Raw genomic sequence first — 113,258 nt, forward strand, 5'->3', positions numbered from 1 at the left:
AGTTTGACCATCGGTTTTCGCCCGATGGGTGTACCCAGGTAGTACCAGGTACCGTCCCGGGCAATGCGCATGTCGATGTCGCCGCAGAAATCCGGGTTCCACAAGTGGACCGGCGGCAGGCCTTTGGTCTTGGGGATCTGCCCCAGCAAGTCATTGGCTTTTTGCGGTCCGCTCATGGTGACTCCTTGTGATTACTCGTCGCTCATCCCCAGCAGGCTGCGGGCATACTCACGCAACGGCGTGGCGATGAGGTCCTGGGGCTGTTTGTCGTGCAACGTCAGTAAACCGCCACGACTCTTGATCCGTGCAGTATCAATCAAATACTGGGTACTGGTCTCGATCAACATGATTTGAATCACGCTGGTATCGACACCGAGGCGATCCACGGCCTCTTCATCCTGCCATTCGTCGGTGTTGCCGATGCGGTTATCGGCCTTGGCGAAGCGGGTGTACAACAGGTAATGGGCACCGGCGGAACGGGCTTCGCCCATGGCCTGGTCGAGGCCTTCGGGAACACGGGCGCGACGGACCATGGGGAAATATTCGATGAAGCCATTGAAGGCTTCTTCGGCCACCACGTTGGGACGCGGATAGGCACTGCCCGGCGGAGCGAAGGCGCCCTGGGCGATGTAGATGAACGAGTCAGGCTGAATACGCAGGTTGTTCACACGACGGCTGTCGCTATGGTCCAGCAGGCCGGCGTCGCTCATGTGATAACGAACGCCCTCTCCCATGTCGCTGACATTCATGCAACCGCCAAGCACCAAAACGGCCAGCAGCAAAACCAGGCTACGCATCCTACCCTCCAGAAACCGGTGTCGGAAAACCGGCGAATGGTCGTGGGATGCAGCTTTTGCGCCAGCTCATCGAGATGGGGTCAGATGTGCCCAGGGGAATGGGAAATTGCCATCGCGGGCAAGCCTTGCTCCCACATGGTAAGCATCGTACTTGTGGGAGCAAGGCTTGCCCGCGATAGCAATAGATCAGCCGCCGATGATCTTCATGATGGTCGCACCACCAGAGAACGCCACTTCCTGCTTATCTCCCAAGGCCTTGACCAGCAATCGCTGAAGAGCGGGCAACGCCTGGTGACGCGGCTTGTCCAGAAGATCGCCGACAAAGTGACGGTTACTGGAGGACAGGCAGCCATGCAACCACCCCGTAGAGGACAACCGCAGGCGCGAGCAGGTCCGGCAGAAAGGCACGCTTTCATTGGCGATCACGCCGAAATGCCCCAACCCCGGGATTTCATAGCGCACCGCCGTGGCATCCACCGGCGCGTCGGCTTGCAGGTATTCGTACTGATCGCCAATCAGGCTGAGCAGTTGCTGGAGACTGACGAACTGCTGCAGGAAGGCGTTGGAGTCGCTGGCCAGGTGGCCCATGCGCATCAACTCGATGAAACGCAACTCATAACCACGTTCCAGGCAGTATTCGAGCAACGGCATCACTTGGTCCAGGTTCTGTCCGCGCAACGGCACCATGTTGACCTTGATCTTCAACCCGGCGGCCCGAGCCTGTTCCATGCCGTCGAGCACGGTCGCCAGGTCGCCGCCACGGGCGATGCTGCGAAACGCAACGGGGTCCAGGGTGTCGAGGGAAACGTTGATGCGACGAATACCGGCGTCCACCAGCAAGGGCAGTTTTTTCGCCAGCAACTGGCCATTGGTGGTCAGGCTGATGTCTTCCAGGCCCATCTGCCCTACAGCCGTCATGAAACGCTCGAGCTTGGGGCTGACCAGCGGCTCGCCCCCGTGATGCGCAGCCGTTCGATACCGGCGGCCTCGATCAAATAGGCCACACCACGTGCCATGGCATCGGCCGACAATTCATCCTGCGCAGCCACCAACCGCTTGCCATCAGGCACGCAATAGGTACAGGCGTAATTGCAGGCTGAGGTCAGGCTGATCCGCAAATTACGGAAACGCCTGCCTTGACGGTCAACGATCATGGATCACTCCGGCACAAGAAAAATCGGACTCGCGATAATTGACCTAGAAATCAAGATTTCGCAAGACCCAAGCCTGAGTATATTACTGGGGCACTGCGCCATGTAAGCGGACATGGCGCAATAAGGCAGCTGAATGTCTTGTTGCCTTGCGGCCAGTCAGTTGCTCGGGACGTCGGTGTCGCGCTTGCGCTTGTTGCCCATGCGCACGCCGATGTCCATCAGGAACTGGAAGAAACCTTCCTGGTCTTCCAGCACGTTGCTCCAGAACGGCGAGTGATACAGCGCCACCGCGCCATGCACCAACGCCCAGGCAGCGCAATAGTGGAAATAAGGCGGCACGTCCTCAAGCTTGCCCTCGCTGATCCGGCCCTTGATCAGCAGGGTCAGGCGTTCGAAGTTCGAGGCGCGGATCTTGTGCAGTTCCTCGACCATCTCCGGCACCTGGTTGCCCTTGACCACCTTCTCTTCCAGACGGTCGAACAAGCGGTAGCGCTGCGGGTCGCGCATGCGGAACTCGAAGTAGGCCCGGGACAGGGCCTCCTTGTCCTTGTCCACATCGGCCGAATGCAACAGCTCGTTCAAATCGCGCTCGTAGTCGAGCATCAGGCGCAGGTAGATCTCCGCCTTGGATTTGAAATGTTTATAAATCGTGCCTTTGCCGATACCCACGGCATCCGCAATCATCTCGACGGTGACACTGTCTTCACCCTGGTCGAGGAACAACTTGAGCGCGGTGTCGAGAATTTCCTGCTCGCGGCGGCGAAACTCACGGACCTTACGGGGTTCTTTGTGCATAAGAAAAAGGTCTGAAGGGTCAAAATTCGAAGCCGGGTATTATGCCTAACTTACGCAAAAATGCACGGATCATCCGTTCTCGGCCACTGTTCTTCACAAAACCGTACACACCCGGCTCGCCGTTTCCCGCGCCAATGCGCCGCACTGGCGAGCTTTGCCGACAGTGAGAACTTATCCGAAGCGAGCGTATTCCAAATTTGTTTAAAAACCGCCCCGGCCCGACTGGACGCGTTGGCATACTGATCAATACTTGAACTGTCGGCGCGACATCTCCCCCAAGTGACGCGCTGATAAAGGTACCAACGGACCGCGTGCCTTTGTTTTACTCCTAATGGTCTTAACCCGGATTCACCCCCCAGAACCCGGGTTTTTTTTGCATGAAATTCAAGCATCCACCGAACGCACGTGAGCCAGCGGAAACAATTGCTTAAAGTTTTCCGTCGTCTGCTCGGCAAACCGTTCGTAGGACTCACCGCGCAACATCGCCAGAAATTCCGCCACTTCCCGTACGTATTGCGGAAGGTTCGGCTTGCCGCGATACGGAATCGGCGCCAGGTAAGGCGAGTCGGTTTCCACCAACAGCCGATCAGCCGGCACTTTGCTCGCAACGTCGCGCAAGGCATCGGCATTGCGGAACGTGACAATCCCGGACAAGGAAATGTAATAGCCCATGTCCAGGGCCGCCTTGGCCATGTCCCAGTCTTCGGTGAAGCAATGCAGCACACCGGCCTGAGGCAGCGCGGCGTCACGCAGCAGGGCCAGGGTGTCGGCCCGGGCGCCACGGGTGTGGATGATCACCGGCTTGCCGGTCTGCCGGGCGGCCTCCAGGTGCAGCCGGAACGAGGCTTGCTGCATGTCGGCGGCTTCTGGCTCGTAGTGATAGTCCAGGCCGGTTTCGCCAATGGCGACCACCCGCGGATGATCGAGCTCACGCAACAGCCAATCGAGCGCCGGCGCGGCGTCGGGCTGGACATCCAGTGGATGGATACCGACCGAACAGTCGACATCGGCATACCGCTCGGCCAAGGCCTTGACGTCGGCGGCGTTGTCGGCGCTGACACCGATGCACAGGAAGTGCCCCACACCCCGTTCACGGGCCGCGTCCAGCGCAGCATCCAGGGAACCGCCATGGGCAGCGAGGTCGAGACGGTCAAGGTGACAATGGGAGTCTACAAGCATAAAAGGCCAGGCTACATCGTATGGGTGGGACGGTCGGACTTCAGGGAGCCGGCCAAGTGGGTTTCGATCTGATTGCGGGCCGAATTGTCGCCGTCGTTGAACTGCACGCCTACGCCGGCGGCCCGATTGCCCTGGGCGCCCTTGGGGGTCAGCCAGATCACCTTGCCGGCGACCGGAATTTTCTCCGCCTCATCCATCAGGCTCAAGAGCATGAACACTTCATCGCCCAAGCGATAATGCTTGTTGGTCGGAATGAACAGGCCGCCGTTCTTGATGAAGGGCATGTAGGCGGCGTAAAGCACCGACTTGTCCTTGATGGTCAGGGACAGGATGCCGTTGCGTGGGCCGGGACTGACAGGTTCGTTCATGCTGATCTCCGCTGCGGTTGAGCTGAGTTTAGTAGCTGGGCCGTGTCTGTCAGTTTCGACCAGGCAAACTCGCCCACTGCACCAGCAGCGCCTCGAGCAACAGCACCCGATTGAGGTTCGCCTTGCTCAGCACCTTCTGCCGTTGGGCAAGAATCCAGTCCTGGATGTTCAAGATTCTATCCTGGCTGCTTTTTTGCGCCAGGTACTGGATCACCTTGCGCATGTCCGCCAGCCCCAGGCCCGCCTCGTCTTCGGTCAACTGGTAACGCAGGATCAGGCTCGACCAGTCGCAGAACCAGTCAAACAGCAGGAGTAGCGGGATGGCGTTCCAACCCTCGGCCAATTGCGTGGGGGATTGCTGCTGCTTGAGCAGTTTCTTCACCCCATCCACCACCAGGGCCCGCTGCTCACGCACGCCTTGGGTCTGAAGGCTGACAGCCGCCAGGGGCGAACCGGCCGCGAGGGTCAGCAGTTCGATACGTTCTTCATCGGTGTTCTCAGGCAAGGCCTTGGCCAGCCATTGCAAGCTCATCGCTTCGCTCGGCAACGGACAGGCCTGTTGCACGCAGCGACTCTTGATGGTCGGCAACAAGCGACTCGGCTGGTGGCTGACCAGCAGCAGCACGGTATCGCCGGAGGGTTCTTCGAGGCTCTTGAGCAAGGCGTTGGCAGCGTTGATGTTCATCGACTCGACCGGCTCGATCAGCACCACTTTGCGCCCGCCCATCTGCGAGGTCTGAACCACGAAGCTGACCAGGTCCCGGACCTGGTCGACCTTGATCGCCTTGTCCGCCTCTTCCGGTTCCAGCACGTAATTGTCAGGATGGCTGCCGGCCTTGAGCAGCAGGCAGGACTTGCATTCACCACAGGCGTTCGAAGCACCCGGACGCAGGCACAGCAGGCTGGCCATCAGGCGTTCGGCCAGTGCCCGCTTGCCGATGCCGACCGGGCCGTGCAGCAGATAGGCGTGGGCATGCTGGGCACGACCGGCCAGTTGCTGCCAGAGACCGTCTTGCCAGGGATAGGCTTCAGCCACGGACACGCTCCAGCAAACGTGGCAACAAGCCGTCCAGGGATTGCTGGACCTGGGTCAGCGGCTGCGCGGCATCGATCAGCAGGTAACGCGCCGGATCGGCCTTGGCGCGCCCCAGGAAGGCGTTGCGCACGGCATTGAAGAAATCCTGGCCCTCGAGCTCGAAACGATCCAGCCGGCCACGGGCGCTGGCGCGGGCCAGGCCAATTTCCACTGGCAAGTCGAACACCAGGGTAAGGTCCGGTCGCAGGTCACCCTGGACGAAGGTTTCCAGCGCGGCGATGCGCTCCACGGACAAGCCCCGGCCGCCGCCCTGGTAGGCGTAGGTCGAATCGGTAAAACGATCGCAGAGCACCACGGCGCCACGGGCCAGCGCCGGGCGAATCACCTCGGCCAGATGCTGCGCCCGGGCAGCGAACACCAGCAGCAGCTCAGTGTCGGGGTTCATGACCTCTTCAAGGGGGCCAGCAGTACCTCGCGAATGCGCTCGGCCAGCGGCGTGCCGCCCGGCTCACGGGTCAATACCACCTCGATGCCGGCGGCCCGCAGGCGTTCGGCCAGGTATTCGCGGTTGGTGCTCTTGCCGGCGCCTTCCGGGCCTTCCAGCGTTATAAACAAGCCAGTCACGGGGCGATCCTTAATCAAAGTCATTGCGGGCTCGGTGGCTCGCTGGCGTCCGGTTCGGGGGCCGGCACCTGGGGTACCGCTTCGGGTGCCGTGTCGGGGGATGCCGCCGGAATCGGCGCCTGCTCGCCCGGCGTTGCCGGGGCCGGGCTGGAGCGGTAGTCGGCACGGCGCTTGAGCTGGAACTCGCGCACGGCGTTGTTGTGCGACTCCAGGTCATCGGAAAACACGTGGCTGCCATCGCCCCGTGCGACAAAGTAAAGGCTGTTGCCCGGCGCCGGGTTCAACGCGGCATGAATCGCTTCGCGTCCCACCATCGCGATCGGCGTCGGCGGCAAGCCCGGGATCAGGTAGGTGTTATAAGGGTTTTCTTCTTTCAAATGGGCGCGGGTGAGTTTGCCGGTGTAACGCTCGCCCAGGCCGTAGATCACCGTGGGATCGGTCTGCAGCAGCATGCCCAGGCGCATGCGCCGTACGAAGACGCCGGCAATCTGCCCGCGCTCCTGGGGCACGCCGGTTTCCTTCTCCACCAGGGACGCCATGATCAGCGCCTGGTACGGCAAGGTGTAAGGCACATCGGCGGAACGCTGTGCCCACTCTTTGGCGAGCACGTCTTCCAAGCGGTCGTAGGCTTTCTTCAGCAGGTCGACATCCGAGGTACCGCGCACGAAGCGATAGGTGTCCGGGAAGAACCGCCCCTCGGGAAATACGCCCGAATGACCGAGACGGTCCATGACCTGGCTGTCGCTCAGGTCGGTGAGGGTCTGCTGGAGCTTTTCATCCTTGGCCAGCGCGGCGCGCACCTGGCGGAAATTCCAGCCTTCCACCAGCGTCACGCTGTATTGCACCACTTCGCCGCGCTTCCAGACGGCGATCAGGCCTTCCATGGTCATGCCTGGCACCATACGGTACTCGCCGGAGTGCAACGGCTGGTCGGCAAGATTGAAGCGCCAATAGATCCGCAGCCAGAAAGCGTCCCTGATCAAGCCATCGGCTTCGAGGCGTTTGAGGGTTCCGGTCGGGGTGGTCCCGTTGGGCACGTCCAGCAATTCTTCCTGGGTGATGTTCAGCGGCTGTTGCAGCGCCGAATGAATCTTCCAGGCCGAAGCACCCAACAACAGCCCTGCCAGGACCAGTCCGGTCTCCAGCAGCAGCAAGAATTTACGTCTCACGAATCAAACATCCAATAGCGCACGGGCAAGGGTCTGCAGTTTACGGGTGAGCGGGCCAACCGACCAGCGCGCCGAACCGCATCCGCGCACTGGCCACACGCCATAAACGCTATTACAGACGAAGACTTCATCGGCCTGGTGCAGTTGTTCGAGGCTGATGTCGCTGATTTGCGTGACGATGCCTTGGGACTTGGCTTGAAACAATAATTCGGCGCGCATCACGCCAGCCACACCGCAACGACTCAGGTCCGCCGTGAACAAGACGCCATCGCGCACCAGGAACAGGTTGCTGAACACACCTTCGATCACCCGTCCGGACGCGTCCAGCATCAAGCCTTCAGCGTACTGGGCATCGCGCCATTCGGCACGGGCCAGCACTTGTTCCAGGCGGTTGAGGTGCTTGAGCCCGGCGAGCAAGGGCTGCTCGGACAAACGCACGGTGCAGGGAAACAGAAGAATGCCTTGGTCGCCATGGACGGCGGGATAGGCGGCCGGCGGACTGCCTTGCAGGATGCGCCTGGCCGGCGTCGAGGGATCGGCGGCATAACCGCGCAGGCTGTCGCCACGGGTCACGATCAACTTCAGCACGCCGTCGCCCAGGCCGCGGGCGTAGGCGTCCAGCTCTGCGCTCAACGCGCTCATGTCGACGTTGAGCGCCAACCGCTGGCAACCTGCTTCCAGGCGCTGCAGATGACGCTCCAGCAACAGCAGGTTGCCACTGCGCACGGCGATGGTCTCGAACAACCCATCCCCGTAAGCCAGGCCGCGATCTTTCAGCGACAGGACGTCGGCTGGCTGACCGTCGACCCAGCTTTCCATCAACCGGCGAACCGGCGGAACACCAGCGAACCGTTGGTCCCGCCAAAGCCGAAGGAGTTGGACAGCACCACATCGATGTCCATGCTGCGGGCAGTGTGCGGCACGAAGTCCAGGTCGCAGCCGTCGTCCGGCTCATCGAGGTTGATGGTCGGCGGCGCCGTCTGGCTGTTGATCGCCAGTACGCTGAAGATCGCCTCTACCGCTCCAGCCGCACCCAGCAGGTGACCGGTCATGGACTTGGTCGAACTGACCGCCAGCTTGTAGGCGTGCTCGCCGAACACGGTCTTGATCGCCTGGGCTTCGGCCAGGTCGCCGGCCGGTGTGGAAGTACCGTGGGCGTTGATGTATTGCACCTGCTCGCCGTTGATTTTCGCGTCACGCAAGGCATTGGCGATGCAACGGGCCGCACCGGCGCCATCGGCCGGTGGCGAGGTCATGTGGTACGCGTCGCCACTGGTGCCGAAGCCGATCAGTTCGGCGTAGATGGTCGCGCCGCGCGCCTTGGCGTGTTCCAGCTCCTCGAGCACCAGCGCACCGGCACCGTCGGACAGTACGAAGCCATCGCGGCCCTTGTCCCATGGCCGGCTCGCGCGGGCGGGCTCGTCGTTGCGGGTCGACAGCGCACGGGACGCGCCGAAACCGCCCATGCCAAGACCGCAAGCGGCCATTTCAGCGCCACCGGCGATCATCACGTCCGCTTCGTCGTACATGATGTTGCGCGCGGCCATGCCGATACAGTGGGTACCGGTGGTGCACGCCGTGGCGATGGCGTAGTTGGGCCCCTGGGCACCCAGGTGGATGGACAGGAAACCGGAAATCATGTTGATGATCGAGCCCGGCACGAAGAACGGAGAAATCCGTCGCGGTCCCGAATCGTGCAGCGTGCGGCTGGTTTCTTCGATATTGGTCAAGCCGCCAATACCCGACCCCATGGCCACGCCGATGCGTTCACGGTTGGCGTCGGTGACTTCCAGGCCAGCGTTACGCACTGCCTGGAAACCGGCTGCCAGGCCGTACTGAATGAACAGGTCGAGCTTGCGGGCTTCCTTGACCGACAGGTATTCCTCGACATTGAAGCCCTTTACCGAGCCGCCAAAACGGGTGGAATAGGCAGAAAGGTCGGTGTGTTCGATCAGACCAATGCCACTGCGGCCAGCCAGAATGCCCTGCCAACTGCTCGGCACATCCGTGCCCAGTGGCGACAACATACCCATACCGGTGACTACGACGCGTCTACGCGACACAGCACTCTCCTTTTTCTAATGACGACTTTGCATCAGGCCTAAAGAAAAAACCGCACGCCGTGACGGCAGTGCGGTTTTTCCATGACAGCTAGCGACGACTGAATACGATTACGCCTGGTGGCTGGTAACGTAGTCGATAGCAGCTTGTACAGTAGTGATCTTCTCAGCTTCTTCGTCAGGAATCTCGGTCTCGAATTCCTCTTCCAGAGCCATCACCAGCTCAACGGTGTCAAGGGAGTCGGCACCCAGGTCTTCTACGAAGGAAGCGGTGTTCACAACTTCTTCTTCTTTAACGCCCAGTTGCTCGGCAACGATTTTCTTGACGCGCTCTTCGATGGTGCTCATACCTTGTTTTCACTCCTAATGGACAAATTCAGGCAGCTGGCCGGTGGGTAAGTGTATAGAAGAACTTTTCGGTTTTTCAACCGAAAGCTTCACTCCTCAAACCCTGCGGCCCGCCGTCTATAAATTGATTGCAGCTTTATAACGGATTTTAGACAGCTCGTATGACATTTTTTTGAAGCGATCCGTCACATTTAACTCATGTACATCCCGCCGTTCACCGGGATTGTAGCCCCGGTCACGTATGCCGCACCGTCCGACGCAAGAAAAGCGACCACGGACGCGATTTCTTGAGCTTGCCCCAGACGACCCAGCGGAATCTGTGTCAGCAACGCTTCACGCTGTGCTTCCGGCAGTTCACGGGTCATGTCGGTGTCGATGAAACCCGGTGCAACCGAGTTTACCGTAATCGAGCGCGAACCCACTTCACGCGCCAGCGCACGGCTGAAACCTTCCAGACCGGCTTTAGCCGCAGCATAGTTTACTTGGCCTGCGTTGCCCATGGCACCCACAACCGAGCCAATACTGATAATTCGACCCCAGCGAGCCTTGGTCATGCCACGCAGAACGCCCTTGGACAGCCGGTACAGACTGTTCAGGTTGGTGTCGACGACGTCGAACCATTCGTCATCTTTCATGCGCATCATCAGGTTATCGCGGGTGATACCGGCATTATTGACCAGGATCGCCGGCGCGCCGAACTGCTCCTGAATGCTTGCCAGCACCGCCGCAACGGATTCGTCGCTGGTGACGTTCAGCTCGAGGCCGGTGCCCTGGATGTCGTTTTCCTTCAGGGTCGCGGCGATACGCTCGGCGCCCGAAGCGGAAGTCGCGGTGCCGATGACGATGGCGCCTTGACGACCCAGCTCCAGGGCGATGGCCTGGCCGATGCCACGGCTTGCACCGGTCACCAGTGCAACTTTACCTTGCAGACTCATGCAAGTTTCTCCTGTTCAGGCCTGCGCTGCACGGGCGGCAGCGAAGGCATCTGGGGTATTGAGGTTGGAAGTCGATACGCCTTCGGCGCAGCGTTTGTTCAGGCCCGCCAGCACTTTGCCAGGACCGCACTCGACCAGTTCGGTCGCACCCTTGGCTGCCAGGGTCTGCACCGATTCGACCCAGCGAACCGGCTTGTAGAGTTGTTCCAGCAGATCGCGCTTCAAGGTCTCGAGATCAGGCGCCACGTTGGCGCTGACATTCTGCACCACGGGAATCTGCGGGGCCTGCCAGTCGATGGCAGCGATGGACTCGGCAAAGCGCTCGGCGGCCGGACGCATCAGCTCACAGTGCGACGGCACGCTGACCGGCAGTGGCATGGCGCGCTTGGCACCACGGGCCTTGCAGCCCTCGATGGCACGCTCGACAGCCGCCTTGGCACCGGCGATGACCACCTGGCCCGGGGAATTGAAGTTCACCGCGCTGACCACTTCGCCTTGCGCCGCCTCGGCACAGGCCGCCAGTACATCGGCGTCTTCCAGGCCGAGGATCGCGGCCATGCCGCCCTGCCCGGCCGGAACGGCTTCCTGCATCAACTGGCCACGACGCTCCACCAGTTTCACCGCGGCGCCCAGGCTCAGGCTGCCAGCGGCCACGAGGGCGCTGTATTCGCCCAGGCTGTGACCGGCGACGAATGCCGGACGCGCGCCACCTTCAGCCAGCCACAGGCGCCACAAGGCGATCGAGGCGGTGAGGATGGCCGGCTGGGTTTTATCGGTTTGATTGAGCCGCTCTTCCGGCCCTTGCTGGGTCAGTGCCCACAAGTCATAGCCGAGCGCATCGGAAGCTTCTTTGAATGTTTCGAGGATCAGCGGGTATTGCGCGCCCAGCTCGGCCAGCATGCCGAGGGACTGCGAGCCCTGCCCTGGAAAGACGAATGCGAGGGAAGCAGACATGAAAACAAAGCCCCTAATGATCTTGTCGTCAAAAATTGACGCCCCTGGGGGCGCTAGCAAACTGAAAGTTGGATGGCGGGTTGAACCGACCGGTCACATTTAAGCATTGTCGGACGAAAACGCCTAAGTTAACAAATCCTCGAGGCGACCGTGCAAGCGCTCCGGCAGGTTCTCCTGGATCTCGATCACCGCTCGGTTGATCGCACTCTGGAAACCCTGCACGCCCGCCGACCCGTGACTCTTGATCACGATACCTTGCAACCCGAGGAAACTCGCACCGTTGTGCCGCGCTGGCGCCAGGTCCGCCTGCAAGCGACGCATCAACGGCAGCGCCAGGGCGCCGACCACCCGCGAAGCGAGGCTTTGCCTGAACAAGGTCTCGATGCGCTGGCCGATCATGGTTGCCAGCCCCTCGCTGGACTTGAGCAGGATATTGCCCACGAAACCGTCACAGACCACCACATCGGCCTCGCCACGGTACAGACCATCGCCTTCGACGAAACCGATGTAGTTGATGCCCCGCGCCGCCTGCAACAACGTGGCCGCCAGCTTGACCTGCTGGTTGCCCTTGATGTCTTCGGTGCCGATGTTCAGCAACGCCACGCGAGGACGCACGATGCCCAGGGTTTCAGCCGCGACCGAGCCCATCACCGCAAACTGCAGCAGATGCTCGGCACTGCAATCGACGTTCGCCCCCAGGTCGAGCAACTGACAGAAGCCACGCTGGGTCGGGATCGCCGCCACCATCGCGGGCCGGTCGATACCCGGCAAGGTCTTGAGCACATAGCGTGACAGCGCCATCAGCGCACCGGTATTGCCCGCGCTGACACAAGCCTGGACCTTGCCATCACGCAGCAGCTCAAGGGCCACCCGCATCGAGGCGTCAGGCTTGCCGCGCAGGGCCTGGGCCGGCTTTTCGTCCATGGTGATGATTTCGGACGCCGGGACAATCGTCAGGCGCGCGCGATCCACAGCCGATTGGCCGCTGAGCATGTCTTCCAGGAGGGGGGATTGACCGACGAGGGTCAGGTGCAGCGAGGGTGTAGCATTCAGACAAGCAAGGCTGGCCTGAACAATGCTGCGGGGACCGAAGTCCCCGCCCATTGCGTCAATCGCGATGACTTGAGCGGACAAGTGATTACTCGTCGGCGCCCTTGTCGATCACTTTACGGCCACGGTATACGCCTTCTGGCGATACGTGGTGACGCAGGTGAACTTCACCGGTGGTCTTTTCTACGGACAGGGTGCTAGCCTCGAGAGCGTCGTGCGAACGGCGCATGTCACGGGCAGAGCGGGATTTTTTGTTCTGCTGAACAGCCATAATTGATTAACTCCTAAACGTTTGGGTCACGCTTTAACTGCGCCAATACACTGAACGGGTTGGACCGCGTTACCTCGTCCTCGCTCGGTTCGGGCTCATCTGCTCCCGCCGGCTGCTGGCATTCTTCCGGATGATGAGCAGGCACAATGGGCAAGGCGAGCAGAAGCTCCTCCTCGATCAGTGACTGCAGATCCAATGGATCTTCGCCCAGTTCCAGCACGTCATAACCTTTCGGCAACGACTGGGTATTCGCACCCTCCTTCACCACGGCGTAACTGCATTCGCTGTGGATCGGCAGGGTGACCAGCTCAAGACAACGCTGGCAAACCATTTTGACTTCAGTGTCGATAAAGCTGTGGATAACCACAGATTTACGTTCATCTCGTTCAAAAACGAATTTGGCCTGGACCGTACCGACATCGTCGGAAAGCGGGTCGCAGAGTCTCTTCAAATCGGCCAGCAGCAGTTCACCTTGAAGGGTGGTGCCACGGTCAGCCAATTTGCGCGGGTCAACGTGAGGTGGAATCGGGTCATTCAACATAGGCGCAGCATTATAGGGATGCCCCCGGCCATGTCAAAGGAAATTCAGCCCTGTCCGTCACTTGCGTGCCTCGCTAGAATTCGTACCCGACTCCTGGAGATGCCCATGCTGCCTTTATTACTTGCCTCAAGCTCGGTCTATCGCCGGGAATTGCTCGCCCGCCTGGGGCTGCCGTTCGTCTGCCACTCACCCGATATCGACGAAAGCCATCGGCCCGGCGAACCCGCCCTCGAACTGGTCAAACGCCTGGCCCGGGAAAAAGCCCTGGCATTGGCCCAAAGCTATCCAGGGCACCTGATCATCGGCTCAGACCAGGTCGCCGTGCTCGGCGAGCGCATCCTGGGCAAGCCTCACACCTTCGAGAACGCGCGTGAACAGCTGTTGGCTGCCAGCGGCGCCAAGGTCACGTTCCTGACCGGCCTGGCGCTGCTCAACAGCCAGACAGGCGCCTGCCAGGTCGATTGCGTTGCATTTACAGTCAATATGCGCACCCTGGATCCAGAGCGCGTCGAACGCTACCTGCGCGCCGAGCAACCCTACGATTGCGCCGGCAGCTTCAAGGCCGAGGGGCTGGGCGTAAGTCTGTTCCAGAGCACCGAAGGACCGGACGCCACCAGCCTGATCGGGCTGCCGCTGATTCGCCTTGTGGACATGTTGCTGGCCGAGGGTGTGCAAATCCCCTGAAGCCTGGGCCTGCATCCCTGTGTGACGAGGGCGCTCGCTCCCGCTCGGTTGCGAAGCGACCGCAACAAAAGGGACTGCTGCGCAGCCCAGCGGGAGCAAGCTCCCTCGCCACAAGGATCGGTACGATCTTTCAGAGCAGCGCTGGCAATCAGCGCAACGCCGGCCCCTGGAACCCCATCCACATCGCCAGACGCTCGGCGATGCTGGCGCCCAGTTTTTTCGAGAAACGGTCGAGCGGCGACTCTTCAATGGTGAAATCCACCAACTCTTTCTCGCCAATCACGTCCCGAGCCACCGAACTGGCGCTGCCCAAGCCATCGATCAAGCCCAGCGGCAACGCCTGCTCACCCGACCAGACCAGCCCGGAGAAGAGCTCCGGGTGTTCCTTGTCTTTCAGGCGCTCGCCCCGCCCCTTCTTGACGCTGGCGATGAACTGTTTATGGGTAGTGTCGAGCACGCCCTGCCAGAACGCCGTTTCCTCAGGCTTTTGCGGCTGGAACGGATCGAGGAAGGATTTGTGCTCGCCCGCAGTATAGACCCGGCGCTCCACCCCAAGCTTGTCCAGCGTCTGGACGAAGCCATAACCCGCCGCCGTCACGCCAATGGAGCCCACCAGGCTGGCCTTGTCGGCATAGATCTGGTCCGCCGCACTGGCGATGTAATAGGCACCCGAGGCACCAAGGTCGGAAATCACCGCGTAGACCTTGATATCCGGATGCGCCGCGCGCAAGCGGACGATTTCGTCATAGACGTAGCCGGCCTGCACCGGGCTACCACCCGGACTGTTGATGCGCAGCACCACGCCCTTGACCTTCGAATCTTCGAACGCGGCCCGTAGGCTGCCGACAATATTGTCCGCACTGGCCGCCTCTTTGTCGGCAATCATGCCTTCGATGTCGATGACCGCCGTATAGGCCGAACCACCTCCCGGACTCTTCTTGCCATCAACCGCCTGGAAGATCATCGCCAAGCCGAAAAACAGATAGATGAAGACCAGGCATTTGAAGAAGATCCCCCAGCGCCGCGCACGACGCTGCTCCTCCACCCCGGCCAACAGGGTCTTTTCCAGCAGCTTCCAGCTTTTTTCGTCACCGTTGTCAGCGCTCGCCTTGGCCGGTGCCTTCCATTCATCGGTCATACATGCATCCTCAACAGACTTTAATCGGCGCGCTGGCTCAGCCAGGCGTGCAATTCAGGAAAATGGTCAATCGCCAGTCGCGGCTCGAACGCCTTGAGTGCCTCGATGGACTGCGCACCATAGCTGACAGCCACCGAACCCATGCCGGCATTGCGCGCCATCTGCAGGTCGAACGAAGAGTCCCCCACCATCAACGCCTGCGCAGGCAGCACCCCACAATGAGCCAGTATCTGCTCGAGCATCAGCGGATGCGGCTTGCTGGCCGTCTCATCGGCGGCACGGGTGATATCGAAATAATCGTCCCAACCATGGGCCTTCAATACCCGATCCAACCCACGACGAGCCTTGCCGGTCGCGACCGCCAAGCGATAACCCTCGCCCTTCAAGGTTTCAAGGGTATGAACCACGCCCTCGAACAACGGCGAAGGCTCGGCCTCCAGCGCAATGTAGTGATCGGCATAGTGCTGGCGAAAAACCACCAGTTCATCGTCGTCGATCTCCGGGTACAAACTGCGAATCGCTTCCGGCAACCCCAAGCCGATGATGCCCTTCACCGCAAAATCGTCGCACCGGGCAAAACCCGAGCGATCCGATGCGACATGCATCGACTCCACGATCCGACCGATGGAATTGGCAAGAGTGCCGTCCCAATCGAATATCAGCAATTTGTAATCAGGATGCACTCAGCCGCTCCACGGTCTTGGCCCACATGTCATCCACCGGGGCCTGCAATTTCAGCTCGCCACCATCGGGCAACGGCACGGTGAGCATATAGGCATGGAGAAACAGGCGCTTGCCGCCCAGGTCGCGGATTTCCTTGGTGAAGTCGTCATCGCCGTATTTGCTGTCACCGGCGATGCAGTGGCCGGCGTGCAGGGTATGGACGCGGATCTGGTGCGTGCGCCCGGTCACCGGCTTGGCCTCGACCAAGGTGGCGAAGTCGTCGAAACGGCGCAAGACCTTGAACACCGTCAGCGCCTCCTTGCCCTCCTCGTTGACCTCGACCATGCGCTCGCCGGAACGCAGGTTGCTCTTGAGCAGCGGCGCACGAACTTGCTTGATGGAGGTTTCCCAGCGGCCACGCACCAGCGCCATGTAGCGCTTGTCGACGCCGTCGCCACGCAACTGCTCGTGCAGATGGCGCAACATGCTGCGTTTCTTGGCAATCATCAGCAGGCCGGAGGTGTCGCGGTCGAGGCGATGGACCAGTTCCAGCTCCTTGGCGTCCGGACGCAACTGACGAAAGGCTTCGATCACCCCGAAATTCAGGCCGCTGCCGCCGTGAACCGCAATGCCCGCGGGCTTGTTGATCACGATCAGGGCCTTGTCTTCGTAGACGATCGAGGCTTCAAGGCGTTGCAGCAATCCCTGGGCCAAGGGCACCGGCTCATCGCGCTCGGGCACGCGAACCGGCGGCACGCGCACGATGTCACCGGCCTGGAGCTTGTATTCGGGCTTGATCCGACCTTTGTTCACCCGCACTTCGCCTTTGCGCAAAATGCGGTAGATCAAGGTCTTGGGCACGCCTTTGAGCCGGGCCAGCAGGAAATTATCGATTCGTTGGCCGGCATATTCCGGCGAGACCTCGAGCAGTTGAACGCCAGGGGTCGAAGGGGCGGTAGTTGTCATGGCGGCGATCATAACAATTTTTTATGGAATTGAAGCACTTAATCATTGCTGCTATAGTCGCGAACGCCACCAAAAGTGGCTGGACAGTGGACCAGCGGTCAAAAACCGGCCCTGACCAACGCAATTCACGAGGACGAGAGGCCGTCCTACGGGGCTTTCGCTACGTAACGGTAGAGTTTTCAGGTGTAACGAGCGCAGGTGACATGAGGCCTGAAATACGCCGCAAAGCAGAGTTTTGACTCGCCTTGCGCGCCACATTCACGGCCAGTTCACAAAGTGCAGTCAGCTGCGAACGACCCCGAGCGAGAGCTTCGGAAACAACGCCTAAATTAGCCATGATGCGTGACCTCCCCTTCCGGAGCTCACGGTAAATGCCAACCCGCTGCGGATTCTGCGCGCGGCAGCACCCGAATTATCAGGGATACGTGTAGGGTGGAGACGTACAACCGTCGGACTGTGTAGCACTAGGCTTATATTCAGACGCTTCATCTCGTCCACAGACGCCGGTTGATTCCTCCTCCTGACTGAGTGCTTGAGTACCAGCAAGCAGGACGCGTCCGTCGCGACTTCGCCATCATTGGGCCGAACTCGCTGGACACTGGAATGGCCTCGCCATCGCCAGGACGCACCTGACACCGACCGTGAGAAGTCGTGTGTGCCGAACGCCGTTTCCGGCAGCCCGGAAACCGACGGTACTACATGAAAAGAATGTTGATTAACGCAACTCAACCCGAAGAGTTGCGTGTTGCACTGGTAGACGGCCAGCGCCTCTACGACCTGGATATCGAATCCGGTGCACGCGAGCAGAAGAAGGCCAACATCTATAAAGGCCGGATTACTCGCATCGAACCGAGCCTTGAGGCTGCCTTTGTCGATTTCGGCTCCGAGCGCCACGGCTTCCTGCCCCTCAAAGAAATCTCCCGCGAATACTTCAAGAAGGCCCCTGAAGGCCGCGTCAACATCAAGGACGTCCTGAGCGAAGGCCAGGAAGTCATCGTCCAGGTCGAAAAAGAAGAACGTGGCAACAAGGGCGCCGCCCTGACCACCTTCATCAGCCTGGCCGGCCGTTACCTGGTCCTGATGCCGAACAACCCGCGTGCCGGCGGCATCTCCCGCCGCATCGAAGGCGAAGAGCGCAACGAACTGCGTGAAGCCCTCAACGGCCTGGTCGCGCCAGCCGACATGGGCCTGATCGTGCGCACTGCCGGCCTGGGCCGCAGCAGCGAAGAAATGCAGTGGGACCTCGACTACCTGCTGCAGCTGTGGACCGCCATCAAAGAAGCCTCGCTGGATCGTTCCGCGCCGTTCCTGATCTACCAGGAAAGCAACGTGATCATCCGCGCCATCCGCGATTACCTGCGCCAGGACATCGGCGAAGTGCTGATCGACAGCGTCGAAGCCCAGGACGAAGCCCTGACCTTCATTCGCCAGGTGATGCCGCAGTACGCCAGCAAGATCAAGCTCTACGAAGACAGCGTTCCGCTGTTCAACCGTTTCCAGATCGAAAGCCAGATCGAGACCGCCTTCCAGCGCGTCGTCGAACTGCCGTCCGGCGGCTCCATCGTCATCGACCCGACCGAAGCCCTGGTGTCCATCGACATCAACTCGGCCCGCGCCACCAAAGGCAGCGACATCGAAGAAACCGCCCTGCAGACCAACCTTGAAGCCGCCGAGGAAATCGCCCGTCAGTTGCGCCTGCGCGACATCGGCGGCCTGATCGTCATCGACTTCATCGACATGACCCCGGCCAAGAACCAGCGCGCCGTGGAAGAAAAGGTCCGTGAATGCCTGGAAGCCGACCGCGCCCGCGTACAGGTCGGTCGCATCTCGCGCTTCGGCCTGCTGGAAATGTCCCGTCAGCGCCTGCGTCCGTCCCTGGGCGAAAGCAGCGGCATCGTTTGCCCGCGTTGCAATGGCACCGGCATCATCCGTGACGTCGAGTCGCTGTCCCTGGCGATCCTGCGCCTGATCGAAGAAGAAGCCCTGAAAGACCGCACCGCCGAAGTTCGCGCCCAGGTGCCGATCCCGGTGGCTGCGTTCCTGCTCAACGAAAAACGCAACTCGATCACCAAGATCGAACTGCGCACCCGCGCCCGCATCGTCATCCTGCCGAACGATCACCTCGAGACGCCGCACTTCGAAGTGCAGCGCCTGCGCGATGACAGCCCGGAAGCCCACACCAACCAGTCCAGCTACGAAATCGCTGCTGCCGCTGCCGAAGTGGAAGAAGTCCAGCCGGCCGCCGCCACTCGCACCCTGGTTCGCCAGGAAGCCGCAGTCAAGACTGCTCCGGCCCGCGCCAACGCTCCGGTTCCGACCGAAGCGGCCGCTCCGGTTGCCGCCCCGGCCGCAGCCCCCGAACCAAGCCTGTTCAAAGGCCTGGTGAAGTCGCTGGTCAGCCTGTTCGCCACCAAGGAAGAACCCGTTACCCCGGCCGTCGTCGCCAAGCCTGCCGCTACCGAGCGCCCTGCCCGCAACGAAGAACGCCGCAACGGTCGCCAGCAGACCCGCAACCGCAACGGTCGTCGCGATGAAGAGCGCAAGCCTCGCGAAGAACGTGCACCGCGTGAAGAACGTGCGCCACGTGAACCGCGTGAAGAACGCCAGCCGCGCGAAGCCCGTGAGGAAGCGCCAGTCGTAGCCCGCGAAGAACGCGCACCGCGTCCGCCCCGTGAAGAGCGCCAGCCACGCGCACCGCGTGAAGACCGCAAGCCACGTGGCGAGCGTGAAGAACGTGTTCGTGAACTGCGCGAGCCACTGGATGCCGCCCCGGCCGTGGCTGCCGCCACCACTGAAGAGCGTCCAGCCCGCCAGCCTCGTGAAGAACGCGCACCGCGTCCTCCACGTGAAGAACGCCAGCCACGCGCCGAGCAGGCAGCCGCCGCTGCCAGCGAAGAAGAAGTGCTGAACGCCGAAGAGCAGTTGCAGGAAGATGGCCAGGACACCGCCGAAGGCGATCGTCCACGCCGCCGCTCCCGTGGCCAGCGTCGTCGCAGCAACCGTCGTGAGCGTCAGCGCGACGCCAACGGCAACGTGATCGAAGGTTCGGAAGAGTCCGAGTCCACCGAGAACGCCGAAGCGCCAAGCGCCGCGGACCTGGCCGCCGGCCTGGCCGTGACTGCGGCCGTTGCCAGCAGCGCGATCAGCGCCCCGGCTGAAGCCCAGGCTCACGAACAAGCCGAACGTGCCACCGCTGCGGTGGAAAGCGCGCCGGTTGAAGCGCCGGTGGTCGAGGCCACTACCCCGGTAGAAGCCACCGCCTCGCCAGAAGTGGAACTCGCACCGGCCCCTGACGCCCAGCCTGAAGCTGAAGTCGTCGCCGAGCCAGCACCGGTCGTCGAGGCTCCAGTCGTTGCTGCCGAACCGGTCGTCGAAGCACCGGCCGAGGAAAAGGCACCAGAGCCTGTCCGCGAAGAGCAGACTGCGTTCAACTGGACCGCCGAGCCAGCCGCACCGGCACCTGTTGCCGAGCCTGAGTCGGCACCAGAGCCTGTGAAAGCGGTCGAGCCAGAAGTGGTCGAGCCTGCTCCAGTGGTCGAGGCGCCGGTGGTTGCCGAAGCCCCTGCCCCGGTGGAAGAGCCTGCACCTGCCAGCGCCCTGACCGCGAATGGCCGTGCCCCGAACGATCCGCGTGAAGTGCGTCGTCGCAAGCGTGAAGCCGAGCGTCTGCAGAAGGAAGCCGAACAAGCCGCCGTCGCCGCCGCTCAAGCGCCTGCTGCCGAGCCTGCGCCAGTCGTGGAAGAAGTCGCCGAGGCAGCCCCTGCCCCGGCCGCCGAAACCCCGGTTGAATCGGCTCCGACGTTCGACGAGCCTCAGCAAACAGCTGAAGAAATCGCGCCGCGTCACACTGAAGCCCTGGAAAAAGAGCACGAGCCTAAACCTCACGCCTGATTCCACCGCCCAGTAAAAAGCCCCGCCTGGTAACCCCAGGCGGGGCTTTTTTATGCCTTCAGACTTATCCACAGGGGACTGGGACCGGACAAAAATCCAATGTGGGAGCGAGCTTGCTCGCGATAGCGCCGGGTCAGCTTGCATCAATACTGAAGTCAGACCGCTTTCGCGAACAAGCTCGCTCCCACAGGGTTCTGCGTCGCCTGTTATTTGAAGGCCAGTGCCTCTGGCACATCGACATCCCACGTCACGCCAGGGTCGTCCACCGGCACTTCAACCACTTGCGCCCCGGCAAACAATACCTTGGCGCCGCGATCGCCGGTCAGCGCCATCAGTTTCGGCCCAAACCCACGACCAAACCCCACCGGATGCCCGTACTCACCGGCCAGGACCGGCACGCTGATGCCGTCCGCGCGAACCCCCGCTACCACCTGCTCGATGCTCGACGGCAGGATGAAGGGCATGTCCCCCAGCACCATCAGCCAACCATCCAGCCCAGGACAGGCCTGGACACCGGCGGCAATGCTGTCGCCCAGGCCGGGGGAGTCCAGCTCCACGACATCGCAGCCATAGGCCTGGGCCATGCGAATGGCTTGCGGTCGATCCTTGCGCGTCACCAGCACGCGCTTTTCCAGGGAGGCTGGCAGATTCACCAGCACCTGCTCGATCACCGAGCGCACGGCACCGTCACGCCCGGTGCAATCGGCAAGCAATTTATCCTTGTCGGGGCCTGCAATCTGGCGAAAACGGCTGCCCGTTCCGGCCGCCAGGATGATCACGCCAATCGACTCGCTCATACGCCCTCCTTACCCACGGCTTACAGCGGTTTTTTCTGCCGCAGTTCCACGCCATTCTTGATGGCCACGATTTCGGCCAACAGCGACAAGGCGATTTCCGCCGGGGTATGGCTGCCGATGTGCAAGCCGATCGGTCCATGCAAGCGGTCAATCGCCTCCGCAGACAAGCCTAGCTGAGCCAGGTTGTCCCGGCGTTTCTGGCTGTTGACCCGCGAACCCAGGGCGCCGACATAAAAAGCCTTGGAGTCCAGGGCCGTGAGCAGCGCCATGTCATCCAGGCGTGGATCATGGGTCAGCGCCACAATGGCCGTGCGCTCGTCGGTCTGGATGCTCAACACGGCTTCGTCGGGCATCCCCGAGACGAAGCGCCCATGCTGCTCTTCCCAACCATAGACGAACTCCTTGCGCGGATCGCAAATCAGCACTTCGAAGTCCAGTAGCCGGGCCATTTCCGCCACGTAGCGCGACAATTGCCCGGCACCGATCAGCAGCAACCGCCAACGCGGGCCGTAAATGGCCCGCAACACCTGCCCATCGAACATCAGGGCGTCGGTCTTGCTGGCCGGGGTCAGGACCACGTTGCCACTGGTCAGCGTCAGCTCACGGGCGACGATTTCATGGGCTTCGCAGCGCTCCAATAACGCTGCGACCCACTGCGGATCGCCCACCCGCTCTTCGGTCAGGCGCAGGGTGCCGCCGCACGGCAGGCCAAAGCGCGCCGCTTCTTCGCGGGTGACGCCATAGGTGATCAGTTGCACCGGCGGACCGTCCGCCGGAATACGGCCGTCGTGCAGGCGGGCGATCAGGTCATCCTCGACACAACCGCCCGACACCGAACCGATCACCACGCCATCTTCGCGCAGGGCCAGCATCGCCCCCGGCGGTCTTGGCGCAGTGCCCCAGGTCTGGACCACGGTGAACAACACCACCCGCTGCCCGGCGCGGCGCCACTCGAGCACGCTGCGCAGGACATTCAGATCGACGCTGTCCATCAGGCCTTGGCCTGTTGCCAGCCTTGCAGCTGATAGCGCACAGGCAGGTTACGGATACGCTGGCCGGTGGCGGCGAAAATCGCGTTGCACAGGGCCGGCGCAATCGGCGGCACGCCCGGCTCGCCAACCCCACCCAACGGCACCTCACCCGGCGGCGTGACCAGGTGCACGGCCACTTCCTTGGGCGCCAGGGACATGCGCGCCACTTCGTACATATGGAAATTGTCCTGCTGCACCTTGCCATCCTTGAAACTGATTTCGCCCACCATGGCATTGCCCAGGCCCATGACGCAGGCACCTTCGAATTGCGAGCGGATGCGTTCGGGGTTGATCTGTGGGCCGCAGTCCACGGCAATGTCCGCCTTGTGCACGATCACCGTGCCATCGTCCTTGACCTCCACCTCAAGCACCGCCGCCACGTAGGTGACGAAGCTGTAGTGCACCGCCAACCCCAGGCCACGGCCCTTGGGCAGTTCCCGGCCCCAACCGGCGGCCTTCGCGGCGGTTTCCAGCACCGTGCGGATCCGCGCCGTATCAATCGGGTAACGCTCGGGGGATTCGCCGTAATTCCATTCTTCGCTCAAGGTACGCGGATCGATCTTACGGTCCGGCCCGAGCAATTTGACCTGGTACTTCAGCGGATCCTGGCCGGCTTTGTGGGCCAGTTCGTCAATGAAGCTCTGGATTGCGAAGCCGTGAGGAATGTTCGACACCGAGCGATACCAACCCACCCGGGCATGGGCCACCGCCTCGGGGTTCTCCAGGCGCAGGTTGGGAATGGCGTAGGCCATGTTGGTCACGCCCATGCCTATTTCGAACGGTGCCTCGTGAGTCATGCCCGGTGCGAACAGTGCGGTGATGCTCGGTGCTACGGTGCGGTGCAGCCAGCCGGACGGCATACCGTCCTGGTTCAGGCCGGCCTTGAGGTATTCGGCCGATACGGTGTGGAAATACGAGTGATGAATGTCGTCTTCGCGGGTCCATTGCACCCGTACTGCCTGGCCGGGAAACTCCTTGGCGAGGACCGCCGCCTCGACGACAAAGTCGGGTTTCGACTTGCGTCCGAAACCGCCGCCCAGCAACGTGATGTTCACCGTGACCTTCTCGAAAGGAATGCCCAGGCGTTCGGCGACACGCTCACGGGTCACCTGCGGCGCCTGGCTCGGCGCCCAGGCCTCGCATTGGCCGTCCTTGAACCGGGCAACGGCAACCATCGGCTCCATGGGGGACTGGGACAGGTGCGGCAAGTAATACGACGCCTCCAACGTCGAATCAGCCTTGGCCAACGCATCGTCGAGGTCACCGCTGCTGCGCACGACTTTTCCCGGCTTGAGGGCGGCCGCTTCCAGTTCCTTGCGATAGGCAATGGAGTCATAACCGGCATTCGGGCCGTCGTCCCACTGGATTTTCAGCGCCTCGCGGCCCTTGATCGCCGCCCAGGTGTTCTTCGCCACCACCGCTACGCCGCCCAACGGCTGGAATTCCGAGGGCAGCGGACGGCCCTCTATCTGGACCACCTTGACCACGCCCGGTACCTTCAGCGCCGCGCTGCTGTCCACGCTCTTGACCTTGCCGCCATAGACCGGCGGACGCGCGATGACCGCATAGAGCATGCCGTCGAAATGCACATCGGCACCAAACACCGCACGACCGTTGACGATGTCCGCGCCATCGATGGCCCGGCTCGCTTCCTTGCCGATGTAGCGGAACTCCGATGGCTGCTTGAGACGCAAGCTGTCGCGGGCCGGCACCGCCAAGGCACTGGCGGCGGCAGCCAATTCGCCATAGCCCAGTTCGCGCCCCGAAGGCTGGTGCAGCACTTTGTGCAGTTGGGCATGGCATTCACCCACCGGGACCTTCCACTGGGCGGCAGCGGCCAGTTCCAGCATGGTCCGGGCGGCAGCCCCGCAACGGCGCATCGGCTCGTACCAGTGGCGCATGCTGCGCGAACCGTCGGTATCCTGGTTGCCGAAACGCGCCTCATCGGCCGGCGCCTGCTTGACCTTGACGAGCGCCCAGTCAGCGTCCAGTTCGTCGGCGACCACCATGCTCAGGCTGGTGCGCACGCCCTGGCCCATTTCCGAACGGTTGCAAATCACCGTCACGCTGCCATCGCTGGCAATGCTGACGTACACCTTCGGGTCGTCGACCGCGCCATGGGGCATACCCTCGGCGCCGAATTTCTTTTCCTCGGCAAAGGCATCCGGCAGGCCCCACGTCGCCGCCAGCACCAGCACGCCGGTGGCGCTCGCCCCCTTGAGGAAACCACGGCGGCTGAGGTTGCTCAGCACAAAATCATCGGGCAAGCGGCTCATGCCTTGGCCTCCTTCAGGTGAGTGGAAGCCTGGCGGATCGCGGTCTTGATCCGGTTGTACGTGCCGCAACGGCAGATGTTGCCGACCATGGCTTCTTCGATCTGCTCATCGCTCGGGTTGGGGTTGGTCTTGAGCAACGCGGTAGCGGACATGATCTGCCCGCCCTGGCAGTAACCGCACTGAGCCACCGCCGTGTCGAGCCAGGCCTTCTGGACGATTTGCCCGACCAGGTCGGCATGAAGGCCGTCGATGGTGCTGACGTCCTGCCCTTTCACCGAGCCGATTGGCGTGATGCAACTGCGCGCCGGGGCGCCGTCGATGTGGATGGTGCAGGCGCCACACAGGCCCAGGCCGCAGCCGAACTTGGTGCCGTTGTAACCGGCTACATCCCGGATAGCCCACAGCAGCGGCATGTCCTCGGTCACATCCAGTTGATGGTCTTTTCCATTGAGTTTCAGGGTAATCATGGGCACGCCCGCACAATATTCGAGTGATGGGGTCGAGCAATCTGCCGCTTGGGTAACAGGTCGGTTGTCGCAGACTGGCTCAGGCTGATCGGGCTCTCTTATGCAGGCGCACACAGGCGTCTGCATCGGGCCTTTAGGATGCGATGGTCGCATCGTTAGCGAACTAAATTAACCCAGGATCACGCAAAACGCCCTGCACAATCCTGCACAAATGATCTGTGCGTGATTATGGCAGGGCGTTGTTCAGTTGATCGCGAGCAAGCTTTGCTCCCACCGCGCTCAGTACCGATTGGGCTCCATTTCCAGCTCGACCTGGAAACGTTCGGCAATGTCTTTCTGGATGCGCAAGGCCAGGTCCAACAGTTGCGGGCCCGTGGCATCGCCGTAGTTGACCAGCACCAACGCCTGCAACTTATGCACCCCGGCATCCCCCTCGCGAAAACCCTTCCAGCCGGCCCGTTCGATCAGCCAGCCGGCGGCGATCTTCATCTGCCCTCCTGGCTGTGGATAAGCCACAAGATCAGGGTATTGCTGCTTGAGATACGCCACGTGCGTGGCCGGCACCAGCGGGTTCTTGAAGAAGCTGCCGGCATTGCCCAGCATGGCCGGGTCGGGGAGTTTTTCGCTGCGGATGCTGCAAATGGCCCGGCTCACATCCGTGGGCGTCGGTTGATCGATGCCCTGCTCGGTCAATCGCTGGCGGACCGGGCCGTACTCCAGGTGCAAGTGTGCGGCGCGGCTGAGGGCAAAGCGCACCCGCAGGATCAACCAGCGGCCCGCTTGCTGTTTGAACAGGCTGTCGCGATAAGCAAACCGACAATCTTCAAGGGTGAAGTCCCTCAGCTCGCCGGTCTGGCGATCCAGGGCGGTGAGGCCGGCGAAGACATCCTTGATCTCCACACCGTAGGCGCCGATGTTTTGCATCGGTGCCGCGCCTACGGTGCCGGGAATCAGGCTGAGGTTTTCCAGGCCCGACCAGCCTTGTGCCAGCGTATGCTGGACGAAGGGATGCCAGGGTTCCCCGGCTTCGGCCTCGATCACCACCCGTTCGCCATCATCGCTGAGCAGGCGAATCCCCTGGCTGGCCATGCGCAGCACCAAGGCGTCGATGTCGCCAGTCAGCAACAGGTTGCTGCCGCCGCCGATCACCAGCAACGGCACGGCATGCTCGCTGGCATAGGCCAGCGCCTGGCGAACTTCGCCATCGTCGCGGGCTTCGGCGAACAACCGGGCGCTGACGTCCACGCCAAAACTGTTGAAGGGCTTGAGGCTGACGCCCGCCCGTACCTGCAAGGTCATAACCGCCCCTTCAATTCGATCACCAGGCGATCCGTGGCCCGCTCGATCAAGTCCAACACCTGCTCGAAGCCCTGCTCGCCGTCGTAGTACGGGTCCGGCACGTCATCGAGTTCGGCTTCGTAGCGCCGCAGGAACAGATCCAGCTCGGCCTTGCCATTGGCCGGTTGCAGGGCCTGGAGATTGCGCAGGTTGCTGCTGTCCATCGCCAGGATCAGGTCATAGGCGGCGAAATCGGCGCGCGTCACCTGTTGCGCGCGCTGGGCCGACAGGTCGTAGCCACGCTTCAAGGCCGCCGCCTGGCTGCGCTTGTCCGGGGCCTTGCCGACGTGCCAGTCACCGGTGCCGGCGGAAGCGACTTCCACCTGCCCGGCCAGCCCGGCCTCTCGCAACTTGTGGCGCAAGATGCCTTCGGCGGTGGGCGAGCGGCAGATATTGCCGAGGCAGACGAACAGGACCCGCATCAGGCCTCCAGCAGGCGACGAACGCGCTCGAGGTCTTCGGCGGTGTCGACACCGGTCGGCGGGGCGATCAGCGCATCGGCGACATGGATCCGCACGCCATGCCACAGTGCTCGCAGCTGTTCCAGGGCTTCAGTGTTTTCCAGCCAGCACGGGCCCCAGGCGACAAAGTCCTGGAGGAAACCGGCGCGGTAGGCGTAGATGCCGATGTGACGACGATACGGCACGCCTTGTGGCATCACGTCGCGACCTTGGGCGAAGGCATCCCGCGCCCAGGGCAACGTCGCACGGCTGAAGGTCAACGCCAGGCCATTGAGGTCACTGACCACCTTGACCACGTTGGGGTTGAACAGGGTCTGCACATCCTCGATCGGCTCGGCCAGGGTGGCCATGCGCGCTTCGGTGTGGGCCGCGAGGTTGGCGGCGACCTGATCGATCACGCTCGGCGGGATCAACGGCTCGTCACCTTGCACATTGACCACAATCGCGTCGGCGGCAAGGCCAAGCTTCGCCGCGACCTCCGCCAGGCGATCGGTACCGGAATTATGGTCTTCGCGCGTCAGCACGACCTCGGCGCCAAAGCCTTTGCAGGCCTCGACGATGCGCGCATCGTCAGTCGCCACCACCACGCGCTGGGCGCTGCTTTTACTGGCTTGCTCCCAGACATGCTGGATCATCGGCTTGCCGGCGATCGACAGCAACGGCTTGCCGGGCAGGCGAGTCGAGGCGAAGCGCGACGGAATGACAACGGTAAAGGCGGTGGTCATTTATCCAGGCGCTCGTCGGTGGTCAGGGTGCGGGCTTCACTTTCGAGCATCACCGGGATGCCGTCGCGAATCGGGTAGGCCAGGCCGGCACCCTTGCTGATCAGTTCGGTCTTGTCGGCGCTGAGCTTGAGCGGACCTTTGCAGACCGGGCAGGCCAGAATATCGAGCAGTTTGGTGTCCATGGAATTCCCCTGGGTAAAAGGTGTTAAGGCAAGAGCCGATCCGGCAACAGGCGCATCAACTGCGTATCGAACCAGGCCGCGAAGGCCGGCGACGGCGCGGCGTCCACCGCCAGGTACCACCAGTCGGGCGCGGCGAAGGCACGGCATTTGACCGCGTCTTTTTCCGTCATGACCACTGGCAGGGCTGGCGTGAAGTTCAAGGCCTGGGCGCTGTATTCGGCATGGTCGGCAAACCCGTGCGGTATTGGCCGCCAGTGTAGCGTTTCGAGGGTCTTGAAGAAACGCTGGGGGTTGCCGATGCCGGCCACGGCGTGCAGGGCCTGGCCGGGTGGGAAATGGTCGAGGGGACGGCGTTCGCCACTGGCCAGGTTCACCAGTTCGGTGGGGCGCAATTGGAAGGCGAAGCCGTCTTCGCGGTCGGCACTGGCGCCGTTGTACAGCACGGCGTCGACCGATTGCAGGCGCTCGACCGGTTCGCGCAACGGCCCGGCGGGCAGGCAACGCCGGTTGCCCAGGCCCCGGGCGCTATCGATCAGCACCAGCTCGAGGTCCCGGGCCAGCCGATAATGCTGCATGCCGTCGTCGGACAGGATCAGGTCCAGCGGCTCGGCCTCCAGCAGCGCCTGGACCGCGCGGCTGCGGTCGGGGTCGATCATCAACGGCACGCCCGTGCGCTGGACGATCAACAGCGGCTCGTCCCCCGCGACGTCGGCGCCCTGCTCGGCCGCGACCCGCCACGGCAGTTGCGGCGGCTTGGCGCCATAGCCCCGGCTGACCACCCCGACCCGCAAGCCACTGCGCTGGCAGTGCTGGATCAGCCACAGGATCAACGGCGTCTTGCCAGTGCCACCCACGGTGATATTGCCCACCACCACCAACGGCACGGGGGGCTGGTAGATCTGGCCTTCACCCGCCAGGAAACGCTCGCGCTTGCTCACCACCACCCGCCGGTACAACCACTCCAGCGGCCGTAGCAGGGCCAGGGCCGGGTGGCCTTCGTACCACGCGGCAAGCAATCGATCGGACATGGCCATCAGGGTGCGGGAGCCGCCTCGACCGTGGTCATGCGCAGATGGCTGAAACCGAGCTTGCCGGCCGCGTCCATGGCGGTGATCACCGATTGATGAGGGGTCTTGCCGTCAGCGCTGATGGACAGCGGCAGGTTGGTATCGCCGCCGGATTCTTTCTGCAGGGCCTCGATCAGGCTCGCCAGGTCGCTCTTGGGCAGCAACTGGTTATTCACCGAGAACGCCCCTTCGGCGCTGATGGTGACTTCCAGGTTCTTCAATTGCTGGTCTTCGGCCGGCGAGCCGCTGACGGCTTGCGGCAATTCAACCTTGAGCTGGGTTTCCCGGGTGAACGTGGTGGTCACGACGAAAAACAGCAGCAGGATGAACACCACGTCGATCAGCGACGCAAGGTTGATCTCGATGTTTTCCCGTGGCTTGCGGCGGAATTTCACTGCTTGCCCCCAGCCAGGTCCACGTCACGGTCACCCTGCACCACCTCGACCAGCTTGATGGCTTCCTGCTCCATGCCAACGACCAACTCGTCGACGCGCCGTTGCAGGAACCGATGGAAGAACACCGCCGGAATACCCACCATCAGGCCGGCGGCGGTGGTGATCAGGGCCTTGGAAATCCCCCCGGCCAGTACCGCGGCGTTAGTGGTCATGCCAGAGCCGGTAAACGCGCTGAAGATGTCGATCATGCCCAGCACCGTCCCTAGCAGGCCCAGCAGCGGGGACATGGCGGCGATGGTGCCCAGGGCGTTGATATAGCGCTCCAGCTCATGGATGACCCGGGCGGCGGCTTCCTCGATGCACTCTTTCATGATCTCGCGACCATGCTTGGAGTTCGCCAGGCCCGCGGCGAGGATTTCCCCCAGCGGCGAACTGGCCCGCAGCTCCTTGAGCTTGTCCTTGTTCAGTTGCTTGTCCTTGATCCAGACCCAGACCTGCCCGAGCAGATGCTCCGGGGTCACGCGGCTGGCCCGCAGGGTCCACAGGCGTTCGGCAACGATACCCAGTGCCGCGATGGAACTCAGAATGATCGGCAACATCATCCAGCCGCCGGATTTGACCAATTCCCACACAGTGACTGCCCCCTCGAAAAAGTGCGCCACTTTATCACACAGACTCGCCTTGCAGACCCGCCCCGCCGATAAGCGCATCAGCCGATTGCCCTGGATCAATGTTGCCCCGGTGGCCCGACGGCGGGCGGGTCGCGCCAGTAACGTCGATGACCGGCCTCGGTGCGCGGCAACTCGAACGCACCCAGTTGCAGACGAATGGCGCCCTGCTCAGCGCTGTCGTAGATCGCCAGGCCCGAGCGGCGATAGCGTGCCATCACTTGGGGATGGGGATGACCGAACGCGTTGCCCTGCCCTCGAGAGATCAACACCGAGTGCGGCTTGAGGCGCGACAACAACGCCATCGACGACGAACTGCGGCTGCCGTGATGAGGCGCGGCCAGCCACTGGATCGGTAGCGCCAGGGCCTCGTCGAGCAAGGCGCGCTCGGCAGAGGTGTCGATATCGCCGGTCAACAGCAGGCGTTCACCGCCGGCCTCCACCAGCAGGACGCAGGACTTCTGGTTGCTTTCGACAGCAGATGCCCAGCGCCACAGCTCAAACCCGACGCCATCCCATTCCCAGCGCCTGCCGCTGTCGCAAGGCCCGGCTTGCAGTTCATCGGGCAGCACGTCGGGATCGCCACTGATGACTTCCATCGTCGGCAGCCCATTGCGCACCGCTTGGGCGCCGCCGGCATGATCGGCGTCGGCATGGCTGAGGAGCATCAGGTCCAAGCCGTGCACACCGAGCTTGCGCAAGGTCGGCAGTACGACGCGTTCGCCGGCATCGGCCTCGCCAAAGCGCGGCCCGGCGTCGTAAAGCAGGCTATGGTGCCGGGTGCGTACCAGCACCGCCAGCCCTTGGCCCACGTCCAGTTGCCAGACCTCGGCGTGCCCTTGCGGCAGGTGTTCTCGCGGGGGAAACACCATCAGCAGCACCATCGGCCACCCCAGCACACGCAGCGGCACGCCGTTGGGCAACAGCAGCAAAAATGCCCCTGAAGCGGCGATGCCCAAGGCCCACGGCGGGACCGCAACGGGGACCCAGGCGGGTATTCGTCCGGCAATCAGCCCCAGCCCTTTGAACAACAGATCAAGCAACCCACCGGCGATCCACAGCAGGCCTTCACCGATGAACGGCACCGGCAACAATGCCGTGCCGAGCAGCGCTGGCGGCAGGACCAGCAGGCTGATCCAGGGCACCGCGAGCAAGTTCACCAGCGGCCCGCTGAGGCTGACCGGCAAGCCCACGATCAACAGCAACGGACACAGGCCGACCGCAACCAGCCACTGGGCACGGGCCCAGGTTTGCCACCAGCGCCAGGGCCCCAGGCGAGCGCCAAAGGTGAACATCAAGATGGCCACGGCCGCAAACGACAACCAGAACCCTGGCCGCAGGCTGGCAAGCGGGTCGAACACCAGCACCCCGGTGAAAGCCAGCAGCCATGCCCACCACGGATCCGGCTGTTTGAAACGCAAGCGCCACAGCAACACCAGGCCAATCATCGCGCAGGCCCGTCGCACCGGCACCTCGAAGCCGGCGAGCAAGCCGTAGCCCAGGGCGGCGCAAAAGGCCAGCGCACAAGCCCAGGGCAACCACGCCAGCCCTGCCGGCCACAGGCCATAACGCGCCGCGCTGGCCACCAACAGATACACCAGGCCGGCCAGCAGACCGATGTGTTGCCCGGAGATCACCAGTAAATGAACGGTGCCGGTGTCTTGCAAAACCTGCCAGTCCTCGCGACTCAGCCCGCCGCCGTCGCCCAGGACCAATGCCGCCAGCGCGCCGGAGCGGCCATGGGCGTCGACCTGTGCCAGCGCCTGGCGCACCTCGTCACGCCAGGCACCCCGGGCCGCTTGCAGGAGCCGCCCGTCCTTGACGGTACCGGTCGCGCCAACGCCGCGGCTCAACAACCAGGCGGCATAGTCGAAGCCGTGTGGATTCAACAACCCAGCGGGGCGCTTGAGCTTCACCGCCAATCGCCATCGTTCGCCACTGTTGATGGGCGGCCCCCCGAACCAGGCGAGGCGCATCGTTGTCGGTAATCGGGTACGACGCGAATGGGCGTCGGCCAGTTCGAAGCGCACCACGCCGTCGCCCTGTTGCGGCAAACCGACAACGCGCCCTTCGACCCAGCGGGTTTCACCGTCCAGGGCGGCGGGTAATCGATTGTCCAGCGCCCACTGGGCCGACAGGCTGGCCCAAGCCAGCCCGAACAGGAAAAAACCCAACGGGTAGGTTCGAAACGGCAACACCATCAACCCCAGCACCGGCATGGCTGCAACCAGCCACAACGGCGGCAGTGCCGGTAAACAAATCGGGGCCAACAACCCCAATGCAAGCGCGACTAACCCTGTGCGCATAACCCGTCCTTGAGAGTGCCCCTCTTCAGGCATAGACGCTCAGCGGCACCCCCGGCGTTATCAATTGTCACAAAGTCTGAATCTGTCAGCCGTAGAATCCAGACATACTTGCGGCCTTTACTGCGTTGAACCGACCGAGAAGCCTTATGCCCCGGCGCCTATTCAAACGTTACATGCCTGACCCAGAGAGCATTCGGGAACATAAGTCCTTACGTTTTCTCGGCACCCTGCTGCATGACCCCAACCTTTGGCACCTCAATCGGCACTCCGTGGCCCGGGCGATGGCTGTTGGCCTGTTTGCCGCATTCCTGCCAATCCCGTTGCAGATGTTGCTGGCCGCCGCGCTGGCCGTCACGGTGCGCGGCAATATGCCGATTGCGGTGAGCCTGGTGTGGCTGACCAATCCGATCACCATGCCTGCGGTGTTTTTCTGCACCTACCAGACCGGTGCCTGGCTGATGGACGTGCCTGCCCGGACACTGCCCGAAGAACTGACCTGGGAATGGATCAGCGGCCAGTTGTCCACCTTGTGGCAGCCATTCCTGCTGGGCTCGGTGGTGACCGGCCTGGTGCTCGGCGCCCTGGCCTACTTCGTCACCATGAGTTACTGGCGCTGGTGGGTGGCCAGACAGTGGCGGCGGCGCAAGAAAAGCCGGATGTGAGATGCAAAAAAGGCCTCCTGGGAATGGAGGCCTTTTTTGTGGTGTTTCGACTGACGCCATCGCGAGCAAGCCCCCGCAAGGGAATGCATTTCAATGTGGGAGCGAGCTTGCTCGCGATAGCGGTGTGTCAGCCAGAAATGACTGAATGACCCGACGCCATCGCGAGCAAGCTCGCTCCCACAGGGGGCTGGGGTCAGGTGCGCATGCCGCGCCCGCTGACCAGCAACCGCGCGCAGCCGATGTAGAGCACCACGGTTGCCACCAGCATGAAGGTGATGGCGATGCTGATCTTGATGTCCGACACCCCGAGGATGCCGTAGCGGAACGCGTTGACCATGTGCAGCACCGGGTTGGCCAGGGATACGGTCTGCCAGAACGGCGGCAACAGGGAGATCGAGTAGAACACCCCGCCCAGGTAAGTCAGCGGCGTGAGCACGAACGTCGGGATAATCGAGATGTCATCGAAGTTGCGCGCAAACACGGCATTGATGAAACCCAGCAGCGAAAAGATCGTGGCCGTGAGCACCACCACCAAGACCGTCACCCCCAGGTGATGCACCTGCAGATCGGTGAAGAACAACGACAGCAGGGTCACGATCAGGCCCACCGCCAGGCCGCGCAGGACACCGCCCAAGGTGTAGCCGATGAGGATCGTATGGGGCGACACCGGCGAGACCATCAACTCTTCGATCGAACGCTGGAACTTGCTGCCGAAGAAACTCGACACCACGTTGCCGTAGGAGTTGGTGATCACCGACATCATGATCAGCCCCGGCACGATGTAGTCCATGTACGTGAAGCCACCCATGTCGCCGATCTGCCGGCCGATCAGGTTACCGAAGATCACGAAGTACAAGACCATGGTGATGGCCGGCGGCAGCAGCGTCTGCGGCCAGATCCGCATGAAGCGCCGGACTTCACGGTAAACGATGGTATTGAGGGCGATGAGGTTGGGGCGCAGTTCGGAACTCATGCTCATACCGCCACCTTCGCCAGATTCTTCTCCACCAGGGACACGAACAACTCCTCGAGGCGATTGGTTTTGTTGCGCAGGCTCAGCACTTCAATGTTTTGCAGGGCCAGTTGGGTGAACAGCCCGGTGATGCCCACGGCTTTGTCCACCTGCACTTCCAGGGTATGGCTGTCCACCAGGCGGGCCGGATAGCCGACGAGCTGGGGCGCGGTCTTCAGGTCGTGTTTCAGGTCCAGCAGGAAGGTTTCCACATGCAGTTGGCTGAGCAACTGGCGCATGCTGGTGTTCTCGACAATGGTGCCGTGGTCGATGATGCCGATGTTGCGGCACAACTGCTCAGCCTCTTCCAGGTAATGGGTGGTGAGGATGATGGTGATGCCTTTCTGGTTCAGCTCGGTCAGGAAGCTCCACATCGAGCGACGCAGCTCGATGTCCACGCCAGCGGTCGGTTCGTCGAGGATCAGCAGGCGCGGCTCATGCACCAGCGCGCGGGCGATCATCAGGCGACGCTTCATGCCGCCGGACAGTGAACGGGACGGCACGTCACGCTTGTCCCACAAGCCCAATTGGGTCAGGTACTGCTCGGCGCGCTCGTTGGCGATCTTTGGCGGGATGCCGTAATAACCGGCCTGGGTCACGACGATGTCGAAGGTCTTTTCGAACTGGTTGAAGTTGAATTCCTGGGGCACCACGCCGATGCAGCGCTTGAGGGCTGCGGGCTCGCGGTCCAGGTCATGACCGAACACGTTCACCGTGCCGCTGGTCTTGTTCACCAGGGTGGAAAGAATGCCGATGGTGGTGGATTTGCCGGCACCGTTAGGGCCGAGCAAGGCGAAGAAATCACCTTCGGCGACGTCCAGATCGATACCACTCAAGGCCTGGAAACCGTTGCCGTAGGTTTTGGTTAGCTGCCGGATGGACAGAGCGGAACTCATATCGGATTACGCACCAAGAAGGGAGGGAAGAAAAGAATAGATAAGGGCGGGCGGCGAGCAATGCAACACGGCGCACCAAGGCAATGGTGCTTGGCGTCGCCGCACAAGTACAGTCAAGTGTGTTGATAGTAGGTATTAAGTCAACGCGGTCATGACGGCTTTGCGGTAGGCCGGGCGCTGCTGCAACCGCGCGTACCAGGCCTGTACGGCAGGCCGCTCGGCGCGCTGGATGGGCATCTCGAACCAGGCATAAATGAAACTGCCCAGGGGAATGTCGCCCATGCCGATTTCATCACCCGACAGGTAAAGCTGTTCACTCAAGGTGCGCTCGACCATGGCCAGCAAATCGTCGCACTCCTTGATCGCCGCATGGATGGCCGTCCAATCCTGTTGTTCGGCCGGGGTGCGCAAGACGCCCCAGAACACCGTGCGAAACGGTGCGGCAAAGCTGGACGTGGTCCAGTCCATCCATTTTTCAGCCTGGGCCCGGGCCTGTACGTCAGCAGGATACCAGGCCGAACCCGACGCATGACGGGCCGCCAGGTAACGCACGATGGTGTTGGATTCCCAGAGCACGAAGCCGTCGTCCTCGATCATCGGCACGCGGCCGTTGGGGTTTTTCGCGCGGTACTCGGGCGTGTCCACCACACCGAACGCCCCGCCCGCATCGATGGCCTCGTAGGCCAGCCCCAACTCCTCCGCGCACCATAATGCCTTGCGCACATTCGATGAATTTTTCCGGCCCCATATCTTCAGCATCACGGCGTCCTCGATGGATAAATGCCGCAGCAGCATACGCCGGATCAGGCGCGACTCAAATCGCCCTGCATGTCGCCGAGCAGGCGCGGCACCTGTTCGCCGAACAGGTGCGGGTAGCACTTCTCCAGGTGTTCGAAGAAGAATGCCTCGGGCACGTCGGCGAACTGGCCATGGTCGGTGATGTACTCCATCAGCTTCGCTCCTTGCCGATTGAACGGGTGGAAGACGCTGTCGTGGCGACCGTCGAATTCAAGCGGGGCCACGTCGAACAACGCGCACAAGCCCTGGTTGAAAGCCGGCGTGGCCTTGACCCAGCGGTCGTTCAGGTACAGCTCGGTATAACCGTGCATGGCGAACACGTCGCTTCTGAGCAGTTCCAGCAGACGCGGGGTGGACAGGTGGTTGCGCACATCCGCCAGGCCGATCCGCGCCGGGATGCCGCAATGCCGGGCGCAACCGGCCAGCAAGGTGGCCTTGGGAACGCAATAGCTTTCACTCGCAGCCAGCGCGTAACTGCCGCGCAAGGTTGCCGGGTCGCGACTGAAGGTATAGGGGTTGTAGCGCACCGCCTCGCGTACGGCGTAATACAGGCTGACCGCCTGGGCCAGCGGGTCGCGCTCGGTGCCGCGGTGGTTTTCGGCGAAGTCGATGACCGCGGGGTGATCGCTGTCGATGAAGCGGCCGGGGTTCAGGTATTGCTGCATAAAGGGAAGGCCTCTGGAAAAACATCACCCCCGCGTAGGAGCTGTCGAGTGCAACGAGGCTGCGATCTTGTCCCAGACAGTTGAATCGCAAGCGAAAGATCAAGATCAAAAGATCGCAGCCTTCGGCAGCTCCTACGGAGGGCTTGCCTCGAGTTTATCCACAGCCCCGGCCCAGGGATAACGGCATTCCGGCCAAACAATGGCGTTTTCTCACCTTGTTAACGAACGATTTCCCGCGGCTGTTGCCAACCAGACTGGCGCAATGCAACCAGGGTTTCCCAGGAATTCAATCACATCGCGCCGACTGCCGGTTTTGCAGATGCCGTCTAAGCTCTGAAAGTCGGTTTTGCCTTGGTTCACGGAGGATTACATATGCTGTTGTTGTGGATACTGGTCCTGGTTGTCGGGATCGCCTGGCTGGCGCATCGACGCACCGCACCGCTGCCCGCGCTGGGTATCGTCGCGGTCTACCTGTTGGCCATGGGCATTTTCAGCCACGCGCCCGGCTGGCTGATGCTGATCCTCTGGGTGGTGCTCGCGGCTGTCGCGGCCCCGCTGCTGCTACCGGACCTGCGCCGCAAATATTTCAGCGCGCCAATGTTCGACTGGTTCCAGAAAACCCTGCCGCCCATGTCCGAGACCGAGCGCGACGCCATCGATGCCGGCACGGTGTGGTGGGATGGCGAACTGTTCAGCGGCCGCCCGGACTGGAACGTGCTGCTGGCCTACCCCAAGGTGCAACTGACCGAGGAAGAGCAGGCGTTCCTCGACGGCCCTACCGAAGCCCTCTGCGCGATGGTCAGCGACTGGCAGATCGGTCAGGCCATGGACCTGCCCCCTGAAGCCTGGGCCCATATCAAGGAGCACGGGTTCTTCGCGCTGATCATTCCCAAGGAATATGGCGGCAAGGGCTTCTCCGCCTATGCCCACTCCCAGGTCGCGATGAAACTGGCCACGCGCAGCGGTGACCTGGCCTCCACCGTGATGGTCCCCAACTCCCTCGGCCCGGCCGAACTGCTGCTGCACTACGGCACCGACGAGCAACGCGACCATTACCTGCCGCGACTGGCCCGCGGCGACGATATCCCCTGCTTCGCCCTGACCGGGCCGCTGGCCGGCTCCGACGCCGGGGCGATGCCCGACACCGGCATCATCTGCAAGGGTGAATGGGAGGGCCAGGAGACCCTCGGCCTGCGCCTGAACTGGGAAAAACGCTACATCACCCTCGGCCCGGTGGCCACGCTCCTGGGCCTGGCCTTCAAGGCGTATGACCCCGACCACCTGCTGGGTGACGAAGAAGACCTGGGCATCAGCCTCGCCTTGATTCCCACCGACACCCCAGGCGTGCATATCGGCCGCCGTCACCTGCCCCTGGGCGCCGCGTTCATGAACGGACCGAACTGGGGCAAGGACGTGTTCATCCCGCTGGACTTCCTCATCGGCGGTCAGGCCATGCTCGGCAAGGGCTGGATGATGCTGATGAACTGCCTGTCGGTCGGGCGCTCGATTTCCCTGCCCGCGGTGGGCACCGGCGCTGCGAAGTTCACCAGCCTGGTGACGGGCCAGTACGCCCAGGTCCGCGAACAATTCAACGTACCGTTGTCGGCGTTCGAAGGTATCCAGGAGGCCATGGCGCGCATCGGCGGCAACGCCTGGTTGATGGATGCGGCACGCATGCTGACCGCCAACGCCGTGGACCTGGGGGAAAAACCTTCGGTGCTGTCGGCCATTCTCAAGTACCACCTGACCGAACGTGGTCGCGAGTGCATCAGCCACGCCATGGACGTACATGGCGGCAAGGGCATCATCATGGGCCCGAACAATTACCTGGGGCGCAGTTGGCAAGGTGCGCCAATCTTCATCACGGTCGAAGGCGCGAACATTCTGTCGCGCAACCTGATGATCTTCGGCCAGGGCGCCATTCGCTGCCATCCGTTCGTTCTCAAGGAAATGGCCCTGGCAACCCGTGAAGACAAGGACCAGGCGCTGGTCGAGTTCGATGCCTTGCTGCTCAAGCACATCGGTTTCGCCGTCAGCAACGCCGCCAGCACCCTGGTGCTCAACCTGGGCCTGGGGCATTTCGAGAGGGCCCCCGGCAATGCCTTGAGCCAGGGGTATTTCCGCGCCCTCAACCGGCAAGCCGCGGCATTCGCGCTGCTGGCGGACTTGAGCATGATGCTGCTGGGCGGAGAGCTCAAACGCCGCGAACGCTTGTCGGCCCGCCTGGGCGACGTCTTGAGCAACCTGTACCTGGCGTCCGCCGCGCTCAAGCGTTATCACGACCTGGATTCGCCGGACCACATGACGCCGCTGTTCACCTGGGCCATGGAAGAAAGCCTCGGCCAGTCGGAACGTGCGCTGGATGAACTGCTGAGCAACTTCCCGAACCGGGTACTGGGTTGCCTGTTGCGCCTGGTGGTGTTCCCCTTCGGTCGGCGTCACAAGGGCCCGAGCGACAGGCTCGACGCCGAGGTGGCCGCGGTCATCGGCCGGCCCAAGGGTGACCCGACTCTCGAAGAGTTGCTGCAGGGTTGCTATCGCCCGCAATCGACCGACGATCCGGTGGGCGCCCTGCAACACGCCGCCGACCTGCTGGCGGCCGCCCATCCGCTGCACAAGAAACTGCACGGTGCGCTCAAGCAGGGTCAGCTCAACCCGGCGCCTGGCGAACCCCTCATCGATGCGGCCCTGGAGGCCGGCGTGCTGCAAGCCGGTGAAGCGCAGGCCTTGCGCGCAGCCGAGGCGGCGCGGCGCAAAGTCATCGACGTGGATGATTTCGACAAGGCCGAACTGACGCTGGCGCCAGACAAGGTCCGTTAATACTGACGGCCAGGTACACCGTCACCTGTAGCTCTTCACCTACAGCTCTTCATCTATAAAAGCGGGCGCAAGGGCTTTATACTCCTGCGCCCGTTTTGCTCTTGAGGACTTATCTCGTGTCCAATGTCGTTGCCGATCACCTTGTCTTGCTTGACCACTTGCGCAGCATCCTGGTCGCCGTGGGTGAGGCCGAACAGGTGCCCGAAGAAAGCCACGCCTTGTTCCTGGAGCGCTTCGACGAGTTGCGCGCGCAATTGCCCGTCGACCCAATCGAAAGCCAGTACCTGGGCCAGGACCTCCTGTGCCAAGTGATCGTGCGTTACCCACAGATCGCCCACCTGGTGCCTCGCGACCTGCTCTGGTACTTCGCCGGTGACTGCCTGCACTACATGCCTGACGAAGAAATCGCCCTGTACCAGGCCCTGGAAGAACGTCGTTTCGAAGCCGAGCAAAACGACGAACCTTTCGACTGGAACCAGGAAAAGCAATTGCTGGCGATGTCGGACCAGGACAGCAAGCACTGATTGCGATCCGTCATGCAAAAGGCCCGCACGGTTAAACCGGCGGGCCTTTTTTTGGCCTTGCCCAAATGTGTTGCCTGGACGGGCCTCATCGCGAGCAAGCTCGCTCCCACAGAAAGTCATGATCAACCGCAGCCAGTGTGGGAGCGAGCTTGCTCGCGATGAGGCCCGTCAGAACAACCCGTCACTTTCCGGCAACTCATAGTGCGCCGCGACCTTGCTGGAACGCCCTCCTCCCGCCACCTTGTTCAAAGTCGGCTCCTTCGCCAGGCACTCCACCAGATAATCAATGAACACCCGCAGCTTCGGCGGCAGGTAGCGGGTCGGCGAATGCAGCAACCACAAGCCACCGTGGTACGAAGCGAGGAACGTCCAGTCGGCCAATACCTGCACGATCAACCCCTGTTCCAAGGCGTGACGGGCGGTGAAATACGGCAGGCTACCGATGCCGATGTGCTGCAAGACCGCCCCCAACCGTACCCCCGTGTGATTGGCCGCATAGCGTCCGCGCACGCCTACGGTGACCGACTTGCTGCCTTTCTTGAATTTCCAACGCGCGTCATTGGGCGTTTCGCCCAAGTAAATGCAACTGTGCTCCAGCAAATCGTGGGGATGCGTGGGAACACCGTGTTCCGCCAGGTATTGCGGCGTGGCACAAAGCAGGTGGTCAATGGTCAGCAACTGGCGCCCCACCAGCCCGGCTGATGGTTGATCGGTAATCCGGATAGCCAGGTCCACGTGATCATCGATCAGGTCGACCGGCCGATCCTCCAGGAACAACTCCACATCGACCTTCGGATAACGGCGCAAAAATTCAGGCATGTGTGGATGAATCACGAAACGCCCCACTGCCTTGGGCACGCTGACGCGGATGCGCCCTTCCGCTTCCTGGGTGAACTGGCCGCTGATCTCCATCACTGACCGAGCGGCGGCGACCATCTCCTGGCAGCGCTTGAACACCTCTTCCCCGCCATCGCTCAAACGCAACTTGCGGGTGGTGCGCTGCAGCAATCGGGTCGCCAGGGCTTTCTCCAGGCGAGAAATGCTGCGGCTGATGGCCGACGGCGATGAGCCTGACTGGCGGGCCGCTTCGGAAAAGCTGCCGGTCTCCACGACCTTGACGAAGACCGCCATTTCGGCGAGCAACGGCAACGGTAGATTTGTGCTCATGACGCAACAGTCCTTTGAAATTTGAACGGATTATCACCCTTTTACACGCTACCTATAATCCCGTCACAATTTCTGATGTGGGTATGGACCATGACGCTTCGCCTTTTTTTCCATAGCGATGACCTCAAGGCCAACGTGGAAGTCCTGGACTGCAGCCCCCAGGAAAACGAATTCGCCGTGGTGCTGCGCGCCACCCTGTTCCACCCCCAGGGCGGTGGGCAGCCCTGCGACACCGGATGGATCGACGACGGCCAAGTACTGCGCGTCGTTCAGGACGGGCAACAGATCATTCATTACGTCGACCGCCCAGTAGCCCCGGGCATGGCCACGATCCGCGTGGATGAGCAGCGGCGGCGGCTGAATTCACGCCTGCACTCGGCCGGGCACCTGATCGGCCATTTTGCCGAAAGCCGTGGCTGGAAACCGATCAAGGCCCACCACTGGCCCGGCGAAAGCCGTGTGCAATTCCAGCCAGGGGAAAATCCTCAGGAGCTGGACAGATCAATCATCCAGCAAGGCATCGATGAGTGGATTGCCGAGGATTTGCCTCGCCTGATCGCATTGCGCGAAGGCACGCGAGAAGTCGGTTTCGGTGAGCTGTGCGCCTATGGCTGCGGCGGCACTCACGTACGGTGCCTGCAGGAACTGGGAACAGTCACCATCGCCTCGCTTTCACAAAAGAAAGGCACCTTGTCGGTTCACTACCACGTGGACTGATACCCGCCGTGGCCAGCAGCCTGGCCCGCGGCTCTCAGGCCTACTCGATCCAGACGGATCGGCCCCCGGTCCTTGGCGTCGAGTACCTCGATCAGCGGCGCGTTCTGCTTCCCAGGTAACCCTTCATGTTTCTCCACAACCCACCACGGGAAAGGTCTGCTCCACGAGCCAGACCAGCCTGAGGCGCTGCTGATAGCGCTTGCAGGAGAGCACCAGCGCTAAGCCGTAAAAAATATACACCACTGGGTGATCCTGATTTTTTCGTCGCAAGGCGGCCCTGTTTCTCATGTAAATCTGTCACGCAAAAAACACGCAAAAGACAAATTATTGACGGCCACTTGATCACCAATTTTCCTTCCGTCACTTTTTAGTCGTTTTTTTTGTTTGAGGCGTGGCGCTTTGCCATGCTTGAACTACCTTCAAAAAGAAGCGAGAACAAGGCAGGGTCAAATCACCCTTCAGACGACCTGATTGACATCGGTCTCCTTGCTCGACAACCCGGATATTCCGGTTCCCATAAAGCTTTTTCGTAAGCTGCCTGCCGTTCGGTCAGGCCGGTGTAATGCGCCCGTTTGCTTGTAGCAATGAGGCCTGTGCCCGGACCGCTGAAGGGTTGGATGAAATAGAAGGGGCAGCCCGGGCCTCTCAAGTGATCCGTGGCACTGGTTAAGCCTAAGGATGGCCTCTCTATCGAGGATCACTTCATGACCCAGCGCACCGCCCCCGTTTTAAAACATTTCATTCATGGCCTGTTCTGGATGGGCCTTGGCCTGGATGCGGCTCAGGCCGCTGCGGCAAATTGTTCGCAACTGGACAATCTGCCGGCGACCTTCGAGGTCGGCCAAGGGCTCCAGAGCGAACTGCGTATCCTCGCACCCGTGACGAAATTGGCTGTCGGCGACCCGAAAATTGCCGATGTGCAACCCAGTGGCAGCGATGCCTTCATCCTCACGGGCCTGGCGCCCGGCGCCACCAGCCTGATGGTCTGGACCGACTGTTCGAAAATACCGCGCCAGAGCATGGTCTTTGTCAAAGGCCGGGCCACTGAGGCGCTGACGGGCGCTGCGAGCATGCCTTCCGAAGACCCGATGCTGCTCGCCCAGGTACAGACCGACATCCGTTTCGTTGAAGTCAGCCGGACCAAGCTCAAGGAAGCCTCGACGTCGATTTTCGGCAGCCGTGGCAATTTCCTGTTCGGCTCGCCGAGGACCTTGCCCACCATCGGCGGCGTTGTCCGGCCTTCATTGCCGGTCAATAACGACATGTTCAACCTGTCTTTCGCCACCGGTAAGACCCTGTTGATGATCAACGCCCTGGAAGGCAGCGGTTTTGCCTATACCCTGGCGCGGCCGAGCCTGGTGGCCCTCAGCGGGCAAAGCGCGAGTTTCCTGGCCGGCGGCGAAGTGCCGATTCCGGTACCCAGTGCCGGCAGCGACAATGTGTCCATCGAGTACAAGGAATTCGGTATACGCCTGACCCTGACCCCCACCGTCATTGGCAAGAATCGCATCGCCTTGAAGGTGGCACCGGAAGTCAGTGAGCTGGACTTCACCAACGCGGTGAACATCGCCGGGACATTGGTGCCCGCACTCACCGTGCGCCGTACCGATACCAGCATCGCCCTGGCCGATGGCGAAAGTTTCGTCATCAGCGGCCTGATCAGCACCCGCAACAGCGCCCAGGTGAACAAGTTTCCAGGGCTTGGCGACGTGCCGATTCTCGGCGCGTTCTTTCGTGACAACTCCATCAACCGCGAAGAGCGCGAACTGCTGATGATCGTCACGCCGCACCTGGTCCAACCGTTGGCGGCCGACGCGCAACTGCCGACCTTGCCGGGTGAGCAACTGCGCAATTACGACCCGAATTTCTACCGTATGTACTTCCTCGAACATGGCGAGTTCGACAACCGCAGCGGGCTTTCCCAATGAGCCGGCGCCTGGTGTGCAACGCGTGCGACGTCCAACGGTTCGCCAAGGGGTATTCCATGAAAACAGTGATCGCATTAGCGGCGACCTTGATGCTTGTCGGTTGTGCCAGCAGCGGCGTGGTGGCTTCACGCACAGCCGATTGCGCCAAGCCCGGAGCCGACCAGGAACTGGCCTTGAACATGGCGGAAGACATGGCCAACGAGGGCCGTCTATACGCCAGCCTGGCGAACCTCGAACGCTTGCCCGAAGACTTGGTCCAGGTCCGCCTGCGCAAGGCTCGGGTACTGCGCCTGATGGGCCGCAACGAGGCCGAACCGTTGTACAAAAGCCTGCTGGGGACATGCCTGGCCGCTGACGGTGAGCATGGCCTGGGTCAATTGGCGGCCGCCAGGAATGACAATTCGGCCGCGACGCAATACCTCGAACGCGCCGCGAAGATGGCCCCGACCGAAGGCAAGATCCGCAATGACCTGGGGGTTGTCTACCTCAATCAGCGACGCATTTCAGAAGCCCGCTTCGAGTTCATGACCGCCATGGAGCTCCAGCAGTCCGACACGCTGGCCGCGCTCAACATGGTGACCCTGCTGATTTACCAGGACAACTGGAAGCAGGCCGCCGAGCTCGCGAACATGGCCAAGCTCAGCCCCCAGCAAGTGGCAGATGCCCAAGCCCGTGCGGAAAAAATCAGGGGTTCGGCCACTCAGGCAGCGACGTCACCCGCCAACCACCTGGCCGAGGTCGTCGATGCTTCAACCGGCGCGGTCAAGTAGAGCGTTACGAGGAGTTCAAGAAATGATGACCAAACAATTGATGATCGTGTGCATGGTGAGCCTGTCCACCGCCGCCTGGGCCATTGAGCCAGGCCCCTCCTCGGCCGCACAGCAAGGCACCGAGAGCTGGATGCAACTGCAGATTCGCGGCGTGGTGGCCTCCACCAACCTGCAAACCGCCTCGGCCGCCGAACGCGAGATGGCCATGCAGCGTTGGCTCAACAGCTTCAACTACCCGATCCCGGAGTTCTTTGACCAGGACTCGGGTGGAGAAATCACCAGCAGCAAATGAAACACGCGGCAAACGAAAGACCACAGCCTCCGGGAGTGCCTGCATTCGATTCGATGTAGGCACTCCCGGAGGCTGTGGTCTTTTGGTTTGAGCGGTCGGCAGACAGGAGTAAACCTGTGGGAGCGAGCTTGCTCGCGATCGCGAACTGACATTCAACCACTTTCATTACTGACCCACCGCTATCGCGAGCAAGCTCGCTCCCACAATGGGCCGGTGCTGAGCACAAGACTCATGAACACCCAGGATCACTTGTGGGAGCGAGCTTGCTCGCGAAGGCGGACTGACAGCCAACATCTTCATTGACTGAACCACCGCTATCGCGAGCAAGCTCGCTCCCACAATGGGCCGGTGCTGAACACAAGACTCATGAATACCCCAGATCACTTGTGGGAGCGGGCTTGCTCGCGAAGGCAGACTGACAGCCAACATCTTCATTGACTGAACCACCGCTATCGCGAGCAAGCTCGCTCCCACAATGGGCCGGCGCTGAGCACAAGACTCATGAACACCCCAGATCACTTGTGGGAGCGGGCTTGCTCGCGAAGGCAGACTGACAGCCAACATCTTCATTGACTGAACCACCGCTATCGCGAGCAAGCTCGCTCCCACAATGGGCCGGTGCTGAGCACAAGACTCATGAACACCCCAGATCACTTGTGGGAGCGGGCTTGCTCGCGAAGGCGGACTGACAGCCAACACCTTCATTGACTGAACCACCGCTATCGCGAGCAAGCTCGCTCCCACAATGGGCCGGTGCTGAGCACAAGACTCATGAACACCCCAGATCACTTGTGGGAGCGAGCTTGCTCGCGAAGGCGGACTGACAGCCAACACATTCATGGACTGTCAAACCACTATCGCGAGCAAGCTCGCTCCCACAATGGACTTGCGGCAGGGCACGGGAGGTCTACATATTCCCGAAGGCCCTGAACACGCCGATCATGGCCGGGCCGATAGCGACCAGGAAGAAGCTCGGCCACAGGCAGAAGATCAGCGGGAAGATCAGCTTGGTGCCGATCTTGGCGCCCATTTCTTCCGCGGCCTGGGTACGCCGGTCGCGAAACTCATCGGCGTAGATCCGCAGGGTATCGGCCACGCTGGTGCCAAAACGGATACTTTGCGCCAGCAAGCTGACCAGGCCCTGGATGTCCTCCAGGCCGGTGCGCACGGCCAGTTGCTTGAGCGCCTCGGTACTGGTGATGCCCGCCCGGATCTGCGCATTGACCAACGCCAGTTCCTCGGCCAGCTCAACCTGGCTGACCGACATCTCTTCAGCCACCCGCTCAATCGTCGTGGGCAAGGCCAGGCCCGACTCGACACAGACCACCATCAGGTCCAGTGCATCCGGGAACGCCGCGCGCAGCCGGCCTTGGCGCGCCTGCTTGCGTTTGCCGACGTAGATCGCCGGCAGCAACCAGCCAATACCGGCGATGAGGGTTACCGCCAGTAGACCAATGGCCACTGAAACCTTGACCATCGGCAGCAGCAACAACGCAATGCCGACCAGCAACAACGGCAACATCAGGCGCACGGCCCAATACATCTGCACCGCCGAGGCAGACCGGTAACCGGCGTGGGTCAGCAAGGTCTGGGTGGCGGACGTGTGGGCCTGGTCGGTGGAAGCAAAACGCTGGCCGATCCGCTCCAACAGCAGTTGCAGGTTACTGGGCGCCTCCTGCCCCACCGTGCTGCCAGCATAACCACGCTTGATCAGCGCCAGACGCCGCTGCACCGGATCCTGCAGGCCCAGCATCAATAGCAGGAGCGCAACGGCCGCCAGCACTGTGCTGAGGCCAATCGCGGCGATGAACAACAGCCGTGCCAGTTCTTCGTTACCGGTCAACCGGCTCAACAATCCGAGCAAAAAGTCCATGACAGAAACCTCTCGGCGCAACAGCGCTTAAACCTGGATCCGGATGATCTTTCTTATCCAGAAAATCCCGATCAACATGGCGCAGAACGCGCCGATGATCAGCTTGTGCCCTATGGGGTCATTGATCAGCACGGGCATGTAGCTAGGGCTGGTGAGCACGATGGCGATCGCCAGCACGAACGGGATCGCCACCAGCACCCACGCCGACATGCGCCCTTCCGCCGACAACGTCTTGATCTTGCGCTGGAACCGGAAACGCCCGCGAATCAGCCGACTCAGGCGCTCCAGCACTTCGGTCAGGTTGCCGCCGGTCTCGCGGTGGATGAGGATCGAGGTCACCAGCATCATCACCGTCATGCTCGGCATCCGCTCCAGCAGCCCGAGCATGGCCCGGCGCACGTCGTTGCCATAGTTGATGTCGGAAAACGTCATGCCGAATTCCTGGGCGACCGGCCCCTTGTGCTCCTCGGCGACCAGACGCAGGGTTTCATTGAACGGGTGCCCGGCGCGCAAGGCCCGGCACATGGCGTCCAGCGCATCCGGCAAACCTTCCTCGAACGCGGCGAAGCGCTTATTGCGGTCACGCAGGATTTTCAACACCGGCGCCCAGGTCAGTGCAAATGCCGCCAGCAGCGCCATCCACCAGACCGGCGAGACCATCAGCACCAAGGCACCGGCCGCCACCCCCAGGACCAGACCGAGCAGCATGACCCGATAAGCCCGGTATTCATGACCGGCCTGCTCGATCAGTTGCGTCAGGTTGGCCATGAACGGCAGTTGTTCCAGGCGGGCTTCCAGGGGGGACAGCCGCGTCAGGTATTTCTGCCGCAACACGGTTTGCATGTTGGGCAAGTGGTTGGCCTTCTCCAGCACATGCAGGCGCCCGCGAATACGCTTGCGCATCTTGCCGGCTTCGCCGAACACCGGCACCACCACGCCCTGGGACAGCAGGAACACGGCGATGAACACCATGCCAAGGAAAATCAGGATGAACTCGCTGGGGATATTGTTCATGACGTGCGGCCCTCCATCCACTCAGGGCGAAACAAGGTCAGCGGCAACTCGATGCCGCGCTTGGCCAGCACATCGCGGAAGGCCGGGATCATGCCGCTGGGCCGATATTCCCCGAGCACCTCGCCGTGCTCGCCGATGCCCTGGCGCACGAAAGAGAAAATTTCGGTCATGGTAATGACCTCCCCTTCCATCCCGTTGATCTCCTGCATGCTCACCACGCGTCGCTTGCCGTCTTCTTGACGCTCCAGTTGGATCACCACATCAATGGCCGAGGCAATTTGTTGACGCATGGCCTTGATCGGAAATGTCGCCCCGGTCATCGACACCATGTTCTCGATTCGCCCCAGCGCATCCCGTGCGGTGTTGGCGTGAATGGTGGTCAGCGAACCGTCGTGGCCGGTGTTCATCGCCGTGAGCATGTCCATCGCCTCGGCACCACGCACCTCACCGATGACAATCCGGTCCGGGCGCATGCGCAGGCTGTTTCGCACCAACTCCCGCTGGCTCACCTCGCCACGCCCCTCGATGTTCGATGGCCGGGTTTCCAGGCGTACCACGTGGGGCTGTTGCAGTTGCAGCTCGGCCGAATCCTCGATGGTGACGATGCGCTCGTTGTGGGGGATGAAACTGGAGAGCACGTTGAGCATGGTGGTCTTGCCACTGCCGGTCCCGCCGGAGATCAGCACGTTCAGGCGCCCGCGAACAATAGCCTTGAGCAGCAAGGCAATGGCCGGGGTCATCGTGCCTACCTGGATCAGGCTGTCGGTGTTGAGCAGGTCCACGGCGAAGCGCCGGATCGACATGCTCGGACCGTCGATGGCCAGCGGTGGAATGATCGCGTTGACCCGCGAACCGTCCTTGAGCCGGGCGTCCACCAACGGCGAAGACTCGTCGATACGGCGCCCCAGGCTGGACACGATGCGGTCGATGATATTCAGCAAATGCTGATCGTCGCGAAAACGCACGTCGGTGCGTTGCAGCTTGCCGAAGCGCTCGACATAGACCGAGGCAAACCCGTTGACCAGGATGTCGGACACGCTATGGTCGGCCAACAGCGGTTCCAGCGGCCCGAGGCCGAGCACCTCGTCAGTGATCTGCTTGATGATCAACTGCCGGCTGACGGTACTCACTGGCGCCGAATGTTCCTCGAGCAGGCGCTGGCAGATATCGCGGATCTGCCGCGCGGCCTCGGCCTGCTCGAGGGCATCGAGCAACGACAGGTCCATGACCTTGAGCAGCTGCTGGTAGATCTTTTCCCGCCACTCGGCCTCCACCGGCGTGACCTGGCTGCGGGTTTCATACAGCACGTCGGGGATGGCCTGCTCCCAGGCCATCAAGGCGTCCGTCGGGTCCGGCAAGCCATCGCCGGGCTGGGCGCCCGCGGCGGCAACAGGTTTGGCGGGCTGTTTGCGCAAGCGGTTACGAAAGTCGCTGATCATGGGTCATCCCCCGAAAAAACGGTTGAAGGCACGTTTAAGCAGGCCCTTGTCCGTGGCCATCTGGTGACCGACCAGGTCTTCGGTCAAATCGCGCAGGGCAGCGGTGATGGCCGCCTTCGGCGCATGCAGCCCCAACGGCACGCCAGTGTTCTGACTCTGGCTGACCAGGTTGAAGTCATTGGGCAATTTCGACAGGTTCGCGCAGCGCAGGGCCTCGCCGATGTCCTTGAGGCTGACGGCGGCGTTTTTGTCATAGCGGTTGATCACGATCTGCAACTGCTCCCCGCGCACGCCCAGGTCTTCGCGAAGGATCCGCACCAGAGCGCTGGCATCACGCAGGTGGCTGACGCTCTGTTGCACCACCACGTACACCCGGTCCACCTGTTCCAGCACCGAGCCGGTGAGGTGATCGATCTGCCGCGGCAGGTCCACCACCACCCAGTCATAACTGGCGCGGGCCAGTTGCAACAGGGCGTCGAGCTGTTCGGGTTGGGCATCCTGGGGCAGGCACAACTCACCGGCCCGGCCTCCCAGGACGTGCAGGGTCGGGCTGAAGTGGCTGCAAAAACCCCGCAGCGCGACACTGTCCATCTCATCGATCTGCTGCAGCACTTCCAGATGGCTGTGGGACTGCGACACGTCCAGGTAATGGGTCACGCTGCCAAATTGCAGGTCCATGTCCAGCAACAGCGTATTGCCTGCCCGGGCACTGAGCTGCTGGGCCAGGTTGCACGCCACCAGGGTTCCACCGGAGCCGCCCTTGGCGCTGATCACCGCGACCAGCTTCCCTTCGTTGCCGTTGCCGAGACGGACTTCCGCCACCAGGCGATTCAGCGCCGCCACCAATTCCGTGTCGGCGATGGGTTCGGGCAGCACATCCCGGGCTCCGGCCTGCATCGCCAGGCGCATGCCCTCCTGCTCGCCCAAGGGACCGCACACCAGCATCGGCGGACGTTCATGGGCCGGACGTTGCAGCAACGCCGACAGTTCTTCGCGCCACAGATGGCTGACGCGCAACAGCAGCAGGTCGGGCATGCGGTCCAGGCCGTAGAGCGGATCGACATGGCCGTTGCTGACCAGGCGCGTGCTGACCTCAAGGCCAGGCATGCGCTGGCAGACGCATTGCAGGTCGCGCAGGGACGTAGCATCGCGACTGCTGATCAGTATCCGCAGCCCGGCTCTGCCGGTGGTGGTCGAAAGCGGATTTTCCCTGGTGTTCAGCATGGTGTGATCTCCCCGGAATCGGAATGACGCCCAAGGCTTTCGCGTGGCAAGGTTGCCCTGAACGTGGGCAAGGTAATGGGCACGCCCAAGCCGGGAATGAACAGGTTGAAAACAAAGTTCTGCACGCTCAGCCGGACATAGCGAATGGCTCGAAAGCCGGTGGCGCCGGACGTGTCGGTGGGGTTCGCTACCACGGCGCCGTTGACGTCCAGGTAGGTCAGCGCCAGGTTCGAGGTCGCCAGGTTGCTGATCAGTTGGCTGGTGCCGGCGTCCGTCGCGGCGTTGAAGATGGCCCGGCGCAAGACCACCGGATCGCTGACATTGCACACCGCCGCCAGCCGCGCGCCACGGCGCGCCGCTTCATCCAGCGCATTGACCGTGAAGTACAGCCGGCCCATTTCCACCACGCCGAACAGCAGGATGAACACCAGCAAGCCCACAAAGGAGAACTCCACGATGTAAGTGCCGCGCATGTGCTTGTGATTCATCACAGCGCCCTCATGACAGTGGTCGCCACCAACTGGATGCCCAGTGGAATGGCATTGCCGAAGAAACCTGGGATCGAACCCGCGCAGTTGCCCGCGCCAATCACCGGGCAGAAGGTGTAGGTAATGGTGACGCGCACATGGTCGATACCCTCGGCGGCGACCTGCACATTCGCCGTGGTCAAGCCTGACACCACAGCGGTTCCCGTCGCGCTGGGCACGCCATACACCGCGACGTTTTTCGTCTGGGTCAGGAGCGTGCTGCCCAAGGCGACAGTGCCAAGGGTGGAGTTCCAGGCCTGGCTGGCGACGAAACGGTCGGCATCGCGGCTGGCCTGCAACAGCACGTTGTACTGGTAGAGCATGCGGCCGAACTCGCCGAAGGCCAGCAGCAACAACAGCAACAACGGCAGCACCAGGGTGAACTCCACCAGCGCCACGCCTTGCTGGGCTTGCGCGGGTTTGAACTGAGAAAGTCCCATGACGCCTCCTACGAGTCGGTGCTCGGAGTGCCGCTGCCGTTGAGATAGGTTTTGTAGAGCTGGATGATCTGCGGGCCGGCATCGGTGGAGGGTGTAGGACCGGGTACGTTGTCGCCTTCGCACTCCTGGACGAACTGGCCAAAGATGATGGACTCCGAACCACCGCCGTCCACTGGCTGCACGACGAAGTAGCAGCCGAACCCCAAGACTGGAATCGACGTCGAGCCGCTCAGTTTCCCGGCGCAATCGCCAATCACGATCTTCAACATCCGACGCTCGAAAACCCCGTTGCTTTGGCAACCGCTGGCGCCTCCCGCCACACAGGCGGCGACCTTGGCCCGCCAGTCGTTGTAGTCCTGTATCGCCTCGCCGCCCGCCGACAGATCGCCGTTGCTCGAGGTGACGGACTGGCCTTTGTACTGCGCCTGGGAGAGCGCATCGTTGTAGGTGATCGCCGGAGTGCCTGACGCCGTGACCAGGTCCGGTGGGTAGTCCGAAGAACTGACCGGACCATTGTAGATACCGAAGCGCGTGTTCAAGCCTTGGGAAGTAGGGCCGGCTTTATTCCCCGGCGCCGTCTGGACGTTGCTCCCGACACTGCGGCAAACCGAGCCACCGCCGGCCAGGTCCTCCCGGACCGCACTGCCGCCTGAGCCGAAATCCAGCAATTGGAAATTGCCCGGCCCAATGGGCGATGTGTTCCCCGCCGCCGTTTTCAAGACCTCCAGGTCGCCAAATTGGTAGCCCCAGAAGTTGCCGGCGCCAGGGTTGTATTGAGTGGGATCGCCACACACCATCAACGGTGCCAGGTCACAAGGCGAGGTGGGGCTGGGACCTGCCGTGGCAATCGCCGCCACGCGCTTGTTGCCCAAGCCGGCGCTGCCCATCGTTTGCACGAAACTCCAGAAAAAACCGTTCAATTGATAACTGGACACCGACACCCGCACGTATTTGGCATCGGCAGGCCCGGGATAGGAGAACGGGCCGTAGACGCTGCTGGACAGTTCCACCACGGCAAACGCGCCCGGGTTGCCGGCGACCGCGGTGGCCAGTTCGGTGTTGCCGGCGGCGTTGGCATTTCTGTTCAGCGTGTCCAGGGCCGCCGCGCGGGTGGTGCTGGCCATGTTGATGCCGCCACTCACCTGGCTCAGGGTCTTGGCGCCGCCCAAGGCCGCGGCATCCACCGCATTTTGCAGGCGCGTCTTGTTCAGCAGCATGTGCCCGCCATCCAGGGCCAAGGCCGCCATCATGGAAATCGCCACCAGCGCGATCACCATCAGTACACTCACCGCCCCTCCCTGGCGCCGGATATTGGCATTCATCATCGAGCCCTCATCTACAACGTTTGAGGATCGGCATCGCCACGGCCCGGACGGGCCTGGCATGGAGGCGTCATTCAGCGGACATTGATCACGCTGCTTTCAACGCCGCGGATCAGCGTGATCGCCCCGCCTTGCGGCTTGGCACTGCGTTGCACCACAGGTTTTGGCACCGGGGCGGCCGCCATGGCCATGACCGGCGCAGGGGCTGGCGGCGCAACGGCCACGGCCTTCTTCTCCAGGTTCAACGGGTTGCGCAAGGCCAATTGCAGCTTGCCTTCGGTTTGCGCCGTGACCAGCGCTTCGGCTTCGGTGGCCGACATTTCCAAGGTCACGGCCCGCACCACCACCGGCTGGGTCTTGTCGGTGCCCGCCGTCTGGTCCACCGCCAGCACCCGCAGGTTTTCCAGGATAGTCCGGGACGTGGCGCTGTTACTGCCGGCGCTGGTGGTCTTGGTCGCCAATACATCGACCCGATTGCCCGGCAAGAGAAAGCCCCCCACGCCGACCACATCATCCACGCGGACCGAAATGGCGCGTTTGTCCGGCGCGATCAGCGAAGCCAGGGTGCTGCCGCCCAAGTGCTCACTCAGACGCGCGCCCCGCACGATGTCGCCGCGCAGGATGTCGAAGGTGGCGATCTTGCCCACGGCCTGTTCGCTGGCATCGAAAGCGTCGTCCGGGATCGTGTCCATGGGCATGCGCACCGTGGTGACTTGCTGGGCCTCGACCATTTGCCCGAAGGGGATTTCCACCGTGGCGACCACCACGCTTCGCAAATGATCATCGGGGGACGCGTTGAGTCGCGCGCTCAGCCAGGCGTCAGCCATCCATGCGGCACCAAGGCCCATTACCAGGGAAACGCCTATCAGCGGAAGCGTACGAGAGCTCATGTCGGTATCTCCAGATCAAAGGAAGTCGAGCTGAACGAAGTAGTTGTGCCAGGCCCATTCCAGCTCTTGCGGCAACAGCGGGCCGGAACCGCCCAGGTAACGCTGGCGGTCGAGCGCCATGTTCAACAGGTCACGAGGATGACAAGGCACCAGCGGCATGCCTTCGCTTGCATACAACCGCTGCAGGACATAGCGCACCAACAGCGGGTCATACGGGATGCCCAGGCGCTCGCACTCCTGGCGCCAGATGCGTTCGTAATCCTCGGGCTTGAGGTAGCCGAACTGCACTTTGTAGCCAATGCGCCGCAGAAAAGCCTCGTCGGCCAGTTCGAGGGGATTGAGGTTGGTGGAAAACACCAGCACCAGGTCGAACGGCAGCTCGCAATGCCGACCGCCACCCAGGTTGATGAAGTCGCGCTTCTCCTCCATCGGCACGATCCAGCGATTGAGCAACTCCGCAGGGGCCATGCGCTGGCGCCCCATGTCATCGATGATGAACAGGCCGTTGCTGGCCTTGAGCTGCAACGCCGCCTGGTATTGCCGGGTGAACGGGTCGTAGCGCACGTCCAACTGCTCCATGCTCAGCTCGCCGCCGGTGATGACGATCGGGCGTTTGCAGCACAGCAGCCGGCGGTCGATGCCTTCGTTGAGCATCAGGTTGTTCGCTTGGCCATTGTCGTCCAGGCGCTGGTGCACCTGCGGGTCGTAGATCTCGATCACCGACTCGTTGATGACGATGGCATGGGGCACCCAGATGGCCTCGGCGAACAGCCGGATCAATCGGCTGCTGACATAGGTTTTACCCGTGCCCGCCGGCCCGTAGATCATGATCGCCCGCCCGGAATTCAGGGCGACGCCCAACTGGTCGAGCATGCCTTGGCTCAGCACCAGGCCGGCCAAGGCCTGGTTCATGTCCTTGGCGGTGATGCGACCGTGGTGGATGGTCTGGATCTTGATCAGCGAGCGATAAGTACTCACCGGGAACGGCGCCGCGCCGATGTAGCCACTGCGGGCCAGGGCATCACGGGCCGAACTGCGGCCGCGCTCGGTGAGGCCATAACGCAGCGTCTGCCCACCGGTTTGCCCCAACTGGCCCAGCACTTCGACACGACCGTCCTTGCGCAGGAACGCCAGGACTTCCTCCAACACCGCGCCGGTCAGCGCCAGGCGCTCCACCAGCCGCGACATGTCCAGCACACCGGCGTCATGCAAATGCTTGCACACCAGTTCACCCAGGAAACTGTCGGTCAGGCCTGTGTCGCGAATGGTGCATGGCTGGGGTGCCAGGCGTTGTACCGCTTCCCGTTCGCTGGGGTAGGCATCGCTATCGTTGATGACGTGCATGACTAGACTCCCCAGCCGCCGGCAACCAGTTGCCAGTAAACGCTGTTCAAAGTGCCGATCAGGATCGCAATCGAATAGGGAAAGGGTTTGCCCGCCACTTCATCCGAAGTCGGCGCCAGATAGGCCTGGGCTCGTACAATCAACCAGTAGCGTCCCAGGGTCTGGAGCAGTTGGCCGCGGGCCAGGACGATCAGGAAACCGCACACACCGCCGGCGATCAGACTGAACAGCGCCGCCCACAGTGCGTAATAAAAAGGCAGGAAGCTGCCGACCATGGTCATCAGCTTGACGTCACCGGCGGCCATGCCACCGACGGCGTACATGGGCAGGAACAGCGCGAAGCAGATCAGCATGCCCAACAGGCTGTCGCCCAGGCCACCGATCCCGCCGGTATACACCTGGCCGGCCAAGCCCAGAGCAAGGCCCAACAGGACCAATGTGTTGGGGATACGGTGGCGAAGCAGATCGCTCACCACCGCCACACCCAGCAGTCCTAGCAGCAGTACCGTCGACACCAGCAGTTCCATGGACATGATGCGTCTCCCTGGGGGGATTTTCGTTAGCAGGCGACGTTGCTATTGACGACCTGGCACAGTGCCCGGATCTTGGTATCCACGGCGCCGCCCAGAAGGACGAAAGCCGCCGCTACCAACACCGTGATCAAGCCTCCCGCCACCGCGTATTCAACGATGGTCAGGCCGTCTTCATCTTTGGCGAACTTGCTGATCGAGTTGCTTATTGTCTGGAGAGTCATTTCATGAACCTCACGCGGGTCAGAAGTACTGTTACGAACTTGGTTGGAGGGGACAGCGCGAAGTCCATTTGATTGATTCGTTGTACTCACTGCATAAGAGTCGCAAGCGGTTTTCCTTGAAAGTGACCGTGCCCCCTTCACTGCAAGTTGCCGCTTTCAGCAGGCAACGTTGCCGTTGACCGCCTGGCACAGCGCACGGATCTTGGTGTTCACGGCACCGCCCAGAAGCACAAACGCGGCAGCCACCAACACGGTGATCAACCCACCGGCCACGGCGTATTCCACAATGGTCAGGCCATCTTCATCTTTGGCGAACTTCAGCACCGAAGCCTTGATTGTTTGAAGAGTCATTTCGCACACCTCATCGGGTTGTTTTATCAAGGGCAGTACATTGCGAACTGCCTGATGCAACCCTAGTCAGCAGGTGGTCAGTGCCGTTAGGAGGATTTTGCACATCGCTAGGATTTTTTTGCGCCGGACAGGACAGGCGCCGGGGCGGGAAATCCAGCACTGGGACAGTGCGAACGGGCGTCCCATGACGACGGATGGCGCTAAACGATCGGACTTTTATAAAAATTTATTCGGCGAAATGATGGCACAGTGACAATACTGCTAGCTAAAGGGCAGCAAGCACCTGTGGGTAGTCGTCCTATGGCGTCCAATCCGACTGCAAAGCCAAAGCTGTTATGGGTCGATCTGACTCATGACCGGTCCACCCAGGAACTCGTCTCCCTGTTCCAGGACACGTGCGACTGCACGCTGGCCAAAAACGCCATGCTGCCCGGCGCGGAACAGGTCGACATGATCTGCATCCATTTCGACCGCCCGGACACACCGGGCCTGCGACGCCTGTTGGAGATCAAACGAACCGTTCCTGGCACGCCCATCACCATGTTCACCGTGCAGCACTCCGAAGAGCTGGCGGTCTGGGCCATGCGCTCCAGCGTCTGGGAATACATGGTGCTGCCCTTGTCCGCCGCCGAGAAAAAGCGCTACCTCACCGCCGTGGTGCAACTGTGCGAGCTGCGCCACAATGCCAATGGCCGGGCAAAGACCTCGCAGATCGACCACTCCCCGACCCTGCCGGACAGCATTCGCCTGACCGCCGGGCACCAGAAGCACCAGGCTCTCAGCCACATCATGCTGTACATCGACCAGCATTTTCGCGACAGCATCGATCAGCGCGACCTGGCCAAGCGTTGCGGTATGACGACGTTTCGTTTCAGCCGGGTGTTCAAGGAGGCCAATGGCCTCGGCTTCACCGACTACGTGCTGAACAAACGCATGAGCTTCGCCAAGGAGTTGCTCGATAACAGCCAGATGCCCATCACCAGCATCGGCTACGAGGCCGGCTTCAAGGACCCGTCCTACTTCGCTCGCGCCTTCAAGCAATACGCCAGTTGCACGCCCAGTGAATACCGTCTCGCGTACCAGATGCGCAACGCACATCCGGCACCGGAGCCACCGGATGAGGCCGCCCTGGAAGCGATTGAAAACCTGGTGCACAGCCTTGAGGGTTAAAAGGTTTTGTAGCGTTATCGCCATCTTTCTATAAGCATCCCCACCCGTGCCAGAGCTAGACCGGACGCCCATGGCCAGGGAGCGACCTCGTCGATCGACTCCCCGCCCCTGCCCGACAGGCGCCCTGACTCACGGGGCGAGTTTTCTTCTCTCGATAGGAATGGACAGGACAATGCTGGTTCGGGTCTCACCGTACGCATTGATTTTCGCAATAATGTCCTCGATCTCAGCCATGGATCGGGCGTAGATGCGGATCAGATAGGAGTCATTCCCCGTGATGTGCAGGCACTCGACGACTTCGGGTATGTCGGTGAGTGTCGCTATCAATTTGGCTTTCGCCGGCTTGAGGGTGGTGATGCCGACGACAGCCGATATGCCATACCCCAGCTTGGTTGGATCTAACTGCGCGCAATAGCCCTTGATGACCCCGGAGTCTTCAAGTTTGCGCAACCTGTCATTGGTGGCAGGAATAGAAAGCCCCGCGTGCTTGGAAAGCTCTGTGATGGAAATGCGACCACAGTCCTGTACCTTACCCAGGATTTTGACGTCTATACGATCCATGTGCGTTTTCCCCGGTTAAAAGTATAAATTTTAATGAAAAGCCCGCGTTTTTCATTAAAAAAAGCATGCACCAAAATAAAGCATGGCGCTAGTCTATTTCCAGCCTGAAAAACCTGAAAAGAATCCGGGCAATCAACGGCCCTGCTCTTTAGCGTGACGCACTCATAATAAAATATTCTCTCCAGGGATGGTGTTCGCATGGAAGATGAAAAGAAAAAGTGTGAAAAAAAACCTCACCCGCTCGTCCAGCACATTGGCACGCAAGTCCTAAGTCTCCGGCATTTCAAGAAAGATCAGTTACTGATGTACCTGATGGGCGTCGGTTTCTTTTCGTTGGGTGCCAAGTGTTTCATCATCAGCCAACTGGGTACTGACCCATTAGATGTCCTGATCATCTCGATCGATAAAATACTCATGCTGGGCATGGGCGTTTGCTCGGCTATCGTATCGCTGTTTTTCCTGACATGGTGGGTGCTCTGGAACAAAAAATACCCACCGATAAGTCCCTTCATTACAACGACGCTGACTGGGCTGCTGATTGATCTCTGGTCGTGGCTGGGGCTCGGGGAGTATTTGATCGTCAGAATGAATGAGTACGCGTTATTGGCCTCGGGGCTGATGCTGTGTGCCTATTCCTCCGCCTTGATCATCATGAGCGGTATCGGCATCAGGATCATGGACCTGGTGGTATTGACCATGGTATCCAAATGGAACTGGTCGTTCACCAAAGCCAAAATGATTATTGAAATCGGCATCTTTTCGAGCGGTTGGCTTTTAGGCGGTCCCTTCGGTATCGGCACGATTGCATTTCTGCTGGTGATCGGCCCACTTATTCAACCGTTCATGAACATGAATGCCAAGCGCTTTGCACTTAAAAACTATGGATTGATGAGCGCTTCATCCGCTTACTAATAAATCTACAACTATGACTGCCCTGCAGGGCAGCAGGATCGTTTCGCCTCGACTTTTTAACCGATGCTATTGATGGCAACTTCCGTGATGAGGAGTGAAAGATGGACACTACAAAAAATAAAAACTGGACCTTGGAAAGCAGCCCGGCAAAACTGGAAGAAATACTCCCTGGGGGCGCTGTCAAGTGTCATCTTTCCCCACGCAACTGTGTTATCCAGGAAGGCAAGTTAGGTTTTTGCAAAGTGCGCGGAAACCGTGGGGGCAGGCTCGTTACATTGAACTACGGTAAAGGCGTTCACAGCACCGAAGAGACAATCGAAACCGAAGCCGTTTTCCACTTTGCCCCGGGGGAGCGAATCTTGTCCCTGGGTAATATCGGCTGCATGCTCAACTGCGGTTACTGTCATAACTGGAAGACATCGCAGGCCAAGTACGTCACCGACAAGGACGTTTACTACTACACCCCCGAGCAGGTGGTGGAAACTGCACTCAAGCACGGCATACGCGTCATTTCCTGGACGTATAACGATCCCGTTGTCTGGCACGAATTCATCCTCGACACAGCGAAGCTGGCCAAGGAAGCGGGCCTGATCAACCTCTATAAATCGGCATTCTTCATCAGCGAAGAGGCCATTGATGAATTATTGCCGGTCATCGATATTTTCTCGATTTCGCTGAAATCCATCTCCCCGGAATACTACCGCAAGGTCACCACCGGCTGGGTAGAGCCCGTTCTGGCGGGCATCAAGAAAGTCTATGACGCCGGCAAATATGTCGAGGTCAGCACCTTGATGGTGACCGACATCAGCGACGACGAGGAGACGGCGAGGAAAATCAGCCAGTGGGTCCTGGATGAACTGGGCCCGAACGTACCGCTGCACTTCGTCAGGTTTCACCCCGATTACAAGATGAGCAACAGCATCCGTACGCCTGTGGACAGGCTCCTGAAGGCTCGGGACGTTGCTCGGAGCATGGGCGTTGAGCATGTCTACCTGGGTAACGTGAATGACGTCGAAGGGACTAATACCAGTTGCAACCACTGTAACGCCCTGCTCGTCACCCGTTATGGCTTGAACGCTGAAATCATCGGACTGGACAGCAAAGGATGCTGCTCTCAGTGCGGACATGATGCGCATTTCAAATTGCTGGGGGAACACCAGGCGAACGCCCCTGTCGAGTTGCGCGAGGACACGTTGAGCGCCTACGAGAAGCGAAAGTTCGAATGGCACGGAGACATCGTGTCGCTGCACGCCCAAGTGCTGAATACCGAAGACTTCGAACAGACCGTCTACCTGCGACGCAATTATACGGACGGGCACAACAGCGATTGGAAATCACTGACCTTGCGCCCCCATGAAAGCTATCGATTCATCGTTGCCAAGGCTCGCATCGATGAAACAGGCCCTGAAGTCTGGCTCCCCAACGGCGTGAACTCGAACCTTCATGAAGTCTTCGACAGGGCCCACTTCCCGACAGAGTCGATTGAAGAAATCGGTATTTCGCAAAATGACATCACCCCGACCGTGGGTTACGAGGGTAAGCAAAACATGTATGAACAGGTCATCAAACTGGTCAGCCAAGCATGAAAGTGTCTACTGAAATACTTCATATCAAGGTGGATGACCGGGACGCCCATCCTTCGGTAACGCCTATTTATCAGTGCAGCGCTTTCAACGCTGACTCGGCCTTCTTCTATTCAAGGAAAGCCAATCCCAATGTGACGGAATTGGAACAGGTCGTCGCGTCCCTGGAGGGCAGTGAACATGCCCTGGCCTACAGCACCGGGATGAGCGCGATCTACATGGTGTTGGAACTGTTGAAACCGGGTGCTTCGCTGGTCATCAACAAATACATCTATGGCTGCTCCTATAAATTGTTCCAGCGCTATGCGGCACGTATCGGCGCACACCTGACGATTCTGGATCTCACCACGGCAGAGGGGCTGAAGGCCTTGCCGGCGAACGTCGACATGGTCATTTTCGAAACGCCGACCAATCCCTTCCTGAAAGACATTGATATCCATGCGGTCAGCAGGGCCGTCAAGCAACACAACCCGCAGGCGCTGGTGGTCGTTGACAATACCTGGGCCACACCGATATTTCAGAAGCCGTTGAATTTTGGCGCCGACATATCCCTGTACAGCGCCACCAAATACTTCTCTGGACACAGTGATGTCATGGGCGGCCTGGTGCTGGTCAACAATGAAACGATTTACAACCGTCTCCTTGAGGGTCGCTTTTATTCAGGCACGATACTCACCCCCAATAGCGCCTGGTTGCTGCGCAGAAGCATGCAGACGTTCAACCTGCGCATGGAAAAACACAGCCAGACGACAGCAAGCATGCTCAACTATCTGCGCGAGTTGCCTTTTATCGAGCATGTCTATTACCCACGCATCGATGGTCGGCAATTGAGCGGTTATGGCGGCATTGTGTTTGTTGATATTCGGCCCGATCTGGTGCCCTTTTACAAAACGTTCACCAGCGCGCTCAAATGGTTTGGCACCGGCACCGGAATGGCCTGCGTGACCTCGATGGTCGCCCAGCCCTTCAGTGGCAGCCACGCCTCGATGACGGATCAGGAAAAAGCGGACATGGGCATCGAGAAAGGCCTGGTTCGATTGTGCTTTGGCCTGGAGGATATTGAAGACCTCAAGGAGGACCTGCTACAGGCATTCGAAACCATGGAAAGCAAGGTCGATCAGAAAAGCTCACTCGATCCTGCCTAGCGTGTCATCACAAGCAACGAGCCTTCAGTGGCTCGTTGCTTTTTTTATGGAGAAGCGAAAGTGTCCAGCGCATTCGAAAACACGATATTCGAAGACCCCACCCTGAACGTCATCCACCTTCTAAACTCCATCGCCCAGGAAAATCCGGAGGCCATTTCACTGGCCTCCGGTCGACCCGATGACCAGCAGTGCGACCCGTCGCTCATCGACCGAGGCCTGGCCCAATACAAACTTCACGTTGCCGGCACGGGGCAGTCACTGGCGACACTGCTTTGCCAATATGGAAAAACCTCGGGAATCATCAATGAAACAATCGCCACCTATTTGCAGGCGGATGAAGGGATAACAGTCTCCAACCCTGAAAGCATCGTGGTGTGCCTGGGGTTTCAGGAAGCCTGTACCTTGACGCTCCTGTCCATTTTTGAAGGCGGTGGGCTTTTATTAGTGCCTGACCCGGTGTTTTCCGGGGTCACAGGCATCGCAAAACTGCTGGGCATAAAAATAGTCCCCGTCCCCATGGCGGCTTTTCTCGACCCAATCGCCCTACGCGGAATCATTGAAGAACTTGAATCCAGAGGGGAAAAAATCAAAGCACTGTATGCCGTTCCGGATTTTAGCAATCCGACCGCCGACAGCCTCTCCTATCACGCCAGGACAGCCATGCTTTCCTTGGCCAATGAAAAGAATTTTTTCGTCCTTGAAGACACGGCCTACCGTTACTTCAGGTACGAAGGCGATGCCATTGCGTCCATGAAGTCCATCGACAGCAGTCGAGTATTCTTGCTGGGCTCCTTTGCCAAGTCGATTTTTCCCGGCTTGCGCATGGGTTATGTGGTCGCGCCGGAGGGCGCCGGTGTCATGTCATTCAGTGCCCGATTGTGCAAGGCCAAAAGCCTGATCACCGTCAACACCCCTGCCCTGTGCCAAGCGGTCGTCGCCGGCTTGCTGATCGAGAACAACTACTCGCTGCAAGGGCTGAACCAACCCAGGGTGCTGTCCTATACGCAGAAAAGAGACCACATGCTTGAATGCCTCGAACGTGAATTCCCACTCAAGGTCGGCGCCCAAAGAACGGTCAGCTGGAATCATCCGGCGGGCGGCTTCTTCATCAATCTGCGGCTGCCTTTCGCCTTTGGGTATTGTGAAATGCGCGAATGCGCCCAGCAGTTCAAGGTGATCGTATTCCCTACCACCTTATTTTCGCTGACGAATGAGGCGGCTAATCAGGTCAGGCTTTCATTCAGCAATGCCACCGCCCCAGACGTCACCCAAGCCATAGGCCGCTTCAGGGCGTATGTCGAGTCCAGACTGCAGTAAGACCTCTTTTATCAGGTTGCCGTAGCCAGCATGACGCCAGTGGCGACCTGGTAGGCCCCCAGAACGCTGATGGTCGCCCCCGAAAAGTAGTTGATCAGCCTTAGCTTCGATTCGGCAATCCGCGCCTTGAAAAGGGAGGAGAACCCGCTCAAGCCCAGCCACCAGGCAGCCGAGCCCAGGAATATACCGGTCACCATCGGCAGCAAGGCGTGCTGGCCGCCTTGGTCGCTGACCATGCCATCGCTCAACGCGGCGAATATCGCGATAAACGACAAGATGGTCATGGGGTTCGACAGGGTCAGGAACAGCGTGGTCGAGTAGGCTTTGAACATGTTGGCACGCTCACCTGCCATGGCGGTCGCGCCCCCCTTCGATCGTATTGTCTGATAGCCAATGTAGGCGAGGAATAGTCCACCAAAAATACACAACCAAGGTTTGAAGCTGATCAGCGTCGCGATGATGGCCGTGACCCGAGGGCCCCGATGAATCCGTAGATCGAATCGGCAGTGGCGGCCCCCAATCCCGTTGCGAAGCCGGCTCTCCAGCCCAGCATGAGGCTTCGCTGTATGCACAACAGCCCAATAGGCCCCACAGGGGCTGCGATGCACAGCCCAATGACCATCGATTTAACAAAAATCAGCATAAGTGCACCTCCAGAATGGGTACTGGAAGGTTAGGAGAAGTGCTTTTTTTTAGGAATGAACTATTAATCTTCCTGAGCGTTTTACCTTAAGTTTTGCATGAAGTACTTTCGCTTCACCTTCATTATTAAGGTAAAGCGCGGTAAGCCCCCTCAGACAACGAAAATCGCTGGTTAAAGATCCATGCATCTTGAATGGTCTTTTCACGCGCATAAAAAAACGCCGCTCGTATGAGCGGCGTTTTTTTGAATTTGGAGCGGGAAACGAGACTCGAACTCGCGACCCCGACCTTGGCAAGGTCGTGCTCTACCAACTGAGCTATTCCCGCAAATGGCGTCCCCTAGGGGACTCGAACCCCTGTTACCGCCGTGAAAGGGCGGTGTCCTAGGCCACTAGACGAAGGGGACACGCTAACTGAAACACATGGTGTGTATTTCAGTGCCCAAATCCGCATCCGAAGATGTCGGCTCTGGCTTCACTCAGCCCTGCTCGAAAGCAACACTGTTTAAAATTGGAGCGGGAAACGAGACTCGAACTCGCGACCCCGACCTTGGCAAGGTCGTGCTCTACCAACTGAGCTATTCCCGCATTGGCGTCCCCTAGGGGACTCGAACCCCTGTTACCGCCGTGAAAGGGCGGTGTCCTAGGCCACTAGACGAAGGGGACACACGTACAACATTCACTACTTAGAGCGTTTGGCTGAGTGCTTTACGCTGTAAGTGGCGCGCATTCTATGGATGGATTGAAGGGTCGTCAACCCCCAGATATAAATTTATTTAAATCAATGACTTCGCCCGGTTTGGGGGCGATCCGCACATTTTACTCGCCCGGTCTCTGACGCCTATATTCTGTCACCCGCCGAGACGCTATAGTCGCGCCAGGTAAATGATGGCAATGTGCTCCTACCCGATCATGCGTCCTATAAACAGCACGACGCCCGTCTAATCACGTCGCTCGGGCCTATGCGCTTAAAAGCCAAGCCACTACACTCATGACATGCGTACCCTAATAAAGAGGTCTTACCGGTGACACCACTCATGATCACCCTGCTCGTCGTAGCCGGGATCGCCCTGTTGATCGCCATTGGCTACATGAACCACGTGGTGGAAAACAACAAGCTGGAAAAGGCCCGCACCAAGGTAGAACTCAACGACCGCATGCGTCGCTGTGGCGAGCTCACCGAAACCTTCCCCGGGCAGTTGATGACCCCTGCCCTGAAATTGTTGATAACGCGCCTCGAGATGAATGTCTGCCAGCGCCTGTTGAACCTGGATAAAACCAATTCCGCGGTCAAGGCACGCCTGGATGAACTGAGCGCACTGGCTGCCCAGGGCGAATCGATCCCGGTGAGCAATCCACCGGCACCGATCCAGACCGAAGCCAAGGCCAAGGACGTTCGCTTTCTGCTCGAGGCCTTGCATGGCCAGATCACCCGCGCCGCCCAGGACGGTTTCCTGCCGCCCAACGAAGCCAAGCGCTGGATCCGTGAAGTGCGGCACATCCTGGTGCTGCTGCACATCGAGTTCTTCAACAACCTCGGCCAGCAGGCTTTGCAGCAAGAACAACCCGGGCAGGCTCGCCTGGCCTTCGAGCGCGGCGTGCAGTACCTGCGCAAGCAACAGGAACCACAGGTCTACGCCGAACAACTGGCCTACCTGGAAAAACTGCTGGCCCGCGCCAATGCCCAGGTCCTGGCCAGCACCCAGCCGGTCGAGGGCGAGGTCAACCAGTTGACCGAAGGCTTGAAGGACGACGAAATAAACGACGAGTGGAAGAAGAAGAAAGTCTACGACTGATACGGCTCCACCCTGTGCGGGTGGAGTTTCTGTGGCGAGGGAGCTTGCTCCCGCTGGAGTGCGCAGCGCTCCCGCGAATCCTGGGTCTGCTTCGCAGCCCAGCGGGAGCAAGCTCCCTCGCCACGGGGCTGTAAGCTATGCCCGTACACCGCCAGACAGGCAAAACTGTTGGCATGTTGGATCCGCTATCGCGGACTCACAACTTGAAATGCCCCACCATCCCTTTCAACTCAATCCCCAACTGCGCCAGCTCGATGCTGGAAGCGGCATTGCCGCGCATCGCCAGGGACGATTGATCGGCGCTGGCACGAATGCTGGTGACACTGCGGTTGATCTCTTCGGCCACCGAGCTCTGCTGCTCGGCTGCCGCGGCGATCTGTTGGTTCATCTGCTGGATCAACGACACCGCCGCCGCAATGCTGCCCAACGCGCTCTCGGTCTGCAGTGCGTCGCTGACCGCCATCTTCACCAACTCGCCACTGCTCTGGATCTGCTGCACGGAAGCCTGGGCCGCTGAACGCAAGGCACTCACCAGTCGTTCGATTTCCTCGGTGGACTGTTGCGTGCGCCTGGCCAGGGCCCGCACCTCATCGGCCACGACCGCAAAGCCCCTGCCCTGCTCCCCGGCACGGGCCGCCTCGATAGCGGCATTGAGGGCCAGCAGGTTGGTTTGCTCGGCCACGCTCTTGATCACACTCAGCACCGTGCCGATGTTCTGGATCTCGGCGCTGAGACTTTCGATGCTGGAACTGGCCGAGGTGGCCGAATCGGCCAGTTGCTCGATGCGCACCATGCTCTGGCGCACCACCTGCTGGCCGCTTTCGACCTTGTCGTCGGCAGTCTGGGCCGCTTGTGCCGCCTCTTCGGCATTGCGCGCCACATCGTGCACGGTGGCCGTCATCTGGTTCATGGCCGTGGCGACCTGCTCGGTTTCCTCTTTCTGGCTGCTGACTTCCAGATTGGTCTGCTCGGTCACAGCCGACAGCGATTGAGCCGAATTGGCCAGCTGCTCGATCCCGGCCTGCAAGCCGCTGACGATACTGCTCAGCCCTGCGCCCATCTGTTGCATCGCCTGCATCAACTGGCCAATCTCGTCCCGGCGCGTCACTTCCACCGTGGCGCTCAAGTCACCCGCCGCGATCCGCTGGGCAACGCGAATGACGCTGCGCAGCGGCGTCACGATCAGCCGGGTGATGACCCACGCCGCGATCAATCCCACCAGCAACGCCAAGGCCGACGAACCGATGATCAGCAGCGAGTTCTTCTTCAGTTCAGTCTGCATGGCATGGTCTTCGGCACTGAAGGCCTGGTCGACCCGCGCCACCACTTGATCGGCACGCTCGTGCAGTTGCTGGTAGACGATTTTTTCCTTCGCCAACAGGCCGGTGTACTCGGCCAGTTGCTCATTGAACCCAGCGATATGCCCGGCCACTTCATTGAGCACGGTCTGGTAACCCGGGTCCTTGACCGTGGTCTTGAGCGCTTCGGCCTGTTTCATGGCCTGCTCGGCCTGTTCGATGCTGCCTTCCCCAGCGCCCTCGACGTTGCCTTTGCGGCTCTGGTCCAAACGGACCCGCGCTTCGTTCATGGCCTGCAACATCAACCGCGACACTTCGCTGATCTGGCTGGCCTGCTCGATGAACTCGGCCCCTTCCTTGCCTTCGGAGTCTTTCAAGGTATAGGTGCCGTCATCCGCCAGCCCGGCCTGCAACACATCGAGGTTGTTGGCCACGCTGGACACCGACCAACTGGCCATTTCCAGCGCCAGGTCCTTGCTCTGGCTTAGCCCGACGAACTCGTCGAATGCCTTGCGATACGCCCCCAACGCCTGCTCGACGTCGTTCATCACCGGCACGTTGGCAGGCGACTGCGCCTTGAGCTCGTTCGCCAGGGCCAGTAGGCCATCGACACCCTGGCGCAGGGCATCGGCCGTCTTGGGGTCGGAACGCGAGGCGTATTCCTGCTCCAGCAGCCGGACCTTGAGCAACCCGCTGTTGAGGGACGACATCTGCTTCAAGCCATCGAAGCGATAGCTGATGGTCTGCAGGGACCAGACGCCGATGGCCGCGACCACAGCGGTCAACAGCAGCACCAGGACAAATCCGATACCCAGTTTTTTTGCCATACCCAGGTTGGCAAAACGTCCTTGCACGGCCGAAATCATTGCGCTCAGTCCTCTGCCAGTGTGTGTTGATTGCAGATTCGCAACGAGACGCCCTGCAACACAAGATGCTGGCGTCGGAATAATGGCAAAAAGCTACAGCCGCGTCGTTTTCAGGACACTTGAGGTCGATCCAGAGCCGCGGCCCGAAAAAACCCCAGCGCCCGGGGATCACGGGCATAGGCCACGTTGATCCGTAGCCAGTCGCTGTCGGTGCCCGAAGGGCTGAAGGCCGTGGGTGAGGACAACAACACGCCGAACCGCTTGGCCAGACGCTGTAATCCAGCGTAGTCACTGATGGGCGGTCTTGCCCAAATGAAAAGCCCGCCGGCCGGTTTGCCAAAGACCTCCCAGTCGGCATCCTCCAATACCTGCAGCAGCGCCGCCGTATCGACGCCCAAACGCTGGCGCTGGCGCTGGACCAGTTTGCGATAGGCCCCATTGGCCAGGAGATTGGCAAGCACCGACTCACAGAACCGCGACCCACCCATGCTGGTAATGCCCTTGACCTCGCTCAGGCGCGTGATGATAGACGGCCCGGCCACCACGAAACCGACGCGCAACGAACTGCTCAGGGTCTTCGAGAAACTGCCCACGTAGACCACGTCGGCATCCAGCGCTGCCAACCGGGTCCGCGCCGAGTTCTGGAAGTCGCCATAGGCATCGTCTTCGATCACCAGCACGGCGTGTTGCTTCGTCAGTTGCAACAACCGCTGGGCCACGGCCGGTGCCAGGTTGCTGCCGGTCGGGTTGTGACAGGCACTGTTGACGAACAGCGCACTGGGCCGGTGTGTCGCCAGCAAGTCTTGCAACACGTCGACGTCCGGGCCGCGCGGGGTCCTGGGCAGTTCGATCATGTCGATCTTGTGCAACCTGAGCAGGTCGAACAGGCTTGAATAGCCAGGGCTCTCCACCACCACGCAGGCGCCTGGCTGCAGCAGTGTCCGCACGATCAGGTCCAGCCCATGGGTCGCCCCGGTGGTGGTCAGGATCAGGTCTTTATCGGCCTCGATATTGAATTGCTTCAGGCGCCTGGACAGCTGCTCACGCAGGGCGGGCAGCCCCAGCGACGTGCTGTAGTTGAACAACCCCGCCATATCGGTGCGGGTGACCTGTCGGATCGCATAACCCAGGTCATCGCTTTCACGCCAGCTCTCGGGCAACCCGCCACACCCCAGCCTCAACGCCCAGGGCGGCGAATCAACGCCCTCGGCGGGCATATCCTGCCGCCGCTCCGGGTCGATGCCCGCCTGCCCGGATGCGGGGGATGGCGCGACAAAAAAGCTGGAGCCATGCCGGGACGCCAGCAGGCCTTGGGCAACCAGGCGTTCACACGCTTCATTGACGCTGGACTGGCTGAGCAGGTTCTGCCGCGCCAGTTGGCGCACGGACGGCAGGCGAGTCCCCGGTTGCACCGCATCCTGTCGGATCCAGCCGGTCAGCGCGTCGACGATTTGCTGCACGACAGGCACCAAGGCCTGCCGGTCGATTCTCAACTCCATGAGTAACCAAGCTCCTAAGCGTTTGTTTTATTTCCGGAAACAGTTAAGCACAGGCCACCCCCGAACGATGTACGACAACGTCGCCAAAAGCGCCGATTCTCACCCTTTGAAACACATTGATAGGCCGCTCCGGGGATGTTTCCCCAGCCCAAAGAAAAAGCCCGCAACCAGTGCGGGCTTCTTCCTACAAGCTCAGGGAAACGTCCTCAGAACGCCGTGACGCCGCCGTCCACCGCCAGGGAATGACCGGTGGTGAACGCCGCGCCATCGCTGCACAAATAGAGCACGGCGCTGGCGATTTCCTCGACCTTGCCGATACGCCCCACCGGGTGCATGGCATTGGCGAACTCGCCTTTTTTCGGGTCCGCCTCATAGGCACGACGGAACATGTCGGTGTCGATCACCGCCGGACAGACCGCATTCACGCGGATCTTCTTCTTGGCATATTCGATGGCGGCCGATTTGGTCAGGCCGATCACGGCGTGCTTGGAAGCGGCATAGATGCTCATCTTCGGCGCAGCGCCCAGGCCGGCCACCGAAGCCGTGTTGACGATGGCACCGCCGCCCTGGGCCAGCAGCAAGGGCAGCTGGTACTTCATGCACAACCAGACGCCCTTCACATTGACGCCCATGATCGCGTCGAATTCGTCGAGGGTACCGTCGGCCAACTTGCCCTTCTCGATCTCGATCCCGGCGTTGTTGAAGGCATAGTCAAGGCGCCCATAGGCCTTGATCACCTCGTCCATCAGGTGCTGCACATCGCTTTCCAGCGTCACGTTGCAGCGCACGAACAGCGCTTCGCCGCCCCCATCACGAATCGACTGCACCGTACGCTCGCCGCCCGCCACGTCCAGGTCGGCCACGACCACTTTCAGGCCCTCTGCCGCGAACGCCTGGGCCGTGGCACAGCCAATGCCTGCGGCACCGCCGGTTACCACAGCGACCTGTCCGGAAAACGTCATGCTCATTGTCTGTTCCTCGAAGAATGCGGGGTCGCGCCAGTGTAGCCACAGCCTGACGGGGCACGGCAGCACTATCCAGATGCCGGTTGGGCATTCATGGGCGCCAGTGATAAGGGCCCCAAGGCACTATCACTGGGTTGGATCGAAGAGCATTCGCTGAGGCGGCGAACCTTGCGGCAAAGGCTTCGAAGGTCTATCAACAAGTCTTCATTCATCTTGAGTGCCAACCATGACTGCCCAGACCAATCGCCAGTTCCTGCTCGCCAAACGCCCGGTAGGCGCCGCGACCCGCGAGACTTTCACCTATCAGCAAGTACCGGTGGGCGAGCCGGCAGCCGGCCAGATCCTGGTGAAGAACGAATACCTGTCCCTGGACCCGGCCATGCGCGGCTGGATGAACGAGGGCAAGTCCTACATCCCACCGGTCGGCCTCGGTGAAGTGATGCGGGCGCTGGGGGTCGGCCAAGTGATTGCCTCGAACAACCCGGGGTTCGCGGTCGGGGACTACGTCAACGGTGCCCTGGGCGTGCAGGATTATTTCCTCGGCGAGCCAAGGGGTTTCTACAAAGTCGATCCAAAACTGGCACCGCTGCCACGTTATTTGTCCGCCCTGGGCATGACCGGCATGACCGCTTATTTCGCCCTGTTGGACGTCGGCGCGCCCAAGGCCGGCGAGACCGTGGTGCTGTCGGGCGCCGCCGGTGCGGTGGGGAGCATCGCCGGGCAGATTGCCAAGATCAAAGGCTGTCGTGTGGTGGGCATCGCTGGCGGTGCCGACAAATGCAAATTCCTGGTCGATGAATTGGGCTTCGATGGGGCCATCGACTACAAGAACGAAGACGTCCACGTCGGCCTCAAGCGCGAATGCCCCAAAGGCGTGGATGTGTATTTCGACAACGTCGGGGGCGACATCCTGGATGCCGTGCTCAGCCGCCTGAACCTCAAGGCCCGCGTGGTGATTTGCGGTGCCATTAGCCAGTACAACAACAAGGAAGCGGTGAAGGGACCCGCCAACTACCTGTCACTGCTGGTCAACCGGGCTCGCATGGAAGGTTTCGTGGTCATGGACTACGCCTCACAGTTCGCCGCCGCCGGGCAGGAAATGGCCGGCTGGATGGCCAAAGGGCAGCTCAAGAGCAAGGAAGACATTGTGGAAGGGCTGGAGACCTTCCCCGAGACGCTGACCAAACTGTTCAGCGGGGAGAACTTCGGGAAACTCGTACTCAAGGTCTGACACAAAACAACGGTGGGAGCAGGCTTGCTCGCGATGAGGCCCTGTCAGTCAACATTGCTATTGACTGACATACCGCTATCGCGAGCAAGCTCGCTCCCACAAGGGCCCTTCAGGGTTGGATCAGGCCAGTTCGGCCACGACCGCCGCCAGCGCCTGGGCCGGATCGGCGGCCTGGCTGATCGGGCGACCGATCACCAGGTAGTCGGAACCGGCGTCCAGCGCCTGACGCGGGGTCAGGATGCGACGCTGGTCGTCCTGGGCGCTGCCCGCCGGACGAATCCCCGGGGTCACCAGTTGCAACGACGGGTGGGCCGCTTTCAGGGCGCCAGCTTCCAGGGCCGAACAGACCAGACCGTCCAGGCCGGCCTTCTGCGCCAGCGCCGCCAACCGCAGCACCTGCTCCTGGGGCTCGATGTCCAGGCCGATCCCGGCCAGGTCCTCGCGCTCCATGCTGGTCAGCACGGTCACGCCGATCAGCAACGGTTTCGGGCCGCTGCGCTGATCCAGCACTTCACGGCAGGCCGCCATCATGCGCAGGCCACCGGAGCAATGCACGTTGACCATCCATACGCCCATCTCCGCAGCCGCCTTGACCGCCATGGCGGTGGTGTTGGGAATGTCGTGGAACTTCAGGTCCAGGAACACTTCGAAACCCTTGTCACGCAGGGTCCCGACAATTTCCGAAGCGCAACTGGTGAACAGTTCCTTGCCGACTTTGACCCGGCAAAGCGTGGGGTCCAACTGGTCGGCCAGCTTCAGGGCGGCGTCACGGGTGGGGAAATCCAGGGCGACGATAATGGGCGTCTGGCAGGCGGACATGAGCGGGCTCTCAGGCAAGTCGAAATCGGCGCGCATTGTAGCGGAACGAGCGCCCGTGCGGGACCCGATGATCGGTAAATCTCATCGGCCCCCAGCAGCATGGACGATAGCGGCCTTTGTGTCGAAGCCGATACATTCATGACATGCGTACAACACGTCGACACGCTACCGTCCGCCGCCGCAACCCGCTCTTTCAGCGCTTCACGCCTCGCGGCACGACGCCTATGCTGAAGCCTCAACCTCGCCGCCTTCTTTGCGGTTGGCAGCCTACCTGGCAGATGATGCATCCATGCAGAACACCCCTGTTGCAAATTCTGACGATCAAAAAGTGTCCGACGACGACAAGCGCTGGAGTACCCGCGCGCTGATCGTCGACGACGACGTGCCGATCCGCGAGCTGCTGATCGATTACCTGGCCCGTTTCAGCATACGGGCCAGCGGCGTCACCGATGGCGCGGCCATGCGCCAGGCGATGCAGGCCGAGCACTTCGACGTGGTCGTGCTCGACCTGATGCTGCCGGGTGAAGACGGCTTGCAGTTGTGTCGCTGGTTGCGCGCCGAATCGGACATTCCGATCCTGATGCTCACCGCCCGCTGCGAGCCCACCGACCGCATCATCGGCCTGGAACTGGGCGCCGATGACTACATGGCCAAGCCGTTCGAACCCAGGGAACTGGTGGCGCGTATCCAGACAATCCTGCGCCGGGTACGTGACGACCGTACCGAGCAGCGGGCCAATATCCGTTTTGACAACTGGCGGCTCAACAGCGTGCTGCGCCAACTGATCTCGGTCGACGGGCTGGTGGTGCCCCTGTCCAATGCCGAGTTTCGCCTGTTGTGGGTCTTCATCGAACGACCGCGCCGGGTGCTCAGCCGCGAACAACTGCTGGACGCGGCTCGCGGCCGCTCCATCGAAGCGTTCGACCGCAGCATCGACTTGCTGGTATCGCGCCTGCGCCAGAAGCTGGGCGACGATCCCAAGGCCCCCCAACTGATCAAGACCGTACGCGGTGAGGGCTACTTGTTCGACGCCCGGGACATCGGTTGATGCGACTGCGCCTGGACTCTCTGTTTGGCCGCCTGTTTGGCGTGCTGCTACTGGCGATTGTCCTGGCGCATCTGTTGGCCTTTGCCTGGTTTTTCCATTACGACCAGCCGCCCCCCGGGCCACCGCCAGGAATGAGCCAACAAGGCGAAGGGCCCCAGCGCTTCGGCCCGCCCCCCAACCGCCGTCCGCGTCCCTGGTTCGGCGGCCCGGTGGTGCCACTGACCTTTCAATTCGTGTTCCTGATCATCGCGGCCTGGTACGGCGCCAAGCTCCTGACCCGACCGATCCAACGCCTGAGCGATGCCGCCGAGCGCCTGAGCGAAAACCTCGACAGCCCGCCGCTGGATGAAAACGGCCCCCGTGAGGCACGGCAGGCAGCCCATACGTTCAACCTGATGCAGCAACGGATCCGCGAGCAAGTGCAGCAGCGTTCGCGCATGCTCGGCGCGGTGTCCCATGATCTGCGCACGCCGCTCTCGCGGCTCAAGCTGCGCCTGGAACAGATCGATGACATCAAGCTGCAAGGCCAGATGCGCCAGGACCTGGACGACATGATCGACATGCTCGATGCCACCCTGACGTACTTGCACGAACAACGCACCAGCGAAGCGCTGCAATGGATGGACGTGCAGGCCCTGGTGGAATCATTGAGCGAAAACGCCCAGGACCAGGGCGCCGATGTGCAGGTCAGCGGCGCCTGCGCCCCACTGCAGGTGCAACCCATGGCACTGCGCTCGTGCCTCAACAACCTCATCGACAACGCCCTGCGCTACGCCGGCCATGCCTTGATTGCCCTGCAAGACCAGCAGCATCAGGTATTGATCCGGGTCATCGACCACGGCCCCGGTATTGCGGCGGACAAACGCGAGGCGGTGTTCGAGCCCTTTTTCCGCCTGGAAGGCTCGCGCAATCGCAACTCTGGCGGTGTCGGCCTGGGCATGACCATCGCCCGGGAAGCCACCGAACGCCTGGGCGGGCAGTTGAGCCTGGAAGAAACGCCGGGGGGTGGGTTGACGGCGGTGATCAGCCTGCCTCGCACCTGAATCCCACCGATGTCCCCCTGTGGGAGCGGGCTTGCTCGCGAATGCGGTGGTTCAGTCGATACAAGCTTGGATGACATACCGCATTCGCGAGCAAGCCCGCTCCCACACTCGACACTGCGCCGGGACTGAGTTTGTACACCCGTCGGTACAAACTCCACACACCCACGACAACTGCCCCGCCGAGGCTGCATAAGCCGGTGCACCCACCGGCTATTCCAGCCCAAGGAGAGCGCCCATGATCGGTAGCGTCAGCAGTTACTCGACCTATACCAGCACCAGCAGTACCGCAACCAGCAGTGCCCGCAGCCAGCAGTTTCAAAAGGAACTGCTCAGCAAGCTCGACAGTGACGGCGACGGCTCGGTCAATCAGGAAGAGTTGAGCAGCGCCCTGTCGCAAAAAAGCGACGACGGCATCCTGGTCAGCCTGAGCGACAATTTTGGCGACCTGGACAGTGATGGCAGCGGTGACCTGAGCAGCGAGGAAATGGCCGCGATGGCGCCGCCACCTCCACCGCCACGGGACCAGGCGCCGAATACCGAACTGGCCGACGCGCTGCTCAGCGCCCTGGACGCCGACGGTGATGGCGTGGTCAGCAGCGACGAGTTGAGCAGCGGCCTGGCCAGCGCCGGCAGCAGTGCCGACAGCCAGCAAGTGTTCTCGGCCCTGGACAAGAACGAGGACGGCACCGTCAGCCTTGATGAACTGGCCGCCAGCCTCGCGCCACCGCCTCCCCCACCGCAACAGGCGTCCAGTGACGAACTGTTCAGCCAGCTCGACGCCGATGGTGACGCCACTGTCACCGCCAGCGAACTGAGCAGCGCCTTGCAGGCGAGCAACGGTACGTCGAGCACCGACACCAGCGCGATGCTGATGGAAGCCCTCGACAGCGACAGCAGCGGCGGGGTCGACAGCGACGAGTTCAACAACGCCTTGCAGGCCGGCCGCCGTAGCGACAGCACCAACGGGCAGGCCAATGGCAGCGAAGCGTTGAACAGAATGATCGCCAACCTCAGCCGGCAATACTCGCTGGATAACGTCGCGACGGTGGGGAAACACCTGAACGTGGCGACCTGATTCACCGGCAAGCCTGGATTGAAACTCACTCGTGGCGAGGGGATTTATCCCCTCGTCACGGCAATCCCCCCCGCCACAGGTGCTTGGTATTCAAGCTATCGCGCCTGGCTCTTGCTCCAGTCCGTCAACAGGCTGTAGGCCACCGCCAACAGGGTCGGGCCGATGAACAGGCCGATGAAACCGAAGGCGATCAACCCGCCGAACACCCCCAGCAACACGATGACCAGGGGCAGGTTTCCGCCACGGCTGATCAGGTAGGGTTTGAGCACGTTGTCCACGCCACTGATGATGAATGTGCCCCAGATGCCGAGGAACACCGCCATCCCGTATTCACCCTTCCACACCAGCCATGCCGTGGCGGGGATCCAGACCAGGGGTGGGCCCATGGGGATCAGGCTCAGCAGGAACGTGACGATCCCCAGTACCAGCGCCCCCGGCACCCCGGCGATCAGGAAGCCGATCAGCGCCAGCACGGCCTGGGCCGCCGCGGTGCCGATCACGCCGTTGACCACCCGCTGCACTGTACCGGCCACCAGTTCGATGTAGTAACCGGCACGGTCGCCGATCAGGCGTTCCAGCAAGCCATGGACGAACGCCGCCAGGCGCGGGCCGTCGCGATAGAAAAAGAACACGAACACAATACTCAGGGTCAGTTCGAGTATGCCGCCGCCAATCTGCGCACTGCGCGCCAACAGCCAGTTGCCGACCTGCCCCAGGTACGGCTTGATGGACACCATCATGGCCGCGCCCTGCTGATCGATGCTGTTCCAGATGCCTACCAGCCGCCCGCCCACCAAGGGGATAGCGGCAAGCCAGTCTGGGGCTTCGGGCAAGCCATCGACTTGGACGTCCCTGATGAACGCGGTGGCATCGCGCACATGGTCGGCCAGGTTGAAACCCAACCACACCAGCGGCACCGCCACCAACAGCATCCAGCCCACCGTCAGTAACGCCGCCGCCAGGGATTCGCGACCATTGACCCAGCGGGTCAGCAGGCGCATCAGCGGCCAACTGGCGAATGCCAGCACCGCGCCCCAGAACAGCGCCGACCAGAACGGCGCCATGACCCAGAGGCTTGCGCCGAACAACACCAGGAGCAGGATCTGCACCAACAGCCGATCGTTATTGAGCATGTAGGGTCTCGAAAAAATGAACAGGACCGGGGCACGGGTGTGAAACCACTGCCCCGAGACAGCTTAGCGCAGCAACTCCAGGTGCAGTCCCGCCGCCTCGCCGCTGCCGGCCTCCATGCGCGCCACCCGGACGCCCTGGCCCGCCAGCGCCTCAATCCAGTCCTCGGCCCGGGGCCCGGCGATACTGACCCGCAGGCCCGTGTCCAGGTTCAGCGCCCGGGACAACAGGCGCAACCAGGTGTCGTCCGGCTCACCGGCAAGACGCGGCAAGTCCAGGACCCCGGTGTCCTTGAGCTGGCGCAACAGGGTGGCCGATGTCGGCAGCAAGTCCCCCAACGCAGCATTCGCCTCGAACTGCTCGACATGCAGGTAGGCCTTGCGATTGCCGCGGGTGATGGCATACAGCGCAATCAGCGTGTTGTCCGCGGGCGGCGCCAGGCGCAGCAACAGGAAGGCCTGGCCGTTGTCGGCGCCATAGAGCTTGGCGTTGCCGAAGACATCGTTGGCCCACAGGCTGCTTTCGCCGCAATCGCGGGCCTGGCACCAGAACAACAGCTCGGCGCCCTGTTTCTGCAACGCTTCGCGCGCCGCGGTAAAGGCCTGGGTCGCGGAATGTTCCGGCGGCAGCTCATAGGTGACCGACGTGACATTCCCACGGGCATCGACTTGGCCGTCAAAGCGCAACTGGCCGCTGATCTTGCGGATCGAGCCCATGGGGTAGACACGTTCCAGGTCGCTGGTTTGCCGATAATCGACGATCTGTGCATCGGGCATGCGTGGCACGCGATCCAGGTCGCGACTGCCCGGCACATCAACGGCGAACGACGCAGGGCTGAAGCAGGCCAGCACCAGCAGGACGAGTAAGTGAACGGATAATTTCATCGGATCGGCTTGGCCTGGGACGCTTGGACGCGACGGGCGTCGCCGATGCACCGCGAGGCTGGCAAACAGAGGTCTGTCATGGTTGTCTCCCTTTCAACCCGCTCAGCCTCGACAGTTGCCCGGCGCAAGTCAAGGAACAGTGAAGAACCGATTGAAACAGTCTGCTACAAGCCCGGCACCGACCTCATCGTTAAGGTGCAGATGATGGCCTCCAGGCAACTGCTCATGACTGAAGGGTAGACGCTCCAGCAGCTCCGGGTGCTGGGCCAGCATGCCATCGGCCGCCACCACCAGATGCGCCGGACAAGCGACCCGCGCAACGAACGCCATGGCCTGCTCCTCGGTCAGGCGCAAGGGCGATGGCAGGGTCAGGCGGTTGTCGGTGCGCCAAGTATAGCCTCCGGGCACCGGCATCAGGCCGCGCTGGGCCAGCAACTCGGCGGCCTCGCGGCTGACCGCTACCAACCCCTTCATACGCGCTTCGATGGCCCGGTCGAGGGTTTTGTAGACCGGCTTGCGTTTTTGCTGCAAATCCAACTGGGCTTGCAGGGCCATGCCCATGCGTTCGGCCGCGTTATCGCCTTTGGCTGTAGGAGGAATCACCCCGTCGATCAACCCCAGGTGCGTCACCCGTTCCGGCAGGGAACCGGCCAGCACCAGCGAGACAATGGCGCCCATGGAATGCCCCAGCAGGGCGAAGCGCTTCAAGCCCAGTTGTTCGGCCACTTGCAGCACATCATGGACGTAGTCCCACAAGGCATAGCTGGCACCCGGCGGTCGATGCCCGGAATGACCGTGACCGGCCATGTCCAGGGCGATCACCCGCAGCCCCTCGAGCCTGGGCGCCAGGCGGGCGAAGCTGTTGGCGTTGTCCAGCCAACCGTGCAGGGCAATCACCGGCAGCCCGTCTTCCGGGCCAAACAAATGAGCCGCCAGCTCAATGTGAGGCAGGCTCAGGCGGACCTCCTCGACCATGCTCATGCGCTGCGCCCTTCCCAACGCTGGAACAGGTTCTTGAGCAGGTTGGCCGTGTCTTGTGGACGTTCGAGGGGAAACATATGGCCGCCGGGCATGCTCAGGGATTCGCCATGGAGCATACGCCCCACCGAACGGGTGTGATGCCGCATCACCACGCGACTCTGCCGGCCGCGCACCACCGCCAGCGGCACCTTGAGCTTGCGGGGTCGTCCTGGGCTGGTGTGCGGCACGCCGCGGTAGATACTGATTTCCGTGGCCGGGTCGAAGCGCAGGCGCAACCGGTCGCCGACTTGTTGCAGGCCGTGTTGCAGGTAGGCGTCGAAGCAATCCGGGTCAAAGCCGCGGAACAGTGTCTTGCCGGCAAAATACTGCCGGGCGGATTCCAGGTCAGCGAACTCCTCGCGCCGCCCCAGCGTCCGGCCCGCCGGGGTCAGGCGATCGATGAACCCCAGGCGCTTGGCGGCCAGGATCACCCACTGGTCGGTACGGGTCAGCACTGGCGAATCGAGCATGACCACGCCGCGATACAACTGCGGGCAGCGCAACGCCGCGTGCAGGTGCAGCACGCCACCCAGGGAGTGGCCAACGCCCCACACCGGCGCCGGTTGCTGCTCCAGGTGATGGATCAGTTCGTCCACCAGGTTGTGCCAGTTATCGTCCACCGGAAAACGCGGGTCATGGCCGTGCAGTTCCAGATGCGCGACCTGGTACTGCGGCGCCAATGCGGCGAACAGCTTGCCGTAGGTGGCCGAGGGAAAACCATTGGCATGGGCGAAAAAAATCTGTTGCGACATGACAGCCGATCCATTGGGGGAACTGCGGCAGATTGTCCGCAGAACCCGACGGCGCGGCAATGACCGTAACTGACAGGAATGATGACAGTCGGGCTTGGGCTATGGGGGTTATGGAACTGTAAATACTGCCCGATGTGGCGAGGGAGTTGTGTGGGAGCAAGGCTTGCCCGCGACACAGGCGACTCGTTTTTTGAAAGACCGCATCGCCGCCATCGCGGGCAAGCCTTGCTCCCACAGAGGATCCCCTAACCACAGGATTGCATCCAGCTAGAGCGTCAACGCGCCGGCGGCTGCTCACCCAACGGTACCACCGCCATGGTCAGGCGCGACACGCAGTTGACCTTGCCCTCGTCATTGACCAGGCGGATGTCCCAGACCTGGGTGGTGCGCCCCAGGTGGACCACCCGGGCCGTGGCCGTCACCCGTCCACTGCGCACGCCGCGCAGGTGGTTGGCATTGATCTCCAGGCCCACGCAATAGAATTTGCTGGCGTCCACACAGAGATAGGCGGCCATGGAGCCGACCGTTTCGGCCAGCACCACCGAAGCACCGCCATGCAACAGGCCGAACGGTTGGTGGGTACGCTGATCGACCACCATGCTGGCGGTCAGGGATTCGTCGTCGAAGGACTCGAACCGAATGTCCAGCACTTCGCTGATGGTGTTCTTACCGGCGGCGTTCAGTTTCTCGATGTCGGGGGTGGTGCGCCACAGACTCATCGTTGCCCTTCCTGTGTGATTGTTGTCTTGCCCAGTCCTGCAACCGCTCTATTCAGGGGTGCCTGATGCCCTTGAGCAGCATCGCCCCAGCCAGCGGCAGATCGCCTTCCAGCTCGGCCAGGCCGGCGGTTTGCACTTGCTCGGGTTGTTGCAGATGGCCGTGCTGCAGTAAGCCCAGCAGGCTGCCCACCAATGGGTTATGGCTGACCAGCAGCACATCGTCCTGGTCCTCCAGATGCCTTAGCACCTCCGTCGGGCGGGTCTCCGGCGTGAGCCAATCGACGGTGATCAGTTCAGGTTCGAACCCCAGTGCTTCGCGCACCAATTGCGCGGTCTGCTGGGCACGCACATAAGGGCTGGCGTAGATGGCCCGCAACGGCTCGCCCATCAACCGGCCGGCGCTGAGCAACACCTCCTCGCGGCCGTGCACCGTCAAGACCCGTTCCGGATCGGGACGGACACCATGGGGCTCTGCCTCACCGTGACGCAATACCCACAGTTTCATAGCTTCGGCTCCTCGTCCCGGACGGGATGCGGGGCCGGTGCCACGGCGTGTGGCGCTTCGCCTTCCGGCGTACGTGGCGCCGGCCAGTCGGCGAACGGCCAAGGCTTCTGATCGCTGTGGAAGGTGCCGAAGCGGCCGATCTGCGCCAGGAACTGGCTCAGGCTGTCGCCGAAATTCATCAGGCTGGCGCTGGGCGCGCCGTAGATCAGCCGATAAATCAACTGCACCAGCACCACGGCGCCGAGGATGAATTGCGCCACCTGCCAGACCAGCAGATAGACCACCATCCACAGCACACGCAGCAGGATGGATTCGTATTGGGGTTGCCCTTGCGGATCGTTCATGGCTCGCTCCTGCTTGCGGTCAATAGCGGTTCAGTTGAAACCGCTGGTGGAAATGAAATCGACGTCGGTCTTCGGTTCGCCACGCATCAACAGCTCGATCACCTGCTCAAGCGTGCGCCCTTCGAACAGAATCGCGTGCAGCCCGGCGACCAGCGGCATATACACCCCCGCCTCCTGGGACTTGGCCTTGAGCACCTTGAGGGTGTTGACCCCTTCGGCCACCTCACCCAGGCGCGACACGGCCTCGTCAAGGCTCAAGCCTTGGCCGAGGGCAAAACCGACCTGGTAGTTGCGGCTCTTGGGCGAGGAACAGGTAACGATCAGGTCGCCCACCCCGGCCAATCCCAGGAAGGTCATCGGATTGGCACCCTGGCTGACAGCGAAGCGGGTCATTTCCGCCAGCGCGCGAGTGATCAGCATGCTCTTGGTGTTCTCCCCCATGCCCAGCGCCACCGCCATGCCGGCGATGATGGCATAGACGTTCTTCAGCGCGCCGCCCAGCTCCACCCCAAAACGGTCGGCGCTGGCGTAGACCCGAAAGGTGCGGCCATGGAGTGCGGCCTGGACCCGTTGGCACAGCGCTTCGTCCTCGCTGGCGACCACGGTGGCAGTCAAGGCGTGCTCGGCGATTTCCCGCGCCAGGTTCGGCCCGGAAATCACACCGATCCGCGCCTTGGGGGCGATTTCTTCGAGAATCTCGCTCATCAGCTTGAAGGTCTGGGCTTCGATGCCCTTGGTCAGGCTCACCAACAACTTGCCGCTCAAGCGCTCGGCATGCGGCGCCAGCACCGAGCGCAAGGCACTGGACGGCAAGGCGACGAAGAACAGGTCGCTGCCCTCCAGGGTGGCCTGCAAGTCAGTCACCGGTACCACTTCCGGGCGGATCTTGATGCCCTTGAGGTAACGCGGGTTCTCGCGGTTGACCCGGATGGCCTCGGCCTGTTCCGGGTCACGCATCCACTGGCGCACCGGGTGACCATTCTCGGCCAGCAGGTTAGCCACGGCGGTACCGAAACTCCCGCCCCCCAGGACCGCAATCGGGCGCTGTTCAGTCATATGCAATCCGTTCATCCATACCAAGTGGCAATGCGGGGCATTATACGGAGCGGCCGGATGGCGACCAGCCCCGGCAACAATTACCGCCAGCTGTAGGAAGCTGACCATTAATTCCTAGGAAAATGCTGTCAACGTGAATGGAAAAGTCGTTCAGCTCAGTTAACATGCCCGTCACCCACCCATTCCCATAGGCTGTACCGTGTCCGTTGGCCCTTCCCGCTCAGGTTCGTCCCTGCTATTGGCACTGATCATCAGCCCGCCAGTGCTGGCCGACGACTTGTTCGTGGACAGCCAGCCCCTGCCCCAGGTACTGACGGCCACGCGCCTGAAGCAATCGCCAGCGGCGGTGCCAGGCAGCATGACCGTGCTCGACAGCGAGCTGATCAAGGCCAGCGGCGCCCGGGACATCAGCGAACTGCTGCGCCTGGTGCCAGGCATGATGGTCGGCAACATCACTGGCAACCAGGCGGCCGTGAACTACCATGGCACCAACGCCAGCGAAGCCCGGCGCATGCAAGTGCTGATCGACGGCCGCTCGGTGTACCGCGCCGGCCTGGCCACGGTGGACTGGAGCGATATTCCGGTGGCCATGGAAGACATCGAGCGGATCGAAGTCTTCCGCGGCCCCAACACCGTCAGTTATGGCGCCAACGCGCTGATGGCGGTGGTCAACATCATCACCCGCGCCCCGGCCGACAGCCACGGCACCCGGCTGAAAATCACCCGGGGCCAGCGTGGCATCAGTGACTGGTACGCCAGCCAGGGCAGCGGCTGGGACGGCGGCGACCTGCGGCTGTCGCTGTCCGGCCAGGAAGACGATGGCTTTGACAGCGACCGCAACGGTGCCGACTACCGCGACAGCCGCCGCCTGAACCGCTTCAACCTGTCCGTCAGCCAGACCCTGGACGAACGGCAGAGCATCGACTGGCAATTGAATGCCAAGGATGGGACCAACCAGCGGCCCTATACCTACCATCCCGTGTTTGCCGGGATTACCGCCGCTGGGGATAACTCCGATGTCATCGCCAAGGACTACGCCGGCTCACTGCGCTGGAACCTGGACCTGGACCCCGATCACAGCCTTTATGTACAGGGCTCGATCCAGCACTGGGATCGCCAGCAGACCTGGCGCGCCTGTGACGCCGAGGTGTCCTTCAGCCCGCAACTGACCGACCTGTGGCAGCTCAACCCCAACTATGCCGAGAAGCTGGCGCGCAATATCCCCAGCTACACCAGCACCGGCGCGCCACCCGGCACGCCACAGGAACAGGCGCTGGCCAATCAGGTGCTCGACCAGTGGCGCAACGGCGCCTCGCAAACCCTGTGCGGCGATATCGACCAGAGCGCCCGGGAATCGCGCTACGACCTGGAGATCCAGGACACCCTGAGCCTGTCCGACAGCCTGCGACTGGTCACCGGGGCCAACTATCGCTACGACCGGGCCGACTCGGAGACGTACTTCAACGGCACCCTGGACGACACCACCTGGCGCCTGTTCGGCCAGCTCGAATGGCGGGCCACCGAGCATTGGCTGTTGCAGGGCGGCGCGATGTTCGAAGACACCCGCCTGACCGGCAGCTCGCTGACTCCGCGGATCGCCGTCAATTACCTGATCACTCCGCGCCATGGCCTGCGGGCGGTGTACTCCGAAGCCGTGCGCTCGCCGGACATGTTCGAGAACAACGTCAACTGGAGCTATCAGGTCACCAACCTGCAACCCGCCGCCTTCGGCCAGAACAGTGCCCGTTACTTCGTCCAGACCCGCGGCCCGGGCAACCTGGAACAGGAGCACATGCGCTCCCGGGAACTGGGCTACAACGGTTACTTCGTGGACCTGGGCCTGGCGGTCGATGTGAAACTGTTCCATGACGAAATCACCGGCATGATCAGCGAGCCGCTGCGCAACAATCAGTACATTGCCAGCAACTCCAACGAATCACAGTTCTCCGGGGTCGAGACCCAGTTCGACTGGCGCATGACCAGCGCCGACCGCCTGCGCCTGACCTATGCCTATGTCGACGCCCAGGCCAGCAACCCTCTCGACGAACAACTGACCGCCCGCAACAGCGGCTCGGCCGGCTGGCTAAGGGACTGGGGCCAAGGCTGGAACAGCGCGCTGTTCTATTACGCCGCCGACGATCTCAATGGCTATCGCTTCGAACGGGTGGACACCCGTATCGCCCGGCGCATTCCCCTGGGCAAGGCCAGCCTGGAACTGGCGGGCGTCCTGCAACAGCGCCTGGACAACCAGCCCATGACCTTCGTCGACAACCGCTACGACGCTCGCCATGTCGTGTACTTCAGTGCGGAGTTGTCGTTCTAGATGTCCGGGAACGCCCGCCGCAAGAGGCCATTTCATGGCCGCCTGACGCTGGCCCTGTGCCTGGTGTTTGCCGGCTGGCTGACAACCCTCCAGGCCCGGGCCGCCGAAATCCTGTTGACCGGCGCCGAGGACAGCCCCGGCGTGCAGTCTTTCACCCAGGCCCTGAAAGCCCTGCGCCCCGAAGACAGCGTGCGGTTTACGCCGCTGGCCAACCTGCCGGCGCCGGACAAGTTGCCGGATAATGTCCGCCTGGTTCTGCTTGACCTGCCCAGCCTGGAGTGGCGCCTGCAAGACGCCCGGGGCCCGGCTACCCTGGTCCTGCGCATCAGCCGCCAGCAAGCCCGCGATCGCCTGGGCGAGGCCACGCCCGCGCATCTGAGCCTGCTGTGGAGCGATCCACCGATGGCCCGGCAATTGCGGCTGATCCGCACCATCCTGCCGCAAGTGCGCCAGGTCGGCGTGCTGTACGACGCCCACAGTGAATTCCTGCTCAAGGACATCCGCCAGGCCGCGGCACCGCTGGGCCTGGTGATCGTCAGCGAACGCTGGGACGACACCAGCGACAGCCGTCCCCTGCAAAACCTGTTGGGCCAGAGCGATGTACTGCTGGGCCTCGATGACCCCGACTTGTACAACCCCAAGACCGTGAAGAACCTGTTGCTCAGCAGCTATGCCCGGCAACGTGCGCTGATCGGGCCCAGCGCGGCCTTCGTCAAGGCCGGCAGCCTGGCCAGCACCTACAGCGACCAGCAAGACTGGCTGGCGATTCTCGACGACCTGCTCGACCGCCCCGCCACGACCTGGCCGCGCACGCTGTATCCGGACCGTTTCAAAGTCCTGGGCAACCGGCAGGTCTCCCGCTCGCTGGGGATCGAACCGATTGACGCCGAATCCGTCGCGGCAACGTTGGCCGAAGGAGAACACCGCCCATGACCTTGCGTCGTCGTTGGGACATCAATACCCGCACCCAGCTCATCGCCCTCGGTCCGGCGTTGCTGCTGACCGTGCTGCTGATCAGCTTCTTTACCTTCGTGCGGATCCAGGACTTGCGCCAGGAGCTCAATCACACCGGGCAACTGATCGCCAACCAACTGGCCCCCGCCACGGAGTACGGGGTGATTTCCGGCAACAACGAAGTGCTGGAAAGCCTGCTCACCGCGACCCTGGCGACCCCTCACGTACGCTTCCTGGAGGTCCAGGACAACACCGACAAGGTCCTGGTGTACGTCGAACAACCCGAGCAAGTCCACAGCCGTGCCCAACAGATCGAAGTCTTCCAGGCCCCGGTGCGCCTGCAGCGCATTGCCCTGAACAATGATTTCCTGCAAGGCAACAGCACCGCCGTCGAGGCGCCCGGCGAAGATTACCTGGGCCGCGTGATCGTCGGCATGTCCAGTGACGCCTTCAGCCAGCGGCAGCAGGAGATCCTGTTCAAGGCCGCGATCCTGGCGCTGTTCGCCCTGCTGTTCACCTTCCTGGTGGCGCGCCGGCTGGCGACCAACCTGTCCCGGCCGATCCGCGACATCGGCAACGCGGTCAAGGCCATCCAGCAAGGCGACTACAGCGCCCCGCTGCCCGTCGTCGATGATGCCGAACTGGGGGCCTTGTCGCGGCACATCAACAACCTGGCCGACGGCCTGGAACAAGCCAGCCGCGAACAGCACCAGGCCATGGCGCAGTTGATCAAGACCCGCGAGGAAGCGGAAAAAGCCAACAGCGCCAAGTCCGAGTTCCTGGCGATGATGAGCCATGAACTGCGCACGCCCATGAACGGCGTACTGGGCATGCTGCAGCTGTTGGAAACCACCCGCATGACCGACGAACAGCACGAGTACACGGCGCTGGCGTCGGAATCCACCGAGCACCTGCTGAAGGTGATCAACGACATCCTCGACTTCTCGCGCATCGAACGCTCGGCCTTGGAACTGGAGCACATCCCGTTCAACCTGGCCGAACTGGTGGGCAGTTGCGCGCAGTCGTTCCAGCACAGCGCCGCGCAGCGCAAGCTGGGCCTGGACCTGCTGGTCCCGGACGACATGCGGGCCTTGCAGGTGCAGGGCGATCCGACGCGGATACGGCAGATCCTGGTGAACCTGATCGGCAACGCACTGAAATTCACCGAGCAAGGCCGTGTCACTGTGCAATGCCAGTGGCAGGCCCTGGACCACGAACTGTTGTGGTTCACCTGCACGGTGCGCGACAGTGGCATTGGTATTCCCGCCGAGAGCCTGGAACGCATGTTCGACGCCTTCCAACAGGCCGACAATTCGATTTCCCGGCGCTACGGCGGCACTGGCCTGGGCCTGCCGATCGCACGCACCCTGGCCGAACGCATGGGCGGGACGCTGCGGGCCCAGAGCGAAGAAGGCCAGGGCTCGGTGTTCACCCTCGAGATCCCGCTGGCCCTGTCGCGCCAGACGCCACCGACCCTGGCACCGCGCCTGCCCACCGGCAGCGGCGATGGCGAAGGCCGCAACGTGTTGCTGGTGGAAGACAATCCGGTCAACCAGACGGTGATCGAAGCCATGCTGCGCAGCCTGGGCTTCACCGTCAGCGTCGCCACCGATGGCGCCCAGGCTGTACGCAGCGCCGAAAGCCTGATTTTCGAAGCGATCCTCATGGATTGCCGCTTGCCCATCATCGATGGCTACGAAGCCACCCGGCAGATCCGTCAGTTGCCGGGCTGCGACGAGGTGCCGATCATCGCCCTGACGGCCAACGCCTTGCAGGGCGATCGCGAAGCCTGCCTCGCGGCGGGCATGAACGATTACCTGGCCAAGCCGTTCAAAAGGAACGACCTGCAGCAGATTCTACAGCGCTGGGTGAACTAGAACCGCTCACCGGACCATCTGTGACTGGCGTGAAAGGCGAAAGTGCGGCAGTCTTAGGCACCCGAACAAGCCTCGATTGGGGCTTGAATAAAAATTTCAGTGCACAGGTGTACATTCATTTCCCGTGTGCTGTGACTTTCACTACAACGCAATAGTCTATGAGTAGGCTGTCGATTCGAGGCATGAACGCTTCGATCGGCCGGGAAGATTTGCCCCACCCTGCCGCATGGGACTATTGAGGAGCTCGCATGACCAAACAAAACGCCTTTACCCGGGAAGACCTGCTGCGCTGCAGTCGCGGTGAGCTGTTCGGCCCAGGTAACGCGCAACTGCCCGCCCCGAACATGCTGATGGTGGATCGCATCACCCATATCAGCGAAGAGGGTGGCAAGTACGGCAAAGGTGAATTGGTCGCCGAGCTGGATATCACTCCGGACCTGTGGTTCTTCGCCTGCCACTTCGAAGGTGACCCGGTGATGCCGGGCTGCCTGGGCCTGGACGCCATGTGGCAACTGGTCGGTTTCTTCCTCGGCTGGCAAGGCCTGCCGGGCCGCGGTCGCGCCCTGGGTTCGGGCGAAGTGAAGTTCTTTGGTCAGGTCCTGCCGACCGCCAAGAAAATCACCTATAACATTCATATCAAACGCGTCCTCAAGGGCAAGCTGAACATGGCCATTGCCGATGGTTCGGTTGCCGTGGATGGTCGCGAGATCTACACCGCCGAAGGCCTCCGGGTCGGCGTTTTCACCTCCACTGACAACTTCTAAGGGTTATCCGCATGCGCCGCGTCGTTATCACTGGTCTGGGCATCGTTTCGTGCCTGGGCAATGACAAAGAGACCGTCTCCGCTAACCTGCGTGCAAGTCGCCCTGGCATCCGGTTCAACCCGGAATATGCTGAAATGGGTCTGCGTAGCCAGGTTTCCGGCTCCATTGACCTCAATCTCGAAGAACTGATCGATCGCAAGATCTACCGTTTCGTCGGCCATGCGGCGGCCTACGCCTACCTGGCCATGAAGGACGCCGTCGCTGACTCCGGCCTGACCGAAGAGCAGGTTTCCAACCCGCGCACCGGCCTGATTGCCGGCTCCGGCGGCGCCTCCACCTTGAACCAGATGGAAGCGCTGGACATCCTGCGCGAAAAAGGCGTCAAGCGCGTTGGCCCCTACCGCGTCACGCGGACCATGAGCAGCACCGTTTCCGCCTGCCTGGCCACGCCGTTCAAGATCAAGGGCCTGAACTACTCCATCGCTTCTGCCTGCGCCACCAGTGCCCATTGCATCGGTACCGCCATGGAACAGATCCAGATGGGCAAGCAGGACATCGTGTTCGCCGGTGGCGGTGAAGAAGAACATTGGAGCCAGTCGTTCCTGTTCGACGCCATGGGCGCCCTGTCCAGCAAGCGCAACGACACGCCGGAAAAAGCTTCCCGTGCCTACGACGCCGACCGTGACGGCTTCGTCATCGCAGGCGGTGGCGGCATGGTCGTGGTCGAGGAACTGGAACACGCCTTGGCCCGTGGCGCGAAGATCTACGCGGAAATCGTCGGCTACGGCGCGACTTCCGATGGCTACGACATGGTCGCGCCAAGCGGTGAAGGTGCCGTGCGTTGCATGCAGATGGCCATGTCCACCGTCGATGCACCGATCGACTACCTGAACACCCACGGCACCTCGACCCCAGTGGGCGACGTGATGGAAATGAAAGGCGTACGTGAAGTGTTCGGCGACAAGGCTCCGGCCATCAGCTCCACCAAGAGCCTGTCGGGTCACTCCCTGGGCGCCGCCGGCGTTCACGAAGCGATCTACTGCATGCTGATGATGGAAGGCAACTTCATGGCCGGTTCGGCCAACATCGACGAACTGGACCCGGAAGTGGCCGACCTGCCCATCCTGACCAAGACTCGCGAAAACGCCACCATCAATACCGTGATGAGCAACAGCTTCGGCTTCGGTGGCACCAACGCCACCCTGGTGATGAAGCGCTGGCAGGGCAAGTAAGCCCCGCCGCTACGCCACACACAAAAACGCCCCGACTGGTTCGGGGCGTTTTTTTTGCCTGCCAATCCACTACAGGGTCCTGTGGGATGGAACTCAGCGCACCACAAACCGCTGCTGCGTCAGCAACCGATCGCCCTGGAACACCATGAACCGCCACTCCCCGGCACCACTTCGTGGCTTTCGGTGAACTCATAGGCCATGACATCCTGAGGCGCGCCGGGCACCAGTTTCTGGATGACTTCGAACTTGTCGTGGCGCACACCATCGGGGGTGCGGATACCGGGAGTGAAGTACAACAGGGTCAACGGCTGGTCGTCTGCGACCTTGCCCGCCAACTGATAACGCATGCCGAACTTGGTGCCCAGCTTCGCCGGGACGCTCTCGGTCTGGCGGATCTGCTCGTTGCTGCGCCGCAGGACCCGCTCCCCCGATTGCAGCTCGGCTTGCGGCCCTTCGAAGACGCCGTATTCCACCGGGCCTTCGACACGGACTTCGGCCTGTGCCAGGCCGCAGGTCAACAACAGCGCGACCAGTGCGCTTGAACGGGTGAGGTGCATAGTGCGCTCCTTGATTGAGATGAGCGCGAGGGTATGACGCCGCAGTGACAGGCTGATGACATAGCGATCTTGGTCTGTGGGAGCAAAGCTTGCTCGCGATGCAGGCACCTCGTTTCCCCGGAAACCGGCGTCGTCTTCATCGCGGGCAAACCTTGCTCCCACACAACACCGCCAGGAAATTATCTCGCGCCACCTTCCTGGCCACCTCTTCCGGCAAGGCATCAAGGAATGGATCGAAACTGTGCAACTCCTTGCCTAACTTGTTGAAACGCCCGACCACATCCGAGCCCACCATGAAGCGCTCAGGAAAGCGCTCCACCAGCTTTACCCACTCGTCCCGGGGCTTGCCCGCCTCGTCCAGCAAGTACGGCGTGAGCAGGCTCCAGGACAGGTCGATGTACAGATTGGGATAGGCCTCAAGCATGCGGGTCAGGGTCGGCAACAGAAAATCCAGTTGGGTCTGGTGACGATGGATTTCCATGCTGGTGCCGGCATGGGCCCAGATGAAACGCGTATGTGGGTGGTTGCGCAACGGCTCCTCGATCTCCGCCAGGTACAGGGGATTTCTTTCACGCTTGGACGTGATATTGGAATGCAGCATCACCGGCAGGTCATTCTCGGCCGCCAGGTGATAGATCCGGGTCATGGCTTCGTTATTGGCCCGCGGGGTATCGCCCGAGGTCAGCGCCGTCAGGTCGTCATGGCGGGTGAAAACTTCGCCGATGCCTTGCCACAACCCCGGGTAGAGATCGAGCATGCGCTGGATGTGGGCGGCGGAGTTCTTATCGTTGGGATTGAAGCCCGACAGGAAAGGATGGAAGTGCCGACGTTGCTCCTCGGTCAGCTTGCTCACTGCCGCCGCAACAATCACATCGGTGGCGCTGTACCAATAGGCGTCTGCATCGTCACCGGCGTAGTAACGCGGGCGCTTAGGCTCGTCTTCATGCCATTTCTTGGCCACCGGAACACCGGAAATCATCACATGCTCGATGCGATTGTCCGCCATCGCCTGGAGCAGCTTGGGCATGCCGGCGGTTTCCTGAAAGAAATCGACGTAATGCAGGTGCGCATCGCTGTAGGCATATTCGCGGGCCGCGGCGCCGCCACTCGAAACAACCAGCAGCCAGGCAAAGATCAAACGGGACAAAGGCACGAGCAGTCTCCAGAAGCCATGAGCAACATAGACCCTCGCCGTCCCGCTGGGGTTCAAGGCGCATCTGCCGCGTCTGCCGGCGGCGGGTTATGCTTCGCGCAACCGTTGTTCAACCTGGAAGACAACATGACCACTCCCCTGACCGTTCGCCCCCGCGCCGAAGACGTCGAAGGCCAGCCGATTCTTCGCCCGCTGCCGTCCGCCAAATGTCGCAGCGTCGGGCCTTTCGTGTTTTTCGATCACATGCTGCAAACCACCTACCCGGCCGGCAAAGGCATGAACATCCGCCAGCACCCGCATATCGGCCTGTCCACCCTCACCTACCTGTTCGAAGGCAAGCTCCAGCACAAGGACAGCCTGGGTTCCGACCAGGTGGTGGACGCCGGGGATGTCAGCTGGATGACCGCCGGCAGCGCCATCGCCCACGTCGAACGCACTCCCGAGTCACTGCTGGGCAGCCCTTTCGTCATGCACGGGTTGCAAGTCTGGCTGGCCTCGCCCAAAGCCTACGAACAAGGCCCGGGGCACTACAGCCATCATCCGGCACAGAGCCTGCCGGTCAGTGAGAACCTGGGGGTCAGCATCCGCATGATCGCCGGGTCAGGCTTTTGCCTGGAATCGCCGGTGCCGGTGCTCTCGCCCACGCTGTATGCCGAACTGCACCTGCAGACCGCGACGACATTGCTGATTCCCACCGAGCATGAAGAGCGGGCCCTGTATGTGTTGAGCGGCGAGGCGTTGCTGGATGGCGAGCCGCTGGAACCCCACTCGTTGGTGATACTGCCAAGCGGGGAAGAAATGACGCTGTTTGCAGAGAGCGACTGCCATGCCGTGCTGTTCGGCGGCGCACCGCTGGATGGACCGCGACGGATGAACTGGAATTTCGTCGCCAGCGACCCGGCCCGGATCGACGAAGCCCGCCGGCGCTGGGCAGCCGGAGACTGGCCGACCGTGCCAGGGGAAAGCGAGCGGATCGAGCTGCCCTAGATTGGATGCCATTAACCTGTGGGAGCCGAGCTTGCTCGCGATAGCGGTGTGTCAGTCGGCATTAATGCTGATTGATACACCGCTATCGCGAGCAAGCTCGGCTCCCACAGGGTTCTGAGTCAACCCAATCTCAGCCCTTGAACACTTCATCCAGCAAGTTATGCATCGACCGGAACGCGCGTCCGGCGACCTTGGCGTTGTACATCATCTTGCCCGGCATATTGGCCTGCGGGTCGGTGAACGAGTGCACCGCACCGCCGTAGCTCAGCAATTGCCAATCCACCCCAGCCGCGTTCATTTCATCTTCGAAGGCCGGTAGCTGCTCTTTCGGCACCAGCGGGTCGGAGGCGCCATGCAGCACCAACACCGCACCCTTGATGTTCTGCGCATCGGCCGGGTTCGGTGTATCCAGGGTGCCATGGAAGGAGATCGCCGCCTTCAACGGTGCGCCACTGCGAGCCAGCTCCAGGGCGCAGCAACCCCCGAAGCAGAAGCCGAACGTGGCCAGTCTCGCCGTGTCGACCTGTGCATCCCCCTGGCTCTGCAGTTGTTCGAACGCCGCCTGCATGCGCTTGCGCAGCAAGGCCCGGTCGTTCTTGAGGGGCATCATCGCCGCCCCCGCTTCATCGGCATTGCTCGGGCGCACCGTCTGCCCGTACAAGTCGGCGATCAACACCACATAACCGTTGGCCGCCACCGACTTGGCGATCTCCTCGGCACCTGCCCCTACACCCATCCAGTTCGGCGCCATCAGCAAACCCGGGCGCGGGCCCTGCTGGTTGACGTCGAAGGCCAGGCGACCTTCATAACTTTGACCATCGATCTGATAGACCAGCGAACGAACCGTAACCTGACTCATGACAGACTCCTCCTGATGAAACATTCAAGAAGCCCTTGTGGGAGCGAGCTTGCTCGCGATAACGGTAGACCAGTCAACGTATCTGTTGAATGTTGGACCGAAATCGCGAGCAAGCTCGCTCCCACAAGGGACTTTCCTGCGTCAGATTAAGCTGACAGCTCGACCAACAGCTTGTTCAGGCGACGCACATACGCCGCCGGATCCTTCAGGCTGTCACCGGCCGCCAGGGCCGCCTGGTCGAACAGGATGTGCGACAGATCGCCGAAACGCTCTTCGCTCTGCTCGTTGTCGAGTTTTTCCACCAGCGGGTGGGCCGGGTTGAATTCGAAGATCGGCTTGGAGTCCGGGACTTTCTGGCCGCTGGCTTCGAGGATCTGGCGCATCTGCAGGCCCAGGTCCTGCTCACCGATGGCCAGGATCGCCGGAGAATCGGTCAGGCGGTGCGAGACACGCACTTCGCTGACAGCATCGCCCAGGGCCGTCTTGATCCGCTCGACCAGGCCTTCCTTGCTCTTGGCGACTTCTTCGGCGGCTTTCTTGTCTTCTTCCGAATCCAGGTTGCCGAGGTCCAGGTCGCCACGGGCCACGTCGACGAAGCTCTTGCCGTCGAACTCGTTGAGGTAGCTCATCAGCCACTCGTCGATGCGGTCGGTCAGCAGCAGCACTTCGATGCCTTTCTTGCGGAAGACTTCCAGGTGCGGGCTGTTCTTGACCTGCGCATACGTTTCACCGGTCAGGTAGTAGATCTTGTCCTGGCCTTCCTTGGCGCGGGCCAGGTAATCGGCCAGGCCAACGATCTGCTCGCCATCGTCACCCTGGGTCGACGCAAAGCGCAGCAGGCCGGCGATTTTCTCTTTGTTGGCGAAGTCCTCGGCCGGGCCTTCTTTCATGACCTGGCCGAAGTTTTTCCAGAAGCTCTTGTACTGCTCGGGCTCGTTCTTCGCCAGTTTTTCCAGCATGTCCAGCACGCGCTTGGTCAGTGCCGACTTCATGGAGTCGATGATCGGATCTTTCTGCAGGATTTCCCGCGAAACGTTCAGCGACAAATCGTTGGAATCCACCACGCCCTTGATGAAACGCAGGTACAGCGGCAGGAACGACTCGGCCTGGTCCATCACGAACACACGCTGCACATACAGCTTCAGGCCACGTGGCGCTTCACGCTGGTACAGGTCGAACGGTGCACGGGCCGGCACGTACAGCAGCGAGTTGTATTCCAGCTTGCCTTCGACCTTGTTATGGCTCCAGCTCAGCGGGTTCTCGTAGTCGTGGGCGATATGCTTGTAGAACTCCTGGTATTCCTCGTCTTTCACTTCGGTGCGCGGACGGGTCCACAGGGCACTGGCGCGGTTGACGGTTTCCCATTCCACTTCAGGCTTTTCTTCGCCTTCGGCAGCGGTGACTTCCTTCGGCAGCTCGATGGGCAGCGCGATATGGTCGGAGTACTTCTTGATGATGTTGCGCAGGCGCCAGCCATCGGCGAACTCGTCTTCACCGGATTTGAGGTGCAGCACGATGCGGGTGCCGCGATCAGCCTTGTCGACGGTAGCGACTTCGAATTCGCCCTCGCCCTTGGAAGACCAGTGCACGCCTTCGCTCGCAGCGAGGCCGGCACGGCGGCTGAACACTTCGACCTGGTCGGCCACGATGAACGCGGAATAGAAACCGACGCCGAACTGACCGATCAGGTGGGAATCTTTCTTCTGGTCGCCGGACAGGTTCTTCATGAAGTCGGCCGTGCCAGACTTGGCGATGGTGCCCAGGTGCGTGATCACCTCTTCGCGGCTCATGCCGATGCCGTTGTCTTCGAGGGTGACGGTTTTCGCGTCCTTGTCGAAGCTCACACGGATTTTCAGCTCGGCGCCGCCTTCCAACAGTTCAGGCTTGGAAAGGGCTTCGAAACGTAATTTGTCGACAGCGTCAGAGGCGTTCGAAATCAGCTCGCGAAGGAAAATTTCCTTATTCGAATACAGCGAGTGAATCATCAGGTGCAGCAGTTGCTTCACCTCGGTCTGGAAGCCCAGGGTTTCCTTTTGAGTTTCCACGCTCATGGTCATCAAACTCCAAGTGGATGGTGGTGTCCGCCTCGCTGAGATTGGCGGCGGGATGTCCTCAAGGTGGGGGCAACGCTGATGATTTCAAGGGCGTTCCGGTTTTGAAGGCTCCTGGATCTTGAAATGCGCCCGGGCGGTGGCGATGGGCTCGGCCTCGACATCTTGCCAGGCGGTGATCGCGACATTGGCGACCCGCCGGCCCTGGCGCCAGACCTGGCATTTGGCATAGGTGTCGCGAAACTGCCCGGTGCGCAGGTAATCCAGGGAAAAGTCGATGATCTTTGGTACCCCCGGCGTGCCGGTGGCGATCAACAGATGAACGGCGGCCGACAACTCCATGAAACCGGCGATGACCCCGCCGTGGATGGCCGGCAATAAAGGGTTACCAATGTTGTCCTTGTTGGCCGGCAGGCGAAACACCAAGTCGTCGCCCTGGCGCGTGCATTCGACGCCGATGAGTTGGGCATAGGGGATCGAGGCGAGCAGCAGCGCGTAGTCGCCCTGCTCACAGGCATGGCGCAGTTGTTCCTGGGTGGTCTCGGTCATGGCTGGCCCACGGCAGTCAATGGACTGGCCTTCCCCATGCCCCTGGCATGCTGGCCCAGGCGCATGAACGTGCCCACCACATGGGCGATGGGTTGCTCGGGGTCGTCCTGATAGGCGAAACCCCGGGTGAAGATCACGTCCGGGGTCACCCGATAGCATTGAGCGAAGCCATAGACGTCCTTGTGGGGCTCGGCGGCGTGCATGTAATCGATGCGCAGGTCGAGGGTGGGACAGACTTCGAATTGCGGCAGCACACACAAGGTCGACATGCCGCACGCACTGTCCATCAATGAGGTCAACGCGCCACCATGGATGATGCCCGTCAGGGGATTGCCGACGATTTTCGGGCTGAACGGCAGGATGAGCGTCAGCCCATCACGACTGGCGCTGTGCAACTTCAAGCCCAACACCTGGCAATGCCGCAGGGCGGATAAAAAGCGGGTGGCACGCTCAAAAATGGGGTCTTCAGCCATGTCCATCAATGCCCTTGTTTATTTAGAGGCCTGGCAACAGGCGAGCTCGCTAAAGTTCCGCGACCGTGCAAAGTTATATATCTGTAGCAAAAGAGGAACTTAACCCGAGGGGGGTCGCTCAAAAGGCCAGTAGTTATTTCCATAAGGAGAAACACCCCATGCGTAAGACTTTTGCTATTGCCTTGATGTTGGCCGCCTCCCTCGGTCTCGCTGCCTGCGATAAAAAATCCGAGGACAAAGCTCAAGATGCCGCACAACACGCTGAGCAAGCTCAGCAAGACATGAACAAAGCACAGGATAAAGTGAACGACGCGGCTAAAGAAAACGCCGAAGCCGCCAAAGCTCAGTCTGAATCGAACAGCGCCGCCCAGCAGGAACAAGCACCTGCCACCGCGCCTAAGACCAACTGATACGGTTTTAGCTGTAAAAGAAAACCCGCCTGGTGCGGGTTTTCTTTTGCCTGTGATTTGGAGGCGCCTGTCAGGCCGCTTCCTTGCCAACCTCGGGCAGTGGTGCTTCCGTGGGGGTATAGACCATCACGTCCAGCACATCGGAGTGAAACTCGCGCTGATACAGCACGAACACCACGCCGGCACTCATCAACATGAATAACCAGGGGCTGACGAACCACGCCAACATGGTCATGCCGAAATAATAGGAACGCAGGCCGAAGTTGAATTGGTTGGCCGCCATGGAAATGACTCGCGCCGCCCTTAGGGCAAAGGCCTTGCGCTCCTGCTCCGACACATGCCGCTCGCCGATCATCGGCGCCGAGCCAATCAGTACCGCCGCGAAGTTGTACTGGCGCATGCACCAACTGAAGGTGAAGAACGCATACACGAACACCAGTGCCAGGCACAGCAACTTGACCTCCGCCATGCCCTGGGAAGCCTGTTGCACCATGGGGATGTCCGCCAGCAACGAGACCGCCCGATCCGACGCCCCGAGCACCGTCAGGATGCCAGCCAGGATGATCAGCGTACTGGAGGCGAAGAATGAGGCGTTGCGCTCCAGGTTGCCGATCACGCTGGCATCGGCGATGCGGTTCTCGCGCAGCAGCATGCGGCGCATCCAGTCTTCGCGGTACAGGTGCATGACACTGGCCAGGCAGGCCGTATCGCGGGCCTTCCAGGTCGCGTAACGGGTGTAGCCCGCCCAGCAGATGATGAACCAGGCGGCGGCAAGCAGATGGATCAGGTTGGCTTGGATGAATGACATTCGATTTCCTGTGACGAAACAAAATCTGGAGCAATAGTCGCGGTGAACCCTGTGGGAGCGAGCTTGCTCGCGATTGCGATCCATCAGACACATCGATACTGGCTGATCTGGCGCTATCGCGAGCAAGCTCGCTCCCACAAGGTTGTGTGCAAGCCTTTCGAGACACTGCTTCGACGTTAGTCCACGAAAAAAGACACGGCACTCAAAAAAAATGCCCCGTATCGATTGATACGGGGCATTTCGGTTGTAGCCGATGAATCTGCCTGAAGCTGTTTAAGCCAGTGCTTCGCTGCGCTTGCCCAGCAGGCGATCACACACCACCGCGACCACCAGGGTCATCACCGAAGGCACCAGCCAGGCCAGGCCTTGTTCGCTCAGCGGCAAGTGGGCCAGTTGCGTCGGCATCCAGTCCGCCAGCCCGGCGCCCTTGAGCGCATCGATCAGGCCAAACAGGAACGACACCAGCATCACCGGGCCAACGATGCGCCCTTGCTCGTGCCAGAAGTCCTTGCAGAAGCTCAAGGCCACCAGGGCGATGCACGGCGGGTAGATCGCGGTGAGGACCGGAATCGAGAACGCGATCAGCTTGGTCAGGCCCAGGTTGGACACCAGCAGCGAAAAGGCCGCCAGGATCACCACCAGGGTCTTGTAGGACAGCGGCAAAACGCGGCTGAAGTACTCGGCACAGGCGCAGGTCAGGCCGACCGCGGTCACCAGGCACGCCAGGGAGATCAGCACCGCCAGGAAACCGCTGCCCAGGCTGCCGAAGGTATGTTGCACGTAGGCATGCAGCACCGCCGCGCCGTTGGTCGCGCCCATGGCCACTTCATGGCTGCCCGAACCGAGGCGGAACAGGCTGACGTAGACCAGCGCCAGGCCCACCCCGGCAATCAGCCCGGCGATGATCGCGTAGCGGGTGATCAAGGCCGGCGACTCGACGCCCCGGGAACGGATTGCGTTGACGATGACGATCCCGAATACCAATGCGCCCAGGGTATCCATGGTCAGGTAGCCATTGATGAAGCCCTGGGAAAACGGCGCCGCCACGTATTCGGGGGTCGCCACGCCGATATCGCCGGCCGGCAAGGCAAACGCGGCGATGCCGAGCACGGCCAGGGCGATGATTTTCAGGGGCGCGAGGAAACGCCCGACGGTGTCCAGCAGGCGGCCCGGGTAGAGCGAGATGAAGAACACCAGCAGGAAATACGCGGCGCTGTACAGGAACAGTGCCAGCGGGCTTTCGCCCGTCAATGGCGCCAGACCGACTTCGAACGAAACGGTCGCGGTACGCGGCGTGGCGAACAACGGGCCAACGGCCAGGTAGCACACCGCCGCCAGCAACCCGCCGGCGACCTTGCCGATGGGGCTGCTCAAGGCGTCCATCGCCCCGCCCACCTTGGCCAGTGCCACGACCGTGATGACCGGCAGCCCGACCGCCGTGATCAAAAAGCCCAGCGCCGCCATCCAGACATGAGGCCCGGACTGCAAACCGACGATAGGCGGGAAGATGATGTTGCCGGCCCCGACGAACAGGGCAAATGTCATGAAACCAAGCGCCAGGATGTCCTGGCCTTTCAACACTTTCATTAAGGAAACCACACTACTGAATCGGAATTTAGAGAGGGATTTCCCTTATGGGTGAGGGAAATGCTGCCGATCCGTATGGGACCGACCCGTTTAGCGCGGCGCTTCCTTGTGGGCAGCGGTCGCAAAAATGGCTGCTAGCCTAACGAATTTGGCGATAAAACGCACTGTAAAGGGGCGAACTATCCGATGCACGACGTCCCCGTGTCGCGTTTTTGCATGTAAATGGTTGGCGATTGTCATTCCGTCATCGCGAGCAAGCTCGCTCCCACAATGAAATGCGCTCGACTGTGGGAGCGAGCTTGCTCGCGATAAGGCCCTCCCCATAGACCCAGAAACGACAAAGGCCACCCGAAGGTGGCCTTTGTTGCTGGAACGAAAAGGTCAGCCGAAGCTTACTTCTTCATTTCCCAGCCAGTCAGCTCGGCCAGGGCCTTGCCGATGTCTGCCAGCGAACGCACGGTTTTCACGCCTGCGTCTTGCAGCGCAGCGAATTTCTCGTCTGCAGTGCCTTTGCCGCCAGAGATGATTGCGCCAGCATGGCCCATGCGCTTGCCCGGAGGAGCAGTCACACCCGCGATGTAGGACACAACCGGCTTGGTCACGTTGGCCTTGATGTAGGCAGCGGCTTCTTCTTCAGCCGAACCGCCGATCTCACCGATCATGACGATCGCTTCGGTCTTCGGGTCTTCCTGGAACAGCTTCAGGATGTCGATGAAGTTCGAGCCCGGGATCGGGTCACCGCCGATGCCGACGCAAGTCGACTGACCGAAACCGGCGTCAGTGGTCTGCTTCACAGCTTCGTAGGTCAGGGTGCCGGAACGGGAAACGATACCGACCTTGCCTGGCAAGTGAATGTGACCTGGCATGATGCCGATCTTGCATTCGCCTGGGGTGATCACGCCTGGGCAGTTAGGGCCGATCAGGGTGATACCCAGCTCGTCGCACTTGACCTTGGCTTCCAGCATGTCGATGGTCGGGATGCCTTCGGTGATGCAGACGATCAGCTTGATGCCGCCGAACGCTGCTTCAAGGATGGAGTCCTTGCAGAAAGGAGCCGGAACGTAGATCACGCTGGCGGTAGCGCCAGTGGCAGCTACAGCGTCTTTCACGGTGTTGAACACGGGCAGGCCCAGGTGCTCGGTGCCGCCTTTGCCTGGTGTTACGCCGCCAACCATCTTGGTGCCGTATTCCAGGGCTTGCTGGGTGTGGAAACTACCTTGCGAACCGGTAATACCCTGGCAGATAACCTTGGTGTCTTTATTGATCAGGACGCTCATTATTTGCCCTCCGCAGCTTTAACGACTTGTTGAGCAGCGTCGGTCAGGCTGGTAGCAGCGATGATGTTCAAACCGCTTTCTGCCAGTACTTTAGCGCCCAGCTCAGCGTTGTTGCCTTCGAGGCGAACAACAACCGGGATTTTCACGCCGACTTCTTTCACGGCGCCGATGATGCCTTCGGCAATCATGTCGCAGCGAACGATGCCGCCGAAGATGTTGACCAGTACTGCGGCGACGTTGGTGTCGGACAGGATGATCTTGAACGCTTCGGTAACGCGTTCCTTGGTAGCACCGCCGCCCACGTCGAGGAAGTTGGCTGGCTTGCCGCCGTGCAGGTTGACGATGTCCATGGTACCCATGGCCAGGCCGGCACCGTTGACCATGCAGCCGATGTTGCCTTCCAGGGCTACGTAGTTCAGTTCGAACTTGGCAGCGTGCGCTTCGCGCGGATCGTCTTGCGACGGATCGTGGAAAGTCTTCAGCTTAGGCTGACGGTACATGGCGTTGGCGTCGATGTTGATCTTGGCATCGAGGCAGTGCAGGTCGCCGTCGGCCTTGATCACCAGCGGGTTCACTTCCAGCAGTGCCAGGTCGTGGTCCTGGAACAGCTTGGCCAGACCTACGAAGATCTTGGCGAATTGAGTGACCTGCTTGCCTTCCAGACCCAGCTGGAATGCCAGCTCGCGACCCTGGAATGGCTGAGCGCCAACCAGTGGATCGATGGTGGCCTTGAGGATTTTCTCAGGGGTATCGTGAGCGATTTTCTCGATGTCCACGCCACCTTCGGTGGAAGCCATGAACACGATACGGCGGCTCGAACGGTCAACGACAGCGCCCAGGTACAGCTCTTTAGCGATATCAGTGCACGATTCAACCAGGATCTTGGTGACTGGCTGACCGTTGGCGTCAGTCTGGTAAGTCACCAGACGCTTGCCCAGCCACTGCTGTGCGAAGGCTTTGGCGTCTTCTTTGCTGCGAACCAGCTTGACGCCGCCCGCTTTACCGCGACCACCGGCGTGAACCTGGGCTTTGACAACCCATTCGCTGCCGCCGATTTTGTCGCAAGCTTCTGCTGCCGCTTCCGGGGTGTCTACCGCGTAGCCGGTGGATACTGGCAGGCCGTACTCAGCGAACAGCTGCTTACCCTGATACTCGTGAAGATTCATGCTTATTACCGTCTTCGTTAGGTACTGCGCATTCGGTGCTGCACCGTTCTGGTGCCGCACCACCTGTGACTGCTGCTTGCGTAGCGTTCCGGTGAACCGGTGCCGCTACGCAAGGCTGCGTCCAGCGGATATTCCGCGGTGAGTCTTGCTCGCAAGGCTCACGACGGGCCATACCGCCGTGGTTTCTTATTGTCTATTAACGCTTCTTGCGGTTGGCCACGTGGATGGCGCCGCCATTTACGGCCAGGGCCGCTTCGTGCAAGGCTTCGGACAGGGTCGGATGGGAGAAGACCATCATGCCCAGGTCTTCAGCGCTGGTGCCGAATTCCATACCGATCGCGCCTTGCTGTACCAGCTCGGCAGCGCTTGGGCCAATCACGTGAACGCCCAATACGCGATCCGTCTTGGCATCGGCGATGACTTTCACGAAACCACCGGTATCGTTGGCTGCCATGGCACGGCCACTGGCGGCGAACGGGAAGGTGCCGACGTTAACTTCAACGCCTTCGGCTTTCAAGGCCTGCTCGGTCTTGCCAACCCATGCGATTTCCGGGTGGGTGTAGATAACCGATGGGATCAGGTCATAGTTCATCTGGGCTTTGTGGCCCTTGATGCGCTCGACAACCATGATGCCTTCCTCGGACGCCTTGTGCGCCAGCATCATGCCGCGGACCACGTCACCGATGGCGAAGACGCCCGGTACGGTGGTGGCGCAGAAATCATCAACTTTGATGAAACCGCGTTCGTCGAGGTCCACGCCGCTATCGGCAGCCAGCAGATCGGTGGTCACCGGACGACGGCCGACCGCAACGATCAGCTTGTCGAAAGTGATGGTCTGTTCGCCATTGGCGTCGGTGTAGTTGACCACGACCTCTTCGCCGTTGACCTTCGAACCGGTCACGCGAGCGCCCAGCTTGATGTCCAGGCCCTGTTTGGTCAGGGTTTTCAGCGCTTCCTTGGAAACCGCAGCGTCAGCGGCCATCAGGAAGGTGTCGAGGGCTTCGAGCACGGTCACTTGCGCGCCCAGGCGCGACCAGACCGAACCCAGCTCGAGACCGATCACGCCGGCGCCGATCACGCCCAGGCGCTTAGGCACGGACTGGAATTCCAGGGCACCGGTGGAATCGACGATCACGTTCTGGTCGACCGGAGCCGGCGGAATGTCGATCGGACGCGAGCCTGGCGCCAGGATGACGTTTTCGGCTTCGATCACTTCAACCGAGCCATCGGGCTTGGTCACTTCGACTTTCTTGCCCAGCAGCAGCTTGCCGTGGCCCTGGATCGAGGTCACGCCGTTGGCCTTGAACAGGGTGGCAACACCGCTGGTCAGGTTCTTGACGATGCCAGCCTTGCGGCCAACCATCGCGGCGACGTCCATTTTCACTTCACCGGTAGAGATACCGTGAACGTTGAAGCTTTCTTTCGCTTCCTTGTATTTCCAGGAGCTGTCCAGCAGCGCCTTGGAAGGAATGCAACCGACGTTCAGGCAAGTACCGCCGAGGGCCTGCTTGCCCTCGCCATCGGTGTATTTCTCGATGCAGGCAGTGGTAAGGCCCAGCTGCGCAGCCTTGATGGCCGCTACGTAGCCACCAGGGCCCGCACCAATCACTACCACGTCGAATTTCTGAGTCATGAGTCATTCCTTTTCGAATCAAACCGGACGATCACTTGTGATGACCGTCGAGGGACGAAACCGGTTGTTTCAGCAAGAGGCCGGTCGACAGACCGGCCCTCGCAGCGAAAATCAGATATCCAGCAGCAGACGAGCCGGATCTTCAAGCAGGTTCTTGATGGTGACCAGGAACGTCACGGCTTCTTTGCCGTCGATCAGGCGGTGATCGTAGGACAGTGCCAGGTACATCATCGGACGAATCACGACTTGACCGTTGATCGCCATCGGACGCTGCAGGATGTTGTGCATGCCCAGGATAGCCGCCTGTGGCGGGTTGACGATCGGGGTCGACATCATCGAACCGAATGTACCACCGTTGGTGATGGTGAACGTACCGCCGGTCATCTCTTCGATGGACAGCTTGCCGTCACGGGCCTTCTTGCCGAAGGTGGCGATGCCGCCTTCGATTTCGGCCAGGCTCATCAGTTCGGCGTTGCGCAGGACCGGAACCACCAGGCCACGGTCGCTGGAAACCGCGACGCCGATGTCGGCATAACCGTGGTAGACGATGTCGGAACCGTCGATCGACGCGTTGACCGCCGGGAAGCGTTTCAGCGCTTCGGTGGCAGCCTTGACGAAGAACGACATGAAGCCCAGGCGTACGCCATTGTGGGACTTCTCGAACAGATCCTTGTACTTCGAACGCAGGGCCATGACTTCGGTCATGTCGACTTCGTTGAAGGTGGTCAGCATCGCCATGTTCGACTGTGCTTCGACCAGACGCTCGGCAACCTTGGCACGCAGGCGGGTCATCGGAACGCGTTTTTCAACGCGATCACCGGCAGCGAACACCGGAGCGGCGGCGGCAGGTGCGGCTGGCTTGGCCGGTGCGGCGGCTGGCGCGGCTTTCTTGGCGGCAACGGCTGCCACCACGTCTTCCTTGGTCACACGACCACCCTTGCCGGTGCCGGCAACGGAGGCGATGTTGATGCCGTTCTCTTCGGCGATCTTGCGCGCGGCAGGCGCGGCGACTGGATCGTCTTCGCCATCGGCAGCAGGCGCTGCGGCCTGGGCAGCGGCAGGAGCAGCAGCGGCCGGAGCGGCGGCAGCGGCGCCGCCCTCTTCGATCGAGCCCAGTACCTGGTTGGACAGGACGGTAGCGCCCTCTTCGGCAACGATTGCGCCGAGCACGCCGTCAGCTTCGGCCAACACTTCCAGAACGACTTTGTCGGTCTCGATGTCGACGATCAGGTCGTCACGCTTGACTGCTTCGCCCGGTTTCTTGTGCCAGGTGGCAACGGTGCCATCGGCAACCGATTCCGGGAATGACGGGGCTTTGATTTCGATAGCCATTATCTGTGGGTCCTTAAAATTCGGTTTCAGTCAGCACGAAGGCTTAAACAGTGAAAGCATCTTGCAGCAGTTTTTCCTGCTGCTCGGCGTGCATCGACGCATAACCACACGCAGGTGCAGCGGAAGCATCACGGCCGGCGTATTCCAGGCCCAGGGCCTTGTTATGGTTGCCGATGCTGCGACGCAGGTGATGCTGGCTGCTGTACCAGGCGCCCTGGTTCATCGGTTCTTCCTGACACCACACCACGTGGGTGAGGTTGGTGTAAGGCGCGATGGCCTCCATCAGGTCTTCTTCCGGGAACGGGTAGAGCTGCTCGATACGCACGATGGCGATGTCTTCGCGGCCTTCGGCACGACGTTTTTCCAGCAGGTCGTAGTAGACCTTGCCGCTGCACAGGACCAGGCGAGTCACCTTCGCCGCGTCCAGCGTGTCGATTTCCGAAATAACGGTCTGGAACGAGCCTTCGGCCAGGTCTTCGAGCGTGGAGATCGCCAGTTTGTGACGCAGCAGCGACTTCGGTGTCAGCACGATCAGCGGCTTGCGCAGCGGACGGATGACCTGACGACGCAGCAGGTGGTAGATCTGTGCCGGTGTCGTTGGTACGCAAACCTGGACGTTGTGCTCGGCACACAGTTGCAGGTAACGCTCCAGACGTGCCGAGGAGTGCTCCGGCCCCTGCCCTTCATAACCGTGTGGCAACAGCATGGTCAGACCGCAGAGACGGCCCCACTTGTGCTCGCCGCTGGTGATGAACTGGTCGACAACCACCTGGGCACCGTTGGCGAAGTCGCCGAACTGGGCTTCCCAGATCACCAGCGCATTGGGCTCGGTGGTGGAGTAGCCATATTCGAACGCCAGGACGGCTTCCTCGGACAGCAGCGAATCGTACAGGTCGAAACGTGGCTGGCCCTTGTACAGGTGTTGCAGCGGGATGTAGGTGCTGGCGTCTTTCTGGTTGTGCAGCGCCGCATGGCGGTGCGAGAAAGTGCCGCGGCCTACGTCCTGGCCGGTGATGCGGATCGGGTGGCCTTCGAACGCCAGGGTCGCGTACGCCATGGTTTCGGCGTAACCCCAGTTGATCGGCAGGCCGCCGGCTTGCATCTTCTGCCGGTCTTCGTAGATCTTCGCGACCTGGCGCTGGACCACGAAGCCTTCCGGGATTTCCAGCAGCTTGGCGGACAGTTCCTGCAGGGTCTTGAGGTCGAAACGCGTGTCGTGACGCGCGGTCCAGGCGTGGCCCAGATACGGACGCCAGTCCACGAACAACTCTTTGTTCGGTTCCTTGACCAGGCTTTTTACCACGTGCAGCCCGTTGTCCAGGGCATTGCGATATTCATCGACTTTTTCCTGGACGCGGGCGACATCCAGAACACCGCCCTGGGTCAGGCGCTCGGCATACAGCTCACGGGTGGTGCGCTGCTTGGCGATCTGCTGGTACATCAGGGGCTGGGTGCCACTTGGCTCGTCGGCCTCGTTGTGGCCGCGACGACGGTAGCAGACCAGGTCGATCACCACGTCGCGCTTGTACTGCATGCGGTAGTCGATGGCCAACTGGGTCACGAACAGCACGGCTTCCGGGTCATCGCCATTCACATGGAGGATCGGCGCCTGGATCATTTTCGCGACGTCGGTCGCGTACTCGGTGGAACGCGAGTCTTCCGGGTTGCTGATGGTGAAGCCAACCTGGTTGTTGATCACGATGTGCACGGTGCCGCCGGTCTTGAAACCGCGGGTCTGCGACATCTGGAAGGTTTCCATGACCACGCCCTGACCGGCGAATGCCGCGTCACCGTGGATGGAAATCGGCAGCACCTTCTCGCCGGTCGGATCGTTGCGACGATCCTGGCGGGCGCGGACCGAACCCTCGACCACCGGGGAAACGATTTCCAGGTGAGACGGGTTGAACGCCATGGCCAGGTGGACTTCACCACCGCTGGTCATCACGTTGGACGAGAAGCCCTGGTGGTATTTCACGTCACCGGAGCCCAGCTCGACCTTCTTCTTGCCTTCGAACTCGTCGAACAGCTCGCGCGGGTTCTTGCCGAAGGTATTGACCAGTACGTTCAGGCGGCCACGGTGGGCCATGCCGATGACGACTTCCTTGGTGCCGTAGGAACCGGAACGCTGGATCAGCTCGTCGAGCATCGGGATCAGGCTTTCGCCGCCTTCCAGGCCGAAACGCTTGGTACCCGGGTACTTGGTGCCCAGGTATTTCTCCAGGCCTTCACCGGCGGTGACGCGCTCGAGCAAGTGGCTCTTGATGTCGGCGGAGTACGTCGGACGGCCACGAACGCTTTCCAGACGCTGCTGGAACCACTGGCGCTGCTCGGAATCGGTGATGTGCGTAAATTCAGCGCCGATGGTGCGGCAATATGTCTGCTGCAACGCTTCGTGAATTTCGCGTAGGCTCGCTTCCTCTTTGCCGATGAACAGGTCGCCGGCACGGAAGGTCGTATCAAGGTCGGCATTGGTCAAGCCGTAGTGAGTGATCGACAGGTCTGCAGGTGCAGGACGCTGCCACAGCCCCAGCGGGTCAAGCTGGGCTGCCTGGTGGCCACGCATCCGGTAGGCCTGGATCAGTCGCAATACTTCAACTTGCTTCTTCTCGTGCTCGGAGCTCACGCTGCCGGCAGACACCGGCTGAGCGCGGCGCTGGTTCTTTGCCAGCAACACGAAATGATCGCGAATCGTCGAGTGCGAAACATCAGTGGCAGAATTACCGTCGGCCGGTAGCTTCTGAAAGTAGGTGCGCCATTCTTCTGGCACAGCGTTAGGGTCGTGCAGGTAGAGCTCGTAGAGCTCTTCCACATAGGCAGCGTTACCACCGGAGAGGTGGGCACTGTTCCACATGCGCTGCATCACGCTTTCTTGCATGCTTGGTCACCCTCGATTAGGGGAACACCACCGGCGAAAACACCGAGCAAACTTGCAGAAGTCCGAGTGCAGCGACTAAAACAAGCCACTTAGGATCACGCTGATAGTCCGGGTACCAGCCCGGATGCCCCTGCTTGTCTCATTTCTTCAAAATAAGAACCACCGCTTTGTGAGCGGCTGTTCTGGTTATAGCCAAGACGCGGGTTGAAGCCCGCGCCCTGGCCTTTACGGGTACAACGGTCCTACGGGTACAGCAGCTGAATCACACGCCGCTTTGCAGCAGCATGTTACGAATGTGACCGATGGCCTTAGTCGGGTTCAGGCCTTTCGGGCAGACGTTGACGCAGTTCATGATCCCGCGGCAGCGGAATACGCTGAACGGGTCATCCAGCGAAGCCAGACGCTCGGACGTCTTGGTGTCACGGCTGTCTGCCAGGAAGCGGTACGCTTGCAGCAGGGCGGCCGGGCCCAGGAACTTGTCCGGGTTCCACCAGAAGGATGGGCACGAGGTCGAGCAGCAAGCGCACAGGATGCACTCGTACAGACCGTCGAGCTTTTCACGCTCTTCCGGAGACTGCAGACGCTCGATGGCCGGAGCCGGCGTGTCGTTCTGCAGGAATGGCTTCACCTTCTCGTATTGCTTGTAGAAGATGCTCATATCGACGACCAGGTCACGGATAACCGGCAAACCTGGCAATGGACGAACCACCAGCTTGTTGCCCTTGACCACGGCCGACAGCGGCGTGATGCAGGCCAGGCCGTTCTTGCCGTTGATGTTCATGCCGTCGGAGCCGCAAACGCCCTCGCGGCAAGAGCGACGATAGGAAAAACCCTCGTCCTGCTCTTTGATCAGGGCCAGCACGTCCAGCACCATCAGGTCTTTACCACCGGTATCGACCTGGAAGTCCTGCATGAACGGCGCAGCGTCCTGATCAGGGTTGTAGCGATAAACACTGACTTGCAACATAGCGGTCACCCTTAATAAGTCCGGACTTTTGGTTCGAAAGTCGGAACAGTCTTCGGCGAGAAGTTCACGGCACGCTTGGCGACGCGTTTTTCACCCGGGAAGTACAAGGTGTGGCACAGCCAGTTTTCGTCGTCACGGTCTTCGAAGTCTTCGCGGGCGTGGGCACCACGGGACTCTTTACGCACTTCTGCGGCGATGGCGGTGGCTTCGGCCACTTCCAGCAGGTTCTGCAATTCCAGCGCTTCGATACGGGCAGTGTTGAACGCCTGCGACTTATCGTTGATCTTCACGTTGGCGATTCGTTCACGCAATTGCGCCAGCTGGGCGATACCCTTCTGCATGTATTCGCCGGTACGGAACACACCGAAGTAGTTCTGCATGCAGTTCTGCAGCTCGCGACGCAGGGTTGCCACGTCTTCGCCTTCGGTACGCTCGTTCAGAGCGGACAGACGCGCCAGGGCAGCTTCGATGTTGGCATCGGTGGCATCGTCATACTCGATACCGTCGGTCAGCGCTTTCTCCAGGTGCAGGCCGGCAGCGCGACCGAAGACCACCAGGTCGAGCAGCGAGTTGCCGCCCAGGCGGTTGGCACCGTGGACCGATACGCACGCCACTTCACCCACTGCGAACAGGCCAGGGATGATTTCGTCCACGCCTTCGCCGTTCTGGGTGATCGCCTGGCCGTGGATGTTGGTGGCAACGCCGCCCATCATATAGTGGCAGGTTGGAACCACTGGAACCGGCGCGACGACCGGGTCGACGTGGGCGAAGGTCTTGGACAGCTCGCAGATACCTGGCAGGCGGCTGTGCAGCACTTCCTCGCCCAGGTGATCGAGCTTGAGCATCACGTGGTCGCCATTCGGGCCACAGCCGTTGCCGGCGATGATCTCTTTAACCATCGAACGAGCCACAACGTCACGACCGGCAAGGTCCTTGGCGTTCGGCGCATAACGTTCCATGAAACGCTCGCCGTGCTTGTTGATCAGGTAACCACCTTCACCACGGCAACCTTCGGTCACCAGTACGCCGGCGCCGGCGATGCCGGTCGGGTGGAACTGCCACATTTCGATGTCTTGTACCGGCACGCCAGCACGCAGGGCCATGCCGACGCCGTCACCGGTGTTGATCAGGGCATTGGTGGTGGATGCGTAGATACGGCCTGCACCGCCGGTCGCCAGTACGGTGGCCTTGGCGCGGATGTAGGTGGTTTCGCCGGTTTCGATGCAGATCGCGATCACACCGACGAAGGCGCCGTCCTGGTTCTTCACCAGGTCGACGGCGTAGTACTCGTTCAGGAACGTGGTACCGGCTTTCAGGTTGCCCTGGTACAGGGTGTGCAGCAGTGCGTGACCGGTACGGTCGGACGCCGCGCAAGTACGCGCAGCCTGGCCGCCCTTGCCGTAATCCTTGGACTGGCCACCGAACGGACGCTGGTAGATACGGCCTTGCTCGGTACGCGAGAAGGGCATGCCCATGTGGTCCAGTTCGAACACCGCGGCCGGGCCTTCCTGACACATGTATTCGATAGCGTCCTGGTCACCGATGTAGTCGGAACCCTTGACGGTATCGTACATGTGCCAGCGCCAGTCATCGTTCGGGTCGGCCGAAGCGATGGCGCAGGTGATGCCACCCTGGGCGGAAACAGTGTGCGAACGGGTCGGGAAAACCTTGGTGATCACGGCAGTCTTGTGACCGCCCTGTGCCAGTTGCAGCGCTGCGCGCATGCCGGCACCGCCACCACCAATGATGATGGCGTCGAAAGAAATCGTTGGAATGTTAGCCATGGATCAGATACCCCAGAGAATCTGCACACCCCAGACGAAGTAAGCGAACATCGCAACGCCGCATACTGCCTGGAAAAGGAAACGTACGGCAGTCGCCGACTTGCCGAACGCCATGGGCGTCAGGTAGTCGGTCGCGATGGTCCACATGCCGACCCAGGCGTGAGCGCCCAGTGCGACAAGTGCCAGCAGACTGAAGATACGCATCCAGTTGTTTGCGAACAGTTCATGCCATTGGGCATAGCCCAGGCCTGGGTTTGCCACGACATATCCGATCAGGAAAATGAAGTAAGCCGCGAGAACGACCGCAGACACACGCTGGGCCATCCAGTCGTAGAGGCCCGAACGCGAAAGGTTCGTGACGTTGGTTACCATATCCAGACTCCTGCCAGAACGATCAGCACCGCAGACACGGCGATAATGATTTTCGAGCCCAGCTTGCCGCCTTCCAGCGTCTCACCGATGCCCATGTCCATGATCAAGTGGCGCACACCGGCGACCAAGTGATACAGCAAGGCGGACAGGATGCCCCAAATCACTAGCTTGGCTAGCGGACTGGTCAGACACGCTTTCACCTGACCGAAGCCTTCTTCCGAATCGAGCGACTTGTCCAATGCATAAAGCATGATGGCCAGGCTGACGAAGAGGATGACACCGGAAATACGGTGAAGAATGGACGTGTAAGCAGTGACTGGGAGTTTGATGGTCCTTAGGTCTAGGTTTACAGGTCGTTGGCTTTTCACGGCTTTTTTTTCACACTGAAGAGCCCCTAACAATCAGGGCAAAGTTGTTGGGGCGCGCACTGGTCAGGTACTCACCACCCAGGGAGTGACGACCCCCAAGAAAGCAGGCCCAAAAGCCCCTGGCGGTCGGTGGCCGAGTATAGACAGTTAGGCTACTAATGACAACGCGTTCACCTTCCCCTAATAGCGCATTGCACATATGGCGCAAAAGGCGTAAACGGCAGGTAATTTCGCGGAAAAAGTGCGGTTAAAGCCTTCTGGAGCAAGACTTTAGGCAAATTGACTTTCGGATTTATCTCACTATAGTGGTGCGGGCCCTGCGTGGGGGTCTGTCTGATGATTTCAAGCATTAATAGGAGGCCACATGGCTGACAAAAAAGCGCAGTTGATCATCGAGGGCGCAGCCCCCGTCGAGCTGCCCATTTTAACCGGCACCGTTGGTCCCGATGTAATCGACGTACGGGGCCTGACGGCCACGGGCCGTTTCACCTTTGACCCAGGTTTCATGTCGACCGCCTCGTGCGAGTCGAAAATCACCTACATCGACGGCGACAACGGCATCCTGCTGCACCGCGGCTACCCGATCGAGCAACTGGCTGAAAAATCGGACTACCTGGAAACCTGCTACCTGCTGCTCAACGGCGAGCTGCCGACCGCAGAGCAAAAGGCCCAGTTCGTCAGCACCGTGAAGAACCACACCATGGTTCACGAGCAGTTGAAGACCTTCTTCAACGGCTTCCGTCGCGATGCCCACCCGATGGCCGTCATGTGCGGCGTTGTCGGCGCTCTCTCGGCCTTCTACCACGACTCCCTGGACATCAATAACCCCCAGCATCGCGAAATTTCCGCGATCCGCCTGGTGGCGAAGATGCCGACCCTGGCAGCCATGGTCTACAAGTACTCCATGGGCCAGCCCATGATGTACCCGCGCAACGACCTGACCTATGCAGAGAACTTCCTGCATATGATGTTCAACACCCCGTGCGAGATCAAACCGATCAGCCCGGTGCTCGCCAAGGCCATGGATCGGATCTTCATCCTCCATGCCGACCACGAGCAGAACGCCTCCACGTCCACCGTGCGCCTGGCCGGCTCCTCGGGTGCCAACCCGTTCGCCTGTATCGCCGCCGGTATCGCCGCACTCTGGGGCCCTGCCCACGGCGGTGCGAACGAAGCGGTGCTGACCATGCTCGATGAAATCGGTGATGTCTCGAACATCGACAAGTTCATCGCCAAGGCCAAGGACAAGAACGATCCGTTCAAGCTGATGGGCTTCGGTCACCGGGTCTACAAGAACCGCGACCCGCGCGCCACCGTGATGAAGCAGACCTGCGACGAAGTGCTCAAGGAACTGGGGATCAAGAACGATCCGCAACTCGAACTGGCCATGCGCCTGGAAGAGATCGCCCTGACCGACCCGTACTTCATCGAGCGCTCGCTGTACCCGAACGTCGACTTCTACTCGGGGATCATCCTCAAGGCGATCGGCATTCCAACCAGCATGTTCACCGTGATCTTCGCCCTGGCGCGGACCGTCGGCTGGATCTCCCACTGGAAGGAAATGCTCTCCAGCCCGTACAAGATCGGCCGCCCGCGCCAGCTGTACACCGGCTACGAGTCGCGTGACATCACCCAGCTGGAAGACCGCAAGTAAGACCTGCCTTGCGATAGGTCCCAAGCTGCATTGAAACAGCCCCCGCTTCTTATATAAGAACGGGGGCTGTTTTGTTTGTGCCTCCTTTTATGCAGTGGCGGCCGGACTGGCGCCATCGCGAGCAAGCTCGCTCCCACACTGGAACCCAATCCCCTGTGGGAGCGAGCTTGCTCGCGATGACGCCAGCCCTGGCCCCCTTAAACCCGGCACAAAAAAATACCCCGGCCTCTCGACCGGGGTATTTCTTCAAGCTCTTATCGCTACATCAATGGTTAACCGCCCCACTCGCCCCCAGGCCAGTCTGCGAACGCACGAACTGCGGGAAGAACAGCGCCCGTTCGTTTGCGCCTTCAGCCGACTTGTCGGTGATGGAGAAGAACCAGATGCCGACGAACGCAATGGCCATCGAGAACAGCGCCGGGTATTCATACGGGAAGATCGCCTTCTCGTGACCCATGATCTGTACCCAGATGGTCGGACCGAGGATCATCAGGCCCACGGCACTGACCAGGCCCAGCCAGCCACCAATCATGGCGCCACGAGTGGTCAGTTTCTTCCAGTACATCGAAAGCAGCAGTACCGGGAAGTTGCAGCTCGCCGCGATGGAGAACGCCAGGCCCACCATGAACGCGATGTTCTGCTTCTCGAACAGGATACCCAGGCCGATCGCCAGCACCGCCAGGGCGATGGTGGTGATTTTCGAGACGCGAATCTCGTCCTTCTCGTTGGCCTTGCCTTTCTTGATCACGCTGGCATACAGGTCATGGGACACCGCCGAGGCACCGGCCAGGGTCAGGCCCGCCACTACCGCCAGGATGGTGGCAAAGGCTACCGCCGAGATGAAGCCCAGGAAGATGCTGCCGCCCACGGCGTTGGCCAGGTGCACCGCCGCCATGTTGTTACCGCCCAGCAAGGCACCTGCCGCGTCCTTGAAGGCCGGGTTGGTGCTGACCAGCAGGATCGCGCCGAAGCCGATGATGAAGGTCAGGATATAGAAGTAACCGATGAAGCCGGTGGCATACAGTACGCTCTTGCGCGCTTCCTTGGCGTCGCTCACGGTGAAGAAGCGCATCAGGATGTGCGGCAGGCCAGCGGTACCGAACATCAGCGCCAGACCCAGGGAGAAGGCCGAGATCGGATCCTTCACCAGGCCGCCGGGGCTCATGATCGCCTCGCCTTTAGGGTGAACCTTCACCGCTTCGGCAAACAGCATGTTGAAGTCGAAGTTGACGTGCTTCATGACCATCAACGCCATGAACGAAGCACCCGACAGCAGCAAGACCGCCTTGATGATCTGCACCCATGTGGTGGCCAGCATGCCGCCGAACAGCACATAGAGGCACATCAGGATACCCACCAGGATCACCGCAACGTGGTAGTCCAGGCCGAACAGCAGCTGGATCAGCTTGCCGGCACCGACCATCTGCGCGATCAGGTAGAACGCCACCACCACCAACGAACCGCTGGCAGACAAGGTACGGATCTGGGTTTGGCCCAGGCGATAGGACGCCACATCGGCAAACGTGTACTTACCCAGGTTACGCAGGCGCTCGGCGATCAGGAACAGGATGATCGGCCAGCCCACCAGGAAGCCGATGGAGTAGATCAGGCCGTCATAACCGGACGTGAACACCAGCGCGGAAATGCCCAGGAAGGACGCCGCCGACATGTAGTCGCCCGCGATTGCCAGGCCGTTCTGGAAACCGGTGATCTTGCCGCCGGCCGCATAGTAGTCGGCCGCCGAGTTGTTTTTCTTGGACGCCCAGTAGGTGATATACAAAGTCGCGCCGACGAAGGCCACGAACATCAGGATAGCCGCGACGTTGAGGGGTTGTTTCTGCACGGCACCGGTCAGGGCGTCAGCCGCCCAGGCGCCTGGTGCGAACGCTGCGATGCTCAATAGAGCCAGTAGACGCCGGATCATTGCTGAGCCTCCTTGAGAATCGCATTGTTCAGGTCGTCAAACTCGCCGTTGGCGCGCCGCACGTAGATGCCGGTCAGGATGAAGGCCGAGACAATCAGGCCGACACCGATGGGAATACCCCAGGTGATGGTGGACTCAGGCGTGATCTTGGCCCCGAGAATGTGTGGCCCGTAGGCA

105 protein-coding genes, 4 tRNA genes and 5 pseudogenes (2 of these 114 cut by a window edge) are annotated in these 113,258 nt (G+C 61.3%); 27 read left to right on the forward strand and 87 right to left on the reverse strand.

Translation table 11 applies throughout. The features are described from left to right. The 17 genes and pseudogenes from ACZ5M5_RS21885 to ACZ5M5_RS21965 all read right to left on the reverse strand — a co-directional run. Positions 1-176: the start of a DUF1285 domain-containing protein gene (locus ACZ5M5_RS21885; RefSeq protein WP_060741241.1), read on the reverse strand. The gene continues 385 nt to the left of window position 1, outside the view; the window shows 176 of its 561 coding nt (coding positions 1-176); its start codon is at positions 174-176; its stop codon lies off the left edge, out of view. Positions 177-191: 15 nt separating this feature from the next. After that, entirely contained in the window at positions 192-797 is a 606-nt protein-coding gene (locus ACZ5M5_RS21890; RefSeq protein WP_060741240.1) for a DUF4823 domain-containing protein, read from the reverse strand. 186 nt (positions 798-983) lie between these two features. After that, positions 984-1,951, reverse strand: a pseudogene (locus tag ACZ5M5_RS21895) (GTP 3',8-cyclase MoaA). Positions 1,952-2,107: 156 nt separating this feature from the next. Continuing rightward, positions 2,108-2,746 (reverse strand): TetR/AcrR family transcriptional regulator, encoded by a 639-nt coding sequence (locus ACZ5M5_RS21900; protein ID WP_060741238.1) that lies wholly within the window; start codon positions 2,744-2,746, stop codon positions 2,108-2,110. A 384-nt stretch (positions 2,747-3,130) separates the two neighbouring features. Then, complete coding sequence (locus ACZ5M5_RS21905; protein ID WP_464737991.1) at positions 3,131-3,925, reverse strand: TatD family hydrolase; 795 nt, start codon at positions 3,923-3,925, stop codon at positions 3,131-3,133. Positions 3,926-3,936: 11 nt separating this feature from the next. Further along, positions 3,937-4,293 carry a PilZ domain-containing protein gene (locus ACZ5M5_RS21910; RefSeq protein ID WP_060741236.1) on the reverse strand — a complete coding sequence of 119 codons (357 nt, stop codon included), beginning with the start codon at positions 4,291-4,293 and terminating at the stop codon, positions 3,937-3,939. A gap of 49 nt (positions 4,294-4,342) precedes the next feature. Next, positions 4,343-5,329 carry a DNA polymerase III subunit delta' gene (locus ACZ5M5_RS21915; RefSeq protein WP_060741235.1) on the reverse strand — a complete coding sequence of 329 codons (987 nt, stop codon included), beginning with the start codon at positions 5,327-5,329 and terminating at the stop codon, positions 4,343-4,345. Next, positions 5,322-5,953, reverse strand: a pseudogene (gene tmk / locus ACZ5M5_RS21920) (dTMP kinase). Before tmk ends, ACZ5M5_RS21915 begins: the two are co-directional and overlap by 8 nt. A gap of 20 nt (positions 5,954-5,973) precedes the next feature. Further along, positions 5,974-7,122, reverse strand: a complete 1,149-nt coding sequence (gene mltG, locus ACZ5M5_RS21925; protein ID WP_207282675.1) for an endolytic transglycosylase MltG — start codon at positions 7,120-7,122, stop codon at positions 5,974-5,976. Positions 7,123-7,125: 3 nt separating this feature from the next. Next, positions 7,126-7,941 carry an aminodeoxychorismate lyase gene (gene pabC, locus ACZ5M5_RS21930; RefSeq protein WP_464737992.1) on the reverse strand — a complete coding sequence of 272 codons (816 nt, stop codon included), beginning with the start codon at positions 7,939-7,941 and terminating at the stop codon, positions 7,126-7,128. Beyond that, positions 7,941-9,185: a beta-ketoacyl-ACP synthase II gene (gene fabF / locus ACZ5M5_RS21935; RefSeq protein ID WP_060741232.1), complete on the reverse strand. Its 1,245-nt coding sequence runs from the start codon at positions 9,183-9,185 to the stop codon at positions 7,941-7,943. The genes pabC and fabF overlap by 1 nt, the downstream gene beginning before the upstream one ends. 108 nt (positions 9,186-9,293) lie before the next feature. After that, entirely contained in the window at positions 9,294-9,530 is a 237-nt protein-coding gene (gene acpP / locus ACZ5M5_RS21940; RefSeq protein WP_003175607.1) for an acyl carrier protein, read from the reverse strand. A gap of 191 nt (positions 9,531-9,721) precedes the next feature. Beyond that, complete coding sequence (fabG, locus tag ACZ5M5_RS21945; protein ID WP_060741231.1) at positions 9,722-10,465, reverse strand: 3-oxoacyl-ACP reductase FabG; 744 nt, start codon at positions 10,463-10,465, stop codon at positions 9,722-9,724. Positions 10,466-10,480: 15 nt separating this feature from the next. Beyond that, on the reverse strand, positions 10,481-11,419 hold the full coding sequence (gene fabD, locus ACZ5M5_RS21950) for an ACP S-malonyltransferase (RefSeq protein WP_060741230.1): 939 nt from the start codon (positions 11,417-11,419) through the stop codon (positions 10,481-10,483). 123 nt (positions 11,420-11,542) lie between these two features. Beyond that, a complete protein-coding gene (plsX, locus tag ACZ5M5_RS21955; protein WP_072406324.1) occupies positions 11,543-12,553 on the reverse strand; it encodes a phosphate acyltransferase PlsX in 1,011 nt (336 codons plus the stop codon). A gap of 4 nt (positions 12,554-12,557) precedes the next feature. Next, a complete protein-coding gene (gene rpmF, locus ACZ5M5_RS21960; protein WP_003179396.1) occupies positions 12,558-12,740 on the reverse strand; it encodes a 50S ribosomal protein L32 in 183 nt (60 codons plus the stop codon). A 13-nt stretch (positions 12,741-12,753) separates the two neighbouring features. Then, on the reverse strand, positions 12,754-13,281 hold the full coding sequence (locus ACZ5M5_RS21965) for a YceD family protein (protein ID WP_003204262.1): 528 nt from the start codon (positions 13,279-13,281) through the stop codon (positions 12,754-12,756). A 105-nt stretch (positions 13,282-13,386) separates the two neighbouring features. Between ACZ5M5_RS21965 and ACZ5M5_RS21970 the strand changes: the two genes are divergently transcribed. After that, positions 13,387-13,965, forward strand: coding sequence for a Maf family protein (locus tag ACZ5M5_RS21970; RefSeq protein ID WP_464737993.1), 579 nt, complete (start codon positions 13,387-13,389; stop codon positions 13,963-13,965). A gap of 148 nt (positions 13,966-14,113) precedes the next feature. Here the strand turns inward: ACZ5M5_RS21970 and ACZ5M5_RS21975 are convergent, their stop codons facing one another. From ACZ5M5_RS21975 to rluC, 3 genes are read right to left on the reverse strand one after another with little or no spacing between them, the layout of a single operon-like run. After that, the gene (locus tag ACZ5M5_RS21975) at positions 14,114-15,103 is read right to left on the reverse strand and encodes a S49 family peptidase (protein WP_464737994.1); all 990 of its coding nucleotides are present in this window, start codon (positions 15,101-15,103) and stop codon (positions 14,114-14,116) included. Positions 15,104-15,123: 20 nt separating this feature from the next. After that, positions 15,124-15,786: an HAD-IA family hydrolase gene (locus ACZ5M5_RS21980; protein ID WP_192261662.1), complete on the reverse strand. Its 663-nt coding sequence runs from the start codon at positions 15,784-15,786 to the stop codon at positions 15,124-15,126. Next, a complete protein-coding gene (gene rluC / locus ACZ5M5_RS21985; RefSeq protein ID WP_060743156.1) occupies positions 15,776-16,732 on the reverse strand; it encodes a 23S rRNA pseudouridine(955/2504/2580) synthase RluC in 957 nt (318 codons plus the stop codon). The genes ACZ5M5_RS21980 and rluC overlap by 11 nt, the downstream gene beginning before the upstream one ends. A 699-nt stretch (positions 16,733-17,431) precedes the next feature. Between rluC and rne the strand changes: the two genes are divergently transcribed. After that, on the forward strand, positions 17,432-20,623 hold the full coding sequence (gene rne / locus ACZ5M5_RS21990; protein WP_464737995.1) for a ribonuclease E: 3,192 nt from the start codon (positions 17,432-17,434) through the stop codon (positions 20,621-20,623). Positions 20,624-20,829: 206 nt separating this feature from the next. Here rne and ACZ5M5_RS21995 read toward each other — a convergent pair whose 3' ends face one another. The 12 genes from ACZ5M5_RS21995 to ACZ5M5_RS22050 form a co-directional block, all read right to left on the reverse strand. After that, positions 20,830-21,420 carry a nucleotidyltransferase family protein gene (locus tag ACZ5M5_RS21995; RefSeq protein WP_464737996.1) on the reverse strand — a complete coding sequence of 197 codons (591 nt, stop codon included), beginning with the start codon at positions 21,418-21,420 and terminating at the stop codon, positions 20,830-20,832. Positions 21,421-21,440: 20 nt separating this feature from the next. Further along, the gene (locus tag ACZ5M5_RS22000) at positions 21,441-22,412 is read right to left on the reverse strand and encodes an XdhC family protein (protein ID WP_103307994.1); all 972 of its coding nucleotides are present in this window, start codon (positions 22,410-22,412) and stop codon (positions 21,441-21,443) included. Then, positions 22,412-24,727: a xanthine dehydrogenase family protein molybdopterin-binding subunit gene (locus tag ACZ5M5_RS22005; RefSeq protein WP_464737997.1), complete on the reverse strand. Its 2,316-nt coding sequence runs from the start codon at positions 24,725-24,727 to the stop codon at positions 22,412-22,414. The genes ACZ5M5_RS22000 and ACZ5M5_RS22005 overlap by 1 nt, the downstream gene beginning before the upstream one ends. Next, a complete protein-coding gene (locus tag ACZ5M5_RS22010; RefSeq protein ID WP_464737998.1) occupies positions 24,724-25,194 on the reverse strand; it encodes a (2Fe-2S)-binding protein in 471 nt (156 codons plus the stop codon). Before ACZ5M5_RS22010 ends, ACZ5M5_RS22005 begins: the two co-directional genes overlap by 4 nt. Before the next feature lie 279 nt (positions 25,195-25,473). Continuing rightward, positions 25,474-26,493 (reverse strand): UDP-N-acetylmuramate dehydrogenase, encoded by a 1,020-nt coding sequence (gene murB, locus ACZ5M5_RS22015; protein ID WP_103307995.1) that lies wholly within the window; start codon positions 26,491-26,493, stop codon positions 25,474-25,476. After that, positions 26,490-26,954 carry a low molecular weight protein-tyrosine-phosphatase gene (locus tag ACZ5M5_RS22020; RefSeq protein WP_060741219.1) on the reverse strand — a complete coding sequence of 155 codons (465 nt, stop codon included), beginning with the start codon at positions 26,952-26,954 and terminating at the stop codon, positions 26,490-26,492. The genes murB and ACZ5M5_RS22020 overlap by 4 nt, the downstream gene beginning before the upstream one ends. Beyond that, positions 26,954-27,718 carry a 3-deoxy-manno-octulosonate cytidylyltransferase gene (gene kdsB / locus ACZ5M5_RS22025; RefSeq protein WP_092474792.1) on the reverse strand — a complete coding sequence of 255 codons (765 nt, stop codon included), beginning with the start codon at positions 27,716-27,718 and terminating at the stop codon, positions 26,954-26,956. Before kdsB ends, ACZ5M5_RS22020 begins: the two co-directional genes overlap by 1 nt. Next, positions 27,715-27,900 (reverse strand): Trm112 family protein, encoded by a 186-nt coding sequence (locus tag ACZ5M5_RS22030; protein ID WP_003179363.1) that lies wholly within the window; start codon positions 27,898-27,900, stop codon positions 27,715-27,717. The genes kdsB and ACZ5M5_RS22030 overlap by 4 nt, the downstream gene beginning before the upstream one ends. Before the next feature lie 23 nt (positions 27,901-27,923). After that, a complete protein-coding gene (lpxK, locus tag ACZ5M5_RS22035; RefSeq protein ID WP_464737999.1) occupies positions 27,924-28,934 on the reverse strand; it encodes a tetraacyldisaccharide 4'-kinase in 1,011 nt (336 codons plus the stop codon). Next, positions 28,934-29,362: an ExbD/TolR family protein gene (locus tag ACZ5M5_RS22040; RefSeq protein WP_053123850.1), complete on the reverse strand. Its 429-nt coding sequence runs from the start codon at positions 29,360-29,362 to the stop codon at positions 28,934-28,936. Before ACZ5M5_RS22040 ends, lpxK begins: the two co-directional genes overlap by 1 nt. Then, positions 29,359-29,994, reverse strand: coding sequence for a MotA/TolQ/ExbB proton channel family protein (locus ACZ5M5_RS22045; RefSeq protein WP_162491247.1), 636 nt, complete (start codon positions 29,992-29,994; stop codon positions 29,359-29,361). Before ACZ5M5_RS22045 ends, ACZ5M5_RS22040 begins: the two co-directional genes overlap by 4 nt. Before the next feature lie 95 nt (positions 29,995-30,089). Then, complete coding sequence (locus ACZ5M5_RS22050) at positions 30,090-32,336, reverse strand: DNA internalization-related competence protein ComEC/Rec2 (RefSeq protein WP_464738000.1); 2,247 nt, start codon at positions 32,334-32,336, stop codon at positions 30,090-30,092. 146 nt (positions 32,337-32,482) lie between these two features. Between ACZ5M5_RS22050 and ACZ5M5_RS22055 the strand changes: the two genes are divergently transcribed. Then, positions 32,483-32,998, forward strand: coding sequence for a DUF2062 domain-containing protein (locus ACZ5M5_RS22055; protein WP_046063671.1), 516 nt, complete (start codon positions 32,483-32,485; stop codon positions 32,996-32,998). Positions 32,999-33,191: 193 nt separating this feature from the next. Here ACZ5M5_RS22055 and ACZ5M5_RS22060 read toward each other — a convergent pair whose 3' ends face one another. The 4 genes from ACZ5M5_RS22060 to ACZ5M5_RS22075 all read right to left on the reverse strand — a co-directional run bounded on the left by ACZ5M5_RS22060 (position 33,192) and on the right by ACZ5M5_RS22075 (position 36,369). Continuing rightward, complete coding sequence (locus ACZ5M5_RS22060) at positions 33,192-33,971, reverse strand: ABC transporter permease (RefSeq protein ID WP_053124195.1); 780 nt, start codon at positions 33,969-33,971, stop codon at positions 33,192-33,194. Positions 33,972-33,973: 2 nt separating this feature from the next. Continuing rightward, positions 33,974-34,906, reverse strand: coding sequence for an ABC transporter ATP-binding protein (locus ACZ5M5_RS22065; protein WP_060741215.1), 933 nt, complete (start codon positions 34,904-34,906; stop codon positions 33,974-33,976). 135 nt (positions 34,907-35,041) lie between these two features. Next, complete coding sequence (locus ACZ5M5_RS22070; protein ID WP_060743154.1) at positions 35,042-35,665, reverse strand: glutathione S-transferase family protein; 624 nt, start codon at positions 35,663-35,665, stop codon at positions 35,042-35,044. A gap of 44 nt (positions 35,666-35,709) precedes the next feature. Continuing rightward, positions 35,710-36,369 carry a transglutaminase-like domain-containing protein gene (locus ACZ5M5_RS22075; protein WP_464738001.1) on the reverse strand — a complete coding sequence of 220 codons (660 nt, stop codon included), beginning with the start codon at positions 36,367-36,369 and terminating at the stop codon, positions 35,710-35,712. A gap of 372 nt (positions 36,370-36,741) precedes the next feature. Between ACZ5M5_RS22075 and ACZ5M5_RS22080 the strand changes: the two genes are divergently transcribed. Together ACZ5M5_RS22080 and ACZ5M5_RS22085 are read left to right on the forward strand one after the other, a co-directional pair. Next, a complete protein-coding gene (locus ACZ5M5_RS22080; protein WP_464738002.1) occupies positions 36,742-39,189 on the forward strand; it encodes an acyl-CoA dehydrogenase in 2,448 nt (815 codons plus the stop codon). A 116-nt stretch (positions 39,190-39,305) separates the two neighbouring features. Then, complete coding sequence (locus ACZ5M5_RS22085; protein ID WP_003204309.1) at positions 39,306-39,713, forward strand: PA2817 family protein; 408 nt, start codon at positions 39,306-39,308, stop codon at positions 39,711-39,713. A 168-nt stretch (positions 39,714-39,881) separates the two neighbouring features. Here ACZ5M5_RS22085 and ACZ5M5_RS22090 read toward each other — a convergent pair whose 3' ends face one another. Then, positions 39,882-40,880, reverse strand: a complete 999-nt coding sequence (locus ACZ5M5_RS22090; protein WP_060741212.1) for a LysR family transcriptional regulator — start codon at positions 40,878-40,880, stop codon at positions 39,882-39,884. A gap of 90 nt (positions 40,881-40,970) precedes the next feature. On the opposite strand from ACZ5M5_RS22090, the gene ACZ5M5_RS22095 reads away from it, so the two are divergent. From ACZ5M5_RS22095 to ACZ5M5_RS22110, 4 genes are all read left to right on the forward strand, one after another. After that, entirely contained in the window at positions 40,971-41,597 is a 627-nt protein-coding gene (locus ACZ5M5_RS22095) for an alanyl-tRNA editing protein (RefSeq protein ID WP_060741211.1), read from the forward strand. 704 nt (positions 41,598-42,301) lie between these two features. Continuing rightward, entirely contained in the window at positions 42,302-43,525 is a 1,224-nt protein-coding gene (locus tag ACZ5M5_RS22100) for a type II and III secretion system protein family protein (RefSeq protein ID WP_060741210.1), read from the forward strand. A gap of 56 nt (positions 43,526-43,581) precedes the next feature. Next, positions 43,582-44,295, forward strand: a complete 714-nt coding sequence (locus ACZ5M5_RS22105; RefSeq protein ID WP_060743153.1) for a tetratricopeptide repeat protein — start codon at positions 43,582-43,584, stop codon at positions 44,293-44,295. 22 nt (positions 44,296-44,317) lie between these two features. After that, positions 44,318-44,587 carry a DUF3613 domain-containing protein gene (locus tag ACZ5M5_RS22110; protein WP_060741209.1) on the forward strand — a complete coding sequence of 90 codons (270 nt, stop codon included), beginning with the start codon at positions 44,318-44,320 and terminating at the stop codon, positions 44,585-44,587. Positions 44,588-45,494: 907 nt separating this feature from the next. Here ACZ5M5_RS22110 and ACZ5M5_RS22115 read toward each other — a convergent pair. The 12 genes from ACZ5M5_RS22115 to ACZ5M5_RS22170 all read right to left on the reverse strand — a co-directional run bounded on the left by ACZ5M5_RS22115 (position 45,495) and on the right by ACZ5M5_RS22170 (position 55,765). After that, a complete protein-coding gene (locus tag ACZ5M5_RS22115; RefSeq protein WP_060741207.1) occupies positions 45,495-46,460 on the reverse strand; it encodes a type II secretion system F family protein in 966 nt (321 codons plus the stop codon). 27 nt (positions 46,461-46,487) lie between these two features. Continuing rightward, the gene (locus ACZ5M5_RS22120) at positions 46,488-47,474 is read right to left on the reverse strand and encodes a type II secretion system F family protein (protein WP_060741206.1); all 987 of its coding nucleotides are present in this window, start codon (positions 47,472-47,474) and stop codon (positions 46,488-46,490) included. Further along, a complete protein-coding gene (locus ACZ5M5_RS22125; protein ID WP_060741205.1) occupies positions 47,471-48,913 on the reverse strand; it encodes a CpaF family protein in 1,443 nt (480 codons plus the stop codon). The genes ACZ5M5_RS22120 and ACZ5M5_RS22125 overlap by 4 nt, the downstream gene beginning before the upstream one ends. A 3-nt stretch (positions 48,914-48,916) precedes the next feature. Continuing rightward, positions 48,917-50,137 carry an AAA family ATPase gene (locus tag ACZ5M5_RS22130; protein WP_060741204.1) on the reverse strand — a complete coding sequence of 407 codons (1,221 nt, stop codon included), beginning with the start codon at positions 50,135-50,137 and terminating at the stop codon, positions 48,917-48,919. Further along, entirely contained in the window at positions 50,131-50,625 is a 495-nt protein-coding gene (locus ACZ5M5_RS22135) for a TadE family protein (RefSeq protein ID WP_060741203.1), read from the reverse strand. Before ACZ5M5_RS22135 ends, ACZ5M5_RS22130 begins: the two co-directional genes overlap by 7 nt. Beyond that, a complete protein-coding gene (locus ACZ5M5_RS22140) occupies positions 50,625-51,104 on the reverse strand; it encodes a TadE/TadG family type IV pilus assembly protein (RefSeq protein WP_060741202.1) in 480 nt (159 codons plus the stop codon). The genes ACZ5M5_RS22135 and ACZ5M5_RS22140 overlap by 1 nt, the downstream gene beginning before the upstream one ends. An 8-nt stretch (positions 51,105-51,112) precedes the next feature. Beyond that, entirely contained in the window at positions 51,113-52,429 is a 1,317-nt protein-coding gene (locus ACZ5M5_RS22145) for a TadE/TadG family type IV pilus assembly protein (RefSeq protein WP_103310917.1), read from the reverse strand. Between the two features lie 71 nt (positions 52,430-52,500). Then, positions 52,501-53,316, reverse strand: coding sequence for a Flp pilus assembly protein CpaB (cpaB, locus tag ACZ5M5_RS22150; protein WP_060741200.1), 816 nt, complete (start codon positions 53,314-53,316; stop codon positions 52,501-52,503). Positions 53,317-53,331: 15 nt separating this feature from the next. Further along, positions 53,332-54,660, reverse strand: a complete 1,329-nt coding sequence (locus tag ACZ5M5_RS22155) for a P-loop NTPase family protein (RefSeq protein WP_060741199.1) — start codon at positions 54,658-54,660, stop codon at positions 53,332-53,334. A gap of 2 nt (positions 54,661-54,662) precedes the next feature. Further along, complete coding sequence (locus ACZ5M5_RS22160) at positions 54,663-55,193, reverse strand: A24 family peptidase (RefSeq protein WP_464738003.1); 531 nt, start codon at positions 55,191-55,193, stop codon at positions 54,663-54,665. Positions 55,194-55,219: 26 nt separating this feature from the next. After that, positions 55,220-55,414, reverse strand: a complete 195-nt coding sequence (locus tag ACZ5M5_RS22165; RefSeq protein WP_060741197.1) for a Flp family type IVb pilin — start codon at positions 55,412-55,414, stop codon at positions 55,220-55,222. Positions 55,415-55,570: 156 nt separating this feature from the next. Next, positions 55,571-55,765: a Flp family type IVb pilin gene (locus ACZ5M5_RS22170; protein ID WP_008070254.1), complete on the reverse strand. Its 195-nt coding sequence runs from the start codon at positions 55,763-55,765 to the stop codon at positions 55,571-55,573. A gap of 300 nt (positions 55,766-56,065) precedes the next feature. On the opposite strand from ACZ5M5_RS22170, the gene ACZ5M5_RS22175 reads away from it, so the two are divergent. Then, positions 56,066-56,935, forward strand: coding sequence for a helix-turn-helix transcriptional regulator (locus ACZ5M5_RS22175; RefSeq protein ID WP_464738004.1), 870 nt, complete (start codon positions 56,066-56,068; stop codon positions 56,933-56,935). 129 nt (positions 56,936-57,064) lie between these two features. Here ACZ5M5_RS22175 and ACZ5M5_RS22180 read toward each other — a convergent pair whose 3' ends face one another. Next, entirely contained in the window at positions 57,065-57,496 is a 432-nt protein-coding gene (locus tag ACZ5M5_RS22180; protein ID WP_060741195.1) for an Lrp/AsnC family transcriptional regulator, read from the reverse strand. Positions 57,497-57,694: 198 nt separating this feature from the next. Here ACZ5M5_RS22180 and ACZ5M5_RS22185 point away from each other — a divergent pair, with 198 nt between their 5' ends. The 4 genes from ACZ5M5_RS22185 (at position 57,695) to ACZ5M5_RS22200 (ending at position 62,453) form a co-directional block, all read left to right on the forward strand. Then, a complete protein-coding gene (locus ACZ5M5_RS22185; RefSeq protein ID WP_060741194.1) occupies positions 57,695-58,408 on the forward strand; it encodes a YczE/YyaS/YitT family protein in 714 nt (237 codons plus the stop codon). 101 nt (positions 58,409-58,509) lie between these two features. Further along, positions 58,510-59,994 (forward strand): AmmeMemoRadiSam system radical SAM enzyme, encoded by a 1,485-nt coding sequence (gene amrS / locus ACZ5M5_RS22190; protein WP_060741193.1) that lies wholly within the window; start codon positions 58,510-58,512, stop codon positions 59,992-59,994. Further along, positions 59,991-61,136, forward strand: coding sequence for a trans-sulfuration enzyme family protein (locus tag ACZ5M5_RS22195; protein WP_060741192.1), 1,146 nt, complete (start codon positions 59,991-59,993; stop codon positions 61,134-61,136). Before amrS ends, ACZ5M5_RS22195 begins: the two co-directional genes overlap by 4 nt. Before the next feature lie 60 nt (positions 61,137-61,196). Then, positions 61,197-62,453 carry an aminotransferase-like domain-containing protein gene (locus ACZ5M5_RS22200; protein WP_060741191.1) on the forward strand — a complete coding sequence of 419 codons (1,257 nt, stop codon included), beginning with the start codon at positions 61,197-61,199 and terminating at the stop codon, positions 62,451-62,453. 11 nt (positions 62,454-62,464) lie between these two features. Here ACZ5M5_RS22200 and ACZ5M5_RS22205 read toward each other — a convergent pair. The 5 genes and pseudogenes from ACZ5M5_RS22205 to ACZ5M5_RS22225 form a co-directional block, all read right to left on the reverse strand. Continuing rightward, positions 62,465-63,096, reverse strand: a pseudogene (locus ACZ5M5_RS22205) (LysE family translocator). A 250-nt stretch (positions 63,097-63,346) separates the two neighbouring features. Then, positions 63,347-63,422 (reverse strand) — tRNA-Gly (locus ACZ5M5_RS22210). 3 nt (positions 63,423-63,425) lie between these two features. Then, positions 63,426-63,501, reverse strand: a tRNA-Glu gene (locus ACZ5M5_RS22215). 105 nt (positions 63,502-63,606) lie between these two features. Beyond that, a tRNA-Gly gene (locus ACZ5M5_RS22220) sits at positions 63,607-63,682 on the reverse strand. A 2-nt stretch (positions 63,683-63,684) separates the two neighbouring features. Beyond that, positions 63,685-63,760, reverse strand: a tRNA-Glu gene (locus ACZ5M5_RS22225). A 371-nt stretch (positions 63,761-64,131) separates the two neighbouring features. Between ACZ5M5_RS22225 and ACZ5M5_RS22230 the strand changes: the two genes are divergently transcribed. Continuing rightward, positions 64,132-64,890: a VHS/ENTH/ANTH domain-containing protein gene (locus ACZ5M5_RS22230; protein ID WP_060741189.1), complete on the forward strand. Its 759-nt coding sequence runs from the start codon at positions 64,132-64,134 to the stop codon at positions 64,888-64,890. Positions 64,891-65,086: 196 nt separating this feature from the next. Here ACZ5M5_RS22230 and ACZ5M5_RS22235 read toward each other — a convergent pair whose 3' ends face one another. The 4 genes and pseudogenes from ACZ5M5_RS22235 to ACZ5M5_RS22250 all read right to left on the reverse strand — a co-directional run bounded on the left by ACZ5M5_RS22235 (position 65,087) and on the right by ACZ5M5_RS22250 (position 69,521). Continuing rightward, positions 65,087-65,968, reverse strand: coding sequence for a methyl-accepting chemotaxis protein (locus ACZ5M5_RS22235; RefSeq protein ID WP_370873828.1), 882 nt, complete (start codon positions 65,966-65,968; stop codon positions 65,087-65,089). A 27-nt stretch (positions 65,969-65,995) separates the two neighbouring features. Continuing rightward, positions 65,996-67,054: pseudogene (locus ACZ5M5_RS22240) on the reverse strand (methyl-accepting chemotaxis protein); the annotation flags it as partial. A 110-nt stretch (positions 67,055-67,164) separates the two neighbouring features. Further along, positions 67,165-68,553, reverse strand: a complete 1,389-nt coding sequence (locus ACZ5M5_RS22245; protein ID WP_464738005.1) for an aminotransferase-like domain-containing protein — start codon at positions 68,551-68,553, stop codon at positions 67,165-67,167. A gap of 206 nt (positions 68,554-68,759) precedes the next feature. After that, positions 68,760-69,521, reverse strand: a complete 762-nt coding sequence (locus ACZ5M5_RS22250) for an SDR family oxidoreductase (RefSeq protein ID WP_103311047.1) — start codon at positions 69,519-69,521, stop codon at positions 68,760-68,762. 223 nt (positions 69,522-69,744) lie between these two features. Here ACZ5M5_RS22250 and ACZ5M5_RS22255 point away from each other — a divergent pair, with 223 nt between their 5' ends. Beyond that, the gene (locus ACZ5M5_RS22255) at positions 69,745-70,749 is read left to right on the forward strand and encodes an NADP-dependent oxidoreductase (RefSeq protein WP_060741185.1); all 1,005 of its coding nucleotides are present in this window, start codon (positions 69,745-69,747) and stop codon (positions 70,747-70,749) included. 120 nt (positions 70,750-70,869) lie between these two features. Here ACZ5M5_RS22255 and pyrF read toward each other — a convergent pair whose 3' ends face one another. Next, the gene (pyrF, locus tag ACZ5M5_RS22260) at positions 70,870-71,568 is read right to left on the reverse strand and encodes an orotidine-5'-phosphate decarboxylase (RefSeq protein WP_060741184.1); all 699 of its coding nucleotides are present in this window, start codon (positions 71,566-71,568) and stop codon (positions 70,870-70,872) included. Between the two features lie 289 nt (positions 71,569-71,857). On the opposite strand from pyrF, the gene ACZ5M5_RS22265 reads away from it, so the two are divergent. From ACZ5M5_RS22265 to xopAW, 3 genes are all read left to right on the forward strand, one after another. Beyond that, positions 71,858-72,616: a response regulator gene (locus tag ACZ5M5_RS22265; RefSeq protein WP_060741183.1), complete on the forward strand. Its 759-nt coding sequence runs from the start codon at positions 71,858-71,860 to the stop codon at positions 72,614-72,616. Beyond that, positions 72,616-73,659 (forward strand): sensor histidine kinase, encoded by a 1,044-nt coding sequence (locus ACZ5M5_RS22270; RefSeq protein WP_060741182.1) that lies wholly within the window; start codon positions 72,616-72,618, stop codon positions 73,657-73,659. Before ACZ5M5_RS22265 ends, ACZ5M5_RS22270 begins: the two co-directional genes overlap by 1 nt. 235 nt (positions 73,660-73,894) lie before the next feature. After that, positions 73,895-74,734, forward strand: a complete 840-nt coding sequence (gene xopAW, locus ACZ5M5_RS22275) for a XopAW family type III secretion system calcium-binding effector (RefSeq protein ID WP_060741181.1) — start codon at positions 73,895-73,897, stop codon at positions 74,732-74,734. A gap of 95 nt (positions 74,735-74,829) precedes the next feature. On the opposite strand, the gene ACZ5M5_RS22280 is transcribed toward xopAW, so the two are convergent. The 8 genes from ACZ5M5_RS22280 to ACZ5M5_RS22315 form a co-directional block, all read right to left on the reverse strand. After that, a complete protein-coding gene (locus ACZ5M5_RS22280; protein WP_060741180.1) occupies positions 74,830-75,867 on the reverse strand; it encodes an AI-2E family transporter in 1,038 nt (345 codons plus the stop codon). A gap of 63 nt (positions 75,868-75,930) precedes the next feature. Continuing rightward, positions 75,931-76,749 (reverse strand): DUF4892 domain-containing protein, encoded by an 819-nt coding sequence (locus tag ACZ5M5_RS22285; protein ID WP_464738006.1) that lies wholly within the window; start codon positions 76,747-76,749, stop codon positions 75,931-75,933. 129 nt (positions 76,750-76,878) lie between these two features. After that, complete coding sequence (locus tag ACZ5M5_RS22290; protein ID WP_092170861.1) at positions 76,879-77,730, reverse strand: alpha/beta hydrolase; 852 nt, start codon at positions 77,728-77,730, stop codon at positions 76,879-76,881. Then, positions 77,727-78,521, reverse strand: coding sequence for an alpha/beta fold hydrolase (locus ACZ5M5_RS22295; RefSeq protein ID WP_013694026.1), 795 nt, complete (start codon positions 78,519-78,521; stop codon positions 77,727-77,729). The genes ACZ5M5_RS22290 and ACZ5M5_RS22295 overlap by 4 nt, the downstream gene beginning before the upstream one ends. Before the next feature lie 275 nt (positions 78,522-78,796). Beyond that, on the reverse strand, positions 78,797-79,240 hold the full coding sequence (locus ACZ5M5_RS22300; RefSeq protein ID WP_060741177.1) for a hotdog fold thioesterase: 444 nt from the start codon (positions 79,238-79,240) through the stop codon (positions 78,797-78,799). 52 nt (positions 79,241-79,292) lie between these two features. Continuing rightward, complete coding sequence (gene sixA, locus ACZ5M5_RS22305) at positions 79,293-79,745, reverse strand: phosphohistidine phosphatase SixA (protein ID WP_060741176.1); 453 nt, start codon at positions 79,743-79,745, stop codon at positions 79,293-79,295. Further along, positions 79,742-80,089 carry a DUF4389 domain-containing protein gene (locus tag ACZ5M5_RS22310; protein ID WP_060741175.1) on the reverse strand — a complete coding sequence of 116 codons (348 nt, stop codon included), beginning with the start codon at positions 80,087-80,089 and terminating at the stop codon, positions 79,742-79,744. Before ACZ5M5_RS22310 ends, sixA begins: the two co-directional genes overlap by 4 nt. Before the next feature lie 30 nt (positions 80,090-80,119). After that, the gene (locus tag ACZ5M5_RS22315; RefSeq protein ID WP_060741174.1) at positions 80,120-81,145 is read right to left on the reverse strand and encodes an NAD(P)H-dependent glycerol-3-phosphate dehydrogenase; all 1,026 of its coding nucleotides are present in this window, start codon (positions 81,143-81,145) and stop codon (positions 80,120-80,122) included. A 199-nt stretch (positions 81,146-81,344) separates the two neighbouring features. Here ACZ5M5_RS22315 and ACZ5M5_RS22320 point away from each other — a divergent pair, with 199 nt between their 5' ends. From ACZ5M5_RS22320 to fabB, 5 genes are all read left to right on the forward strand, one after another. Further along, positions 81,345-83,468, forward strand: coding sequence for a TonB-dependent receptor plug domain-containing protein (locus ACZ5M5_RS22320; RefSeq protein WP_060741173.1), 2,124 nt, complete (start codon positions 81,345-81,347; stop codon positions 83,466-83,468). Continuing rightward, a complete protein-coding gene (locus ACZ5M5_RS22325) occupies positions 83,469-84,401 on the forward strand; it encodes an ABC transporter substrate-binding protein (protein ID WP_464738007.1) in 933 nt (310 codons plus the stop codon). It begins immediately after the preceding gene. Next, the gene (locus tag ACZ5M5_RS22330; protein WP_060741171.1) at positions 84,398-86,299 is read left to right on the forward strand and encodes an ATP-binding protein; all 1,902 of its coding nucleotides are present in this window, start codon (positions 84,398-84,400) and stop codon (positions 86,297-86,299) included. The genes ACZ5M5_RS22325 and ACZ5M5_RS22330 overlap by 4 nt, the downstream gene beginning before the upstream one ends. A gap of 248 nt (positions 86,300-86,547) precedes the next feature. Beyond that, positions 86,548-87,063, forward strand: a complete 516-nt coding sequence (gene fabA / locus ACZ5M5_RS22335) for a 3-hydroxyacyl-[acyl-carrier-protein] dehydratase FabA (protein WP_003204400.1) — start codon at positions 86,548-86,550, stop codon at positions 87,061-87,063. An 11-nt stretch (positions 87,064-87,074) separates the two neighbouring features. Beyond that, complete coding sequence (fabB, locus tag ACZ5M5_RS22340) at positions 87,075-88,295, forward strand: beta-ketoacyl-ACP synthase I (protein ID WP_060741170.1); 1,221 nt, start codon at positions 87,075-87,077, stop codon at positions 88,293-88,295. A gap of 93 nt (positions 88,296-88,388) precedes the next feature. Here the strand turns inward: fabB and ACZ5M5_RS22345 are convergent. After that, positions 88,389-88,852, reverse strand: a pseudogene (locus tag ACZ5M5_RS22345) (DUF3859 domain-containing protein). Positions 88,853-88,988: 136 nt separating this feature from the next. After that, the gene (locus ACZ5M5_RS22350) at positions 88,989-90,005 is read right to left on the reverse strand and encodes an amidohydrolase family protein (protein WP_464738008.1); all 1,017 of its coding nucleotides are present in this window, start codon (positions 90,003-90,005) and stop codon (positions 88,989-88,991) included. Positions 90,006-90,131: 126 nt separating this feature from the next. Here ACZ5M5_RS22350 and ACZ5M5_RS22355 point away from each other — a divergent pair, with 126 nt between their 5' ends. Continuing rightward, complete coding sequence (locus ACZ5M5_RS22355) at positions 90,132-90,992, forward strand: pirin family protein (protein WP_464738009.1); 861 nt, start codon at positions 90,132-90,134, stop codon at positions 90,990-90,992. A gap of 130 nt (positions 90,993-91,122) precedes the next feature. On the opposite strand, the gene ACZ5M5_RS22360 is transcribed toward ACZ5M5_RS22355, so the two are convergent. The 4 genes from ACZ5M5_RS22360 to ACZ5M5_RS22375 all read right to left on the reverse strand — a co-directional run bounded on the left by ACZ5M5_RS22360 (position 91,123) and on the right by ACZ5M5_RS22375 (position 94,924). Then, positions 91,123-91,851: a dienelactone hydrolase family protein gene (locus ACZ5M5_RS22360; protein WP_060741166.1), complete on the reverse strand. Its 729-nt coding sequence runs from the start codon at positions 91,849-91,851 to the stop codon at positions 91,123-91,125. A 146-nt stretch (positions 91,852-91,997) separates the two neighbouring features. Then, positions 91,998-93,902 (reverse strand): molecular chaperone HtpG, encoded by a 1,905-nt coding sequence (htpG, locus tag ACZ5M5_RS22365; RefSeq protein ID WP_060743152.1) that lies wholly within the window; start codon positions 93,900-93,902, stop codon positions 91,998-92,000. 87 nt (positions 93,903-93,989) lie between these two features. After that, positions 93,990-94,451: a PaaI family thioesterase gene (locus tag ACZ5M5_RS22370; RefSeq protein ID WP_060741165.1), complete on the reverse strand. Its 462-nt coding sequence runs from the start codon at positions 94,449-94,451 to the stop codon at positions 93,990-93,992. After that, positions 94,448-94,924, reverse strand: a complete 477-nt coding sequence (locus ACZ5M5_RS22375) for a PaaI family thioesterase (protein WP_060741164.1) — start codon at positions 94,922-94,924, stop codon at positions 94,448-94,450. Before ACZ5M5_RS22375 ends, ACZ5M5_RS22370 begins: the two co-directional genes overlap by 4 nt. A 158-nt stretch (positions 94,925-95,082) precedes the next feature. Here ACZ5M5_RS22375 and ACZ5M5_RS22380 point away from each other — a divergent pair, with 158 nt between their 5' ends. Next, positions 95,083-95,334, forward strand: coding sequence for a hypothetical protein (locus ACZ5M5_RS22380; RefSeq protein ID WP_060741163.1), 252 nt, complete (start codon positions 95,083-95,085; stop codon positions 95,332-95,334). Between the two features lie 70 nt (positions 95,335-95,404). On the opposite strand, the gene ACZ5M5_RS22385 is transcribed toward ACZ5M5_RS22380, so the two are convergent. The 11 genes from ACZ5M5_RS22385 to sdhC all read right to left on the reverse strand — a co-directional run bounded on the left by ACZ5M5_RS22385 (position 95,405) and on the right by sdhC (position 109,503). Then, complete coding sequence (locus tag ACZ5M5_RS22385) at positions 95,405-96,142, reverse strand: DUF599 domain-containing protein (RefSeq protein ID WP_207282628.1); 738 nt, start codon at positions 96,140-96,142, stop codon at positions 95,405-95,407. A gap of 273 nt (positions 96,143-96,415) precedes the next feature. Next, positions 96,416-97,729 carry a branched-chain amino acid transport system II carrier protein gene (gene brnQ, locus ACZ5M5_RS22390; RefSeq protein ID WP_060741161.1) on the reverse strand — a complete coding sequence of 438 codons (1,314 nt, stop codon included), beginning with the start codon at positions 97,727-97,729 and terminating at the stop codon, positions 96,416-96,418. A gap of 392 nt (positions 97,730-98,121) precedes the next feature. After that, positions 98,122-99,006, reverse strand: a complete 885-nt coding sequence (gene sucD, locus ACZ5M5_RS22395; RefSeq protein ID WP_014339581.1) for a succinate--CoA ligase subunit alpha — start codon at positions 99,004-99,006, stop codon at positions 98,122-98,124. Further along, a complete protein-coding gene (gene sucC / locus ACZ5M5_RS22400; protein WP_003179235.1) occupies positions 99,006-100,172 on the reverse strand; it encodes an ADP-forming succinate--CoA ligase subunit beta in 1,167 nt (388 codons plus the stop codon). Before sucC ends, sucD begins: the two co-directional genes overlap by 1 nt. A 196-nt stretch (positions 100,173-100,368) precedes the next feature. Continuing rightward, positions 100,369-101,805, reverse strand: coding sequence for a dihydrolipoyl dehydrogenase (gene lpdA, locus ACZ5M5_RS22405; protein WP_060741160.1), 1,437 nt, complete (start codon positions 101,803-101,805; stop codon positions 100,369-100,371). 111 nt (positions 101,806-101,916) lie between these two features. Continuing rightward, positions 101,917-103,137, reverse strand: coding sequence for a 2-oxoglutarate dehydrogenase complex dihydrolipoyllysine-residue succinyltransferase (odhB, locus tag ACZ5M5_RS22410; RefSeq protein WP_060741159.1), 1,221 nt, complete (start codon positions 103,135-103,137; stop codon positions 101,917-101,919). 43 nt (positions 103,138-103,180) lie between these two features. Continuing rightward, a complete protein-coding gene (locus tag ACZ5M5_RS22415; protein WP_060741158.1) occupies positions 103,181-106,012 on the reverse strand; it encodes a 2-oxoglutarate dehydrogenase E1 component in 2,832 nt (943 codons plus the stop codon). Between the two features lie 262 nt (positions 106,013-106,274). Beyond that, complete coding sequence (locus tag ACZ5M5_RS22420; RefSeq protein WP_053123967.1) at positions 106,275-106,979, reverse strand: succinate dehydrogenase iron-sulfur subunit; 705 nt, start codon at positions 106,977-106,979, stop codon at positions 106,275-106,277. An 11-nt stretch (positions 106,980-106,990) separates the two neighbouring features. After that, positions 106,991-108,763: a succinate dehydrogenase flavoprotein subunit gene (gene sdhA, locus ACZ5M5_RS22425; protein ID WP_060741157.1), complete on the reverse strand. Its 1,773-nt coding sequence runs from the start codon at positions 108,761-108,763 to the stop codon at positions 106,991-106,993. A 3-nt stretch (positions 108,764-108,766) separates the two neighbouring features. Next, positions 108,767-109,135, reverse strand: a complete 369-nt coding sequence (sdhD, locus tag ACZ5M5_RS22430; RefSeq protein WP_003204438.1) for a succinate dehydrogenase, hydrophobic membrane anchor protein — start codon at positions 109,133-109,135, stop codon at positions 108,767-108,769. Further along, entirely contained in the window at positions 109,129-109,503 is a 375-nt protein-coding gene (sdhC, locus tag ACZ5M5_RS22435) for a succinate dehydrogenase, cytochrome b556 subunit (protein WP_003179220.1), read from the reverse strand. The genes sdhD and sdhC overlap by 7 nt, the downstream gene beginning before the upstream one ends. A gap of 364 nt (positions 109,504-109,867) precedes the next feature. Here sdhC and gltA point away from each other — a divergent pair, with 364 nt between their 5' ends. After that, positions 109,868-111,157 (forward strand): citrate synthase, encoded by a 1,290-nt coding sequence (gltA, locus tag ACZ5M5_RS22440; RefSeq protein WP_003204440.1) that lies wholly within the window; start codon positions 109,868-109,870, stop codon positions 111,155-111,157. Between the two features lie 265 nt (positions 111,158-111,422). Here the strand turns inward: gltA and ACZ5M5_RS22445 are convergent, their stop codons facing one another. Further along, positions 111,423-113,081, reverse strand: a complete 1,659-nt coding sequence (locus ACZ5M5_RS22445; protein WP_060741156.1) for a cation acetate symporter — start codon at positions 113,079-113,081, stop codon at positions 111,423-111,425. Then, on the reverse strand, positions 113,078-113,258 hold the 3' portion of the coding sequence (locus ACZ5M5_RS22450) for a DUF485 domain-containing protein (RefSeq protein WP_060741155.1). Its footprint extends 131 nt past the window's final position; 181 of the gene's 312 nt are visible here — the last part of the coding sequence; its start codon lies beyond the right edge, outside the window; it ends in the stop codon at positions 113,078-113,080. The genes ACZ5M5_RS22445 and ACZ5M5_RS22450 overlap by 4 nt, the downstream gene beginning before the upstream one ends.

The sequence above is a fragment of the Pseudomonas sp. Van50 genome, from assembly GCF_055390755.1.

Excerpts from the sequence above, each read along its gene's own strand:
- ACZ5M5_RS22265 (WP_060741183.1), top strand. The coding sequence starts at position 71,858 with ATGCAGAACACCCCTGTTGCAAATTCTGACGATCAAAAAGTGTCCGAC.
- lpdA (WP_060741160.1), bottom strand. The coding sequence starts at position 101,805 with ATGACTCAGAAATTCGACGTGGTAGTGATTGGTGCGGGCCCTGGTGGC.
- ACZ5M5_RS21995 (WP_464737996.1), bottom strand. The coding sequence starts at position 21,420 with ATGAGCGAGTCGATTGGCGTGATCATCCTGGCGGCCGGAACGGGCAGC.
- ACZ5M5_RS22115 (WP_060741207.1), bottom strand. The coding sequence starts at position 46,460 with ATGGACTTTTTGCTCGGATTGTTGAGCCGGTTGACCGGTAACGAAGAA.
- ACZ5M5_RS22110 (WP_060741209.1), top strand. The coding sequence starts at position 44,318 with ATGATGACCAAACAATTGATGATCGTGTGCATGGTGAGCCTGTCCACC.
- ACZ5M5_RS22185 (WP_060741194.1), top strand. The coding sequence starts at position 57,695 with ATGGAAGATGAAAAGAAAAAGTGTGAAAAAAAACCTCACCCGCTCGTC.
- ACZ5M5_RS22250 (WP_103311047.1), bottom strand. The coding sequence starts at position 69,521 with ATGAGCATGACGTTTTCCGGACAGGTCGCTGTGGTAACCGGCGGTGCC.
- ACZ5M5_RS22100 (WP_060741210.1), top strand. The coding sequence starts at position 42,302 with ATGACCCAGCGCACCGCCCCCGTTTTAAAACATTTCATTCATGGCCTG.
- ACZ5M5_RS22300 (WP_060741177.1), bottom strand. The coding sequence starts at position 79,240 with ATGAGTCTGTGGCGCACCACCCCCGACATCGAGAAACTGAACGCCGCC.
- ACZ5M5_RS22010 (WP_464737998.1), bottom strand. The coding sequence starts at position 25,194 with ATGATTACCCTGAAACTCAATGGAAAAGACCATCAACTGGATGTGACC.
- sdhD (WP_003204438.1), bottom strand. The coding sequence starts at position 109,135 with ATGGTAACCAACGTCACGAACCTTTCGCGTTCGGGCCTCTACGACTGG.
- ACZ5M5_RS22080 (WP_464738002.1), top strand. The coding sequence starts at position 36,742 with ATGCTGTTGTTGTGGATACTGGTCCTGGTTGTCGGGATCGCCTGGCTG.
- ACZ5M5_RS22325 (WP_464738007.1), top strand. The coding sequence starts at position 83,469 with ATGTCCGGGAACGCCCGCCGCAAGAGGCCATTTCATGGCCGCCTGACG.
- ACZ5M5_RS22360 (WP_060741166.1), bottom strand. The coding sequence starts at position 91,851 with ATGAGTCAGGTTACGGTTCGTTCGCTGGTCTATCAGATCGATGGTCAA.
- ACZ5M5_RS21975 (WP_464737994.1), bottom strand. The coding sequence starts at position 15,103 with ATGACCGATGAATGGAAGGCACCGGCCAAGGCGAGCGCTGACAACGGT.
- rpmF (WP_003179396.1), bottom strand. The coding sequence starts at position 12,740 with ATGGCTGTTCAGCAGAACAAAAAATCCCGCTCTGCCCGTGACATGCGC.
- ACZ5M5_RS22315 (WP_060741174.1), bottom strand. The coding sequence starts at position 81,145 with ATGACTGAACAGCGCCCGATTGCGGTCCTGGGGGGCGGGAGTTTCGGT.
- ACZ5M5_RS22380 (WP_060741163.1), top strand. The coding sequence starts at position 95,083 with ATGCGTAAGACTTTTGCTATTGCCTTGATGTTGGCCGCCTCCCTCGGT.
- xopAW (WP_060741181.1), top strand. The coding sequence starts at position 73,895 with ATGATCGGTAGCGTCAGCAGTTACTCGACCTATACCAGCACCAGCAGT.
- pabC (WP_464737992.1), bottom strand. The coding sequence starts at position 7,941 with ATGGAAAGCTGGGTCGACGGTCAGCCAGCCGACGTCCTGTCGCTGAAA.
- ACZ5M5_RS22280 (WP_060741180.1), bottom strand. The coding sequence starts at position 75,867 with ATGCTCAATAACGATCGGCTGTTGGTGCAGATCCTGCTCCTGGTGTTG.
- ACZ5M5_RS22055 (WP_046063671.1), top strand. The coding sequence starts at position 32,483 with ATGCCCCGGCGCCTATTCAAACGTTACATGCCTGACCCAGAGAGCATT.
- ACZ5M5_RS22000 (WP_103307994.1), bottom strand. The coding sequence starts at position 22,412 with ATGGACAGCGTCGATCTGAATGTCCTGCGCAGCGTGCTCGAGTGGCGC.
- ACZ5M5_RS22105 (WP_060743153.1), top strand. The coding sequence starts at position 43,582 with ATGAAAACAGTGATCGCATTAGCGGCGACCTTGATGCTTGTCGGTTGT.
- ACZ5M5_RS22155 (WP_060741199.1), bottom strand. The coding sequence starts at position 54,660 with ATGCACGTCATCAACGATAGCGATGCCTACCCCAGCGAACGGGAAGCG.
- ACZ5M5_RS21890 (WP_060741240.1), bottom strand. The coding sequence starts at position 797 with ATGCGTAGCCTGGTTTTGCTGCTGGCCGTTTTGGTGCTTGGCGGTTGC.
- rne (WP_464737995.1), top strand. The coding sequence starts at position 17,432 with ATGAAAAGAATGTTGATTAACGCAACTCAACCCGAAGAGTTGCGTGTT.
- ACZ5M5_RS22020 (WP_060741219.1), bottom strand. The coding sequence starts at position 26,954 with ATGCGGGTCCTGTTCGTCTGCCTCGGCAATATCTGCCGCTCGCCCACC.
- ACZ5M5_RS22420 (WP_053123967.1), bottom strand. The coding sequence starts at position 106,979 with ATGTTGCAAGTCAGTGTTTATCGCTACAACCCTGATCAGGACGCTGCG.
- ACZ5M5_RS22195 (WP_060741192.1), top strand. The coding sequence starts at position 59,991 with ATGAAAGTGTCTACTGAAATACTTCATATCAAGGTGGATGACCGGGAC.
- ACZ5M5_RS21910 (WP_060741236.1), bottom strand. The coding sequence starts at position 4,293 with ATGAACGAACCTGTCAGTCCCGGCCCACGCAACGGCATCCTGTCCCTG.
- ACZ5M5_RS21905 (WP_464737991.1), bottom strand. The coding sequence starts at position 3,925 with ATGCTTGTAGACTCCCATTGTCACCTTGACCGTCTCGACCTCGCTGCC.
- ACZ5M5_RS22170 (WP_008070254.1), bottom strand. The coding sequence starts at position 55,765 with ATGACTCTTCAAACAATCAAGGCTTCGGTGCTGAAGTTCGCCAAAGAT.
- ACZ5M5_RS22235 (WP_370873828.1), bottom strand. The coding sequence starts at position 65,968 with ATGCAGGCGATGCAACAGATGGGCGCAGGGCTGAGCAGTATCGTCAGC.
- sucC (WP_003179235.1), bottom strand. The coding sequence starts at position 100,172 with ATGAATCTTCACGAGTATCAGGGTAAGCAGCTGTTCGCTGAGTACGGC.
- ACZ5M5_RS22355 (WP_464738009.1), top strand. The coding sequence starts at position 90,132 with ATGACCACTCCCCTGACCGTTCGCCCCCGCGCCGAAGACGTCGAAGGC.
- ACZ5M5_RS22090 (WP_060741212.1), bottom strand. The coding sequence starts at position 40,880 with ATGAGCACAAATCTACCGTTGCCGTTGCTCGCCGAAATGGCGGTCTTC.
- ACZ5M5_RS22270 (WP_060741182.1), top strand. The coding sequence starts at position 72,616 with ATGCGACTGCGCCTGGACTCTCTGTTTGGCCGCCTGTTTGGCGTGCTG.
- ACZ5M5_RS22245 (WP_464738005.1), bottom strand. The coding sequence starts at position 68,553 with ATGGAGTTGAGAATCGACCGGCAGGCCTTGGTGCCTGTCGTGCAGCAA.
- ACZ5M5_RS21965 (WP_003204262.1), bottom strand. The coding sequence starts at position 13,281 with ATGTTGAATGACCCGATTCCACCTCACGTTGACCCGCGCAAATTGGCT.
- ACZ5M5_RS22030 (WP_003179363.1), bottom strand. The coding sequence starts at position 27,900 with ATGGACACCAAACTGCTCGATATTCTGGCCTGCCCGGTCTGCAAAGGT.
- ACZ5M5_RS21900 (WP_060741238.1), bottom strand. The coding sequence starts at position 2,746 with ATGCACAAAGAACCCCGTAAGGTCCGTGAGTTTCGCCGCCGCGAGCAG.
- ACZ5M5_RS22050 (WP_464738000.1), bottom strand. The coding sequence starts at position 32,336 with ATGCGCACAGGGTTAGTCGCGCTTGCATTGGGGTTGTTGGCCCCGATT.
- sixA (WP_060741176.1), bottom strand. The coding sequence starts at position 79,745 with ATGAAACTGTGGGTATTGCGTCACGGTGAGGCAGAGCCCCATGGTGTC.
- ACZ5M5_RS22060 (WP_053124195.1), bottom strand. The coding sequence starts at position 33,971 with ATGAGTTCCGAACTGCGCCCCAACCTCATCGCCCTCAATACCATCGTT.
- cpaB (WP_060741200.1), bottom strand. The coding sequence starts at position 53,316 with ATGAGCTCTCGTACGCTTCCGCTGATAGGCGTTTCCCTGGTAATGGGC.
- ACZ5M5_RS22120 (WP_060741206.1), bottom strand. The coding sequence starts at position 47,474 with ATGAACAATATCCCCAGCGAGTTCATCCTGATTTTCCTTGGCATGGTG.
- ACZ5M5_RS22095 (WP_060741211.1), top strand. The coding sequence starts at position 40,971 with ATGACGCTTCGCCTTTTTTTCCATAGCGATGACCTCAAGGCCAACGTG.
- fabD (WP_060741230.1), bottom strand. The coding sequence starts at position 11,419 with ATGTCTGCTTCCCTCGCATTCGTCTTTCCAGGGCAGGGCTCGCAGTCC.
- ACZ5M5_RS22330 (WP_060741171.1), top strand. The coding sequence starts at position 84,398 with ATGACCTTGCGTCGTCGTTGGGACATCAATACCCGCACCCAGCTCATC.
- ACZ5M5_RS22285 (WP_464738006.1), bottom strand. The coding sequence starts at position 76,749 with ATGAAATTATCCGTTCACTTACTCGTCCTGCTGGTGCTGGCCTGCTTC.
- gltA (WP_003204440.1), top strand. The coding sequence starts at position 109,868 with ATGGCTGACAAAAAAGCGCAGTTGATCATCGAGGGCGCAGCCCCCGTC.
- ACZ5M5_RS22135 (WP_060741203.1), bottom strand. The coding sequence starts at position 50,625 with ATGAATCACAAGCACATGCGCGGCACTTACATCGTGGAGTTCTCCTTT.
- ACZ5M5_RS22065 (WP_060741215.1), bottom strand. The coding sequence starts at position 34,906 with ATGAGTTCCGCTCTGTCCATCCGGCAGCTAACCAAAACCTACGGCAAC.
- sucD (WP_014339581.1), bottom strand. The coding sequence starts at position 99,006 with ATGAGCGTCCTGATCAATAAAGACACCAAGGTTATCTGCCAGGGTATT.
- ACZ5M5_RS22385 (WP_207282628.1), bottom strand. The coding sequence starts at position 96,142 with ATGTCATTCATCCAAGCCAACCTGATCCATCTGCTTGCCGCCGCCTGG.
- ACZ5M5_RS22175 (WP_464738004.1), top strand. The coding sequence starts at position 56,066 with ATGGCGTCCAATCCGACTGCAAAGCCAAAGCTGTTATGGGTCGATCTG.
- ACZ5M5_RS22290 (WP_092170861.1), bottom strand. The coding sequence starts at position 77,730 with ATGAGCATGGTCGAGGAGGTCCGCCTGAGCCTGCCTCACATTGAGCTG.
- ACZ5M5_RS22180 (WP_060741195.1), bottom strand. The coding sequence starts at position 57,496 with ATGGATCGTATAGACGTCAAAATCCTGGGTAAGGTACAGGACTGTGGT.
- ACZ5M5_RS22255 (WP_060741185.1), top strand. The coding sequence starts at position 69,745 with ATGACTGCCCAGACCAATCGCCAGTTCCTGCTCGCCAAACGCCCGGTA.
- pyrF (WP_060741184.1), bottom strand. The coding sequence starts at position 71,568 with ATGTCCGCCTGCCAGACGCCCATTATCGTCGCCCTGGATTTCCCCACC.
- ACZ5M5_RS22230 (WP_060741189.1), top strand. The coding sequence starts at position 64,132 with ATGATCACCCTGCTCGTCGTAGCCGGGATCGCCCTGTTGATCGCCATT.
- fabA (WP_003204400.1), top strand. The coding sequence starts at position 86,548 with ATGACCAAACAAAACGCCTTTACCCGGGAAGACCTGCTGCGCTGCAGT.
- ACZ5M5_RS22005 (WP_464737997.1), bottom strand. The coding sequence starts at position 24,727 with ATGAGCCGCTTGCCCGATGATTTTGTGCTGAGCAACCTCAGCCGCCGT.
- ACZ5M5_RS22070 (WP_060743154.1), bottom strand. The coding sequence starts at position 35,665 with ATGCTGAAGATATGGGGCCGGAAAAATTCATCGAATGTGCGCAAGGCA.
- amrS (WP_060741193.1), top strand. The coding sequence starts at position 58,510 with ATGGACACTACAAAAAATAAAAACTGGACCTTGGAAAGCAGCCCGGCA.
- ACZ5M5_RS21970 (WP_464737993.1), top strand. The coding sequence starts at position 13,387 with ATGCTGCCTTTATTACTTGCCTCAAGCTCGGTCTATCGCCGGGAATTG.
- ACZ5M5_RS22415 (WP_060741158.1), bottom strand. The coding sequence starts at position 106,012 with ATGCAAGAAAGCGTGATGCAGCGCATGTGGAACAGTGCCCACCTCTCC.
- kdsB (WP_092474792.1), bottom strand. The coding sequence starts at position 27,718 with ATGACCACCGCCTTTACCGTTGTCATTCCGTCGCGCTTCGCCTCGACT.
- odhB (WP_060741159.1), bottom strand. The coding sequence starts at position 103,137 with ATGGCTATCGAAATCAAAGCCCCGTCATTCCCGGAATCGGTTGCCGAT.
- ACZ5M5_RS22130 (WP_060741204.1), bottom strand. The coding sequence starts at position 50,137 with ATGCTGAACACCAGGGAAAATCCGCTTTCGACCACCACCGGCAGAGCC.
- ACZ5M5_RS22125 (WP_060741205.1), bottom strand. The coding sequence starts at position 48,913 with ATGATCAGCGACTTTCGTAACCGCTTGCGCAAACAGCCCGCCAAACCT.
- murB (WP_103307995.1), bottom strand. The coding sequence starts at position 26,493 with ATGACCTTGCAGGTACGGGCGGGCGTCAGCCTCAAGCCCTTCAACAGT.
- fabB (WP_060741170.1), top strand. The coding sequence starts at position 87,075 with ATGCGCCGCGTCGTTATCACTGGTCTGGGCATCGTTTCGTGCCTGGGC.
- ACZ5M5_RS22370 (WP_060741165.1), bottom strand. The coding sequence starts at position 94,451 with ATGACCGAGACCACCCAGGAACAACTGCGCCATGCCTGTGAGCAGGGC.
- rluC (WP_060743156.1), bottom strand. The coding sequence starts at position 16,732 with ATGACAACTACCGCCCCTTCGACCCCTGGCGTTCAACTGCTCGAGGTC.
- ACZ5M5_RS22445 (WP_060741156.1), bottom strand. The coding sequence starts at position 113,081 with ATGATCCGGCGTCTACTGGCTCTATTGAGCATCGCAGCGTTCGCACCA.
- ACZ5M5_RS22165 (WP_060741197.1), bottom strand. The coding sequence starts at position 55,414 with ATGACTCTCCAGACAATAAGCAACTCGATCAGCAAGTTCGCCAAAGAT.
- ACZ5M5_RS22075 (WP_464738001.1), bottom strand. The coding sequence starts at position 36,369 with ATGCAGCAATACCTGAACCCCGGCCGCTTCATCGACAGCGATCACCCC.
- htpG (WP_060743152.1), bottom strand. The coding sequence starts at position 93,902 with ATGAGCGTGGAAACTCAAAAGGAAACCCTGGGCTTCCAGACCGAGGTG.
- ACZ5M5_RS22295 (WP_013694026.1), bottom strand. The coding sequence starts at position 78,521 with ATGTCGCAACAGATTTTTTTCGCCCATGCCAATGGTTTTCCCTCGGCC.
- acpP (WP_003175607.1), bottom strand. The coding sequence starts at position 9,530 with ATGAGCACCATCGAAGAGCGCGTCAAGAAAATCGTTGCCGAGCAACTG.
- ACZ5M5_RS22375 (WP_060741164.1), bottom strand. The coding sequence starts at position 94,924 with ATGGCTGAAGACCCCATTTTTGAGCGTGCCACCCGCTTTTTATCCGCC.
- ACZ5M5_RS22140 (WP_060741202.1), bottom strand. The coding sequence starts at position 51,104 with ATGGGACTTTCTCAGTTCAAACCCGCGCAAGCCCAGCAAGGCGTGGCG.
- fabG (WP_060741231.1), bottom strand. The coding sequence starts at position 10,465 with ATGAGTCTGCAAGGTAAAGTTGCACTGGTGACCGGTGCAAGCCGTGGC.
- sdhA (WP_060741157.1), bottom strand. The coding sequence starts at position 108,763 with ATGGCTAACATTCCAACGATTTCTTTCGACGCCATCATCATTGGTGGT.
- ACZ5M5_RS22160 (WP_464738003.1), bottom strand. The coding sequence starts at position 55,193 with ATGTCCATGGAACTGCTGGTGTCGACGGTACTGCTGCTAGGACTGCTG.
- brnQ (WP_060741161.1), bottom strand. The coding sequence starts at position 97,729 with ATGAAAGTGTTGAAAGGCCAGGACATCCTGGCGCTTGGTTTCATGACA.
- ACZ5M5_RS22145 (WP_103310917.1), bottom strand. The coding sequence starts at position 52,429 with ATGATGAATGCCAATATCCGGCGCCAGGGAGGGGCGGTGAGTGTACTG.
- ACZ5M5_RS22310 (WP_060741175.1), bottom strand. The coding sequence starts at position 80,089 with ATGAACGATCCGCAAGGGCAACCCCAATACGAATCCATCCTGCTGCGT.
- lpxK (WP_464737999.1), bottom strand. The coding sequence starts at position 28,934 with ATGGCCATGTCCGATCGATTGCTTGCCGCGTGGTACGAAGGCCACCCG.